The 115,343-nt window shown below is 72.9% G+C and carries 98 protein-coding genes (1 of these 98 running past the window's edge); 56 read left to right on the forward strand and 42 right to left on the reverse strand.

All coding sequences use genetic code 11. The features are described from left to right. Positions 1-143 precede the first annotated feature (143 nt). Together ABZ234_RS13960 and ABZ234_RS13965 are read left to right on the forward strand one after the other, a co-directional pair. Positions 144-890, forward strand: a complete 747-nt coding sequence (locus tag ABZ234_RS13960) for a response regulator transcription factor (RefSeq protein WP_355012264.1) — start codon at positions 144-146, stop codon at positions 888-890. Positions 891-920: 30 nt separating this feature from the next. Further along, complete coding sequence (locus ABZ234_RS13965) at positions 921-2,330, forward strand: HAMP domain-containing sensor histidine kinase (protein ID WP_267948095.1); 1,410 nt, start codon at positions 921-923, stop codon at positions 2,328-2,330. Here the strand turns inward: ABZ234_RS13965 and ABZ234_RS13970 are convergent. After that, positions 2,242-3,369 (reverse strand): TAXI family TRAP transporter solute-binding subunit, encoded by a 1,128-nt coding sequence (locus ABZ234_RS13970; RefSeq protein WP_355012265.1) that lies wholly within the window; start codon positions 3,367-3,369, stop codon positions 2,242-2,244. The two genes, ABZ234_RS13965 and ABZ234_RS13970, sit on opposite strands and share 89 nt — an antisense overlap. Positions 3,370-3,573: 204 nt before the next feature. Here ABZ234_RS13970 and ABZ234_RS13975 point away from each other — a divergent pair, with 204 nt between their 5' ends. From ABZ234_RS13975 to guaA, 10 genes are all read left to right on the forward strand, one after another. Beyond that, the gene (locus tag ABZ234_RS13975) at positions 3,574-4,599 is read left to right on the forward strand and encodes a TAXI family TRAP transporter solute-binding subunit (protein ID WP_355012266.1); all 1,026 of its coding nucleotides are present in this window, start codon (positions 3,574-3,576) and stop codon (positions 4,597-4,599) included. 12 nt (positions 4,600-4,611) lie between these two features. After that, the gene (locus ABZ234_RS13980; protein WP_355012267.1) at positions 4,612-5,166 is read left to right on the forward strand and encodes a DUF1850 domain-containing protein; all 555 of its coding nucleotides are present in this window, start codon (positions 4,612-4,614) and stop codon (positions 5,164-5,166) included. 60 nt (positions 5,167-5,226) lie between these two features. Continuing rightward, entirely contained in the window at positions 5,227-7,500 is a 2,274-nt protein-coding gene (locus ABZ234_RS13985) for a TRAP transporter fused permease subunit (protein ID WP_355012268.1), read from the forward strand. A 129-nt stretch (positions 7,501-7,629) separates the two neighbouring features. After that, positions 7,630-8,667 (forward strand): hypothetical protein, encoded by a 1,038-nt coding sequence (locus ABZ234_RS13990; RefSeq protein ID WP_355012269.1) that lies wholly within the window; start codon positions 7,630-7,632, stop codon positions 8,665-8,667. Between the two features lie 58 nt (positions 8,668-8,725). Further along, positions 8,726-9,205, forward strand: coding sequence for a transporter (locus tag ABZ234_RS13995; protein WP_267948101.1), 480 nt, complete (start codon positions 8,726-8,728; stop codon positions 9,203-9,205). Between the two features lie 133 nt (positions 9,206-9,338). Then, the gene (locus tag ABZ234_RS14000) at positions 9,339-10,949 is read left to right on the forward strand and encodes a 3' terminal RNA ribose 2'-O-methyltransferase Hen1 (protein WP_355012270.1); all 1,611 of its coding nucleotides are present in this window, start codon (positions 9,339-9,341) and stop codon (positions 10,947-10,949) included. Beyond that, on the forward strand, positions 10,946-13,546 hold the full coding sequence (locus ABZ234_RS14005; RefSeq protein WP_355012271.1) for a polynucleotide kinase-phosphatase: 2,601 nt from the start codon (positions 10,946-10,948) through the stop codon (positions 13,544-13,546). The genes ABZ234_RS14000 and ABZ234_RS14005 overlap by 4 nt, the downstream gene beginning before the upstream one ends. A 295-nt stretch (positions 13,547-13,841) precedes the next feature. Continuing rightward, positions 13,842-16,271, forward strand: a complete 2,430-nt coding sequence (locus ABZ234_RS14010) for an endonuclease/exonuclease/phosphatase family protein (protein WP_355012272.1) — start codon at positions 13,842-13,844, stop codon at positions 16,269-16,271. 198 nt (positions 16,272-16,469) lie between these two features. Then, complete coding sequence (gene galE, locus ABZ234_RS14015) at positions 16,470-17,492, forward strand: UDP-glucose 4-epimerase GalE (RefSeq protein WP_267948105.1); 1,023 nt, start codon at positions 16,470-16,472, stop codon at positions 17,490-17,492. Positions 17,493-17,584: 92 nt separating this feature from the next. Then, positions 17,585-19,165, forward strand: coding sequence for a glutamine-hydrolyzing GMP synthase (gene guaA, locus ABZ234_RS14020; protein WP_355012273.1), 1,581 nt, complete (start codon positions 17,585-17,587; stop codon positions 19,163-19,165). 147 nt (positions 19,166-19,312) lie between these two features. On the opposite strand, the gene ABZ234_RS14025 is transcribed toward guaA, so the two are convergent. Beyond that, positions 19,313-21,205, reverse strand: coding sequence for a serine/threonine-protein kinase (locus tag ABZ234_RS14025; protein WP_267948107.1), 1,893 nt, complete (start codon positions 21,203-21,205; stop codon positions 19,313-19,315). Positions 21,206-21,470: 265 nt separating this feature from the next. Between ABZ234_RS14025 and ABZ234_RS14030 the strand changes: the two genes are divergently transcribed. The 5 genes from ABZ234_RS14030 to ABZ234_RS14050 all read left to right on the forward strand — a co-directional run bounded on the left by ABZ234_RS14030 (position 21,471) and on the right by ABZ234_RS14050 (position 27,037). After that, positions 21,471-22,442 carry a 4-(cytidine 5'-diphospho)-2-C-methyl-D-erythritol kinase gene (locus ABZ234_RS14030; protein WP_355012274.1) on the forward strand — a complete coding sequence of 324 codons (972 nt, stop codon included), beginning with the start codon at positions 21,471-21,473 and terminating at the stop codon, positions 22,440-22,442. Between the two features lie 83 nt (positions 22,443-22,525). Beyond that, a complete protein-coding gene (locus ABZ234_RS14035; RefSeq protein WP_267948109.1) occupies positions 22,526-23,233 on the forward strand; it encodes a thiamine pyrophosphate-dependent enzyme in 708 nt (235 codons plus the stop codon). 10 nt (positions 23,234-23,243) lie between these two features. After that, on the forward strand, positions 23,244-24,143 hold the full coding sequence (locus ABZ234_RS14040; protein WP_344178926.1) for a transketolase C-terminal domain-containing protein: 900 nt from the start codon (positions 23,244-23,246) through the stop codon (positions 24,141-24,143). A gap of 329 nt (positions 24,144-24,472) precedes the next feature. Then, positions 24,473-26,254: an ABC-F family ATP-binding cassette domain-containing protein gene (locus ABZ234_RS14045; RefSeq protein ID WP_344178925.1), complete on the forward strand. Its 1,782-nt coding sequence runs from the start codon at positions 24,473-24,475 to the stop codon at positions 26,252-26,254. 291 nt (positions 26,255-26,545) lie between these two features. After that, complete coding sequence (locus tag ABZ234_RS14050) at positions 26,546-27,037, forward strand: glutathione peroxidase (RefSeq protein WP_355012275.1); 492 nt, start codon at positions 26,546-26,548, stop codon at positions 27,035-27,037. Between the two features lie 223 nt (positions 27,038-27,260). Here the strand turns inward: ABZ234_RS14050 and ABZ234_RS14055 are convergent, their stop codons facing one another. From ABZ234_RS14055 to ABZ234_RS14070, 4 genes are all read right to left on the reverse strand, one after another. Next, complete coding sequence (locus ABZ234_RS14055; RefSeq protein ID WP_355012325.1) at positions 27,261-28,226, reverse strand: GDSL-type esterase/lipase family protein; 966 nt, start codon at positions 28,224-28,226, stop codon at positions 27,261-27,263. A gap of 432 nt (positions 28,227-28,658) precedes the next feature. Continuing rightward, on the reverse strand, positions 28,659-29,168 hold the full coding sequence (locus tag ABZ234_RS14060) for a MarR family transcriptional regulator (protein ID WP_267948113.1): 510 nt from the start codon (positions 29,166-29,168) through the stop codon (positions 28,659-28,661). Between the two features lie 129 nt (positions 29,169-29,297). Next, a complete protein-coding gene (locus tag ABZ234_RS14065) occupies positions 29,298-29,954 on the reverse strand; it encodes a TetR/AcrR family transcriptional regulator (protein WP_267948114.1) in 657 nt (218 codons plus the stop codon). A 14-nt stretch (positions 29,955-29,968) separates the two neighbouring features. Then, on the reverse strand, positions 29,969-30,931 hold the full coding sequence (locus tag ABZ234_RS14070) for a fatty acid desaturase (protein WP_267948115.1): 963 nt from the start codon (positions 30,929-30,931) through the stop codon (positions 29,969-29,971). Between the two features lie 595 nt (positions 30,932-31,526). On the opposite strand from ABZ234_RS14070, the gene glmU reads away from it, so the two are divergent. The 4 genes from glmU to pth all read left to right on the forward strand — a co-directional run bounded on the left by glmU (position 31,527) and on the right by pth (position 35,684). Continuing rightward, entirely contained in the window at positions 31,527-32,987 is a 1,461-nt protein-coding gene (gene glmU, locus ABZ234_RS14075; RefSeq protein ID WP_355012276.1) for a bifunctional UDP-N-acetylglucosamine diphosphorylase/glucosamine-1-phosphate N-acetyltransferase GlmU, read from the forward strand. Positions 32,988-33,004: 17 nt separating this feature from the next. Continuing rightward, the gene (locus ABZ234_RS14080; RefSeq protein ID WP_276567185.1) at positions 33,005-33,973 is read left to right on the forward strand and encodes a ribose-phosphate diphosphokinase; all 969 of its coding nucleotides are present in this window, start codon (positions 33,005-33,007) and stop codon (positions 33,971-33,973) included. 358 nt (positions 33,974-34,331) lie between these two features. Then, positions 34,332-34,922 (forward strand): 50S ribosomal protein L25/general stress protein Ctc, encoded by a 591-nt coding sequence (locus ABZ234_RS14085; protein WP_267948117.1) that lies wholly within the window; start codon positions 34,332-34,334, stop codon positions 34,920-34,922. A gap of 186 nt (positions 34,923-35,108) precedes the next feature. Beyond that, a complete protein-coding gene (gene pth / locus ABZ234_RS14090) occupies positions 35,109-35,684 on the forward strand; it encodes an aminoacyl-tRNA hydrolase (RefSeq protein ID WP_267948118.1) in 576 nt (191 codons plus the stop codon). A 202-nt stretch (positions 35,685-35,886) separates the two neighbouring features. Here the strand turns inward: pth and ABZ234_RS14095 are convergent, their stop codons facing one another. Beyond that, the gene (locus ABZ234_RS14095) at positions 35,887-36,501 is read right to left on the reverse strand and encodes a TetR-like C-terminal domain-containing protein (RefSeq protein WP_355012277.1); all 615 of its coding nucleotides are present in this window, start codon (positions 36,499-36,501) and stop codon (positions 35,887-35,889) included. A 75-nt stretch (positions 36,502-36,576) separates the two neighbouring features. On the opposite strand from ABZ234_RS14095, the gene ABZ234_RS14100 reads away from it, so the two are divergent. The 8 genes from ABZ234_RS14100 to ABZ234_RS14135 all read left to right on the forward strand — a co-directional run bounded on the left by ABZ234_RS14100 (position 36,577) and on the right by ABZ234_RS14135 (position 46,900). Further along, positions 36,577-37,557: a DsbA family oxidoreductase gene (locus ABZ234_RS14100; RefSeq protein WP_355012278.1), complete on the forward strand. Its 981-nt coding sequence runs from the start codon at positions 36,577-36,579 to the stop codon at positions 37,555-37,557. A gap of 346 nt (positions 37,558-37,903) precedes the next feature. Continuing rightward, positions 37,904-39,454 carry a sugar transferase gene (locus ABZ234_RS14105; RefSeq protein ID WP_355012279.1) on the forward strand — a complete coding sequence of 517 codons (1,551 nt, stop codon included), beginning with the start codon at positions 37,904-37,906 and terminating at the stop codon, positions 39,452-39,454. A gap of 3 nt (positions 39,455-39,457) precedes the next feature. Further along, the gene (locus ABZ234_RS14110) at positions 39,458-40,249 is read left to right on the forward strand and encodes a 3'(2'),5'-bisphosphate nucleotidase CysQ (protein WP_344178913.1); all 792 of its coding nucleotides are present in this window, start codon (positions 39,458-39,460) and stop codon (positions 40,247-40,249) included. A gap of 49 nt (positions 40,250-40,298) precedes the next feature. Then, positions 40,299-41,231, forward strand: a complete 933-nt coding sequence (gene cysD / locus ABZ234_RS14115) for a sulfate adenylyltransferase subunit CysD (protein WP_267948123.1) — start codon at positions 40,299-40,301, stop codon at positions 41,229-41,231. A 192-nt stretch (positions 41,232-41,423) separates the two neighbouring features. Further along, a complete protein-coding gene (gene cysN, locus ABZ234_RS14120) occupies positions 41,424-42,692 on the forward strand; it encodes a sulfate adenylyltransferase subunit CysN (protein WP_267950246.1) in 1,269 nt (422 codons plus the stop codon). A 568-nt stretch (positions 42,693-43,260) separates the two neighbouring features. Further along, positions 43,261-44,421 carry a S8 family peptidase gene (locus ABZ234_RS14125; RefSeq protein WP_267948124.1) on the forward strand — a complete coding sequence of 387 codons (1,161 nt, stop codon included), beginning with the start codon at positions 43,261-43,263 and terminating at the stop codon, positions 44,419-44,421. A gap of 239 nt (positions 44,422-44,660) precedes the next feature. Then, positions 44,661-45,566 (forward strand): sulfotransferase, encoded by a 906-nt coding sequence (locus tag ABZ234_RS14130; RefSeq protein ID WP_344178949.1) that lies wholly within the window; start codon positions 44,661-44,663, stop codon positions 45,564-45,566. A gap of 227 nt (positions 45,567-45,793) precedes the next feature. Further along, complete coding sequence (locus ABZ234_RS14135; protein WP_355012326.1) at positions 45,794-46,900, forward strand: glycosyl hydrolase family 26; 1,107 nt, start codon at positions 45,794-45,796, stop codon at positions 46,898-46,900. Between the two features lie 90 nt (positions 46,901-46,990). On the opposite strand, the gene ABZ234_RS14140 is transcribed toward ABZ234_RS14135, so the two are convergent. From ABZ234_RS14140 to ABZ234_RS14180, 9 genes are all read right to left on the reverse strand, one after another. After that, a complete protein-coding gene (locus ABZ234_RS14140) occupies positions 46,991-47,575 on the reverse strand; it encodes a GNAT family N-acetyltransferase (RefSeq protein ID WP_267948126.1) in 585 nt (194 codons plus the stop codon). Positions 47,576-47,629: 54 nt separating this feature from the next. Further along, positions 47,630-49,132, reverse strand: a complete 1,503-nt coding sequence (locus tag ABZ234_RS14145; RefSeq protein ID WP_355012280.1) for a glycosyltransferase — start codon at positions 49,130-49,132, stop codon at positions 47,630-47,632. After that, on the reverse strand, positions 49,129-49,587 hold the full coding sequence (locus tag ABZ234_RS14150) for a UDP-N-acetylglucosamine--LPS N-acetylglucosamine transferase (protein ID WP_355012281.1): 459 nt from the start codon (positions 49,585-49,587) through the stop codon (positions 49,129-49,131). Before ABZ234_RS14150 ends, ABZ234_RS14145 begins: the two co-directional genes overlap by 4 nt. A gap of 236 nt (positions 49,588-49,823) precedes the next feature. After that, a complete protein-coding gene (locus tag ABZ234_RS14155) occupies positions 49,824-51,419 on the reverse strand; it encodes a polysaccharide biosynthesis C-terminal domain-containing protein (RefSeq protein WP_355012282.1) in 1,596 nt (531 codons plus the stop codon). Continuing rightward, positions 51,416-52,297, reverse strand: a complete 882-nt coding sequence (locus ABZ234_RS14160) for a sulfotransferase domain-containing protein (RefSeq protein ID WP_267948130.1) — start codon at positions 52,295-52,297, stop codon at positions 51,416-51,418. The genes ABZ234_RS14155 and ABZ234_RS14160 overlap by 4 nt, the downstream gene beginning before the upstream one ends. A 179-nt stretch (positions 52,298-52,476) precedes the next feature. Further along, positions 52,477-53,700, reverse strand: a complete 1,224-nt coding sequence (locus tag ABZ234_RS14165; protein ID WP_330157598.1) for an aminoglycoside phosphotransferase — start codon at positions 53,698-53,700, stop codon at positions 52,477-52,479. Continuing rightward, complete coding sequence (locus ABZ234_RS14170) at positions 53,697-55,148, reverse strand: ligase (RefSeq protein WP_355012283.1); 1,452 nt, start codon at positions 55,146-55,148, stop codon at positions 53,697-53,699. The genes ABZ234_RS14165 and ABZ234_RS14170 overlap by 4 nt, the downstream gene beginning before the upstream one ends. Continuing rightward, positions 55,148-57,229 (reverse strand): lipopolysaccharide biosynthesis protein, encoded by a 2,082-nt coding sequence (locus ABZ234_RS14175; RefSeq protein ID WP_355012284.1) that lies wholly within the window; start codon positions 57,227-57,229, stop codon positions 55,148-55,150. Before ABZ234_RS14175 ends, ABZ234_RS14170 begins: the two co-directional genes overlap by 1 nt. Positions 57,230-57,581: 352 nt before the next feature. After that, positions 57,582-57,974 carry a DUF4190 domain-containing protein gene (locus ABZ234_RS14180; protein ID WP_267948134.1) on the reverse strand — a complete coding sequence of 131 codons (393 nt, stop codon included), beginning with the start codon at positions 57,972-57,974 and terminating at the stop codon, positions 57,582-57,584. Positions 57,975-58,358: 384 nt separating this feature from the next. Here ABZ234_RS14180 and purN point away from each other — a divergent pair, with 384 nt between their 5' ends. From purN to ABZ234_RS14195, 3 genes are read left to right on the forward strand one after another with little or no spacing between them, the layout of a single operon-like run. After that, the gene (purN, locus tag ABZ234_RS14185) at positions 58,359-59,006 is read left to right on the forward strand and encodes a phosphoribosylglycinamide formyltransferase (protein ID WP_267948135.1); all 648 of its coding nucleotides are present in this window, start codon (positions 58,359-58,361) and stop codon (positions 59,004-59,006) included. Further along, the gene (gene purH, locus ABZ234_RS14190; RefSeq protein WP_355012285.1) at positions 59,003-60,571 is read left to right on the forward strand and encodes a bifunctional phosphoribosylaminoimidazolecarboxamide formyltransferase/IMP cyclohydrolase; all 1,569 of its coding nucleotides are present in this window, start codon (positions 59,003-59,005) and stop codon (positions 60,569-60,571) included. The genes purN and purH overlap by 4 nt, the downstream gene beginning before the upstream one ends. 29 nt (positions 60,572-60,600) lie before the next feature. Next, a complete protein-coding gene (locus ABZ234_RS14195; protein WP_355012286.1) occupies positions 60,601-61,461 on the forward strand; it encodes a bifunctional methylenetetrahydrofolate dehydrogenase/methenyltetrahydrofolate cyclohydrolase in 861 nt (286 codons plus the stop codon). 77 nt (positions 61,462-61,538) lie between these two features. Here the strand turns inward: ABZ234_RS14195 and ABZ234_RS14200 are convergent, their stop codons facing one another. After that, positions 61,539-62,144 (reverse strand): FHA domain-containing protein, encoded by a 606-nt coding sequence (locus ABZ234_RS14200; RefSeq protein WP_267948138.1) that lies wholly within the window; start codon positions 62,142-62,144, stop codon positions 61,539-61,541. 576 nt (positions 62,145-62,720) lie between these two features. On the opposite strand from ABZ234_RS14200, the gene ABZ234_RS14205 reads away from it, so the two are divergent. Continuing rightward, entirely contained in the window at positions 62,721-63,203 is a 483-nt protein-coding gene (locus tag ABZ234_RS14205) for a DUF3017 domain-containing protein (RefSeq protein ID WP_355012287.1), read from the forward strand. Positions 63,204-63,384: 181 nt separating this feature from the next. Further along, positions 63,385-64,602 carry an NADP-dependent isocitrate dehydrogenase gene (locus tag ABZ234_RS14210; RefSeq protein WP_267948140.1) on the forward strand — a complete coding sequence of 406 codons (1,218 nt, stop codon included), beginning with the start codon at positions 63,385-63,387 and terminating at the stop codon, positions 64,600-64,602. Between the two features lie 593 nt (positions 64,603-65,195). Here ABZ234_RS14210 and ABZ234_RS14215 read toward each other — a convergent pair. Next, complete coding sequence (locus ABZ234_RS14215) at positions 65,196-66,485, reverse strand: LCP family protein (protein ID WP_355012288.1); 1,290 nt, start codon at positions 66,483-66,485, stop codon at positions 65,196-65,198. Between the two features lie 136 nt (positions 66,486-66,621). Next, on the reverse strand, positions 66,622-67,743 hold the full coding sequence (locus ABZ234_RS14220) for a galactokinase family protein (RefSeq protein WP_355012289.1): 1,122 nt from the start codon (positions 67,741-67,743) through the stop codon (positions 66,622-66,624). Between the two features lie 142 nt (positions 67,744-67,885). On the opposite strand from ABZ234_RS14220, the gene ABZ234_RS14225 reads away from it, so the two are divergent. From ABZ234_RS14225 to ABZ234_RS14245, 5 genes are all read left to right on the forward strand, one after another. Further along, complete coding sequence (locus ABZ234_RS14225) at positions 67,886-68,998, forward strand: YihY/virulence factor BrkB family protein (protein WP_355012290.1); 1,113 nt, start codon at positions 67,886-67,888, stop codon at positions 68,996-68,998. A gap of 158 nt (positions 68,999-69,156) precedes the next feature. Further along, positions 69,157-70,314 (forward strand): glutamate--cysteine ligase, encoded by a 1,158-nt coding sequence (locus ABZ234_RS14230; RefSeq protein WP_355012291.1) that lies wholly within the window; start codon positions 69,157-69,159, stop codon positions 70,312-70,314. 40 nt (positions 70,315-70,354) lie between these two features. Next, positions 70,355-71,593 (forward strand): M20 family metallopeptidase, encoded by a 1,239-nt coding sequence (locus ABZ234_RS14235; protein WP_344178880.1) that lies wholly within the window; start codon positions 70,355-70,357, stop codon positions 71,591-71,593. A 256-nt stretch (positions 71,594-71,849) separates the two neighbouring features. Continuing rightward, positions 71,850-72,947 carry an adenosine deaminase gene (locus ABZ234_RS14240; RefSeq protein WP_267948146.1) on the forward strand — a complete coding sequence of 366 codons (1,098 nt, stop codon included), beginning with the start codon at positions 71,850-71,852 and terminating at the stop codon, positions 72,945-72,947. Then, positions 72,947-73,579 carry a PH domain-containing protein gene (locus ABZ234_RS14245; RefSeq protein WP_267948147.1) on the forward strand — a complete coding sequence of 211 codons (633 nt, stop codon included), beginning with the start codon at positions 72,947-72,949 and terminating at the stop codon, positions 73,577-73,579. The genes ABZ234_RS14240 and ABZ234_RS14245 overlap by 1 nt, the downstream gene beginning before the upstream one ends. A gap of 525 nt (positions 73,580-74,104) precedes the next feature. On the opposite strand, the gene ABZ234_RS14250 is transcribed toward ABZ234_RS14245, so the two are convergent. After that, positions 74,105-74,929 carry a purine-nucleoside phosphorylase gene (locus tag ABZ234_RS14250; protein WP_267948148.1) on the reverse strand — a complete coding sequence of 275 codons (825 nt, stop codon included), beginning with the start codon at positions 74,927-74,929 and terminating at the stop codon, positions 74,105-74,107. 72 nt (positions 74,930-75,001) lie between these two features. Next, a complete protein-coding gene (locus ABZ234_RS14255) occupies positions 75,002-75,490 on the reverse strand; it encodes a gamma-glutamylcyclotransferase family protein (RefSeq protein WP_267948149.1) in 489 nt (162 codons plus the stop codon). A gap of 165 nt (positions 75,491-75,655) precedes the next feature. Here ABZ234_RS14255 and ABZ234_RS14260 point away from each other — a divergent pair, with 165 nt between their 5' ends. The 3 genes from ABZ234_RS14260 (at position 75,656) to ABZ234_RS14270 (ending at position 78,132) form a co-directional block, all read left to right on the forward strand. Next, the gene (locus tag ABZ234_RS14260) at positions 75,656-77,032 is read left to right on the forward strand and encodes an NAD(P)H-quinone dehydrogenase (RefSeq protein WP_267948150.1); all 1,377 of its coding nucleotides are present in this window, start codon (positions 75,656-75,658) and stop codon (positions 77,030-77,032) included. Positions 77,033-77,135: 103 nt separating this feature from the next. After that, a complete protein-coding gene (locus tag ABZ234_RS14265) occupies positions 77,136-77,471 on the forward strand; it encodes a zf-TFIIB domain-containing protein (RefSeq protein ID WP_267948151.1) in 336 nt (111 codons plus the stop codon). 16 nt (positions 77,472-77,487) lie between these two features. After that, entirely contained in the window at positions 77,488-78,132 is a 645-nt protein-coding gene (locus ABZ234_RS14270) for an AAA family ATPase (protein ID WP_355012292.1), read from the forward strand. Between the two features lie 77 nt (positions 78,133-78,209). Here the strand turns inward: ABZ234_RS14270 and ABZ234_RS14275 are convergent, their stop codons facing one another. From ABZ234_RS14275 to ABZ234_RS14300, 6 genes are all read right to left on the reverse strand, one after another. Beyond that, a complete protein-coding gene (locus ABZ234_RS14275; RefSeq protein WP_267950248.1) occupies positions 78,210-79,466 on the reverse strand; it encodes a chemotaxis protein CheA in 1,257 nt (418 codons plus the stop codon). A 94-nt stretch (positions 79,467-79,560) separates the two neighbouring features. Then, on the reverse strand, positions 79,561-80,550 hold the full coding sequence (locus tag ABZ234_RS14280) for a ThiF family adenylyltransferase (protein WP_355012293.1): 990 nt from the start codon (positions 80,548-80,550) through the stop codon (positions 79,561-79,563). After that, positions 80,547-81,461: a hypothetical protein gene (locus tag ABZ234_RS14285; RefSeq protein ID WP_355012294.1), complete on the reverse strand. Its 915-nt coding sequence runs from the start codon at positions 81,459-81,461 to the stop codon at positions 80,547-80,549. Before ABZ234_RS14285 ends, ABZ234_RS14280 begins: the two co-directional genes overlap by 4 nt. After that, positions 81,458-82,768 carry an acyl-CoA dehydrogenase family protein gene (locus ABZ234_RS14290; RefSeq protein ID WP_355012295.1) on the reverse strand — a complete coding sequence of 437 codons (1,311 nt, stop codon included), beginning with the start codon at positions 82,766-82,768 and terminating at the stop codon, positions 81,458-81,460. The genes ABZ234_RS14285 and ABZ234_RS14290 overlap by 4 nt, the downstream gene beginning before the upstream one ends. 53 nt (positions 82,769-82,821) lie before the next feature. Further along, positions 82,822-83,217, reverse strand: a complete 396-nt coding sequence (locus ABZ234_RS14295) for an SCP2 sterol-binding domain-containing protein (protein ID WP_355012296.1) — start codon at positions 83,215-83,217, stop codon at positions 82,822-82,824. A gap of 14 nt (positions 83,218-83,231) precedes the next feature. Beyond that, positions 83,232-84,533, reverse strand: a complete 1,302-nt coding sequence (locus tag ABZ234_RS14300; RefSeq protein WP_355012297.1) for a glycosyltransferase — start codon at positions 84,531-84,533, stop codon at positions 83,232-83,234. A gap of 196 nt (positions 84,534-84,729) precedes the next feature. Between ABZ234_RS14300 and ABZ234_RS14305 the strand changes: the two genes are divergently transcribed. Both ABZ234_RS14305 and ABZ234_RS14310 read left to right on the forward strand, forming a co-directional pair. After that, positions 84,730-85,266 (forward strand): TetR/AcrR family transcriptional regulator, encoded by a 537-nt coding sequence (locus ABZ234_RS14305; protein WP_355012298.1) that lies wholly within the window; start codon positions 84,730-84,732, stop codon positions 85,264-85,266. Between the two features lie 76 nt (positions 85,267-85,342). Then, entirely contained in the window at positions 85,343-86,809 is a 1,467-nt protein-coding gene (locus tag ABZ234_RS14310; RefSeq protein WP_355012299.1) for a DHA2 family efflux MFS transporter permease subunit, read from the forward strand. Here the strand turns inward: ABZ234_RS14310 and ABZ234_RS14315 are convergent. Together ABZ234_RS14315 and ABZ234_RS14320 are read right to left on the reverse strand one after the other, a co-directional pair. Beyond that, positions 86,806-88,173, reverse strand: coding sequence for an AfsR/SARP family transcriptional regulator (locus ABZ234_RS14315; protein WP_355012300.1), 1,368 nt, complete (start codon positions 88,171-88,173; stop codon positions 86,806-86,808). The genes ABZ234_RS14310 and ABZ234_RS14315 overlap by 4 nt on opposite strands. 325 nt (positions 88,174-88,498) lie before the next feature. After that, complete coding sequence (locus ABZ234_RS14320; protein ID WP_355012301.1) at positions 88,499-89,947, reverse strand: dicarboxylate/amino acid:cation symporter; 1,449 nt, start codon at positions 89,945-89,947, stop codon at positions 88,499-88,501. Between the two features lie 653 nt (positions 89,948-90,600). On the opposite strand from ABZ234_RS14320, the gene ABZ234_RS14325 reads away from it, so the two are divergent. Further along, complete coding sequence (locus tag ABZ234_RS14325; RefSeq protein ID WP_355012302.1) at positions 90,601-91,065, forward strand: Uma2 family endonuclease; 465 nt, start codon at positions 90,601-90,603, stop codon at positions 91,063-91,065. Between the two features lie 51 nt (positions 91,066-91,116). Here the strand turns inward: ABZ234_RS14325 and ABZ234_RS14330 are convergent, their stop codons facing one another. From ABZ234_RS14330 to ABZ234_RS14340, 3 genes are all read right to left on the reverse strand, one after another. Beyond that, positions 91,117-92,883, reverse strand: a complete 1,767-nt coding sequence (locus ABZ234_RS14330; RefSeq protein ID WP_355012303.1) for a biotin carboxylase N-terminal domain-containing protein — start codon at positions 92,881-92,883, stop codon at positions 91,117-91,119. An 87-nt stretch (positions 92,884-92,970) separates the two neighbouring features. After that, positions 92,971-93,198, reverse strand: a complete 228-nt coding sequence (locus tag ABZ234_RS14335; RefSeq protein ID WP_355012304.1) for an acyl-CoA carboxylase subunit epsilon — start codon at positions 93,196-93,198, stop codon at positions 92,971-92,973. After that, positions 93,195-94,805, reverse strand: coding sequence for an acyl-CoA carboxylase subunit beta (locus tag ABZ234_RS14340; RefSeq protein ID WP_355012305.1), 1,611 nt, complete (start codon positions 94,803-94,805; stop codon positions 93,195-93,197). The genes ABZ234_RS14335 and ABZ234_RS14340 overlap by 4 nt, the downstream gene beginning before the upstream one ends. A gap of 338 nt (positions 94,806-95,143) precedes the next feature. On the opposite strand from ABZ234_RS14340, the gene ABZ234_RS14345 reads away from it, so the two are divergent. Next, entirely contained in the window at positions 95,144-97,705 is a 2,562-nt protein-coding gene (locus tag ABZ234_RS14345) for a phosphoenolpyruvate carboxylase (protein WP_267950249.1), read from the forward strand. A gap of 89 nt (positions 97,706-97,794) precedes the next feature. On the opposite strand, the gene ABZ234_RS14350 is transcribed toward ABZ234_RS14345, so the two are convergent. Then, positions 97,795-98,403 (reverse strand): Uma2 family endonuclease, encoded by a 609-nt coding sequence (locus ABZ234_RS14350; protein ID WP_355012306.1) that lies wholly within the window; start codon positions 98,401-98,403, stop codon positions 97,795-97,797. 129 nt (positions 98,404-98,532) lie between these two features. Here ABZ234_RS14350 and ABZ234_RS14355 point away from each other — a divergent pair, with 129 nt between their 5' ends. From ABZ234_RS14355 to ABZ234_RS14370, 4 genes are all read left to right on the forward strand, one after another. Further along, a complete protein-coding gene (locus tag ABZ234_RS14355) occupies positions 98,533-99,393 on the forward strand; it encodes a biotin--[acetyl-CoA-carboxylase] ligase (RefSeq protein WP_267948159.1) in 861 nt (286 codons plus the stop codon). 113 nt (positions 99,394-99,506) lie between these two features. Further along, positions 99,507-99,725, forward strand: a complete 219-nt coding sequence (locus ABZ234_RS14360; RefSeq protein WP_355012307.1) for a hypothetical protein — start codon at positions 99,507-99,509, stop codon at positions 99,723-99,725. Between the two features lie 138 nt (positions 99,726-99,863). Next, positions 99,864-100,853: an adenylate/guanylate cyclase domain-containing protein gene (locus ABZ234_RS14365; protein WP_267948160.1), complete on the forward strand. Its 990-nt coding sequence runs from the start codon at positions 99,864-99,866 to the stop codon at positions 100,851-100,853. Positions 100,854-100,990: 137 nt separating this feature from the next. Continuing rightward, complete coding sequence (locus ABZ234_RS14370; RefSeq protein ID WP_267948161.1) at positions 100,991-101,635, forward strand: MBL fold metallo-hydrolase; 645 nt, start codon at positions 100,991-100,993, stop codon at positions 101,633-101,635. 142 nt (positions 101,636-101,777) lie between these two features. Here the strand turns inward: ABZ234_RS14370 and ABZ234_RS14375 are convergent, their stop codons facing one another. Together ABZ234_RS14375 and ABZ234_RS14380 are read right to left on the reverse strand one after the other, a co-directional pair. Beyond that, positions 101,778-102,920, reverse strand: coding sequence for a methyltransferase domain-containing protein (locus ABZ234_RS14375; protein WP_355012308.1), 1,143 nt, complete (start codon positions 102,918-102,920; stop codon positions 101,778-101,780). A gap of 347 nt (positions 102,921-103,267) precedes the next feature. Next, positions 103,268-103,585 (reverse strand): hypothetical protein, encoded by a 318-nt coding sequence (locus tag ABZ234_RS14380; protein WP_355012309.1) that lies wholly within the window; start codon positions 103,583-103,585, stop codon positions 103,268-103,270. A gap of 209 nt (positions 103,586-103,794) precedes the next feature. Here ABZ234_RS14380 and ABZ234_RS14385 point away from each other — a divergent pair, with 209 nt between their 5' ends. From ABZ234_RS14385 to ABZ234_RS14395, 3 genes are all read left to right on the forward strand, one after another. Further along, a complete protein-coding gene (locus ABZ234_RS14385) occupies positions 103,795-104,607 on the forward strand; it encodes a helix-turn-helix transcriptional regulator (protein ID WP_355012310.1) in 813 nt (270 codons plus the stop codon). Further along, on the forward strand, positions 104,604-104,849 hold the full coding sequence (locus ABZ234_RS14390; RefSeq protein ID WP_355012311.1) for a DUF397 domain-containing protein: 246 nt from the start codon (positions 104,604-104,606) through the stop codon (positions 104,847-104,849). Before ABZ234_RS14385 ends, ABZ234_RS14390 begins: the two co-directional genes overlap by 4 nt. Before the next feature lie 378 nt (positions 104,850-105,227). Continuing rightward, positions 105,228-105,725, forward strand: coding sequence for a hypothetical protein (locus ABZ234_RS14395; RefSeq protein ID WP_355012312.1), 498 nt, complete (start codon positions 105,228-105,230; stop codon positions 105,723-105,725). 97 nt (positions 105,726-105,822) lie between these two features. Here ABZ234_RS14395 and ABZ234_RS14400 read toward each other — a convergent pair whose 3' ends face one another. The 4 genes from ABZ234_RS14400 to ABZ234_RS14415 form a co-directional block, all read right to left on the reverse strand. Further along, positions 105,823-106,626 carry a succinate dehydrogenase/fumarate reductase iron-sulfur subunit gene (locus tag ABZ234_RS14400; RefSeq protein WP_267948162.1) on the reverse strand — a complete coding sequence of 268 codons (804 nt, stop codon included), beginning with the start codon at positions 106,624-106,626 and terminating at the stop codon, positions 105,823-105,825. Next, complete coding sequence (locus ABZ234_RS14405; RefSeq protein ID WP_355012313.1) at positions 106,623-108,599, reverse strand: fumarate reductase/succinate dehydrogenase flavoprotein subunit; 1,977 nt, start codon at positions 108,597-108,599, stop codon at positions 106,623-106,625. Before ABZ234_RS14405 ends, ABZ234_RS14400 begins: the two co-directional genes overlap by 4 nt. A 38-nt stretch (positions 108,600-108,637) precedes the next feature. Then, positions 108,638-109,450: a hypothetical protein gene (locus tag ABZ234_RS14410; RefSeq protein ID WP_355012314.1), complete on the reverse strand. Its 813-nt coding sequence runs from the start codon at positions 109,448-109,450 to the stop codon at positions 108,638-108,640. A gap of 336 nt (positions 109,451-109,786) precedes the next feature. Next, positions 109,787-110,782 (reverse strand): LysR substrate-binding domain-containing protein, encoded by a 996-nt coding sequence (locus tag ABZ234_RS14415; protein WP_355012315.1) that lies wholly within the window; start codon positions 110,780-110,782, stop codon positions 109,787-109,789. A 131-nt stretch (positions 110,783-110,913) separates the two neighbouring features. Between ABZ234_RS14415 and ABZ234_RS14420 the strand changes: the two genes are divergently transcribed. Genes ABZ234_RS14420 through ABZ234_RS14430 form a run of 3 tightly spaced genes read left to right on the forward strand, consistent with a single transcriptional unit; the run spans position 110,914 to position 114,254 of the window. Then, positions 110,914-111,564, forward strand: coding sequence for a succinate dehydrogenase cytochrome b subunit (locus ABZ234_RS14420; protein WP_355012327.1), 651 nt, complete (start codon positions 110,914-110,916; stop codon positions 111,562-111,564). Beyond that, on the forward strand, positions 111,565-113,511 hold the full coding sequence (locus ABZ234_RS14425; protein WP_355012316.1) for a fumarate reductase/succinate dehydrogenase flavoprotein subunit: 1,947 nt from the start codon (positions 111,565-111,567) through the stop codon (positions 113,509-113,511). Continuing rightward, positions 113,508-114,254, forward strand: a complete 747-nt coding sequence (locus ABZ234_RS14430; protein ID WP_267948167.1) for a succinate dehydrogenase/fumarate reductase iron-sulfur subunit — start codon at positions 113,508-113,510, stop codon at positions 114,252-114,254. The genes ABZ234_RS14425 and ABZ234_RS14430 overlap by 4 nt, the downstream gene beginning before the upstream one ends. Before the next feature lie 86 nt (positions 114,255-114,340). Here the strand turns inward: ABZ234_RS14430 and ABZ234_RS14435 are convergent, their stop codons facing one another. The 3 genes in view from ABZ234_RS14435 to ABZ234_RS14445 are tightly spaced (at most 38 nt apart) and all read right to left on the reverse strand, a layout consistent with a single transcriptional unit that may run on beyond the window. Next, positions 114,341-114,727, reverse strand: coding sequence for a Fic family protein (locus tag ABZ234_RS14435; RefSeq protein WP_355012317.1), 387 nt, complete (start codon positions 114,725-114,727; stop codon positions 114,341-114,343). Beyond that, positions 114,724-114,924, reverse strand: coding sequence for an Arc family DNA-binding protein (locus ABZ234_RS14440; protein ID WP_267948169.1), 201 nt, complete (start codon positions 114,922-114,924; stop codon positions 114,724-114,726). The genes ABZ234_RS14435 and ABZ234_RS14440 overlap by 4 nt, the downstream gene beginning before the upstream one ends. A gap of 38 nt (positions 114,925-114,962) precedes the next feature. Further along, positions 114,963-115,343 carry the end of a hypothetical protein gene (locus ABZ234_RS14445; RefSeq protein ID WP_355012318.1) on the reverse strand. It continues 603 nt past the right edge of the window, so only the last 381 of its 984 coding nucleotides appear in the window; the start codon falls outside the window, past its right edge; it ends in the stop codon at positions 114,963-114,965.

A 115,343-nucleotide genomic window follows, 5' to 3' on the forward strand; every position in this document is an offset into this window, starting at 1 on the left:
TCATTGACATCCCCGACTTCCTCCTCGACCTGTGGCGGCTCCAGTCCCGCCAGGTTGTCCACCACGATGTGCCCAACGGCGCCCGCTGGTGCCCGCTAGGGTGCGGTAGCGACCCCTGCCCTCCCCCCGAAGGACGCGAACCCATGATCAAGGTGCTCCTCGTCGAGGACGACGTCCGGCTCGCCGACGCCCTCGCCGGCGCACTGGAGGCCAACGGCTACACGGTCGACCAGGTCCGGACGGCCGAGGGCGCGCTGGCGGCGGCCCCCGCCGACCTGGTCCTGCTCGACCTCGGCCTGCCCGACATGGACGGCATCGAGCTGTGCGGCCTCCTGCGCGAGCGCCACGACGTCGGCGACACCGCGGTCATCATGGTCACCGCGCGCGGGAGGCAGCGCGAACGCGTCCGGGGCCTGCGCTCGGGGGCCGACGACTACGTGGTCAAGCCGCTCGCCGTCGACGAGCTCTGCGCGCGGATGGAGGCGGTGCTGCGCCGCACCCGCAGGCGGGACGGGGGACCCCTGGCGATCGGCCCCCTGCGGGTCGACCGCGCGACGCGCGCCGTCGTCCGCGACGGCGAGCGGGTGGACCTCACCCGGAAGGAGTTCGACCTCCTCCTCGCCCTGGCGGCGGAGGCGGGCGCGGTCGTGTCCCGCGAACGCCTGATCCTGAGGGTGTGGCGGACCACCTGGCCGGGGACGCTGCGCACGCTGGAGGTGCACATCGGCACCCTGCGCGCCAAGCTGGGCGTACCCGGGCTCATCGAGACCGTGCGCGGCGTCGGCTACCGGCTGGCGGAGGGCGGGCACGGCGTCCCCGCCTCCCGCCGCGAGCCCGCCCGCGGGCCCGACCCGGCCGCCGCGGTCGCCGCCCCGGCCCGGCGGGCCTGACCGGGGCCCGGCCCCGACCGGGGCGCCGCCATGCGCCGACGTGTGCTGACCGTGTACGCGACCCTCCTGGTCGCCGCCTGCCTCGGGCTGGCCCTGCCCCTGTGCGGGAGCATCGCCGCCCGGGGCACCTCCGACATGCTCCTGGACCGGATCAACGACACCGCCCGCTTCGCCGGCCTCGCCGAACCGGGTGTGCTCACGGGGGCGGCGTCGGGCCTGACGGGCGAACTGGCGGCCTACGACCGGCTGTACGGCATCACCGCCGTCGTCGTCGACCGGGACGGCGCCGTCGTCGCCTCCTCCCGCGAGGTCGCCGACCTGTCGGACCTGGAACCCGGGCGGTGGGGGCAGCACGGCGACGAGCTGCCCGAGGCGGTGCGGACCGCGCTGGCCGGCAACCGCATGGGCGCCGACAGGGTGGTCTACCCCTGGCAGCGGGGGCCGCTGGTCGTGGCCGAGCCCGTCGGCCGCTCGGGCGAGGTCGTCGGCGCGGCGGTCACCGCCTCGCCCACCGGCTCCCTGCGCCGCTCGACCCTCGTGCAGTGGTGCGTGGCCTGGGCGGCGGTCGCCGTCCTCATGGCCGCCGGGTTCGCCGCGGCGGGCCCCCTCACGCGCTGGGTGCTGCGCCCCATCGACGACCTGGAGGAGGCGACCCGCGCCGTGAGCGGGGGGAGCCTGGACACCAGGGTGCGGGCGGAGGAGGGGCCCGAGGAGCTGCGCCGCCTGGGGGAGTCGTTCAACCGGATGGCGGACACCATCACCTCCATGCTGGAGAGCCAGCGCACCTTCGTGTCCTACGCGGGACACCAGGTGCGCAACCCCCTGGCGGCCCTGCGGCTGCGGGTGGACTCCCTGTCGCGGCACCTCACCCCGGAGGGGGCGCGCGACCACCGGATGGCGCTGGACGAGGTGGACCGCCTCTCCCGGATCTGCGACAGCCTGCTCACCCTCGCCCGGACGGAGGACACGGAGCAGTCCCTGGTGTGGGAGGACGTCCTGGAGGTCGTCGACGACCGGCTGGCGTCCTGGGAGCCGATCGCGGAGCGCGCGGGCGCCGTGCTGGTCCGCGAGGGGGTCGAGGGGGTGCGGGTCCGCAGCGCGGAGGGGACCCTGGACCAGGCGCTGGACGCGCTCATCGACAACGCCCTGAAGTTCGGCGGGAGCGGTGTGCGGGTCACGGTGCGGGTGGAGCGGGCGGAGGCGGGCCCCGACGGGCCCGGCCACGTGGACGTGCACGTGGTGGACGACGGCCCGGGCCTGCCCGAGGCGCGGCTGGAGCAGGCGTCCCGGCCGTTCTGGCGCGACGGCCACGACGGGGTGGGCGGCTCCGGGCTCGGCCTGTCCATCGTCGTCACGCTGCTGGAACTCCAGGGGGCGCACCTGTCCCTGCGGCCGGCCTCGCCGCACGGGATCGACGCGAGGATACGCCTGCCGGCCTGAACGCGTCCGCCGTCCCGCCGCCCACCGGTCCGTCGTAGGCGTACTTGACCTCGCGGTAGTACGCGGCCGCACCGGGGTGCAGGGGGACCGGCAGGGTCGCGATCGCCGACCGGGTGTCCAGGTGCAGCGCGACCGGGTGGATCCGGGCCAGCTGGTCCCGCCACTCGAACAGCAGGCGGGTCAGGTCCTCCGCCGAGTCGTCGGGCATGGACGCGTCGGCGACCAGCAGGCTCGGGACCCCGACGGTGCGCACCGAGGGCACGCCCGGGTAGGTGCCCGCGGGCACCGGCCGCTCGGAGAAGTACTCGCCGTACCCGGCGACCAGGGCGGGAACGTGCCCGGCCAGGTCGAGCAGCCGGACCGGGGTGCGCTCCGCCAGGTCGGCGACCGCCTGGGTGGGCAGGCCGCCGGACCAGAAGAACGCGTCGACCTCCCCGTTCTCCAGGGCCCGCGCCGAGGCCCCGATGCCCAGCCGGAGCCGGACCGTCCCGCCCTCCCGGAGGGGGCCTGCGGAGCCGGCCGGCTCCGGGAGGAGCCCGGCCAGGTCCAGGAGCCGGTCGGCCATCATCTCGGTGCCCGAGCCCCGGGCGCCCACGGACACGGTGGCCCCGGCCAGGTCGGCGACCTCTTCGTAGGGGGAGTCCGCGCGCACCACCAGGTGCGTGTGGTTGTCGTAGAGGCGGGCGATCGCCGTGATGGGCAGGGGTTCCCCGAAGGGCGGATCCCCCGCGACCGCCAGCGCGGCGACGTCGGCCAGCGTGAAGGCGGCGTCCAGGGAGCCGGAGGCCACCCGCCGGTTGTTCTCCACGCTCGCGGCGGTGGTGAGCGCGGTGATCTCGGTGTCCGGACGGGCGGTCGCGATCCGGGCGAGCCCGGAACCGTAGGCGTGGTAGACGCCCCCCTCGCCGCCCGTGCCGACGGACAGGCGCAGCGGGTCGGACACCCACGTCTGCGACCAGGTGAGGAGGGGCGCCGCGACCACGGCCGTGAGGAGGAGCCCCGCGGCCGTCGACAGCCGCTGGAAGGGGGATCGCGCCATGGGCCGAACACTAGCAAGGACCGTGAAACCTCAGGAGAGGCTCAAATCCCTCCCGCCCCGCTACGGGTTGCGTGCGCGTGACGGCTACGTTTCAGGACAGCGGAGTGGCCTGCGCCACATCGGCCCTGTTCGGAGCGGATCCGCCTCCGCCCGGAGCCGCTCCGCCACCGCCCCCGCCTTCCCCCGAGAGGACACCCCCCGACCATGCGACGCACGATGCTGTCCCTGGCCGCCATCCCCGCCGGTGCCCTGCTGCTGGCCGGTTGCGCCCAGCCCGCCGAGTCCGACGGTGAGGAGGTCGGGCTCGGGGCCGGCCCCGTCCAGGAGCGCCTCAGCATCGTCACCGGCGGCACCGCGGGCGTCTACTACCCGATCGGCGGCGCCCTGAGCACCATCATCGGCGACCACGTCGAGGGCCAGACCGGCTCGGTCGAGGCCACGGGCGCGTCGGTGGAGAACATCCGCCTGCTCGGCTCCGGCGAGGGCCACATCGGCATCGTCCAGGGCGACGCGGCCGACCAGGCGGCCCAGGGCAGCGCGGACTTCGAGGGCGACCCCGTCCAGACCTACTCGCTGGCCGTCCTCTACCCCAACGTCTTCCACGCGGTGACCCTGGACTCCATCGCCCAGGCCAGGGGCTTCGAGTGCTTCGGGGACGTGGCCGGCAACCGCTACTCCGTCGGCGACGTCGGCAGCGGCAACGAGGCCACCACCAACCAGGTCTTCGAGTCGCTGGAGATCGCCCTCACCGAGATCGAGATCGACCAGCTCGGCTACGCCGAGACCGCCAGCGCGCTCCAGAACAACCAGCTCGACGCGGGCTCGTGGGTGGTCGGCGAGGGCCACGCCGGGATCACCGAGCTCGGCACCACCGACGACATCTCCATCATCCCGCTCTGCGACGACGAGCGCTCCGCCGTCGTCAACGGCTACGGCGGCTACACCGAGCACGTCATCGCGGGCGGCACCTACCCGGGCGTGGACGAGGACGTCGAGACCATCGCGGTGTGGAACGCCCTGGTCGTGTCCGGCGAGTTCAACGAGCAGCAGGCCTACGACATCACCTCGGCCATGTTCGAGAACATCGACCAGGTCCTCAACGTGTACGCCCCCGGCGAGGAGTACCTGGTCCCCGAGACCATCGTCAACAGCCCGGTCCCGGTGCACCCCGGCGCGGTCCGCTTCTACGAGGAGCAGGGCGTCGAGATCCCCGGGGACCTGCTCCCGTAGGGGCGCGCCGCGATGGAGACCGCTTCCCCGCCGCACGCGGGGCGGCCCGCGGGCGCCAGGAGGCCCCGGTGGCCGCGGACCGCCGCCCTGCTGGGCGCGGGCGCGGTCCTGGCCGCCCTCCTGCTGCCCGTGTGGCCCGCGCTCAGGCTCAGCGACGGCGGCGACACCATGGGCCACCTCCGCCTCGCCGGGGGCGAGCCCTTCACGGTCTCCTACGTCCACTCCATCGACGGCCTGCCGATCGAGGAGAACCTCCTCGTCCGGGACGGACGCCTGGTCGTGGACTCCACCCGCGTCCGCCAGTTCGGCGCGGGCATGGGCCACATCCCCGGAGAGGGGGCCGGCCGCGCCGACGGCGAGTGGTGGGTCGTGGAGGGCATGGAGCGCGACATCGGCACGGAGCTGACCATCCGGGTCGGCGCCCCCGCCGTCGACCACCGGATCCGCGCCCCGGGGGCCGAGGTGCGGCTGTCGCCGTGCCTCGCCGCGCACCCCGTGCGCGTCGAACCGGTGCTGCTGCCCACGCTGCTCCTGCCCCTCGCCACCGTCCCCGAGCCGGAGTGCTGACACCGCGCTCCGCCGCCCGCGACCCGCACGCACCAGCCCAGAGAGCACCGAGGAAGAAGCATGGCCGAGACACCCCCGCCGGAACGGGACGACACCCCGACCGCAGGCCCCGCCGACGCGCAGGCCGGACCGTCCCCGGAGAGCCGGGCCGGGGCCCCCGCCGACCTCCCGGCCGGGGACGGGACAGGGCCGCGGCCCGGGAGGGGCAGGCGCAGGACCGGCACCTCCGCCGACGCGCTGCCCGACGTCGAGGGCGAGGACGGGGAGGCCGGGCCCGCCTGGCGGCGGATCGCCGCGGCCCGCTGGGGAGAGACCCCCCTCGCCGCCGCCGTCGGCGCCGTCGTCCTGGTCCTGGCCGCCGCGCTCACCCTCTTCCAGCTCTACATCGCCCTGCGCGCCGGCTTCGACGCGCGCCAGCAGCGCCTCATCCACCTGATGTTCATCATGGTGCTGGTGTTCCTGGTCAAGCCGCCCCTGAAGGGGAGCGCCGGGCGCTCCGTCCCGGCCCTGGTGCTCGACCTCGCGCTGATCGCGGGCACCGTGGCGGTCAGCTTCTACCCCATGGTGTTCCAGGCCGAGCTGGCCTCCCGCGCCGGCGCCTACACCGACACCGACTGGATCATGGGCCTGGCCGCGATGCTCCTCCTGCTGGAGGCGACCCGGCGGACGGTCGGCATGGTCATGGTCGTGATGGTCGCCGTGTTCGTGTTCTACGCCTGGATCGGGCCGCTCGTCCCCGGACAGTTCGGCCACTCCGGCGCGACCATCCAGCGCATCGCCACGCACAGCTACCTCGGCGACGGCATCTACGGGATGACCCTCGGCGTGGTCGTCACCTTCGTCTTCGTGTTCATCCTGTTCGGGGCGCTGCTGTCCAAGACGGGCGGCGGCAGCTTCTTCGTCGGGCTGGCGTACGTGCTCACGGGGCGCATGGTCGGCGGCCCCGCCAAGGGGGCGGTCCTGGGCAGCGCCCTCATGGGCTCCGTCTCCGGCAGCGCCATCGCCAACGTCGTCAGCACCGGGCCGTTCACGATCCCGCTGATGAAGAAGGTCGGGTACAGGAAGCACGACGCGGCCGGGGTCGAGGCCGCGGCCTCCACGGGCGGGCAGATCCTGCCCCCCATCATGGGCGCGGGCGCGTTCATCATGGCCGAGCGCACCGGCATCCCCTACGCGGACATCGTCAAGGTGGCGATCATCCCGGCCCTGATGTACTTCGGCGTCATGTTCCTCTTCGTGGACATCCTGGCGCGCAAGTACGGCATCGGCCTCGCGAAGGACTCCGACCTGCCCTCCCTGGGCACGGTGATGAAGGCGGGCTGGCACTTCCTCGCCCCGCTGGTCCTGCTCGTCGTCCTGCTGCTCCAGTACGTGCCGCCGACCCGGGCGGGCCTGTACGCCTGCGGGGCACTCCTGGTCGTGGCGATGCTCCGCGCCGGGAGCCGCCTGTCCCCCAGGGACTTCCTGGAGGTGTTCGTCCTCGCCGCGAACAGCACGCTGTCCGTCTCCGTCGCCTGTGCGGTGGCGGGCATCATCGTCGGCATGGTCGGCCTGACCGGTCTCGGCCTGGTCTTCTCCGACGTCCTGGTGACCGCCTTCGCGGGCAGCCTGCTGCTCACCCTGCTGATGGTGGCGCTGGCCTCCCTGGTCATGGGCATCGGCCTGCCGGTCACCGCGTCCTACGTGGTCCTGGCGGTGCTGGCGGTCCCGGCGCTGGAGGAGCTGGGCCTGGCGGTGATCGTCGCCCACATGATCGTGTACTGGTACAGCCAGGACTCCAACGTCACGCCGCCGGTGGCCTTCGCCGCGTTCGCGGCGGCGGGCATCGCCAACGCCAGTCCGATGCGCTCGGGCCTGTCCGCGTGGAAGTTCGCCAAGGGCCTGTACCTCATCCCCGTCCTGATGGCCTACTCGGCCCTCATGGCCGTCGAGGGGCCGGTGTCGAACCTGGTGGTCGCCGTGCTCAGCGGCTGTATCGCCCTGGCGGTCGCGGCGATGGCGCTGGAGGGGCACTTCCTGCGGCGCACCCTGCTCGGCGAACGACTCGCCCTCACGCTGGCGGCGACCCTCGTCATGATCGCCCCCGAGTGGAGCGCCCTGACCGGCGCGGTCCTGTCGGTGTCCGTCGACCCCGACTGGTTCGTTCTCGCGGGCTCCGTCCTGGGCGTCGTGCTCATCGCCCTCCAGGTCGTCAACCACCGCAGGGACAAGGCCCGCGGCGCGGTCCCCGCGCCGGACGCGCCCGGCGGCGGCGCTCCGGAGGCCGAGCCGGTCCCCGGAGGCGGCGGAGCGGAGGGGAGCGCGGGCAGGGCCGGGGCCCCGGCGTCCGGGTAGCGGCGCCCTCCGCGGCCCCGGCACGCCCGGGGCCGCCCGGCCCCCGCCCCGGCGGTGGCGGCCCGGCCCCGCCGTGCCCCCCCGGCGGGCCCGTCGTCCAGGCACGACGGGCCCGCTACGCTCGCACACATGTGGCGATTCGGACGCAATCCGGCAAGGGTGCCCCGCGGCGCCGACATCGAGGCGCGCCTGGTGTCCGCGTCCCTGGGCGCCGACCCCCTCCTCCGGGCCGGGTGCGAGGCCGTGCGCGAGGGGGAGGCCGCGGCCGCGCTGCCGCTGCTGGCCGAGTCCCGCGAGGACCCCGAGACCCGCGTGGTCCAGGCGGAGGCGCTCGGCCGCGCGGCCGCGGACCGCCCCGAGAGCGTCGTCGAACTCCTCGGGGACGGCGCCGACCGGGCCGACGTCCTGCTCTGGCTGGGGCACACGCTCCTCGCCCGCGCGCTGCGCCGGCCCGCGGGCGGCGCGGACACCCGCCAGGCCGACCGCAAGGCGTTCACCGCGGCCCTGGACGAGGCCCGCATCCCCCTGGAGGCGTCGGCGCGGCTGCGCACCGACGACGCCGCACCCTGGGCGGGCCTCCAGACCGTCGCGATGGGCCTGGGCGCCGACCGCGAGGACAAGGACCGGCTCTGGCGCGAGATCGCCGGACGGTCGCCGCACCTGTTCCCCGCGCACCTGGTCCGCACGCGCTCCCTGTCCGCGACCAGGGGCGGCAGCACCGAGGAGATGTTCGCCTTCGCGGGAGCCGCCGCCGACACCGCGCCCGAGGGGCACCCGCTGCCGTCCGTCCTGGCGCTCGCCCACGCCGAGCACGTGCGGGTCGAGCAGAAGAGGCTGGCCGCCGAGGGCAACACCCCCTTCGTCGTCGACAAGGCGCTGGGCCGCCTGCACGGCGGGTCGGCGCAGGAGCTGTTCGACCTCGCCCAGGGGTGGGCGGCCGCGTCCGAGCCGCACCCCGGCGACGTCCGGGCCCACCACCTGTTCGGCTGGGCGTTCCACCGCGCGGGCATGACCGAGGCCGCCCGATGGCACCTGTCCGCCGTCGGCAACGTCTACTGCGACCAGCCGTGGTCGTTCTTCGGAGGCGCCCGGTCCCAGGTGGCCCGGGCGATGGAGGAGCTCGGCGTGGACCCTGTCCGCCCGACGGGCGGGCCGGAACCGTCCTGAGGGCCCCGTGAGTAGGCGTACTCATGCGGGGCGGGGGGAGGCGGGGGAAGCTGGGACCATGACCCACCGACCCCACACCCCCGTGTCCGCCCCCCGCGCGATGCTCCTCGCCGCGGCCGCGGCGCTCGCCATGTCCGTCCTGCTGCTCCTGGCCGCCTGGGTGGCGCGGGCCGCCATCGGGGCCCACGACGACAGCCCCGACGCCAACATCGGCGCGGGCATGCTCCTGACGTTCGTGCCCGTCCTCGTCGCCCCCCTCCTGGCCTGGCCCCTCCTCCGCCTCGTCCGGCTGCCCTACCCGGGTCTCACCGCGCTGGTCTTCGCGGTCCCCTACCTGGTCCTGTCGTTCGTGGGCCTGACGGTGTGGGTGTGGATCGACACCGCCATCCCGGTCGGGTCCGCCTACACCGAGATCGACCCGATGCTGACCATGGGCGCGGTCGACGCGGTCGTCTCCGTGCTCTGCCTGTCGGGCGCCGCCCTGGTCACCTCCCGCCTGCACGCCGCCGGGCACGCCCGGCAGAGCGCCGGCGGCTGACCCCCGGCGGCTCCGCACGGCCGCCCGCCGCGAGGTCCCCCGGCCCCGGGACCCGGCCGCCGGACGCACCGCTCCGCCGGCCCCGCCGGAAAAGCCCTGGCCCCGCGCCGGACCGAGGGGACACAATGCACGGGTGCTACTGACGATCACGACCACGGCGGCCCCGGCGACGGACCTCGGTTTCCTGCTGCACAAGCACCCGGACAGGGCGCAGAGCTTCGAGCAGTCCTTCGGAACCGCCCACGTCTTCTACCCCGAGGCCACCGGCGAGCGCTGCACGGCGGCCCTCCTGCTGGACGTCGACGCCCAGGCGCTCCTGCGGGCGCGCACGTCGGTGAGCTCGCCCGACTTCTCCCTCGCCCAGTACGTCAACGACCGCCCCTACGCGACGTCCTCCCTGTTCACGGTGGCACTGGGCAGGGTGTTCCGGTCCGCGCTGCGGGGCTCGTGCAGGGCCCGGCCCGAACTGGCGCGCACGCCCCTCCCGCTGGAGCTGCGGATGCCGGCCGTCCCCTGCCGCTCCGGCGCGGAGCGCGCCCGGGCGCTCTTCGAGCCCCTGGGGTGGACGGTCGACGCCGAACCGGTCCCGCTCGACCCCGGCCTGCCCGGCTGGGGCGACTCCCACTACCTCTCGCTCACCCTCACCGGGACCGTGCGCCTGTCCGAGGCCCTCAGCCACCTGTACGTGCTGCTCCCCGCCATGGACGGCAGCAAGCACTACTGGGTCGACCGGAGCGAGGTCGACAAGCTCCTCCGCGCCGGCGGCCTGCCCGGCGCCGCGCCGCGGACGGCCGTGGACGGGCCGTCCGCGGCCGGGGAGGCGACGCCCTCCGCGAGCGCGCCGGAGGCGCCCGGGGAGGACGGCGACGGGCCGGACGGGCCCGACGCGGACGTCGGCTGGCTGGCCGGGCACCCCGAGCGGGACTGGATCACCCGCCGCTACCTCAACCGCCGCGACGCCTACGTGCGGACCGCGCTGGCCCGCATCGCCGAGGCCGAGGACCTCGCGGAGGGCGACGGCGCGGACGACCCCGCGGCGGAGGAGCCCGAAACGGCGCCTCCGGCCGAGGGGCACGACGAGCGCGTCCCCACCCTGGCCGAGCAGCGCGCCGGGGCGGTCATGGCGGTGCTGGAGGCGGAGGACGCCACCAGCGTCATCGACCTGGGCTGCGGCTCCGGCCGGCTGCTCGCGCGGCTGGCGGCCGACCGCTCCCTCACACGCGTGACCGGGGTGGACGTCAGCGTCACCGCCCTCGAACACGCCCACCGCAGGACCTGCCGGGGCTGCGACCCCGGCGGGGGCAGGCGCCACCGGCCGCTGCCCGCCCTCACCGGCGGGGCGGTGGGTTCCAACGGCGCGCCGCCGCGCCCCGAGCTGCTGGTCGGCTCCGTGGTCTACCGCGACCGGCGGTTCTCCGGGTACGACGCCGCCGTCCTGATGGAGGTGATCGAGCACCTCGACCCGTCGCGGCTGCCCGCGATGGAGGAGAGCGTGTTCGGCGCCGCCCGGCCCCGCGTCGTGGTGGTCACCACCCCCAACGCCGAGTACAACACGCACTACGAGGGCCTGGCGGACGGCTCCCTCCGGCACAGCGACCACCGGTTCGAGTGGACGCGCGCCGAGTTCGCCCGGTGGGCCGACCGCGTCGCCGAACAGTACGGCTACCGCCTCCGCCGCCTGCCGGTCGGGTCCGAGGACCCGGAGACCGGTTCCCCGACCCAGATGGGAGTCTTCGTCCGATGAGTACGACCGAGGAGGACCGGACCCCCGAGCCGCGTGTGCTCGGCGTGCCCAGGATGGGGCTCGTCGTGCTGATCGGGGTGTCCGGATCCGGCAAGTCCACGTTCGCCGCCGAGCACTTCGCGCCCACGCAGGTGATCAGCTCCGACCACTGCCGGGGCATGGTCAGCGACGACGAGAACGACCAGTCCGCGAGCGCGGACGCGTTCGCCCTGCTCCACACCGTCGTGGACATCCGGCTGCGGCGGGGACTCCTCACCGTCGTGGACGCCACCAACGTGCAGAGCAGGGTGCGCGGGGAACTGGTGCGCATCGCCAAGGACAACAACGTGCTGTCCACCGCGATCGTGCTGGACGTCCCCGAGGCCCTGGCGAAGGAGCGCAACCGCGGGCGGCCCGACCGCGACTTCGGCGACCACGTCGTCCGGCGGCAGCGGCGCGAACTCCGCCAGGGGCTGAAGAGGCTGTCCCGCGAGGGCTTCCGCAGGATCCACGTCCTGCGCGGCCCGGAGGAGATCGACGGCGCCACCGTCGAACTCGAGCGCGCCTGGCCGGACCGGACGGAGCTCACCGGCCCCTTCGACATCGTCGGCGACGTGCACGGCTGCCGGGAGGAGCTGGAGGAACTCCTCGGCGTCCTCGGCTACGAGCTGTCCCGCGACGGGGAGGGGCGCCCCGTGGGGGCGCGCCACCCCGACGGGCGCACGGCGGTGTTCGTCGGCGACCTCGTGGACCGCGGGCCGGACAGCCCCGGCGTGCTGCGCCTGGTCATGGGCATGGTCGCCGACGGCGACGCCCTGTGCGTGCCCGGGAACCACGAGAACAAGCTGATCAGAGCGCTCAAGGGCGCCAAGGTCCAGGCCACCCACGGCCTGGCCGAGACCCTGGAGCAGCTGGGCCGGGAGAGCGAGGAGTTCCGCGCGCGGGTGCTCGCCTTCTGCGACGGCCTGGTCAGCCACCTCGTCCTCGACGGGGGAAGGCTCGTCGTCGCCCACGCCGGGCTCAAGGAGGAGTACCACGGCCGGGCCTCGGGCCGCGTGCGCTCCTTCGCCCTGTACGGCGAGACCACCGGGGAGACCGACGAGTACGGCCTCCCCGTGCGGCTGCCCTGGGCCCGCGAGTACCGGGGGAAGGCGGCCGTGGTCTACGGCCACGTGCCCACCGTCAAGGCGGAGTGGCTCAACAACACCATCTGCCTGGACACGGGCTGCGTGTTCGGCGGCAAGCTCACCGCGCTGCGCCACCCGGAGCGCGAACTGGTCGCCGTCGACGCCCACCGCACCTGGTACGAGCCGGTCCGGCCGCTGTCGGGCACGCCCCCGGAGGACGGGGAGCGGCGCGCCGACGACACCGTCGACATCACCGACGTCGGGGTCGGCGACGGCGTCTCGGCTCCCGGCCTGTACGTGGAGACCGCCGACGGGGCCGTGCGCACCGACAGCGGCAGCACGCTGTCCGCGCTGGAGGTCATGAGCCGGTTCGCGGTCGACCCGCGCTGGCTCCTGTACCTGCCGCCGACCATGGCCCCCGCGCCGACCGCCGCCGCACCGGGGCTCCTGGAGCACCCGGACGAGGCGTTCGCGTACTTCCGGGGCGCCGGGACCGGCGAGGTCGTGTGCCAGGAGAAGCACATGGGCTCGCGCGCCGTCGCCGTGCTCTGCAGGGACGGGGAGGCCGCCGAGCGGCGGTTCGTCCCCGGCGAGCTGGGGACGGTCTACACCCGGACCGGGCGCCCGTTCTTCCAGGACCCCGCGCTCCGGGCGGAGGTCGTCGACCAGCTGCGCCGCGCCGTGACCGAGGCGGACCTGTGGGACCGGCTCGGCACCGACTGGGTGGCCCTGGACGGCGAGCTCCTGCCCTGGTCGGCCAAGGCCCGGCCGCTGATCCGCGAGCAGTACGCGTCGGTGGGCGCCGCCGCCCGCGCCTCCCTGCCCGCCGCCGCGGCCGCCCTCCGCGCCGCGGCCGCGCGCGGTGTGCCCGTGGACGGCCTGGCCGACAAGGTCGCCCTGCGGACGGAGCAGACGGAGGCGTTCAGCCGGGTCTACCGGCGCTACTCGTGGGACACCGACGGCGCCGCGGGGCTCCGGTACGCGCCCTTCGCGGTGCTCGCCTCCGAGGGCCGGGAGTACACCGACGCCGACCACCTGTGGCACATGGCGATCGCCGAACGGCTCGCGGAGACCGGAGGGCTGGTGCAGCCCACCCGCTACCGGGTGGTCGACACCACCGACCCGGCGGCCTGCGGCTCGGCCGCCGACTGGTGGACCGACCTGGTCTCCGCCGGCGGCGAGGGCATGGTGGTCAAGCCGGTCCTGGGCGCACGGGCCGAGGGCCGCAAGGGCCTGGTCCAGCCGGGGCTGAAGGTGCGCGGGCCCGAGTACCTGCGGATCGTCTACGGAGCCGACTACACCGACCCCGAAAGGCTGGCCGTGCTCAAGGACCGCAACCTCGGCCGCAAGAACAGCCTGGCCATGCGCGAGCACAAACTGGGGCTGGAGGCCCTGGCCCGGCACGCCCGCCGCGAACCCCTGTGGCGGGTGCACGAGCCCGTGTTCGCGGTCCTGGCACTGGCCTCCGAGCCGGTCGACCCGCGCCTGTAGGCGCGCGCCCGGCCCGGCGGCCCCGCCCGGGGCGCCGGGCCGGACACGCGGCCGGGAGCGGAGCGGGCCGGGGCGGTGCGGGGACCTCCTGGGCCCGGGCGCCCGCGGTCCCGGCAGGGGACGCGGGCGCCCCGGCCGGACCCGGCGGTCCGCACGGGCGCAGGACGCGCGACGCCGGTCGGACCGCGCCGGCGGCCGCCCGCTTCGCCTTCATTTCACGCCTTCTCTTCCGGTCGGACATCCGCGCGGGTGATGATGTGCGGGCCCCCGTTGCCCAGCGACCCCCGGAGCAGATGTGTCCCCCACCCGACCCGGACGCCTGATCGCGTCCACGTCCGCCGCGGCCGCGGTCCTCCTCGGCGTCGGCCTCGCGGCGGCGCCGCCCGCCCTCGCCGACGACGCCGCGCCCGTGATCAGCGAGGTGTACGGCGGAGGCGGCAACAGCGGAGCCCTGCTGCGCCACGACTTCGTCGAGCTCGGGAACCCGGCCGGCGGACCCGCCGACCTCGACGGCTGGAGCGTCCAGTACCTCCCCGCCGCCCCGGGGCCGTCCACACGGGTGCAGGTCACGGCCCTGACCGGGGAGATCCCGGCGGGAGGCCACCACCTCGTCCGCCAGGCGGCGGGCGCCGGGGGCAGCGTCGAGCTCCCCGCCCCCGACACCGCCGGCAGCACCAACATGTCCGCGACCGCGGGCACGGTCCTGCTCGTCTCCGGCACCGAGCCGGTCTCCTGCCGGACCGCGGCGGCGTGCGCGCAGGACGGCTCCGTGGTGGACGTGGTCGGCTACGGCAACGCCGTCGTCCACGCCGGATCGCCCGTCACGGGGCTCTCCAACACCGCGTCCGCCTCGCGCGACGCCGCGTTCACCGACACGGGCGACAACGCCGCCGACCTCACCGCCGGGGACCCCACGCCCACCAACGCGGCGGGCGAGACGGCGGGCGACGGCGGCGGGCCGGAGGAGCCCGTCGAGCCCGGCGACCTGCGCGTCCACGACGTGCAGGGCACCACCCGCACCTCCCCGTACGCCGGCCGCCAGGTCACCGGCCTGCCCGGGGTGGTGACGGCGGTCAACGCCTTCGGCGGCGCCCGCGGATTCTGGTTCCAGGACACCGAGGGCGACGGCGACCCCCGCACGAGCGAGGCCCTCTTCGTCTTCACCGGCTCCACCACGCCCGCCGTCGCCCCCGGCGACGAGGTCCTGGTCGCCGGGCGGGTCGGCGAGTACCGGCCCGCGGCCGGCCACCAGACCACCACCCAGCTCGACGGGGCCCGCTGGACCGTCCTGTCCACCGGCAACGCGCTCCCCGACTCCGTCCTGCTGGACGCCGACGCCCTCCCCGAGGCGTACGCGCCCGACCACGGCGGCGACGTCTCCGGCCTGGAGCTGGAGCCCGACAAGTACGCGCTGGACTTCTGGGCCGCGCACGAGCACATGACGGTCCGCGTCGAGGACGCCCCCGTGGTGGGCGCCACGGACGGCTACCACGCCCTGTGGGTGACCACCGATCCCGGCCAGAACCCCACCGTCAACGGCGGGACCGCCTACGGCTCCTACGACGAACCCAACTCCGGGCGGGTCAAGGTCGAGTCCCTGCTCGACCGCGCCGAGCACCCCTTCCCCGAGGCGAACGTCGGCGACACCCTCGCCGGGGTCACCGAGGGCCCCCTCCACCACAGCCGGTTCGGCGGCTACCTGATCCGCGCCACCACCCTGGGGGAGCACGTCCCGGGCGGCCTGGAGCGCACCCCGGTCCGCGACACCGAGCGGTACGAGGTCAGCATCGCCACCTACAACGTCGAGAACCTCGGCGGCCGTGACGACCAGGCCAGGTTCGACGCGCTCGCGGCCGGGATCGTCGACCACCTGGACACGCCCGACATCATCGGGCTGGAGGAGATCCAGGACGACAGCGGCCCCGTGGACGACGGCACCGTCGACGCGGGCGTCACCCTCGACCGGCTCGTGGAGGCCGTCGCCGCGCACGGCGGCCCCGCCTACGAGTGGCGGCAGATCAGCCCCGAGGACAAGCAGGACGGCGGACAGCCGGGCGGCAACATCCGCAACGCCTTCCTGTTCGACCCCGAGCGGGTCGAGTTCGTGGACCGCGAGGGCGGCGACGCCACCACCGCCGTCGAGGTCGTGGACGGCGCGCGGGGCGCCGAGCTGTCGGTGTCCCCGGGCCGCATCAGCCCGCTGGACGAGGCGTGGGACTCCAGCCGCAAGCCGCTGGTCGGCCACTTCCGCGCCCTCAACCGGGACGTCTACGTGGTCACCAACCACTTCAACTCCAAGGGCGGGGACGAGCCGCTCCACGGCGTCAACCAGCCGCCGAACCGCACCAGCGAGGCCCAGCGCCACGCCCAGGCCGAGCTGGTCGGGACGTTCGCCGACGAACTGCTCGCGGCGGACCCGCAGGCCAACCTGGTCGTCATGGGCGACCTGAACGACTTCCAGTTCTCGCGGACCCTGGAGATCCTCACCGGGGAGGGGCGCCTGCACAACCCCATGGAGGACCTGCCCGAGGGGGAGCGCTACAACTACGTGTTCGACGGCAACTCCCAGGCCCTGGACCACATCCTGGTCAACCGGGCCCTGGCGGGACGCGTCGACTACGCGGTCGCGCGGCTCAACTCCGAGTTCCACGACCAGGTCAGCGACCACGACCCGCAGGTGCTGTGGCTGGACACCCGCCGGAGCACCCCGCCGGGACGCGGCTGACCCGCGCGGACCGGAGGGGGCGGGCGCCCGGCCGCGCCCGCCCCCTCGGCGCGCCCGCGGCCCGCCGTACCGGGCCCGGGAGCGGCCGGTCACGGCAGGCGCCCGGGTGGCGCGTGTCACCGGCGGCCGATCCGGCCGCCCCCTATCCTGGGGAGCGTCCGCGAGAGGGCGGGCGCTCCTCAGCCAGGGAAGCGAGAGATGAACGTACTGCTCACCGGGGGGGCCGGGTACATCGGCTCGCACACCGCGGTCGAACTGCTCCAGGCCGGACACGACGTCGTCGTGGTCGACTCCCTCGTCAACAGCAGCGAGGAGGCCGTCCGCCGCGTCGAGCGCATCACCGGGCGGACCGTCGCCTTCCACCGGGCGGACTGCACCGACCCCGCAGCGCTGCGCCGGATCTTCGACGTCCACGACGTCGACGCCGTCATCCACCTGGCCGGGCTCAAGGCGGTGGGCGAGTCCGTCGCCCAGCCGCTGCGCTACTACCGCAACAACCTCGACGCGCTCCTGAACCTCGCCGAGGCGATGGACGAGCACGACGTCCGGAACCTGGTGTTCAGCTCGTCGGCGACGGTCTACGGCGACCCCGAGCACCTGCCCCTCACAGAGGACAGCACCCTCTCGGTGACCAACCCCTACGGCGCCACCAAGCTGTTCATCGAGCGCGTCCTGGAGGACCTGGCCGCCGCCGACCCCCGCTGGCACATCGTCTCCCTGCGCTACTTCAACCCGATCGGCGCCCACCCCAGCGGGCTCATCGGCGAGGACCCCCTGGGCGTCCCCAACAACCTGTTCCCGTACATCGCGCAGGTCGCGGCCGGACGCCGGGAGCGGCTCACCGTGTTCGGCGACGACTACGACACCCCCGACGGCACGGGCGTCCGGGACTACCTGCACGTGGTCGACCTCGCCCAGGGCCACCTGGCCGCCGTCGACCACCTCGGCGACACCGCGGGCTGCCGCGTCTACAACCTGGGCACCGGCCGCGGCACCTCGGTCATGGAGGGCCTGCGCGCGTTCGAGCGGGCCACCGGCGCACCCGTCCCGTACGAGGTGGCCGACCGGCGCCCCGGCGACGTCGCCGTGTGCTACTCCGACCCCTCCGCCGCCGCCCGCGACCTGGGCTGGAAGGCGGCCCTCACCGTCGACGACGCCTGCCGGGACGCGTGGAACTGGCAGTCGGCCAACCCCGGCGGCTTCGGGGGCGCCGGGAGCTGAGCCCCACCGCACACCCCGGAGTACCGGTTGAGCACGGGGAACGCCCTAGACTGGACGCCTATCCCTGTACTTCCTGCGGAAGGTCCTCCGTCGTGTCCGTTGGTGCTGAGAGCACGTTCGACACCGTTCTCGTCGTGGACTTCGGCGCGCAGTACGCGCAGCTGATCGCACGACGCGTCCGCGAATGCCATGTGCACAGCGAGATCGTGCCCTCGACCATGCCCGTCGAGGACATGCTCGCCAAGAAACCCAAGGCCATCATCCTCTCCGGCGGCCCGTCCTCGGTCTACGCCGAGGGCGCCCCCGTCGTCGGCGCCGAGCTGTTCGAGACCGGGGTCCCGACCTTCGGCATCTGCTACGGCTTCCAGGCGATGACCCGGGCCCTGGGCGGAACCGTCGACCGGACCGACCTGAGCGAGTTCGGCCGCACCGAGCTGACGGCCGTCACCGACTCCCTGCTGTTCGCGGGCGCCCCCGCCGACCTGTCGGTGTGGATGTCGCACGGCGACTCCGTGGTGCGGGCCCCCGAGGGCTTCGCCACGACCGCCAGCACCGCCGGCGCCCCGGTCGCCGCGTTCGAGGACACCGACCGCCGCCTGTTCGGCGTGCAGTTCCACCCCGAGGTCATGCACACCGAGCACGGCCAGGAGGTGCTGCGCCGGTTCCTGTACGAGGGCGCCGGGTGCCGTCCCACCTGGACGATGGTGAACATCGTCGAGGAGCAGCTGGAGCGCATCCGCGAGCAGATCGGCGACAAGAGCGTCATCTGCGCGCTGAGCGGCGGCGTCGACTCCGCCGTGGCCGGAGCCCTCGTGCAGCGCGCCGTCGGCGACCAGCTGACCTGCGTGTTCGTCGACCACGGCCTGCTCCGCAAGGGTGAGGCCGAGCAGGTCGAGAAGGACTTCGTCGCGATCACCGGGGCCAAACTCAAGGTCGTGGACGCCGAGGAGCGGTTCCTGTCGGCGCTGGCCGGGGTCACCGACCCCGAGGAGAAGCGCAAGATCATCGGCCGCGAGTTCATCCGCGTCTTCGAGCAGGCGGCCCGCGAGGTCGTCGCCGAGGGCGGGGAGGGCGGCGCCGAGGTCGAGTTCCTCGTGCAGGGCACCCTGTACCCCGACGTGGTCGAGTCCGGCGGCGGCACCGGGACCGCCAACATCAAGTCGCACCACAACGTGGGCGGCCTGCCCGACGACCTGCAGTTCACCCTGGTCGAGCCCCTCCGGGAGCTGTTCAAGGACGAGGTGCGCAAGGTCGGCGAGGAGCTGGGCCTGCCCGCCGAGATGGTGTGGCGCCAGCCGTTCCCCGGGCCGGGCCTGGGCATCCGCATCATCGGCGAGGTGACCCGCGACCGGCTGGAGATCCTGCGCGAGGCCGACGCCATCGCCCGCGAGGAGCTGTCCCGCGCCGGCCTGGACCGCGAGATCTGGCAGTGCCCGGTCGTGCTGCTCGCCGACGTCCGGTCGGTGGGCGTGCAGGGCGACGGCCGCACCTACGGCCACCCGGTCGTGCTGCGCCCGGTCAGCAGCGAGGACGCCATGACCGCGGACTGGTCGCGCGTGCCCTACGACGTGCTGGCGAGGATCTCCAACCGGATCACCAACGAGGTCCGGGAGATCAACCGGGTGACGCTGGACGTGACCAGCAAGCCCCCGGGCACCATCGAGTGGGAGTAGGGGAGCGCCCCTCCCCGGAACACGGACGGGCCCGGCACACCGCGTGTGTGCCGGGCCCGTCCTTTTCGGTCTCTGCGCTCCGCCCCGGGGCCCGGCAGCGCTTCCCGGAGGAGGGGGGCGGGGCCGCGCGGCCTCTCGGCCACCGCCCTAGTAGGTCACCATGTCCCGGATCTCGATGGAGGTCGGCGCGCCGCCGGGGGTGTTGTTGAGCAGGAGCCTGACCGGGCTCTCGTCCTCGGTGAGGATGAACACCAGCTCGCCCGCGGCCGGGGTGCCCGGGGCGAGGCCGCCGGTGTCCCACAGCGAACTCACCTGTTCGTCCCTGGACGGGGTCGCCGCGACGACCTCGGACTCCGACTCGGTGACCAGGTACTGCGACTTGCTGTCGAACACGAAGCGCTCGCCCTCGAGGAGGTTGGTGACCTGCAGGTCCACGACGCAGTACTCGCCCCTGCGGAGCGCGGATCGGCCCTCCAGCGTCTCCATCCCGCAGTTGACGGAGTTGACCCGGTACTCGACCGTGCCGTCGGCGGAGACCCCGCCGGATCCGTCCGAGGGGACGGAGTCGTCGGCGCCGTCGTCCGGTGCGGGCTCCGGGGCCTCCTCCTGCTCCGAGCCGGCCCCCGCGGGAGGGGCCTCGTCCCCGCCGGAGAACGGCGGGTCGTCCCGGTTCATCACCAGGATCGTCAGGACGGCCATGAGCACCAGGAGCACCGCGGCGCCCACCGCCACCGCGACGACCAGTCCGCGGCGCCGGTTCGGCGCGGCCGGCCGGTGCGGGGGAGGGGGGACCGGGGGCACGTACGGCTGCGGCCCGGGGCGGTTCGCCTGCTGGTCGGCGGGGGGCACCATCGGGATGGGCCCGGTCGAGGCCGGGTGCTGGGCCGGGGGCGGACCCGCCTGCCGGGGCTGCTGCGCCTGGCCGCCCGGCGGTGGGCCGGGCTGGTGGCCGGTCGCGGGATAGCCCGGGGGCGGCCCCGCGGGAGGCTGCGGGTGCTGGAAGTTGCCCGTCTGGTGCGCGGGCATGGGCGGGCCCGCCTGGTACTGGCCGGGCGCCGGGTGCCGCATGCCCGTCACGGTCTGGTGCCCGGGCCCGCCCTGCTGGGGGCGCATCCCCGGGGGAGGGCCGGGCGGCATCGGCGGCAGGTTGGGCCGCCACGACTGGTGCAGCGCGTGCGACACCATGTCGTTGGGGTTGGTGCTGTCCTCCCCGCCCGCCAGCTCCAGCAGGAGGTCCTGGGCGGTGGGCCGGCGGTTCGGCTCCTTGGCCAGGGCACGCGTCACGAGGCGGTCGAGAGGGCTGTCCAGGTTGCCGATCTGGGGTTCGGCGAACAGCACCCGCTTGCCCAGCGTCATGGCGTCGCCGTTGCCGAAGGGGTGCGTGCCGTTGCCGGCGAACGCCACCAGGCACCCCCAGGCGAAGATGTCCGCCGAGGTGGTGACCTGCTCCTCCAACAGCTGCTCGGGCGCCATCCACCCGGGGCTGCCCATGACGATGCCGGTCTGGGTGTGGTTCGTGGCGGTGTTCATCGCGCGCGCGATGCCGAAGTCGATCACCCGGGGGCCCGACAGCGACAGCAGCACGTTCGCGGGCTTGAGGTCGCGGTGGACCAGCCCGGTGCGGTGGATGGCCGCGAGCGCGGCGGCCACGCCCAGGGCGAAGCCGTGCAGGGTGGAGGAGTCCAGCGGACCGTTCTCGGCTATGTGCTCGGCCAGGGCGGTGCCGGCGATGTACTCGGTGACCATGTAGGGACGGTTCTCGAACGTCCCGTGGTCGAGCACCTTGGCGGTGCAGAAGGAGGCGACCTTGCGGGCGTTCTCCATCTCATCGCGAAAACGCGCCCGGGTCGCCTCGTCGAAGGCGAGTTCCGGACGGATGACCTTGATGGCTACCTGGTTGTTCCGGTCCGACATACTGCCCAGGTAGACGGTGCCCATGCCACCGCTGCCCAGCTTGCCGGACAGCACGTAGGGACCGATGGTGGCCGGATCCCCGGCGGCCAGCGGTTCCAGGTTCTTCGGGAGCCCATCCGACGGCAAGCGACCCTCCCCGACGGTGTCCAAACCCCGCCTTGCCCCAAGGTAGCGGTGTTTGTGCCCTGATTCCCACTCAGCGGCCTGATTGGGCCGTTCTGGGGGCAGGCGGTGACTGACATGACAGTGGTGACGATCCCCGGATCGTGATCCTGGTTCCCGATTCCTTCCGCCGATGGCGTTAGCGCCGGTCGGAGGGGGTGAACACACCGGCGCCCCTGGCGGGGTACGTGTTCACGCAAGGTGGGGGTTCCTTTACGATTGGGGACTCGTGACCGTTAATACCACCGTAACCGTGCGGGTCCCCGCGAAGGTGAACCTCCAGTTGGCGGTGGGGCCCGGACGCGAGGACGGGTTCCACGACCTCGTCAACGTGTTCCACGCCGTCTCACTGTTCGATGAGGTTACCGTCAAGGAGGCCCGGTCGCGTCGGCCGAGTCCCCCGGGCGGGGACGGCTCCGTCGTCGCGGAACTGACCGCCGGCGGCGGCCTGGGGTCCCACCTTTCCCGCGTTCCCCTCGACGCGAGCAACCTGGCCGCCCGCGCGGCGGTCCTGGTGGCCGAGCGCACGGGGAAGGGCTTCCCCGTCACCGTCCACCTGGACAAGAACATCCCGGTGGCGGGAGGCATGGCCGGGGGGAGCGCGGACGCGGCCGCCGCCCTGGTCGCCTGCGACCGGCTCTGGGGCGCCGGCCTGTCACGGGAGGCCCTCCTCGACTGCGCCGCCGAGCTCGGCAGCGACGTCCCCTTCGCCCTGGTGGGCTCGACGGCCGTCGGGACGGGACGGGGCGAGGTCCTCTCGCCGATGGCCAGCCCCGGCCGTTTCCGCTGGGTCTTCGCCCTGTCGCCGCACGGCCTGTCCACGGCGCGGGTCTTCCGCGAGTACGACCGGATCCGTCCGGACGCCCCCCCGCCGAGCCTCGACCCGGCCCTGGCCGGCGCGCTCGCGCTGGGGGACCCCGCGGCCGTCGGCGCGGCGCTCACCAACGACCTCCAGGAGGCCGCACTGTCCCTCCTGCCGGAGCTGGAGCGCACCCTCGGGACCGGGCGGGGCGCCGGGGCCCTGGGGGCCCTGGTGTCGGGCTCGGGGCCCACCTGTGCGTTCCTGGTGGGCGGTGGACCGGAGGACGCCGCCGTCGTGGCCGAGCGCGAGGCCTCGGTGGTCGCGGCCCTGGAGGGGAGCGGGCTGTGCGAGCAGGTGGTGACGGCCCACGGGGACGTGCCGGGCGCCGTTGTGCTGTGACCTAAATCACTGTCGTTTCTTCCGTTCTGTGGGGGTTTAGCCCAGTTGACCTGAACCACGGTTGAGGTCGAACACTGGTGTGCATGACGACCGCAACCGCCTTGTCGCGCTACGCCGACCTACCAGCCCTCATCGGCCTCATGGAGGGTGACGAGAAGCACATGGGCGCCGCCCACTCCACCCTGGACGTGGTGTGGGTCCTCTACGACCGCGTCCTGGCCGTCACCCCCGCGACGGCCGAGGACCCCGCCAGGGACCGCTTCCTGCTGTCCAAGGGCCACGGGCCCGCGGCGTTCTACGCGGTGCTGGCCGCCAAGGGGTTCGTGGACGTGGCCGCCCTGCGCGGCTGGACGGCCTTCGACTCCCCGCTGGGCCACCACCCGGACCGGGTCCTCGTGCCCGGGGTGGAGATCGGCAGCGGCTCCCTCGGCCACGGCCTGCCCCTCGGACTGGGCAGCGCCCTCGGCCTGCGCGCCCAGGGCGTCCGCCGCCCCGACGGCGCCGCCCCCCGCGTGGTGGTGCTCCTCGGGGACGGGGAACTCGACGAGGGCAGCAACCACGAGGCGATCGCCGTCGCCGGGCGGCTCGGCGTCGACAACCTCACCGCGGTCGTCGTGGACAACGCCTCCAGCACCCACGGCTGGCCCGGCGGCGTCGCCGCACGGTTCGCGGGGGAGGGGTGGGCGGCGCGCGAGGTCGCCGGGCGCGACCACGACGCCCTCCACGAGGCCCTCACCCGGCCCCACACAGGACGGCCGCTGGCCGTCGTCGCCCGCGTCCGGACCAGGTAGGGGACAGGCCATGCGAGAAACCTTCGCCGCCACCGTCAGCGAGGCCATGGACCGCGACCCGCGCGTCGCGGTGGTCCTCGCCGCCATCTCGGCGGGCATGTTCCGCTCCGCCGCGGCCCGCCACCCCGGGCGGGTGGTCGACGTCGGCATCCGGGAGCAGGCCATGATCGGGGTGGCCGGCGGGCTCGCCCTGACCGGGATGCGCCCGATCGTGCACAGCTACGCCCCGTTCCTGGTCGAGCGGCCGTTCGAGCAGGTCAAACTGGACTTCGCCCACCAGGACGTGGGCGCCGTCCTGGTCAGCATCGGCGGCTCCTACGACGCCTCCGAGGAGGGGCGCACCCACCAGGCGCCCGGCGACGTCGCCCTGCTCGACACCCTCCCGGGGTGGACCGTGCACGTGCCGGGACACCCGGACGAGGCCCGCGCCGCCCTGGAGTCCGCCATCCCCGGCGACGACCGCGTGTACGTGAGGCTGTCGGAGACCTCGAACCGCGCGCCCCGGCCCGTGGACGGGCGGCTGTCCGCGGTGCGCACGGGGTCGCCCCGCTCCGCGGGCGTGGTGGTCGCCGTCGGACCGATGCTGGACCGCGTGCTGGAGGCCACCGCCGACCTCGACGTGACGGTCGCCCACACCTCCACCGTGCGCCCGTTCGACCGCGCGGGGCTCAGCGCCCTGGTCGGGGCGGCGGGCAACGCCGACGTGCTCGTGGTGGAGCCCTACCTCGCCGGGACCTCCGCGCACGAGGTCGCGGCGGCCCTCGTGGACCGGCGCCACCGGCAGCTCGGGCTGGGGGTGGCCCGCGACCGGGAACTGCGCGCCTACGGCGCCCCCGCACAGCACGCGCGGGCGCACGGCCTGGACGCGGAGGGCATCGCCGAGGCCGCCAGGGGGTTCTTCCTGGTGTAGGCCGGGGCTGGGAACCCGGCGGCGCGGAACGCGCCCGGGGCCTTGCGTGGTGCGGCCCCGGGCGCGTCCCGTGCGGGGACACGCGCCGTCCGGGGCGCATCCCCGCGTGAGGCGCCGGGCGACTGCGGCGTCGTGCCCGGTCACCGCGACCCGGGCCGCGCCCCGCGGGAGGCACCCCGCCACCCGTGCCCGGGCTCGCCGGGGCCCGGGGCGCGGCGGCGTACGGGCGGGACGAGCCCGGCCCGCGGCCCCCGCCGTCGGGACAGGGATCCCGCGCCCCGGGGCGGGGCGGCCAGGGCACTGGGTCGGACCCGGGACAATGGAAGGTGATGACGAATCTGGTCAACCTTCAGGACGTGTCCCTGGCCTACGGGCCGCTCGTACTCCTCGACAAGGTGTCGCTCGGCGTCGACGAGGGCGAACGCATCGGTGTGGTCGGCCGCAACGGCGGCGGCAAGTCCACGCTGATCTCCGTGCTCTCCGGCATCACCGAGCCCGACTCCGGGCGGGTCGTGCACAACCGCGGGCTGCGCATCGGCTTCCTGCACCAGCGCGACACCTTCCCCGACACCACCGTCGGCGGGTTCGTGCTGGGCGACCGCGCCGAGCACGAGTGGGCGGGCGATTCCCGCATCCGCGACGTCCTGCGAGGCCTCCTCGGCGGCTGGGACCTGGACACGCCCATGTCCGGGCTCTCCGGCGGCGAGCGCCGCCGCTCGGGACTGGCGCGGCTGCTCATCGGCGACCACGACCTCATCGTCCTGGACGAGCCCACCAACCACCTCGACATCGAGGGCATCGCCTGGCTCGCCGAGCACCTGCGCGGCCGCCCGGAGGCGCTCGTGGTCGTCACGCACGACCGCTGGTTCCTGGACGCCGTCACGACCCGCACCTGGGAGGTCGGGCGCGGCGCCGTCGAGCGCTACGAGGGGGGCTACGCCGCCTACGTCCTGGCCAAGGCCGAACGGGACCGCCAGGCCGCGGCCTCCGAGGAGCGGCGCCAGAACCTCATGCGCAAGGAGCTGGCCTGGCTGCGCCGCGGCGCCCCGGCCCGGACCTCCAAGCCCAAGTTCCGCATCGAGGCGGCCAACCAGCTCATCGCCGACGAGCCGCCGCTCCGCGACACCGTCGAGCTGGTGCGGTTCGCGAGCTCCCGGCTCGGCAAGACCGTCATCGACCTCAAGAACGTGTCGGTGGCCGTCCCCGACCGGACCCTCCTGGACCACCTCACCTGGCAGCTGGGCCCCGGCGACCGGGTCGGCCTGGTGGGGGTGAACGGCGCGGGCAAGTCCACCCTCCTCAAGATCCTCGCCGAGGAGCGCGAGCCCGACTCCGGCAGCGTGCGCACCGGCCGCACCGTCAGGCTCGCCCACCTGTCGCAGAACGTCGTCGAACTCGACCCCGAGGCTCGCCCGCTCCAGGCCGTCATGGAGATCCGCGAGCACATCACCATCGGCAAGCGCGACTACACGGCGAGCCAGATGCTGGAGCGCTTCGGCTTCCGGGGCGACCGGCAGTGGACGCCGATCGGCGACCTGTCCGGCGGCGAGCGCCGCCGCCTCCAGCTCCTGCGCCTGCTCATGGACGAGCCCAACGTGCTGCTGCTGGACGAGCCCACCAACGACCTGGACATCGAGACCCTCACCGAGCTGGAGGACCTCCTCGACGGCTGGCCGGGCTCCCTCGTGCTGGTCAGCCACGACCGGTACTTCCTGGAGCGCATCACCGACCGGGTGCTCGCGCTCATGGGGGACGGCAGCCTCGCCTTCCTGCCCGGCGGCGTCGACGAGTACCTGGAGCGCCGCGCGGTGACCGCGGGGGAGGCCACGGTGCCGCTCGGCGCGTCCGAGACCGCTGCGGCCGGGGCCGCCCCCGAGCAGCCCGCGGTGTCCGCGACGGAGCGGCGCGCGGCCCAGAAGGAGCTCCAGCGCGTCGAGCGCCGCATGGACCGCATCACCAGGCGCGAGGCAGAGCTGCACGAGCTGATGGCCGCCGCCGCGAACGACTACGCCCGGCTCGCCGAACTGGACGCCGAGGCCAAGGCCCTGGCGACCGAGCGCGGCGAGCTGGAGGAGGTCTGGCTGGAGCAGGCGGAGATCGTCGGCGACTGACCGCCGGGCACGCTTCTCCCCCCGGCCGGGGCCCCGCGAGGGGGCCCGGCCGTGTCCGCGCGGGCCCCGCGCCCCTCCCCGGGCGCTCCCGTGCGAACATCCCCGCCGAGGGCCGCGGTCCGGGGCCGCGGGCACTCCCGCGACCGGCCCGGCCCCGCAGGGGTCCCGTGAGGGGCTCCCCGCCTCCGCCGGGCGGCTCGGGGCGCCGTCGAGTAGCCTCCGGGAACATGGGGCCGCCGCGGCCGACCGTACGCCGGGCGCCGCCCTCCCAGTGGACAGGAGTGAACCCGCATGACCGCTTTGGACGATATTCCGGTGACGCTGATCGACGGGCGCGAGACGACCTTCGGCGAGTGGGCCGGAAAGGTCAGGCTGGTGGTGAACGTCGCCTCCCGGTGCGGGCTCACGCCGCAGTACGGGCAGCTGGAGGAGTTGCAGAAACGCTACGCCGACCGGGGGTTCACCGTGCTGGGGTTCCCCAGCAACCAGTTCCTCCAGGAGTTCGGCAGCGACGGCAAGATCGCCGAGTACTGCTCCGCGACGTGGGGGGTGACCTTCCCGATGGCGAGCAAGGTCAAGGTCAACGGGAAGGACCGCCACCCGCTCTACGGCGAGCTCACGGCGACCCCCGACGCGGACGGCCAGGCGGGGAAGGTGAAGTGGAACTTCGAGAAGTTCCTCGTCCTCCCGGACGGCGCCGTGCACCGCTTCCGCCCGGCCACGCTGCCGGACGACCCCGCCATCGTCGCGCTCATCGAGAAGTCGCTCCCCGGGGAGGCGTGAGGGCGCGGTAGCCCGTCCCCTCCGGGGCGGGCCCGGACCGGAGGGGACGGGCCCCGGCCCGGCCCCGTGCCGGGCCGGAGCACGGACCGGCACGGGGACCGGGCCGCCGGTCCCCCGCGAGCGGGGACGCCCGGCCGGGTCCGCACACGGGCGGAGCGCCCGCGCCGATCCGGACGGCGCGCTCGGGGAGCTTCGCCGGGTCCCCACGCGGGCGGAGCGCCCCTCAGCGCACCTCCTCCGCGAAGACGGAGGCGATCTCCCGCGCGCCCTGCTCGTTCGGGTGGATGTCCGGGCCCCGTTCCGCGTCGCACATCCAGGTCAGGTCGCACACGTTCTGGAGGTTCGCGGGCATGCCGGTCCCGCTGTCCTCGGGCACCTCCCTGTTGGTGGCCTGGAAGACGGAGTCCACGTCCGCGACCTCGATGCCCTCGGCCTCGTAGGCCTCGGTGAGCGTCCCGTTGACCTCGGTGAGGATCTCCACGGCCTCCTCGGCGAGCCCGCCCCGCGCCTCGTGCTCGGGGAAGACCTCCTCGGCCTCCTCCGCGGACGCGGCGGCCTGCCCGGCGGGGTCGTCGTCGAGCAGGAGGAAGGCGAGGAACGGGTTGTAGTAGGTCATCGCGACGATCCGGGTGTCCGGGCCGGCCGCGGCGCGCAGCCGCTCGGCGATCTCGGGCACCTCGTCCTCCAGGCGGTCGAGGCCGTCGGCCACGCACTCCGCGTCGATGTCGATGTCCTCGGAGCTGTCCGCGCGGCCGTCCGGCGCGTTCACCCCCCGCACGCAGCGGGTGAAGTTGTTCGCCCCGATGGTGAGGGTCACCAGGTCCACCTCGCCCTCGTGCTCCGCGAGGAAGTCCTCGGCGGCCCGGAGCTGCTCACCGTCGTCGTAGCGCTCCTCGCAGTCGGGCAGGCCGCCCTCCATGAACGTGGTCGTGTCCTCGCCCGCGCAGCCCATGCGCTCGTGCCGGAGGCCGGGGTCGTCGTCGAGCAGGGTGCGGTACAGGACGTCCGTGTACCCTTCCTCGGTCTCGACGGGCGTCCCGTCCTCGTCGGGCTGCACACCCACGGCCAGCGAGTCGCCCAGGGACAGGTAGTAGCCCCCTTCGGCGCCGGGGGTCCCCGGCGCCGCCGTCCCTTCTCCGTCGGTGCCCGCGCACCCCGCCGCCAGCACTGCGACGGCCGTCACCGCGATCCAGCGGATTCGCACTCTCTGTCTCCCACCCGGGTCGGTTGCAGGTACGTGCCCGGGGCTGCCCGGTGGGCGGGCGCGCCGCCCTTCCCGGGTGCCGCCGGGCCCTTCACGTGGGGGAACCGGAAGGCGTCCGGGCCACGATGCCAGCCGCCGCGGGTCCGCGTCGAGCGTCCGGGTGGGAGATGTCTCTCAGCGGGCCGGCCGCGGGGCCCGGACCGCCGCGACCGTCCGGAGCGCTCTCCGGGACGGAGGAGGGACCCGCATGCGGCGGCGGGGGCGGGCCGCCGAGCTCTCCCGCCGGAGCCCGAAACGCGGTGCGCGCCCGGCAGCGCTCCTGGTGGGGGCGGACACCGCCGGCCGCGGGGGATGCCTCCGGCGGTCCCGGCGCTCGCGCCGATCGCCGCGAGCCCGGGACGTTCCGCGGAACGAGCCCTAGCCCTGCGGTCGGGAGGGGTCCCTGTCGAGGGGGGCCAGAAGGCATCTGAGCAACGATGCCAGCTGCTGCCGGTCGCCGTCGGGCATGGGGGCCAGAAGCGTCTCCTCGTAGCTGAGGAGCGACTCCAGGGCGGCGTCGATGCGCTCGGCGCCGCGTTCGGTGAGCCGGACCAGCACCCCGCGCTTGTCGTCGGGGTCGGGGCGGCGCTTGACCAGGCCGGCGGCGGCCAGCCTGTCCACCCGGTTGGTCATGGTCCCGGAGGTCACCAGGGTGGCGCGCAGCAGCCGTCCGGGGCTCAGTTCGTACGGGGGGCCGGAGCGGCGCAGCTCCGCGAGCACGTCGAACTCCCAGGGCTCCAGTGCGTGCTCGGTGAAGACCGTGCGCCGGGCGCGGTCCAGGTGGCGTGCGAGCCGGGACACACGGCTGAACACCTCCAGGGGTGTCACGTCCACGTCCGGGCGTTGGGAGCGCCACGCCTCGATCAGCCCATCCACCTCATCGCGCATGGGGACAGCCTATCTCTTGACATCAAGATAGTGGGGCGGGTATGCCGCACTTCCCGCGTCCCGCTCGCGGCAGCAGCGCGGGGGACGGGCCGCGGCGGACCCGTCCCCCGGTGCGCCGGGGGACGGGGGTCAGCCCCCGCCCCGCCGCCTCGTCTGCAGCCTCGGCTTGGGCTCCAGGCTCGCGAGCCCGTTCCAGGCCAGGTTGACCAGGTGCGCGGCGACCACCTCGCGCTTGGGCCTGCGCACCTCGAGCCACCACTGGCCCGTCAGCGCCCACATGCCCACCAGGGCCTGCGCGTACATCGGGGCGAGCGCCGGGTCGTAGCCGCGCTCGGCGAACTCGTCGACCATGATGTGCTCGACCTGGCTGGCGATGTCGTTGATCAGGCTGGCGAAGCTTCCCGTGCCGGAGGCCACGTGGGAGTCGCGGGTCAGCACCCGGAACCCGACCGTGTTCTCCTCCACGTAGCGCAGCAGGGCCAGCGCAGCCTTCTCGATCTTGCCCCGTGCGCTGTCGGCGGTGAGGGCCTCGCCCATCATCTCCAGGAGGGTGCGCATCTCACGGTCGACCACGACCGCGTAGATCCCCTCCTTGCCGCCGAAGTGCTCGTACACGACGGGCTTGGACACCCCGGCCCGTGCGGCGATCTCCTCGACGGAGGTCGCGTCGAACCCGCGCTCGGCGAACAGCTCCCGGCCGATCTCCAACAGCTGTTGCCGACGCTCCTTGCCCGTCATGCGCTTGCGGCGCACGCGGACCTTCTGCTCGCTGTCGGCTGCTCCCATGATGGCTGTCGATCCTAGACCTTGACCCGCTTGGCGGCGAGCCGGTCGTTGTTGGGCCAGCGGACCTTCGTGGCCCAGCCGAGCTTCTCGAACGCCCAGATCACGCGGGCGGAGATGTCGATCTGGCCCTTGAGCACGCCGTGGCGCGCGCAGGTCGGGTCCGCGTGGTGCAGGTTGTGCCAGGACTCGCCGAACGACGGGATGGCGAGCCACCACACGTTGCGGGAGCGGTCGCGCACCTCGAAGTTCTCCTCGCCGATGGTGTGGCAGATGGAGTTGATGGACCAGGTGACGTGGTGCAGCAGCGCCACGCGGACCAGGCTCGCCCAGAAGAACGCGGTGAACGCGCCCCACCAGGACATGGTCACGAGGCCGCCGATGAGGGCGGGGGCGCCGAGGGAGAAGAGCACGATCGGCAGGAACAGCTTGTCGACGAGGACGATGTCCTTGTCCTTGAGCAGGTCCGGGGCGAAGCGGCGCGGCGAGGTCTTCTTGTCGTCCAGGTACATCCAGGCCATGTGCGCGTAGTACAGGCCCTTGGCGACGGACTTCCAGTCGTCCCCGAAGCGCCACGGCGAGTGCGGGTCGCCCTCGGCGTCGGCGTACTTGTGGTGGCGGCGGTGGTCGGCCACCCACTTGATGACGCTGCCCTCGATGGCCAGCGAGCCGGCGACCGCGAGCGCGATCCGCAGCGGGCGGTTGGCCTTGAAGGAGCCGTGGGTGAAGTGGCGGTGGAAGCCGACCGTGATGCCCAGGCCGCTGATGAGGTAGAAGACCGACGCGATCGCGATGTCGGTGAGGCTCAGGCCCCATCCCCAGAAGAAGGGGACGGAGGCGAGCAGGGCGATGAGCGGGACGAAGACGAACGCGAAGACGGTGAAGCGCTCGGCCCTGCCCCGCAGTTCCGGCTCGTACTCGGGGATCGCCTCGCGCTTCCCCTCGGCGTTCTCGGTCGGTAGCTCGGCAGCAGTGGTCATGGTCGTACACACCTCGTCGTCACGGCAGGGTCCTCGCGGTCGGACGGTGTCCGAGAGGCGCGGAGCACCCGTCGCGACGGCCCAACCTATTCCTACGTAACCGTAACCTACGACCCCGTAGGTTTGGCAAGCCCTCCACCGGAGGCGCTATGTTGGTGCCTGGCGTACGGCGCAACGCGTGCGCGCCCTGCCTTCCCGGATGATGTAATCGGCAGCATGTGGGGTTTTGGTCCCCATCGTCCAGGTTCGAGCCCTGGTCCGGGAGCCTCCACCCGTTCTCCCCCCTATCCCCGTATCCCCGTGCGCGCGAGGGAAACCCCGGCCCTTGCGCCCGGACGCCCCGGGCTCCCCGGCGCCGGGCCCGGCCCGGTGGCGCGGCGCATCTCACAGAACGCCCCGGAACCCGACGCCACAGGCCCGGTCCGGCCCCCGCTCCCCGCCCCGGCGTCACGTGCCCGCAGGACGCCTGTGACACGCATGTATCCTTCCCATGTCGGCCGCTGGTCATCCGACGGCCGCCCGCGCGGCACGCGGGTCGAGCCGCCGAAGGGTGAGCCGACAGTTCAATGCCAGCTATCACGAGGGGTCTCCTTCAGTGAGCGTGAACCGTCCGGCTGCCGTCATCGTCCTCGCGGCGGGCGAGGGCACCCGAATGAAGTCGAAGCTTCCCAAGGTCCTCCACGAGCTCAACGGCCGCAGCATGCTCGGCCACGTTCTCGCGGCCGCGGGCGAACTGGACCCCCACCACTCGGTCGTGGTCGTCGGCCACGCCCGGGACCAGGTCCGGTCCCACCTGGCGGAGGTCGCCCCCGAGGCCGCCACCGCGGTCCAGGAGGAGCAGAACGGCACCGGCCACGCGGTGCGCATGGCGGTCGAGGACCTCGCCGCCAAGGGCACCGAGCTCGCCGGCACCGTCGTCCTGACGTGCGGGGACACCCCGCTCCTGCGCGGTTCCACGCTCTCGGAGCTGGTGGCCGCCCACGAGAAGGAGGGCAACGCCGTCACGGTGCTGTCCGCCCGCGTCCCCGACCCCCACGGCTACGGGCGCATCGTGCGCGACGGCGACGGCGACTTCACCGGCATCGTCGAACACGCCGACGCCTCCCCGGAGCAGCACGCGATCGACGAGATCAACTCGGGCATGTACGCGTTCGACGGAGCGCTCCTGTCCGCCGTCGTCAAGCGCCTGTCCACGGACAACGCCAAGGGCGAGGAGTACATCACCGACGCGGTCGCGCTCCTGCGCGGGGACGGGAACCGGGTCGGCGCCTGGATCGCCGAGGACTGGCACGAGGTGCAGGGCGTCAACAACCGCGTCCAGCTCTCCGAGGCCCGCCGCGTCCTCAACGACCGCCTCCTCGCCGAGCACATGCTCGCGGGCGTCACGGTGGTGGACCCCGCCTCCACGTGGGTGGACGCGCAGGTCCGCATCGGACGCGACGCCGTGCTCGAGCCCGGCACCCGCCTGCTCGGCGCCACCGTCGTCGGCGAGGACGCCGTCGTCGGCCCCCGCGCCGACCTGAGGGACACGGTCGTCGGCGAGGGCGCCCGGGTGCGCGAGACGACCGCCGACCGGGCCGAGATCGGCCCGGGGGCCACGGTGGGCCCCTACACCTTCCTCCGACCGGGCACCCGCCTGGCCGGGCGGGCCAAGGCCGGCGCCTTCGTCGAGATCAAGAACTCGAACGTGGGCGCCGGATCCAAGATCCCGCACCTGACCTACGTCGGGGACGCGGACATCGGCGTGGGCAGCAACATCGGCTGCTCCTCCGTGTTCGTCAACTACGACGGGGTGGACAAGCACCGGAGCGTCATCGGCGACCACGTGCGGCTCGGCAGCGACAACACCTTCGTCGCGCCCGTGCACGTGGGCGACGGCGCCTACTCCGGTGCGGGCACCGTGATCAGGGACGACGTTCCGCCCGGCGCGCTGGCGATCTCCGAGGGGCACCGCCAGCGCAACGTCGAGGGCTGGACCCGGCGCAAGCGCCCGGGCACGCCCTCCGCCGAGGCGGCGGACAAGGCCGATCGGCACAGAGCCGACGACAAGCAGTGACTGTGGGGGAGAAACACGTGACCGGCATGAAGGCCACCGGCCAGAAGAACCTGATGCTGTTCTCGGGACGCACACACCCGGGGCTGGCCGAGGAGGTAGCCAAGGAGCTGGGGATCGAGGTGGTCCCCACCCGGTTCGACACCTTCGCCAACGGTGAGATCTTCATGCGGTACCTGGAGTCGGTCCGCGGCTGCGACGCGTTCGTCATCCAGAGCCACGCCGACCCGGTCAACGAGTCGATCATGGAGCAGCTGATCATGGTGGACGCGCTCAAGCGCGCGTCCGCCAAGCGGATCACCGTGGTCACGCCGATCCTGGGCTACGCCCGCCAGGACAAGAAGCACCGCGGCCGCGAGCCCATCTCGGCGCGCCTGGTCACCGACCTGTTCCGGACCGCGGGCGCGGACCGGATGATGGCCGTCGACCTGCACACGGACCAGATCCAGGGCTTCTTCGACGGCCCGGTCGACCACCTCTTCGCGCTGCCGATCCTGGCCGACCACGTCGCCAGCCAGGTCGAGCGCTCCGACATCACCGTGGTCTCCCCCGACGCGGGCCGCGTCCGGACCGCCGACCGCTGGGCGGACCGCCTCGGCGCCCCCCTGGCGATCATCCACAAGCGGCGCGACCCGGACGTCGCCAACCAGGTGAAGGTCCACGAGGTCGTCGGCACGGTCAAGGACCGCGTCTGCGTCCTGGTGGACGACATGATCGACACCGGCGGCACCATCGTGAAGGCCTCCGAGGCCCTGTTCGAGCAGGGGGCCAGGAAGGTCATCGTGGCCGCCACGCACGGCGTGCTGTCCGGCCCGGCGGCCGAGCGCCTCCAGAACTCGCGGATCTCGGAGGTGATCATCACCAACACGCTCCCCGTCCCCGAGGAGCGGGCCTTCGAGAAGCTGACCCAGCTCTCGATCGCCCCGCTGGTGGCCCGCGCGATCAGCGAGGTCTTCACGGACGGCTCGGTCACGAGCCTGTTCGAGTAGGCCCGCGCCAAGTTCCCGCCAAGTCCCGCGCGCCCCGTTGACGGCCTCCCGGTCCGGGAGGCGCCCGCCGACGGGGCGTGTTCTGAGTCGTCGGTGAAGCCAGTAGACTTGACCGAGTGTCCCCGTGCCCAGGTGGAGTCGTGTTCGGCTTCGCTCAGGAGCACGGGCAGGGGTGCGCGACGAGCGTTCCCGGGCCGGACGGGTCCGGTGACGGCTCGCCGGGCACGCCTGGAACCAGGGCGGTCGCGTCCCCTGCCTGAGGGGAGACCCCGCCGCATTCTCCGCCGAGGGCGGGAATCGTTCGTACTACTGGAGTCGTGTTCCCCGTGCTGCGGGGTTGAACCCGAGGAGTTTTGTCGTGTCCGAGGTACGTATCGCTGCCGAGCCCCGCACGGAATTCGGCAAGGGCGCCTCCCGTCGCGCCCGCCGCGCGGGTAAGGTGCCGGCCGTCCTCTACGGCCACGGCACCGAGCCCCGCCACCTGAACCTGCCGGGCCACGAGCTCATGCTCGCCCTGAAGACCCCGAACGTCCTGATCCGCCTCGAAGGCCTGGACAAGGACAACCTCGCCCTGCCCAAGAGTGTGCAGCGCGACGCCATCAAGGGCTTCCTTGAGCACATCGACCTCCTGGTCGTGTCCAAGGGCGAGAAGGTCGAGGTTGAGATCTCGGTGAACCTGACCGGTGAGGTCAAGGCCCCGGGTGTGCTCAATCAGGAGCTCGTCACCGTGACCGTCGAGGCTGAGGCCACCAACATCCCCACCGGTGTCGACTTCGACATCGAAGGCCTGGAGGTCGGGGCCAACCCGACCGCCGGCGACCTGAAGCTGCCCACGGGCGCCACCCTGGTCACCGACCCCGAGACCCTCGTGCTCACCGTCTCCGCGCCCCGCGTGGAGGAGGAGCCGACGACCGGAGCCGAGACCACCGAGGAGGCCGCCGCCGAGTAGGGCGGTGGTGCTGTCCACGGATCTGGACGAACGCGCGGTTCCCACGGGGGCCGCGCGTTCGCCGTATCGGTAGGGTCGTGCCCCATGTGGACCTGGTTGAGGGTGTTGTCGGGCAGGAAGGAAGCCGGCGGTGGCGACACCGCGGGCGGGAGCGGCGGCAGGAGCGCCGAAGGGGGGAGCGGGGACATGGGCGAGGCCGAGCGCTGGCTCGTCGTGGGGCTGGGCAACCCCGGCCCCAAATACGCGGGCAACCGGCACAACGCCGGCTTCCTGGTGGTCGGGGCGCTCGCCGGCGGCGAGCGCTGGAAGGCGCACAAGGCGCACGCCGAGGTGGTGGAGACGCGCCTGGAGGGCGTGCCGGTGGTCCTGGCCAAGCCCCGGACCTTCATGAACCTGTCGGGCGGCCCGGTGGCCGGCCTGGCGAGGTTCTACAAGGTGCCGGTCGAGCGGATCATCGTGGTGCACGACGAGATGGACATCGACTTCGGCGCGCTGAAGCTCAAGAAGGGCGGGGGGCCCGGCGGGCACAACGGGCTCAAGTCGATGACGGCGTCCCTGTCCAGCCCGGAGTACATCCGCGTGCGCTTCGGGGTGGGCCGCCCGCCGGGACGCATGGACCCGGCCGCGTACGTGCTCAAGGACTTCTCCGCGGCCGAGCGCGCCGAGCTGGACCTGGACGTCGAGCGGGCCGCGGACGCCGTGCGCACGGTCCTCCGCGACGGCCTGGGCCGGGCGCAGAACATCTTCCACACCGCGGCCTGAGGGACGGCCGGGGAGCGGTCACGGACGGCCCCGGCCGCGCCCTCCCGCCGGAGGGCCGCCCGCCGGGCCCCGGCCGCGTCGCCCGCCGTGGCGGGCGCCCCCGGCCGGGTCGACGGGGCCGCCCGCTCCTCCCCGGGCCGCCTCCTGCCGCCGGGCACCTCCACCCGGGCGGCCTCCCCCTCCGCGCCCCCGGACCCGGTTCTCAGCGGCGCAGCAGCCGCCAGGTGGCCAGGGCGAGGGCGTGCGTCCCGCCGACCGGCCCACCGTCCTCCGCCCCCGCGGTCGGCCTCCCCTCCGCCGAGCCCGGCCCATCGGTTCCGGCGCGGACGCCGTCGGCGATCACCCCGACCAGCGCCCCCGCGAGGTACGCGGCGTGTGTGCGCACGGGCACGTCGTCGAACCCCGCGGGCCCCGCCCCGGCCGCGAAGCGCGCGGCCAGCTCCCCGGCCAGGCGCTCCCGCAGGCGGTTCGCGAAACGGGGGCTTCCCTGGTCGGACAGCATCCGCCGGTACAGCACGGCGTTCTCGGACACGTGGGCGAACAGGTCCACCAGAGGTTCCGGCGGCCGGTCCCGCGGGGCGTCCAGCGGACACAGCGCCGCGCACCGCGCCACGTGCGCGACGGCGTCGTCCATGGCGTCGGCGACCAGGGCGTCCAGGTCGGCGTAGTGCTGGTACACCGTCGCCCGGTTCACCTCGGCGCACCGCGCCACGGCGGACATCGTCACGTCGGCGAGCTCCCGCTCGGCGGCCAGGGAGAGGAGGGCGGCGCGCAGCCGGTCACGGGTGCGCCGGGCGCGCGGGTCGTCGGGGTTCACCGTTCCAGGCTAGGACACGCGACCATTAAAAGACACCTGTTGCTTAAACGACAAGTGTTGGTTATGGTCCGGGGTATGAGGATCGAGGTCTGGGCGGACGTGGTCTGCCCCTGGACGTACATCGGCAAGCGGCGCCTGGAGCGGGCCCTCGCCGGCCTGTCCGGCGCGGAGTCCATGGAGGTGGTCTGGCGCCCGTACCGGATCGACCCCTCCGCCCCCGCGGTCGGCGAGCCGCTGGGCGCGCTGCTGGAGGATCCCTCCGTGGACGACGCCCTCCGGGCGTGCGCACCCGCCCTCACTCCGGGTGAGAACCGGGCCCGGGTCGCGGAGACCGCGGCGTCCGAGGGCCTGGGGCCCCGGTGGGGCGCGGCCTGGAGGGTCAGCAGCCACGACGCCCACAGGCTCGTCCTGCTCGCGGGCCGGGCCGAAGGGACCGGGCTCCAGGACGCCGTCGTGGAGGGCGTCCTGCGCGCCCACTTCGTGGAGGGCGAGGACATCGGCTCCGCCCCGGTCCTCGACCGGATCGCCCGGGGCGCCGGTCTCCCGGACGGCGGCCGCCTCCTCCGGGCGGGGGAGGGAGGGCAGGAGGTCCGGGAGCTGGTCCTGCGCGGCCGGGCGGCCGGGGTCCGCACCTCCCCGACGCTCGTCGCCAACGGCCGCGCGCTGGAGGGTGCGCAGCACCCCGACGCGATCCGTGAGTTCCTGGTCGCCGCCGCCGGGCACGAGCCCCGGGTCCTCCCGGAGGAGGTCGAGCGCTTCCGCCTGGCGGAGGCCCTGCTGGACTCGGGCGACCCGCTCGGGGCGCTCACGCTCCTGCGGCCGCTGCTCGACGGGCACGCCGCCGACCGGGGCGTGCGCCTGCTCGCCGCCCGCGCCCACTACCGCTCCGCGCAGCTCAACCGCGCCAGGCGAGGACTGGAGGCGCTGGTCGAGGAGGCCCCGGACGACGCCTACGCCCGCCTGCTGCTGGGGCGGACCCTCCAGCGCCAGGGAGAGGAGGAGTCGGCCGCGCCCCACCTGCGCCTGGCGGGGGTGATGGTCCCGTCCTACGCCTGACGGAGCCGGCCCCGGGGTCGACCCCGGGGCCGCGTTCCCCGGGCGGGCCGTCACGTCCCGCGCACGGTTTCGGTCGTCCCCTACCCGGGTCCACTTCTGTCCGTCCCCGGCGTGTCCGCCGGGGTGTTCCGGGTCTCGGAACAGACACATTCTTGGCTTGACCAGGTCTTCTTGCCCGACAATGAGCAACCCAGCGCGACTTTTCCACTACTTTTGGTTACTGTTCGGGTCGTCGTTCCTGTGCGCGCCCGACCAGACGCCCCGCTCATGCCCTCTGCGTCGATGCCAGTGGCGCCCGGGGTGATGACTCGAAGTAGGGCTCCACAGCCGTGGTCTTGGGGGAAGCATGGTCACCAGCGGGGTGAAGGCCGTCCGTGAACAGCCGGCGCGCACCGTCGTCGGCGCCGGAGACGGCGCCGGCGGACGGGACGCCGGGATCGGTCCGCTGCTCACCGGGGGAGGCGCCGGGCCGCGGACGCGCTCCGCGTCCTGGACGCGGCCGTACGTCGTGAGCCTCGTCGTGCTGGACCTCGCCGCGGCCCTCGCGGCGACCCTGGGCGGAACGGTCCTCCGCTTCCACGGCTCACCGGGGGCGTCCGCCGCCTCCACCCACCTCCTGCTCTCCCTCCTCCTGCCCTTCGCGTGGGTCCTGTTCGTCTACCTGGGCGGCGGCTACGCCCGGCGCTTCCTCGGCGTGGGCACCGAGGAGTACCGGCGCGTCGCCACGGCCGGGCTCGCGCTCGCCGCGTCCGTCGCGATCGGCGCGTACGCGGTCACGTTCGACCTGGCGCGCGGCTACGCACTCGTCGCGCTCCCGCTCGTCCCCCTGGTCAGCCTCGCCCTGCGGTACGCGCGCCGCAAGGCCCTGCACCGGAGGCGGCGCTCCGGACTGTGCATGAGCGGCGTCGTGGTCGTCGGGCACCGGGCCGCAGCGGGGGACCTGATCCGCCGGTTCCGCGACGAGATCTACCACGGCATGCGCGTCGTCGGCGTGTGCCTGCCGCCGGACGACACCGTCGCCGGCCTGGGGACGGACGCGGTGGAGGACTGCCCGGTCCTGGGCGCCTTCGAGGACGCGGCCGACGCGGCGGCCCTCGTCGGGGCCGACACCGTGGCGGTCCTCGCCTGCCCCGAGATGGACGGGGCCGAACTGCGCCGCCTGGCCTGGCGGCTGGAGAAGAACGGCACCGACATCATCGTCGCGTCGGCGCTGATGGAGGTCGCGGGGCCGCGGACCTCCATCCGGCCGGTCGCGGGGCTGCCGCTCCTGCACGTGGAGCACCCCGAGCTGGCGGGCGTCCGCCGCGTGCTCAAGTCGGTCTTCGACCGCTCCGCCGCCGCGCTCGCCCTGTTCCTGCTGTCCCCGCTGTTCCTGGCGCTGTTCGTCCTCATCCGGGGGGAGGGCCGCGGCCCCGCGCTGTTCACGCAGACCCGCGTGGGCCGGGGTGGCGCCGAGTTCACCGTGTACAAGTTCCGTACCATGGTGGTCGGGGCCGAGGCGTTGAAGGCGATGCTCCAGCCCCGCAACGAGCACGACGGTGTGCTGTTCAAGATGCGTCGCGACCCCAGGGTGACGTCCGTGGGGGCATGGCTGCGCCGGTACTCGCTCGACGAGCTTCCCCAGCTCGTCAACGTGGTCCGGGGGGAGATGTCGCTCGTCGGCCCCAGGCCGCCGCTGCCGGAGGAGGTCGCCCAGTACGGGCACGACGTCCGCCGGAGGCTGGTGGTCAAACCGGGGCTGACGGGTCTGTGGCAGGTCAGCGGCAGGTCCGACCTCTCGTGGGAGGAATCGGTCCGCCTCGATCTGCGGTACGTGGAAAACTGGTCGCTGACGCTGGACATCCAGATCCTGTGGAAGACGTGGTCAGCGGTGATCCGTGGGGCGGGAGCATACTAGCCGGTGAAGAGCATCCGAAACGATCATGAGGTGGCCCGCGACCTGGCCGGCGAGGCGGGGCAGCTGCTGCTGCGCCTGCGCGCCCGGCACGGTTTCGACGAACCCGACGTGCTGCGCACGCTGGGGGACCGGACCTCCCACGAGTTCCTGTTCTCGGCGCTGGGCCGGCTGAGGCCCAGCGACGCGGTGCTCTCCGAGGAGGGCGCCGACGACCACTCCCGGCTCCGGGCCAGGCGCGTGTGGATCATCGATCCGCTCGACGGCACCCGGGAGTTCGCGGAGGCGGGCCGCACCGACTGGGCGGTGCACGTCGCCCTGTGGGAGGACGGCGACCTGGTCGCGGGGGCCGTGGCGCTCCCCGCGCAGGGCAGCACCCTGTCCACGGTCGACCCGCCCTGGCTGCCCGAGGAGCGCCCGGCGGGCCAGCGGCTGCGCATCACGGCCAGCCGGACCCGGCCGCCCGCCTTCGTGCAGCGGATGGCGACCCAGCTCGGCGCCGAGGTGGTACCGATGGGGTCGGCGGGCGCGAAGATCTGCGCGGTGCTCCTCGGCATCGCCGACATCTACGTGCACGCGGGCGGCCAGTACGAGTGGGACAGCGCGGCCCCGGTGGCGGTCGCGCGGGCCTCCGGCCTGCACACCTCCCGGATCGACGGCTCCGAACTGCGCTACAACGTAGCCGACCCGCTACTCCCCGATGTCCTCGTATGCCGATCGGAATTGTCGGGTATGTTGTTGGCAAGCATCCGCGACGGCGCGGACCTGGACAGCGCGGGTCCGCACGCGGGGGGCTGACCGAAGGACCCCCGCGCCGTCGGCCGTGCGGTATCTCTAAGGCGGATTCATGGGTCAGGCGAGTCAGCAGGCGCCCGGGCGCTACCAGCTCTCCCAGCTGGACGTCCTCGAGGCCGAGGCGATCTTCATCATGCGCGAGGTGGCCGCGGAGTTCGAGCGGCCGGTGCTGCTCTTCTCCGGGGGCAAGGACTCCATCGTGATGCTCCGCCTCGCGGAGAAGGCGTTCTGGCCCGGAGCCGTCCCGTTCCCCGTCATGCACGTCGACACCGGCCACAACTTCGACGAGGTCATCGAGTTCCGCGACCGCAGGGTCGCCGAGGCCGGGGTGCGCCTGGTGGTGGCCTCGGTGCAGGAGCAGATCGACGCGGGCAAGGTCTCCGAGCCCACCGGGCGCTGGGCGAGCCGCAACAGGCTCCAGACCTCCGCGCTGCTGGAGGCCATCGAGGACAACGGCTTCGACGCGGCCTTCGGCGGCGCCCGGCGCGACGAGGAGAAGGCCCGGGCCAAGGAGCGGGTCTTCTCCTTCCGCGACGAGTTCGGCCAGTGGGACCCCAAGAACCAGCGCCCCGAGCTGTGGAGCGTGTTCAACACCCGCATCGACCGCGGCGAGCACATCCGGGTCTTCCCGATCTCCAACTGGACGGAGCTGGACGTGTGGGCCTACATCCGGCGTGAGCGGCTGGAGCTGCCCTCCATCTACTTCGCGCACGAGCGCCGCGTCTTCGAGCGGGACGGCATCCTGCTCGCCGACTCGCCGATCATCCGGCGCGACGAGACCGAGGTCCCGTTCCAGGAGACCGTCCGGTACCGCACGGTCGGCGACCTGACGTGCACGGGGGCGGTCCGGTCCACGGCGGTGGAGATCGACGACATCATCGCGGAGATCGCCGCGACCCGGATCACCGAGCGGGGGCAGACCCGGGCCGACGACCGCGCCAGCGAGGCCGCGATGGAGGACCGCAAGAAGGAGGGCTACTTCTAGCCCGCCCGTCCCGCCGGACGCCTCCGGCACAGCCCCGGCCCCACCGGGCTCCACCATCCCTACGGACACCGGCGCCGCGGAACCGGCCGCCCGCCGACCGCCCGCCAGCCGACGGACGTTCCGGCGCGGGGCCACCGCCTCCGCCATCCGGTTGTTGAGCCGCCCACACTTCCCACATTGGACCAGGCAAGCATGAACAACGACATCCTGCGGTTCGCGACGGCGGGCTCCGTCGACGACGGTAAGAGCACCCTGATCGGCCGCCTGCTCTTCGACTCCAAGTCGATCTTCGAGGACCAGCTCGACGCCGTGGAGCGCACCAGCGCCGCGCGCGGCGAGGAGCACACCAACCTGGCGCTGCTCACCGACGGCCTGCGGGCCGAGCGCGAGCAGGGCATCACGATCGACGTGGCGTACCGCTACTTCGCCACGCCCCGGCGCACCTTCATCATCGCGGACACCCCCGGGCACATCCAGTACACGCGCAACATGGTCACCGGCGCCTCCACCGCCGACCTGGCGATCATCCTGGTGGACGCCCGCAAGGGGCTCCAGGAGCAGAGCCGCCGCCACGCGTTCCTCACCACCCTGCTCCAGGTCCCGCACCTGGTGCTGGCGGTCAACAAGATGGACCTGGTGGACCACTCCGAGGAGCGGTTCGAGGAGATCAAGGCGGAGTTCAGCGACTTCGCCACCAAGCTCGACGCCCGCGACCTCACCTTCGTGCCGATCTCCGCGCTGCACGGCGACAACGTGGTGACCCGCTCGGAGAACATGCCCTGGTACACCGGGCCCTCCCTGCTGCACCACCTGGAGAACGTGCACATCGCCTCCGACCGCAACCTCATCGACGCGCGCTTCCCGGTGCAGTACGTGATCCGCCCGCACAAGTCCGACGACCCCGAGCTGCACGACTACCGGGGCTACGCCGGCCAGCTCGCGGGCGGCGTCCTGAAGCCGGGCGACGAGGTCACCCACCTGCCCTCCGGCCTGAACACGCGCATCGCCAGGATCGCCACCGCGGACGGGGACGTCGCGGAGGCCTACTCGCCGATGTCGGTCACCCTCCTGCTGGAGGACGAGATCGACATCTCCCGGGGCGACATGATCTGCCGCCCCAACAACGCCCCGGCGGTCACGCAGGACCTGGAGGCGATGGTCTGCTGGATGACGGACGCGCGCAAGCTCACCCAGGGCTCCAGGCTCCTCGTCAAGCACACCACCCGGACGGCGAAGGTCGTCGTCAAGGACCTGCGCTACCGGCTGGACGTCAACACGCTGCACCGCGACGAGCAGGCGGACCACCTGGCCCTGAACGAGATCGGCAGGGTGCGCCTGCGCTCCACCCAGCCGCTGTTCGTCGACGAGTACTCCCGGAACCGGCAGACGGGCGGGTTCATCCTCATCGACGAGGCCACGAACACCACCGTCGGAGCGGGGATGGTCGTCAAGACCGACTAGGGACCGCCCCTCCTCCGTCCCCCGGCGGCGGGGGACGGAGGAGGGGCGGACCGGGGACCCCGCAGCAGGGGGCCGCCTTCGGGCGGCCCCCTGCCGTGTTCCCGGGAGCCCCCTCCGCCAGGTGTGGTCAGGACCGGTCCGGACCGGTCGAGGGGGAGCGCGGAGGCGCCCCCGCCCGGGGCCGACCCGTGTGCGGGGCGCCGGAGTTTTCCGAGACGAAGGCGGAGACATTCGGATTCTTACGAAATGGTTTCCGATCGTAAAACCCTGTTTCAGTGTCGGTGGTACCGGGTGTCGCGAGCGGCGGAGTGAATGGCGTTTTCCCACTACAGGGCTGTGTCCACGCGGATGCGCTGAGGCATGTGGGCAGGTCGGTGCGGTGTCGATCGCCCCGTGCGGCGGGGGTGGCGTGTTCGTTGGACGTAAAAAAACTTCGCTCTAACCCTGGCATAAAGGAGAGAAGGTTACTAAGGTAGCGAATCGCAGGAAGGGTGCAATCGAGTGAACACACTTGGTTATGCCTCACTGTGTACCTCCCACTCCCAAACCCCCAACAAGGAGAATAAGAGTGCAGAAGCACACCACTCGGCGTGTGGCGATCAGCGTCGCCGCTGCCGGTGCCCTCTCCCTCCCCCTCGCTCTCTCCGGCGCCGCCTCCGCGAGCGCCGACGAGCTCGCGCCCCTCTACACCAGCGACGCCGCCGCCGGCGGCGACTACTTCGTCGTCCTGGAGGACTCGCTCAGCGCCTCCTCCGTCAGCGCGTCGTCCCTCGGCATCTCCTCCGACCAGGTGAACCACACCTACGAGGAGGTCCTCAACGGGTACTCGGCCAGCCTGAGCGCCTCCGAGGTCCGGGAACTGCGGGCGCAGGACGGTGTCGCCTACGTCGAGGAGGTCGGCGTCGCGCATACCACCGTCACCTGGGGCCAGGACCGCATCGACCAGGAGGACCTCCCCCTGGACGGCTCGTACAGCACCACCGGTGACGGCTCCGGCGTCTCCGCCTACATCATCGACACCGGCATCGACGCCTCGCACCCGGACTTCGGCGGCCGCGCCTCGTCCGCGTTCGACGCGTACGGCGGCGACGGCGGCGACGGCAACGGCCACGGCACCCACGTCGCCGGCACCATCGGCTCCGACACCTACGGCGTCGCCCCCGGCGCCGACCTGTTCGGCGTCAAGGTCCTCGACGACAACGGCTCGGGCTCCTACGACGACGTCGTCGCGGGCGTCGACTGGGTCGCCGAGAACGCCGGTCCGAACTCGGTCGCGAACCTGTCCCTGGGCGGCCCGGTCTCCCCGACCCTGGACGAGGCCGTCAACAACCTCGCCGCGGCCGGCGTGTTCGTCGCCGTGGCGGCGGGCAACGAGGGCCAGGACGCCGGCAACGTCTCCCCGGGCGGCGCCGACGGCGTGGCCACGGTGGCGGCGTCCGACGCGACCGACACCTCGGCCTACTTCACCAACTTCGGTGAGGACGTGGACATCTACGCCCCGGGCGTGGACGTCGAGTCGACCGTCCCCGGCGGCGGGACCGACTCCTACGACGGCACCTCGATGGCCAGCCCGCACGTGGCCGGCGCCGCGGCGCTCTACAAGAGCAGCGTCGGCGACGACGACCAGGCGACCATCCAGGACTGGCTCGTCGCCAACGCCAGCGCCGACAAGCTGAGCGGCGTGCCCTCCGGCACCGTCAACCTGCTGCTCAACGTCACCGGCCTGTAGCCGGAGCGGCTGTGGAGACCCCGCGCGTCCACAGCCCGCCCCATGACGCCTGAGTGAGAGCACGAACGGCCCCGGTCGGGGCGTGACCTCCCCGACCGGGGCCGTTCGCCGTCTCCGGGAAACGACTTCCCGCCGGGGCCCGCCCCCCGGCGGGTCGTCGCGTTCCGATGTCGGATCGTGACCGGTGGTAATAGTCTGAGGGTGTGGATGACGGTTATCGGTTGGTGTTCGTCGGCGGCATGGGCCGGTCCGGGTCGACCCTCATCGAGCTGCTGCTCGGAGAGCTGCCCGGGTTCTGCTCGGTGGGCGAGATCGTGCACCTGTGGCGCCGGGGGCTGGTGGAGAACGAGAGGTGCGGCTGCGGCCGGCCGTTCTCCGAGTGCGGTTTCTGGACCGACGTGGGCGAGGAGGCGTTCGGCGGCTGGGGCCGCCTGGACGCCGGACAGGTGCTGCGGCTCAAGGACGGGGTCGACCGGACCCGGTTCCTGCCGGCCCTGCTGGACGGTGCGCGCGAGGGCCGCCTCTCCGCCCGCTGCGACCGCTACACGGAGCTCTACCACCGCCTCTACGCGGCCGTGTCCCGGGTCAGCGGCGCGCGCGTGATCGTGGACGCCAGCAAGCACGCCTCCCTGGCCGCGTGCCTGCGCCTGCGCTACGGCTCCCGGATGCGGCTGCTGCACGTGGTGCGCGACCCCCGCGCCGTCGCCCACTCCTGGGGCAAGAGGACGATCCGCCCGGACGCGAGCGAGGCCAGCAGCGAACCGGAGATGGCGAGGTACTCCGCCGGACGCGCGGCGGTCCAGTGGATGGCCCAGAACGCCGCGTTCGACGCCCTCGCCGGGCTCGGCACCCCCACCCTGAGGGTCCGCTACGAGGACTTCGTCGCCGAACCGGGCGCGGAGTTCGCCCGCATCGCCGCGTTCTCGGGCTACACGGGCGAGACCGGGGGCGCGGGCGGCCCGCTGGCGGCCGGGGGGAGCGGCCGGCTCTCCGGGGGCCACGCGGTGTCGGGGAACCCCATGCGGTTCACCGCGGGCCGGATCGGCGTGCGTGCCGACCACGGGTGGCGGGAGTCCCTGGCGCCCTGGCGGCGCCACCTGGTGACCGCGGTGACGGCCCCGTCCCGAAGGCGCTACGGATACTGAGGTCCCCGTGGCGGAACGGGCTCCCGTTCCCGGCGCGTCCGCGGCTTCCTCCCGCCCGTGTCCCGGGGCTTGTGCCGTGGCGGGGTCCGATTTCCGAGGACGTGTCGCGTTGGGCCGGGTGAGGGTGTTGCGTGCCGAAATTGTAACGTATAGTAGTCAAGTGAACACTCTGGGTTGTGTTTCTTCTGGCTAGGGGGCTCGAAGTGGACAGGGGACCGGTACGGGCCATGGCGGCCGCGGGGGCACTCGCCCTCGCCATGACACTTGTCGGCGCCGCGAGCGCGCCACCGGGGGAGGCCGCGGCCCCCGACCGCCGGTCCGTCCCGCCCGACACGCCGTCCGAGGACGCGGCGACGTTCCTCGGACTGCCCGCGGCGACGGAGTACCGCTGCACGGTGTCGGAGATCCTGGAGCCCTCCTGCGGGGTCTGGTGGGGGGCCAGCCCCTACGAGAACCGGGTGGAGCAGCTGGAGCAGGCCGCCGACCGCGACATGGACATCGTGTACACCTGGCGCGGCATCGACCAGGCGGACATCCCCGGACGGCGCGAGCGGAGCATGGCCGCCGAGGGCAAGTTCGTGCACACCAACATCGAGGCCCGCCGCTTCACCCGCCCGGGACACCCGGCCGTCTCCTACGCGTCGATCGCCGACGGCGAGTTCGACGAGCAGCTGCGGTCCCAGGCGCGCGGCATCGCCGAGCTGGGCGTGCCCTACTTCGTCACCTTCGACCACGAGGCCGACGCCAACAGGCGCTACAACAAGCGCGGCACGCCCGAGGAGTTCGTGGCCTCCTGGAGGCGCATCGTGGACCTCTACCGGGCCGAGGGCGCGGACAACGCCATCTGGGTGTGGAACGTGACCGGGTGGGAGGCCAACCTCGACCGCCTCCCCGGGCTCTGGCCGGGCAACGACTACGTCGACTGGATCAGCTGGGAGGCGTACAACATGTCCACCTGCGACGCCCAGCCGAACTGGACCGAGACCCACTCGTTCGAGGAGGCCCTGCGCCCCGCCTACGACTGGATCCAGACCGAGGGGCCCGCGCACGGCATCGACCCGGACAAGCCGGTGATGATCGGCGAGATGGGCACCACCGACATCGGGCCCCGCGAGACCCTGGAGTGGTACTCCGAGATCCCCGACGTCCTGCGCCGCTACGAGCGGGTGCGCGCGGTCAAGATGTGGGACAACGAGCTGACCCCGGGGTGCGACTTCCGCATCGGGGCCAACGAGTACGCCCAGCGGGGGTTCCAGCTGGCCGGACAGGACCCGTACGTGCGCCTGCCCGAGCGGGTGCGGCGCCTCGCGGAGGACGCCGCCCGGCGCGACTGAGGCGGGAGGCCCCGGGCGCCCCGCGGGGCGCCCGGGGCGCGCGGCACGGGAAACGGGGCGGGCGCGGGCGGTCCGCCGGGGGGAGGCGCCTCAGCCCCCGACGGGCCGGGCCATGGACCAGGTCCTCGGACCGCCGTCCGGCAGGTCGTACTCCGCGGTCACGGCGAACCCCAGGGACTCGTAGAGGCCGACGTTGCCGTACGCGGAGGTCTCCAGGAAGGCGGGGACCCCGGCCGCGTCGGCCTCGCGCAGCCCGGCGGCGACGACCGAGCGCCCCAGACCCCGCCCCTGCGAGCCCGGGTGGACGCCGACCGTGCCCAGGAACCACACGGGTTCCGCCGGGCGGTGGCGGCCCATCTCCTCCTCGGCCGCGGCGTAGGCCGCGGCCCGATCGCCCGCGAGCTCCACGAACGTGGGCAGCAGGCGCTCCATGACGGCCTCCGCGCCGCCGGAGTCCGGGGTCGTCCAGACCGCGACGGCGTCCAGGCCCTCGGACACCAGGACCCGGCCGTGCGGGAGGCCGATCTCGGCGAGGAAGAGCCGCTGGAACTCCCTCAGCCGGGCCGCGTGGTCGTCGGCGGAGATGGTGTGGCGTGTGAAGGGGTAGTCCGCGAAGGCCGCGGCGAGCGTGTCCGCCGCCCGCTCCACGTCCCCGACCGCAGCTTCCCTGACCATGTGCTCCCCCGTCTCGTCCGTGTCCCGGACGGGCCCGGGACACGGCATACGAGGTTACACACCCCTCCCGCGCAGGTGGAGCGCGCGCGTGATCCACCCGGGCGGCACACCGCACACCACCAGCAGCGCCAGGTAGGCGCGCCCCTCGGCCGCCCGGTGCCGGAGGGTGGCGCCGATCCACCCGAGCGCGGCCCCGCGCCGGCCCGCCGACGCCTCCGCGAACGCGATCTGCCCGGCGACGCGGGCGTAGCCGCGCGGCACCAGCCGGAACTCGGGGTAGCGCTCCAGCAGCCAGCGCAGCGCCTTGGAGATGGTCTGCCAGCGGCCGGCGAAGTGGGAGCGGCGGTGCCACAGGACCCGTACGCCGGGCTCGGGGATGTTGCGGATGGGCGCGCGCCTGGCCAGCCGCAGCAGCAGCTCGTAGTCCTCGCCGTAGCTGCCCGGGATCTCCTCGCTGACCGTCCCGCACCCGTCGAGCATGGCGCCGCGGCGGATCAGGAACGTGGACGGGTGCAGCTCCGTCAGCCGCGACGCGAGCAGGTCGCCGAAGGTGACGCTGGTGCGGTCCAGGCTCCGCTCCGCCTCGACCCGGTCGTAGACCACCCTGATGCCGCAGCACACCATCTCGGTCCCCGGCTCGGCGCGCATGACCTCCACCTGGGCCCGGAGCTTGCCCGGCATCCAGGTGTCGTCGTCGTCGCAGAAGGCGACCAGCTCGGTGTCGGCCGCGAGCACGCCGGTGTTGCGGGCCCCGGCCAGGCCGGGGGTGAGGGTGTTGGTGACCACGCGCACGGGGCGCTCGCCGTCGGCGCGGGCCAGGGCGGGGTCGGGCTGGTCGTTGTCGAAGACCACGATCGTGGTGATGCGGCCCGGGTACTCCTGCTCCTCGACCGCGCGCAGGGTGCGGCGCAGCAGCTCGGGGCGGTCCCGGGTGGGCACCACCACGGTCACCTCGGGCCAGGCGCCGGCGGGCCGCACGGCGGGTTCCGGTGCGCCGGGGCCGGCGCAGGTGTCCGTCAGCAGGTCGATCAGCTCCCCCGCGCGCAGCGCCGCCCGCTCCGGGCCCCCGTCGGCGGAGGGGCGGACGCGGAACGCCTCCGGCGAGGCGAGGGCCTCGTCGATGAGCGCGGACAGCTGCTGGGGGCTGGAGCAGGCGCGGACCCGGCCCGCCTGCTCCAGACGGCGGACGAAGAGGAGCTGGTGGTCGTCCACGTGCTCGCCCAGCTCGGGGTCGCGGGCGACGACGACGGGCAGGTGCCCGGCCCGGCGCGCCTGGACGATGGTCCCCGGACCGCCGTGGGTGACGACCACCTGCGCCTCCCGCATGCGGGCGCCGAGTTCGTCGCCGGGAAGGAAGGGCGTGCCCGCGGCGACCTCCGGCGCGGTGCTGTGACCGTGCTGCACCAGGATGCTCAGGTCCCGGTGGCGGCGGGCGTAGTCGTCGGTCCACCGGACCAGGCGGTCGAAGGCGTGGTGGTCGGTGCCGATGCTGACGACCACGTCGGGGTGGTCGCCGGCCTCGGGCCTCTGGGTCGGACGGGTGGTCTGTTCTGTCACAGGAGCGGTCCTACCGTGATGGCGGTCGGCATGAAGGTCCGCTGCTCCTCCCACTGGGTGAGGAACAGGCGTGTGAAGGGCCGGCACAGGCGCGCGGTGAGGGTCGGCGTGTCGATGCGGTCGTAGACCTCGATGTAGACGGTCGGGATCCGCAGCAGCCAGGCCAGGGCGAAGAACGGCAGGGCCACCCCGGCGCCGGTCGTGACGACGGCGGAGGGGCGCCGCTCGCGCAGGACCCTGAGGGCCAGCCACGTGTTGCGCAGCAGGTTGCCGACGTCGCGCGTGGTGGGGTGGAAGGCCCAGTGCACCCGCTCGCCGTCGAGGGCGGCTTCGGCGTCGGGGGTCCGGAAGGTCACCCACACGCGCTCGCGCCCCTGCCACCAGGGGCGGAGCGAGCACAGCTGGGTGAGGTGACCACCGCTGGAGGCCACCAGGAGAACCGGGGATGCAGACATGTTGTCATCATTCCATAACTGAGAGTAGTCATACGGATGGTCGGCGCCCCGTGCCGCGCGGGTCGCCGCGGCGCCCGGAGACGATCGGGCGCCGCGGCGCGGCCACACGGCACGCGGTCCGGGAAGGGCGGCTCCGGGGCAGGGCGCGCGGACCCCGGGGCCCGCGCCCGAGCCGTCCGCGGCCCGAGGGCGGGGGAGACGCACGAACCGCCCGCGACCGGGGCCGGCGGCGCGGTTCATCCGCGCGGGCGCAGGCCGAGAAGCCCCCTCAGCGACCACACCGTCGCCGCGTGGCCCAGGACGCCCGCGGTCAGGGCCGCTGCCGCCGCGAATCCGCCGCCGACCACCGCGTCCGCCAGCAGGGGCAGGGCGCCGAACCACAGCACGGCGCTGAGCGCGGCGGCCGCCACCGGCCGGCCGAACGGGTGCAGCACCACCTGTGACCGCAGCTGCCACAGCGGGAGCGCCTTGCGGACCAGGACCGCCGCGACCAGGGCCACGGCCGCCCCCGTGGCCCCCGCCCACGGCACGAGCGCCACGCACACGGCCACGTTCGCGGCCAGCGACAGCATGTTGTTCAGGAGGTTCAGCCCGGTGCGTCCCGTCATCGTCAGGATCAGGTCGCCCATGCCCAGCACGGACCCCATCAGCTGCCCCGCGCACACCACGACCAGCGCCGTCGCCCCTTCCGCGTAGCCCGGTCCGAAGAGCCGCATCACCTCCGGGGCGAACACCAGCACCGACAGGTACAGCGGCCCTGTCACACACAGCAGCCACGCGGTCCCCGCCCGGTACAGGGACCTGATCCCCTCGTGGTCCCCCGTCGCCACCTGCTCGGCGAACCTCGGCTGGGCGGCGAACAGCACCGCCTGCGTGCCGAACTGGCCGACCACCATGACCCGGGTGGCGGCCGTGAACACCGCCGCGCCGGCCAGGCCGCTCAGGAGGGCGACCAGCACCACGCCGCCGCGCTGCACCCCCATCTGGGCGAGCCCGCCCAGCGCGCGGGGGAGCGCGAACGTCCAGAACTCCCGGGCGGAGACCGGCTCGGCCCCGGCGGCTTCAGGGGCCCCGGCGCCCCCCGCCGGGGCGGGCTCCTCGCGAGCCCGGTCCCCCCGGTCCGCGCCCGCTCCCGGCCCGTGCCCCGGGCTCGCCCCGGGCCGCGCACCCCGCAGGATCCGCCCGAGCCAGAACCACGCCAGCGCCGCGGCGGGCAGGTACGGCCCCGCCCAGGCCAGCGCCAGCAGCCCGGCCGATCCCGTGACCGCGATCCCCGCCACGAGCCCCAGCTGTGCCAGCGGGCGCCCCACCCGGTCCACCAGCACGGTGCCGGCCATGTCGTGGTGCGCGCGCGCCGCCGCCAGCGCGGAGTCGGTGAGCACCGCGAACGGCAGGAACACCGCCAGCAGGCGGAGGTAGGCCGCGGCCTCCCCGCTCCCCAGGGCGCCGGCCATCGGCTCGGCGAACACCAGCAGCGCTCCCGCCAGGACGCACGCGGCGCCGACGGCGGGCCCCATGGCCAGCCGCAGCAGACGGGGCACGCCCCCGGGCCGGCCGAACACGCGCATCCTGGCGATGAAGTACACGAGCCCGTCCGGTGCGCCCAGGTTCGCCACGACCGCCGCGATCAGGAACACCGACGTCGCCGAGAACAGCAGGCCCGCCGTCTCCTGCGAGAACGCCCTGGTGATGGCCACGATCAGGAGGAGGTTCAGCCCGGCCCCGACCACGGCCCCCGCCATGTTGACGACGCCGCCGCGCAGGACGGGGCGCAGGCCCGCCCCCGGCCCGGCCGTCCCGCCCGCGTCCCGCCGGTCCGCGGTGTCGGTCACGCGCGCCACGAGGGTGTGCGCCCCCACCAGGCCGCCAGGCGGGCGTCGCTCTCGGCGAACCGCTCCGTCAGCTCCGCCCGCAGCCCCTCCGGCATCCCCGCGCGCTCGCGCGCGTTGTGCCGCCCCGGGGCCTCCCCCGGACCGGGGGGCAGCCCCAGGAACCGCTCGATCCCGGCCAGCGCACGCGCCGTCCCGTCGAAGAGGTCGGCGTGGTCCACCACGTGGATCCGGTCGCGCCCCAGGTGCCGCTCCATCCTGAGCAGCTGGTCCGCGTAGTGCCCGCGCGCCACGTACCCGTGGTGCTGGTGGGCGTGCGAGCGGTACCCCGGATCCCCGGCGAGGCGCTCCTCCTCGCCGGAGAGCCGCTTGGCCTCCAGTTCCACGGCGAGGGCGAAGGGCTCGGTCTCGAACCCGCGCGCCGACTCGTGAGCGTGCGCCGAGTACGCCCGTTCCACCGGGTCGCGCAGGATCACGACCACCCGCACCTCGGGCAGGGTCCGGGCGATGCGCTCGGCGGCCAGGGGGTGGAACAGGTAGTACGGGCTGGACTCGAACACCCTCACCCCGGGCCGCCCCCGGCGTGCCCGCAGGGTCGCGCGCAGGGGGAAGTGGGACCGGTACCAGTCCAGGCCGCGGCCGTACCCGGTGTCGAAGTAGTGGACGCCCTTGCGCAGGGTCGGGCCGGTCACGGCCGGGTGCCGGCCCAGGGCCTTGAACAGCGACGTGGTGCCCGCGCGCTGGGCGCCGCAGATCAGGAAATCGGGAACGGCGCGGGCGGAGCTGGTCATCCCGCCCAGGCCGTCGGCCAGGGGCAGGAGGGCCCGCCGGGCAGGAGCTGCCAGGCGGTGGAGCAGTGCGGGGGAGGTGTTCCGCGGCATCGGGTGGTCCCTCTCTGGTCTGCGGACGTGGTGTCCGCCGGCGCCCGGCGGGCGGTTCCGGCGGCAGGCGCCGCGGACGTGCGCCGGTGCGGGCGCCGGCGGCCGTCGCGGCCCGGTGTCGGTGGCGTGTCGGCGGCGCGGTCCCCTCACCGCGCCGCCGCGGGGACGCGGGTCCCGGGTCAGGCGGGACCGGCGGCCTCGTGGGCGGCTCTCTCCTGGAGCCCTTCCAGCGCGGGGAGCAGCCAGTCGTCCACGGCCGCGAGGCGGCCGCCGCTCTCGGCCTGCCGGTCGTGCAGGTAGCGCGTGGCCAGGTCGATCAGGTACAGCGCCATGACGGTGGACACGGTGTGCGGGCGCAGCCCGGTCCCGGACATGAGCGGGTCGCGCAGCAGCCGCGAGCCGCTGTCCAGCCACCGGTGCACGCCGGGGTGGACCCCGGCCTGCACGCACTCGTTGAGGTCGTAGTGCAGGGCGTCGAAGCCCGCCGGGGCGTCCAGGCAGAGCCGCTCCCAGTCCCACACGAACGCGCGCCGCGCCGTGCTGGCGATGTTCCACCGGGTGAGGTCGCCGTGCCAGGCCCCGAACGGCACGCGCACGTCCGGCAGCCGCCGCAGGGCGGCGCGCAGCGGCGCGGCCTCGGGCCGGGCGCCCAGCGCCACGATCCGCTCCTCCAGCGAGTGCCGGTAGGGGCTGGTGGAGAGCCTCAGCTCCCGCACGCCCGCCACCGCGGTGATCTGCGTGACACAGCGCAGCAGCTGGCGGCGGGTGGGCCGGTCCGTCTGCTCCCCGACCGGCAGGGCCTCCTGCACCAGCAGCGGGTGGCCGTTCCACTCCCCCTCGTACAGCAGGCGCGGCACGGTCACGTCCCTCAGGGGGGACCCGGCGAGGTGCCGCAGGGCCCGCGTCTCGGCGCGCACCAGGCGCGAGGTCAGGTCGTTGACGGCGACCTTCGCGTAGCCGATGGTCCGTCCGCCCGGTGTGAGCAGGAGCAGGACGGGTTTGCGGTTGGCCCTGGGCGGACCGACGTGGATCGCGATGGACAGGTCGCGGTCGAGGGCGGCGGTGAGCGCGTGCTCGATCCCGGGGCCCGCGCCCACGTACAGGCGGTCGCGGAGGAGGAGCGGGGCCATCCCGGTGGCGAACGCCCCCGTCAGCAGCAGCGTGCGCGCCCTCTCCCGCAGCGAGTGCCCCTGCGCGAAGGACGTGATGCCGCGGGTGGCGGCCGAGCGGTTGTACGCGGGCAGGATGACCCGGGGGTTGTGGGCGCTGGGCACCGGCAGGTACTGGTTGCCGCGGTCGCGGCGGACCCGGCGCCGCATGCCCCTGTCCCCGGGCCCGAGCAGCCCCCCGCACGGCCACAGCACCGCGGCGAGGTCGGTCAGATAGGTCGTCTCGCTGTTCAACGCAGACCTCCGCGTGTGCGCGCGGCCCCGCGCCGCCGGAGTCCGGGCTCGCCGTCCCGCCACAGCAGGGCGACGGCGACCATGGTGACCGCCAGCGGGGACATCAGCGCGACGTAGAAGAACATGTACCAGAACAGCAGCAGCACGGTCAGCAGCGCGCCCTGTCCCACCGGTGAGGCCGTCGACCTGTAGCGCCACGCGACCAACGCGAAGAACCCGGTGGAGAGGGCGGCGCCCACCCAGCCGGTCGTGATGAGGGTCATCCAGAGCTGCCCGGCGTTGCCGATGACGTGCTGGCCGCAGCCGGGGCACTCCGACGTGGGGCCGACCGCGATCGAGTCCGGGCTGCCCTGGGACTCCCTCGTGGTGCCCCACCCCATGACGGGCGACAGGTCGGCCGCCTCCACGGCCGCGGCGTTGGTGGCGGCCCGGCCGTCGTCGCTGTGCGGGGTGTCGGCGCGCGCCCTGACCACGTCCGCGAGCGGCGACGCCGCCAGGACCAGCAGCGCGGCGACGGCGGCTGCCGCGCAGGTCCCCACGAGCACCACCCGGCCCCGGCGCAGCGCGAGCGCGGCGCCGTAGGCGAGGGAGAGCGCCAGGCCCGCCCACAGCGCCCGGTTGAGCGAGTACACGGCGGGGACCACCGCCAGGGCGGCGGCCGCCGATGCGCCCCAGCGGATCCAGCCGGTCCCCTGGACCACCCAGCCCACCACCAGCCACACCAGCAGCAGGGAGAGCATGTACCCCCAGATGTTGGTGTACTCCCAAGGGGCCTTGGGGCGGGCCGAGTCGTATCCGAAGATGTCCATGACCTGTGCGGACGCGGGATGGACGAGGGCCTGCATGTACGCGTCGGAGGCCAGCCCCGGCGGCAGCAGGTACTCCAGCGGCGCGGTGAACTCGAACCGGGGCGCCGCCATCCCCAGGTAGCCGCCGGCGATCGTGGCCAGGCAGAGCACCGACAGCGCCGACACGACGGCCCGCGCGGGCAGCTCCCGTTCGGTCAGGTTGCCGACGTAGAGCAGCAGCACGGTCAGCACGAGGTAGTTGACCACCCTCAGGAGGGCGCCGCCGTAGCCCCCGCCGCCCGGGACCGTGCCGGGCATGTCCAGCGGGACGAGGAGCAGGCCGAGCAGCGACCACACCAGGAACAGGGCCCAGAGCCAGAACCCCGGCGGGACCCGCAGGCCCGCCGTCCGGTGGCGGCGGACGAGCTCGGCGGCCATCGGCACCGCGAAGAGCCAGTACGCGAACTGCCCCATTCCCAGCGCCCACCAGAGCGGGTACCCGGCCAGCAGCCAGACCACGGGGCGCCCGGCGGCGCCGGGGGCGTCCGCGCCGGGCAGGGGACCGGGCACGGACGCCCGGGCGGGACCCGGTACCGTCCAGGGGCCCATGGGAACGGTCGCGGACGCCCGGGGGCCGCGGGCGGACGAGTCTCTTGCCATCAGCGCCGGGCTCCGGAGGCGGACGTGTCGACGGACGCGGGACCGCCGTCCCCCGGGGCCCCTGCGTTCTGCGGGTCCCCCGCGTCCACCGGGTTCTCGGCGTTTCCCGGGCCCTCTGCGCTCTCCGGGTTCTCGGCGGACCCGCCGGGGACCCCGGCCACCGGGGAGGCCGGGTCGGTCTCCGCCGTCTCGGCGGTGTACGCGGTCTCCCAGGCCTCTGCGGTGTAGGAGCTCTCCCATGCCTCCGTGGTGTACGGGGCGTCCCACGCCTCGGCGGTGTACGCGAACTTCACGGCCGCCGCGGCCTCGGCGGTGTCCGCGGGGACCACGACGTCCGGTTCGGTGCCCTCGCCGCCCGGAGGGACCGCGGTCTCCGGCCCGGTGTCCCCGGTGTCCGGGTTCCCGGGTTCGGGGTCCGCCTCCTCCGGTTCGGAGGAGGCGGGGGCCGGCCCGTCCTCCGAGGGCGCGGGCCCCGCCGAGGCGACCGGGGCGGGCCCGGCCTGCGGCTGGGCCGGCAGCACCGCGGTGCCCGGGACGGGCACCCCGAACCGGTCCGCGAGGGTGAGCAGGCCGACCAGGTCCGCGCGCCGGGTCCGGTCCAGTTCGACCACAGGCAGGAGCAGGTGGGCCGCCCCGGCCAGGGCGTGCGCGTCGGCGCGCTCGCCCACCGCCGCGACGGACACGACCACGTAGTCGGCGTTCGTGCGCAGCAGCCGCACCAGTTCCGTCATGGCCGTCCCCTGCACCGGCGCGGTCAGTCCCGGGCTCCCGTGGCGCAGGACGCGCAGGCGGGGCACCGCGTCGGGGCGCACCTCCAGGTCCCCGGGGTCCTCGCCCTCCAGCAGGGCCTCGGCCAGGCCGGGCCCCTCCGGCAGGCCGAGCAGTTCGCCGACGGTGTCCGTCCTCGGGTCCGAGCAGACCAGCAGCGTCTCCGAACCGGTGCGGGCCAGGGCCGCGGCCAGGTTGACGGCCGTCGCCGCGCCCGCCCGGCCCGGTGTGCCCGCGGCGACGAGGATGACACGGCCGGGCCCGTCGTCGGCGGTCCCGGCCCGCTCGGGGAGCCCGGCGCCGCTGGACTCCCCGTTCGGGCCGGCCGCGGGGACGGCGAGGCGGGCGCGCACCAGGTGCGCGAACTCGTTGACCCGCTGGCCGCCGCCCTCCTCGCCCAGCAGGCCGGGGGAGCGGTCGGACGGGGACCGGGACGAACGGGCGGACAGGTCGAGCAGGACCGGCAGCCGCCCGACGCGGGCGGTTTCCTCGGTGTCGCGCAGAAGCGGGTCGAGGCGGTCCCGGGCCACGGCCGCGAGCAGGCCCGCGACGAGCCCGAGGGCCGCGCCGCCGACCAGCCACAGCGCGGGGACGGGGCTGCTCGCACTCTCCGGGAGCCCGGCCGGGGTGATCACGGAGCCGGGGCTGACCGTCTCACGGAGGGCGCTGAGCGGGCTGATCCCGTTGCCGAGGTCGGTGATCTCCTGGCGCAGCGCGTCGGCCCGGGCCGTGGCCTGCGGGGAGGCCGTACCGTCCCCGGCCGCCTCGGCGAGGGCCTCGTAGCGGTTCTCCTGCTCCGCCCGCAGTGCTTCCAACCGGCTGTCGATCAGGTCGTCGACCCGGGCCCGGCGCAGGGCGAGGTAGGCGTCGGCATAGGCCTCCGCGCCCGCCCGGGCGGCCTCGGGGCTCCCCGCCGAGTAGTGGATCTCCAGGACGTTGCTGTTGGGGGGCACGCTGACCTCGACGCGCTCGCGCAGTTCGGCCGTGGTCGGCGCCGGACCGGATCCGGTCCCGGCCAGGGTCCGGGCGACGACGGCCGACACCTGGTCCGACACCAGGACCTGTGCCTCGGTGTCGAGGTTGACGTCCCCGGCGAGGCGCCCGGACTGCTCTCCGGTGAACCGCTCCAGCCCGGTGGGCCGGACCTGCACCGACGTGGCGGAGGTGTAGACGGAGGGCAGGGCGAGGACCGCGGCGGTGGCGAGGACCAGCCCGCCGACCACCCCGGCGCAGACCGGCCGCCAGCGGCGGCGCAGCAGCGCCGTGTACTCCCTGAGTTCCGGTCCGGACGATCCGGGGACGTCGCTGTCCATCGAGTCCTCTCGCGCAGGCGTGGTCAACACTTTTAGTGAACGATTGCATACTAAGTGTAGTCCCTTTGGGGGTGGCAGACACTGGGGAAAACAGTCGATTCACCGGGGCGGCGGCCGGAAAAGCCCGGCCCGCGTGCGGGAGGGGTCTGCGGGTGTCCGAGGGGGCGGCCGGGCGGCTTCCGCCGCCCCCTCACACAGGGTCATCGGGTGGGGACCCCGTACCACGAAGGGGAGGGGGCGTGCGGCGGCCGCGGGCCGCCCGGCGGCCCGGCGGAGGGGGGACGCGCGGGTCCCGCGCCGGGGGCGCGGCCGGCGGATCGGCCGCGGCGGGAGGGGCGGCCGGAAGGGGCCGTCAGGCCGCGACCACCGTGGGCGGCAGGCCCGTGGACGACTCCCACGCCTCGTCGCACACCTTCTGGCTCGTCACCGTGTGCGCGCGGGCCGAGCAGTCGCGGAACTCCGTCACCTGGTCGCGGTACACCACGAAGACCGAGGTCAGGGCCAGCGACACCACGACGCCGAGCACTCCCACGACCACGCTCAGCAGGGCTCCCGGGGCCTGGGTGCGGTTCCGTCTCGCCGCTCTCCGCGCCCGGAAACCCTGCACGACGCCGAACACGGACAGCACGGCCCCGTAGGGAGGGAGCAGCAGGCCGGCCGCTCCGAAGAACAGACCCCACAGGCCGCCTCGTTCGACTCTGGGAGGCTGCCCCTCGGTTCGCGGTTCCGGGCTGTTGTCGGTCAAGGTTCTCTCCTTACGGACGCCCCGCCGGGGCGTGGTGGGCCGCTCACGCCTGGGCGGAGCATGCCGGGTCTCGGTGGTCCCGGGGCTGGTCCGGGAGCCGTGGCGGCCCCCGTCACAGTGGCGCCAACGCCGACTCCCCGTGGGTAGACGCTACCCGGCCCGATAGGGTGGGAACGCGGACGGGCCGAGCGGGCCCGGCCGTCACCCGCGACCGCCCTTGGAGGCTGCTCCTCGGGGTGCGGGTGGGGCGCCCCCACACGACGCGGGGCCCGGCCCCGGGTTCCGTGCGGGGCGTACGCGACATCCGGATGCTGCGCCGTCCCCCGGCGCCCCCGGAGCCGGGAGACCGCTCCCGCACCGTTCTCTACACACTGGGAGAAGCATTTGTCCGCGCGAGTTGTGGTCCTCATATCGGGCACGGGCAGCAACATGGCCGCCCTGCTGGAGGCGGCCGAGGACCCCGGCTACGGGGCGACCGTCGTCGCCGTCGGCGCCGACCGCAGAGGTACCCGCGGCATCGAGCTCGCCGAGAGGGCCGGGGTGCCGACCTTCGTCGCCCACTTCCGCGACTACGGCGACCGCGCCCTGTGGAACGCCGCCATGGCCGAGCACATCAGCGGGTACGAGCCCGACCTGGTCGTCTCCGCCGGGTTCATGAGGATCCTCGGGCCCGCCGTCGTCGGCAGCCACCCCGCGGTCAACATCCACCCGGCGCTCCTCCCCTCCTTCCCCGGCGCGCACGCGGTGCGTGACGCGCTCGCCCACGGTGTCCGCATCACCGGCACCACCATCCACTTCCTCGACGAGGGCGTCGACTCCGGGCCGATCATCGACCAGGTCGCGGTCCCCGTCCAGGACGACGACGACGAGGCCAGCCTCCACGAGCGCATCAAGGCCGTGGAGCGGCGGATGCTGGTCGACACGGTCGGCCGGCTCGCCCGCGAGGGCTGGACCGTCGACGGCAGGCACGTGCGGTTCGGCCGCACCGAGCAGAGCGTCGCCGACGCGACCGACACGAAGGAGAACCGGTGAGCCAGCAGGCCATCAGGCGTGCGTTGATCAGCGTGTACGACAAGACCGGGCTGGAGGAGCTGGGCTTCGGCCTGACCGAGGCCGGGGTGGAGATCGTCTCCACCGGCTCCACGGCCGCACGGCTGCGCGACGCCGACATCCCCGTCACCTCCGTGGAGGACGTCACCGGCTTCCCCGAGATCATGGAGGGCCGGGTCAAGACCCTCCACCCCTCCGTGCACGCGGGCCTCCTCGCGGACCAGAACAACCCCGAGCACGTCGCCAGGATCAAGGAGCTGGGCATCGCCCCCTTCGACCTGGTCGTGGTCAACCTCTACCCCTTCCGGGACACCGTCGCCTCGGGCGCCTCCGACGCCGAGTGCATCGAGAAGATCGACATCGGCGGCCCCGCCATGGTGCGCGCCTCCGCCAAGAACCACGCGAGCGTCGCGGTCGTGGTCGACCCCGCGGCCTACGACTCCGTCCTGGAGGCGGTGCGCGACGGCGGGTTCACCCCGGAGCAGCGCAAGCGCCTGGCCGGACTCGCCTTCCGGCACACCGCCACCTACGACGCGGCGGTCGCGGGGTGGTTCTCCGCCGCCTACGCCCCCGACGAGGAGGCCGCCGGGTCCGGCTGGCCGGACTTCACCGGCGTCGGCTACCGGCGCCGGGACGTGCTCAGGTACGGCGAGAACCCGCACCAGCAGGCGGCCCTCTACACGGTCGAGGGGGAGCCCGCCACCGGGCTGGCCGGCGCCGAGCAGCTGCACGGCAAGGCCATGTCGTACAACAACTACGTGGACGCCGACGCCGCGCTGCGCGCCGCCCACGACTTCGACGAGCCGTGCGTGGCGATCATCAAGCACGCCAACCCCTGCGGCATCGCGGTCGGCTCCGACAACGCCGAGGCCCACCTCAAGGCCCACGCCGGCGACCCCGTGTCGGCGTACGGCGGCGTCATCGCCACCAACCGCCCCGTCGGCGCGGAGCTCGCCGGACAGATCGCCGAGATCTTCACCGAGGTCGTCGTCGCCCCGGCCTTCGAGCCCGAGGCACTCCAGGTCCTCACCCGCAAGAAGAACATCCGGCTGCTCGTCGCCGACGGGAGCGGGTTCCGGTCCGGGGTCGAGAACCGCCAGATCAGCGGCGGCCTGCTGGTGCAGTACCGGGACATGATCGACGCCCCCGGCGACGACCCCTCCTCGTGGACGCTGGCCAGCGGAGAGGCCGCCGACGAGGCGACCCTCGCGGACCTGGTGTTCGCCTGGAGGGCGGTGCGCTCGGTCAAGTCCAACGCCATCCTGCTCGCCTCCGGCGGCGCGACCGTCGGCGTCGGCATGGGCCAGGTCAACCGGGTGGACTCCGCCGGGCTGGCCGTCTCCCGCGCGGGCGACCGGGCGAGCGGCTCGGTGGGCGCGAGCGACGCGTTCTTCCCGTTCGCGGACGGTCTCCAGATCCTCCTCGACGCCGGTGTCAGGGCGGTGGTCCAGCCCGGCGGCTCCGTCCGCGACGAGGAGGTCGTCGCCGCCGCGAAGGCCGCCGGGGTGACCATGTACTTCACCGGCACCCGCCACTTCTTCCACTGATTCGGCTTCACAGCAGCGAGGGGTAACGCATGAGCGCGATCGTTCTGGACGGCAAGGCCGTCGCGAAGTCCATTCGCGAGGAGCTCGCCGAGAGGGTGGCGAAGCTGCACGCCAAGGGCATCACCCCCGGACTGGGGACGGTGCTCGTCGGCGACGACCCGGGCAGCCACTCGTACGTGCGCGGCAAGCACCGCGACTGCGCGCAGGTGGGCATCGCGAGCATCCGGCGCGACCTGCCGGGGACCGCCACGCAGGAGGAGGTGGAGCAGGCCGTCCACGAGCTCAACGAGGATCCGGCCTGCACCGGCTACATCGTGCAGCTCCCCCTGCCCGGGGGACTGGACGAGAACCGGGTCCTCGGCCTGATCGACCCGGTCAAGGACGCCGACGGCCTCCAGCCCGTCAACCTGGGCAAGCTGGTCCTGATGGAGGAGGCCCCGCTGCCGTGCACCCCGCGCGGCATCGTGGAGCTCCTCCGCCGCTACGAGGTCCCGCTCCGGGGCGCCGAGGTGGTCGTGGTCGGGCGCGGGGTCACGGTGGGCCGCCCCCTCGGGCTCCTGCTCACCCGCCGCTCCGAGAACGCCACCGTCACCCTGTGCCACACCGGCACCCGCGACCTGGCCGCCCACACGAGGAACGCGGACATCGTCGTGGCGGGCGCGGGCGTGCCCGGGCTGATCACCGGTGACATGGTCAAGCCGGGCGCGGCCGTCCTGGACGTCGGCGTCTCCCGCACCGAGGCCGGGCTGGTCGGCGACGTCGCGCCGGACGTCGCGGACGTCGCCGGGTACCTGTCCCCGAACCCCGGCGGTGTCGGCCCGATGACCCGGGCGATGCTGCTGGTGAACGTGGTGGAGGCCGCCGAGCGCCGGGCCGCAGCCGAGGCCTGACCGGGGGAGCGCGCACGGGGGCGGCCGCGGGGGAACCCGGGGCCGCCCCCGTGCTCCCGGGCGCCGGGCGGCCCGGGTCAGCTCGCCCGGCGGGCCGAACCGCTCACGGGCATCGGTCTGACCAGGCCCAGGGCCACGACCTCGTTGGCCAGCCGGGTCCTGCGGTTCTGCCCCTCGGGGATGCGGAACTTCTGGTAGAGGCGCAGCAGGTGCTGTTTGACGGCCGCCTCGGTCACGACCAGGGCCTCGGCGATGTCGCGCGCGGTCGCCGGGGCGACGAAGGCCTCCTCGGAGAGGGCGGGCCGGCACAGTGCGGTGAGCACGTCCAGCTCCCGCCGGGTGAGCTCCGGGGCCGCGCCCCTGCGGAGCTCGAGGTCGGGGCTGATCTGCTCGCGGGGCAGGCCGCCGATCCGGCAGCGCGCGGTGCCGAAGCTCACCACGTCCCCCTCGTCGAGGACGCGGCGGGCGATGGGCCGGCCGTTGACGCGGGTGCCGTTGCGCGACAGCCCCAGGTCGACCACGTAGACGTAGGGTCCGCGGCGGACCAGTTCGGCGTGCAGCTGCGAGACGCTCGGATCGTTCAACCGGATGTCGGCGCCCTCACCGCGGCCGACCGTGGTGACCTCGCCGGTGAGCTGACGGATGTCCCCGGTCTCTTCGACCCGGAGGTAGGGACCGTCCACGGTGACTCCTCCCGGGCTGGGGTGACGCTGCCGGTGGGGGTGCGGGCGACGGTGGGGGAGGGGTGGCTGCCGAGGGACGGGGGTTCGGTCGACGTGTCGAGTGGGCTTCATGGGGGTGGTCCTCGCTCACCGGTGCACTCATCTCCAGCTGGGTTACCCGGCAGCCACGCGTTCTACGCGCTTACTCCGGAGTTAGACGGATAAGACGCGGAATTACGGTGCTGTGGCCGAACCGGACGCGGGAAACGGACAGGAGAAGCGAGCGCGCAGAGCCGGGCCGTTTCCGTGAGCCCTGAGGAGACCGCGACGCGGATCACTACAATGGGCGGAGTCTTCTCCGGACGGACCGGAGTGTTTCGGGCACAGTGCCGCCGGAGCCACCAGGAACGCGAGCCGTTCCCGGGGCGGTTCGGTTTCGGACACCGCCGCCTCGGCGGGTGGCCGGTCTGTGCCAGTTCCGGGGAGGACCGTGAACGGAGCCGCGCGGCGGCCAGGCAACCTCGGAAGCGAACGGGTCGGGACGCGGTGGACAGGGTGGGACCGAAGAGCCGGGCAGGACACGTGGAGCGGACGGACGTGGCGGACACGGGCGGGACCCGGGACGAGGATCCCCGGGGGGCCGGCCCCGACGGGGCACGGGACTCCGCGGCGGGCCCCGAGGGGGGCGCCGCCGACGCGGCGGACACGCCCCCGGACGGGGGACCCCTGGAGCCCGGCGGCGCCCCCGCCCCCGCGGCGGACGCCGGAGCCCTCCCCGCCGCCGGGGGCGGCGGGCAGGCCGGGCCGGCGGTGCCGTACTGGCTCTCCCAGGTCCCGTACATGCTCGTCATGTCGGCCCTGGCGGCCGGGATCGTGGTCGTGGCCGCGGCCTACTTCAAGCGCGGGCCGGCGATCATCGCGGGCGCTCTGCTGCTGGCGGCGGCCTTCCGGCTGTTCCTGCCCAAGGACTGGATCGGCATGCTCGCGGTCCGCCGCCGCTGGATCGACCTGCTCACCCTCGTCGGCCTCGCGGTCCTGCTGATCGTGCTGGCGTGGGTGGCGCCGCAACTCTCCTCCTAGGCGTCTAATAAGCTTGACGTCGAGATACTGCGACACCGACAAGCCACCGCATCCCCGGCAGGCACGGACGCCGGGCGGGATCAGGGGATCGCCGCGCGAGCGGACCGGCTCCGGCCACGGGCCGGAAGCCGCCTCCGCAGCACGAGGCGGTGGCGAAGACTGAAGGGACAGCCACACAGCCATGGCCAAGATCAAGGTCGAAAACCCCGTAGTCGAGCTCGACGGCGACGAGATGACGCGGATCATCTGGTCCTTCATCAAGGACCGGCTGATCCTGCCCTACCTCGACGTCGACCTGAAGTACTACGACCTGGGCATCGAGGAGCGCGACCGCACCGACGACCAGATCACCGTCGACGCGGCCAACGCCATCAAGGAGTACGGCGTCGGCGTCAAGTGCGCCACCATCACCCCGGACGAGGCCCGGGTCGAGGAGTTCGGCCTGAAGAAGATGTGGCGGTCGCCCAACGGCACCATCCGCAACATCCTCGGCGGCGTCGTCTTCCGCGAGCCCATCATCTGCGAGAACGTGCCGCGCCTGGTGCCCGGGTGGACCAAGCCGATCATCATCGGCCGCCACGCCCACGGCGACCAGTACAAGGCCACCGACTTCAAGGTGCCCGGCCCCGGCACGGTCACCATGACCTACACCCCGGCCGACGGCAGCCAGCCGGTCGAGTTCGACATCGCCAACTTCCCCGAGGGCGGCGGCGTCGCGATGGGGATGTACAACTTCCGCAAGTCGATCGAGGACTTCGCGCGCGCCAGCCTGAACTACGGCCTGGACCGCGACTACCCGGTCTACATGTCCACCAAGAACACGATCCTCAAGTCGTACGACGGCATGTTCAAGGACGTGTTCCAGGAGATCTTCGACTCCGAGTTCAAGGAGCGGTTCGACGCGGCGGGCCTGACCTACGAGCACCGCCTCATCGACGACATGGTCGCCTCCGCGCTCAAGTGGGAGGGCGGCTACGTCTGGGCCACCAAGAACTACGACGGCGACGTCCAGTCGGACACCGTCGCGCAGGGCTTCGGCTCGCTCGGCCTGATGACCTCGGTCCTGCGCACCGCCGACGGCCGCACCGTCGAGGCCGAGGCCGCCCACGGCACGGTGACCCGCCACTACCGGCAGCACCAGCAGGGCAAGCCCACCTCGACCAACCCGATCGCCTCCATCTTCGCGTGGACCCGCGGTCTGGAGCACCGGGGCAAGCTGGACAACTCCCCGAAGGTCCTGGAGTTCGCCAACACCCTCGAGGACGTCGTCATCAAGACGGTCGAGGGCGGCCAGATGACCAAGGACCTCGCGCTGCTGGTCGGCTCCGACCAGGAGTGGCTGACCACCGAGCAGTTCCTCGCCGCCCTGGACGAGAACCTGGCCAAGCGCCTCGCCTAGTCCGCGCGCTCCCGGAACCCGTGTCCGGGAGGCCGTGGTCCGGACGGGTCACGGGCCGCCATGAGCCGGCGGTCCGCGGGCCGGCTCCGGGTGAGACCTTGGCCACGCCCGGGCGTCCCCACCGCGGGGGCGCCCGGGCGTTGCCGTGTCCCGGGCCCGCGGTCGGGTCCGAGGCGTCGGGAAAGCGGTGTTCGCGGGGGTTTGCGGAAGGAAACCGGCGGAAGTTTCCCGGTGTGTTTCCCGTGTTCGGCGTACACGCGGGTCCTCCTGGTGGGAGGATGGCGGTGCCGGATCAGCGGGGTGGCGTGGCGGTGCGACGTAGGACACGTGAACTGGATTCGCCCCTTACGCGAACTTTGACCTATTGTGGAGACACGCCGGTGAGAACCGGCAGGCCAGAGCGGGTGAGAGCCCGCTCGGCACCACGAACCGACGTGCCGGCCGTGCGCCCGCTGGGGGGTAGGCGCGCACAGTACGGAACGTCACGAAGAAGGGCCCGCTGCTTCGGCAGCGGGCCCTTCGCCTTTCCCCGGACGGCCCGGCGGGAGCGGTGCGCCGCCGGCCCCGGCCCGCGGTCCGCCCCTCCGGGGCCCTCAGTCCTCGAACGCGCTCTCGGGGATCGGCTCGCCCTCGCGCATGGCGGAGAACATCTCCTCCGAGCGGACCTCGTCCCAGACCACCACCGAGCCCACCTGGTCGAGGGTGGGGGTGCTGCCCACCGGGATCGCCGTGGTCTGGGTGCCGCCCCGCATCGCCAGCAGCATGGTGCCCAGGTGCCGCAGGCGGTCGCCCTCGTCCACCATGAACGTGTCCGTGCCCGCCGTCACCAGCGGGAGCGACTGGAACGGGTTGAACAGCGTCGACGGGGCGCTCGCCTCCGCGACCAGCGCGGAGAAGAACTCCCGCTGGCGGGCGATCCGGTCCAGGTCGGCGCGGGGGGTGGCGCGGGTGCGCACGTAGCCCAGCGCGGTGCCGCCGTCCATCGTCTGGCAGCCCGCCTCGATGTCCAGCCCGGCCTTGGGGTCGGCCATGGCGTCCTCGGGGCACAGCTCCACGCCGCCGACGGCGTCCACGATGTCGACGAAGCCGCCCATGCCGATCTCGGCGTAGTGGTCGATCCGCACGCCGGAGGCGCGCTCGAAGGACTCCACGAGGGGGGCCGGGCCGCCGCAGACCTCCTCGCCGGCCTCGTCCGTGCCGCAGACGGTGTCGGCGAAGGCGGTGTTGATCTTGTTGTCGGCGTAGCCGGGGATGGCCATCGGCACGTAGGAGTCGCGGGGGACGCTGACGATGGTCGGCTCGCCCTCGTCGGGGATGTACAGGACCATGATGGTGTCGGTGCGGCGGCCCTCGGCGCTGCCGGTGGCCAGCTCCCGCATCTGCTCCTCGTCCATCCCCTCGCGGCTGTCCGAGCCCACGATCATGAACGTGGTGCCGGGCTGGCGGTCCGGGCGGCCCTCGTAGTCGGTCAGGGCCTCCACCCGGGCCAGCCGGGAGTCCGCCCAGAAGTAGAGCGCCGCGGGGGGCACCACGAGGATCACGAGCAGGACCACGAGGACGGTCACGACGGTGTTCCGGAGCCGCCGCTGCCGCGTCTCGCGCGCCCGCCGCTTGGTCCCGGTGCCGTCGTACTCGCGGCCGGCGTGGTGGGTGCGGCGCCTGGGCCGCTCGGGCCGCCTGGGCCGCTCGGGGCGGAGCGGGGGGACCTCGTCGGCGGAGGGGAGCCGCCGGGTCCCGCCGACCGCCCTCTGCTCGGACTCGCGCGACCGGTAGAGCTTCTCGAACTCGTCCGCGCCGCCCGGGGTGCCGCCGCGCCTGAACACGCCCTGCCGGTCGTGTTCGCCGGTCGAGCCGGCGTCACCCCGGTTACGTCGGTCAGCCATCGAATCGCCTATCTGCTCCGCGCCGTGGAGCGCTCGGTCGCCGCTTCCACCCTGTCTGATCGCAGAAAGAGTAGCCGGGTTCACACGGATGTCCCTGAACCGGGACCAGGGCACCCCTAGGGGACGAAAGCGGCCCTCACCGCAGCCGGTGCGCCCCGGCCGAGGGGAGGGAGGCGCGCACGCGCGGAGGCACCCAGCCGTTCGCGGCGAACTCCCCGGCCAGAGCGGTGGCGACGCCTTCCACCCGCTCCTCGGCCACCAGGGCGAGGGCGGTCCCGGCCCACCCCGACATCCGCACGCCGCGGGCCCCGGCCCGGGACGCGGTCTCGGCGGCCAGGTCCACCTGGGGCGTCGGGAGCCCGAAACGGCGCAGCGACAGGTGCGAGGCCGACAGGATCGGCCCCGTCTCCCCGAACCTCCCCGCGCGCAGCAGCCCGACGGCCGCGTTGAGCCGGTGCACCTCCGTGACGGCGTACTCCACCCGGTTGCGCAGAGCCGGCTCGGGCAGGCTGCGCAGCGCCCCGGGCAGGTCCTGGACCGAGCGGAGCGGGCCGAGCGTGCGCTGGGCCCGCTCCAGCTCCGCGGAGCGGACGGCCCGGAGGTCGCGCCTGGGCAGGGCCCCGGTGTCCACGACGACCAGGCGCATCCCCTCGCCGGCGAGGTCGAAGGGCAGGACGGTCGTGCGCATGCTCCTGAGGTTGACGCGTACCGCGCACCCCGGCCGCGCGGCCAGGGCCACCCGCTGGTCGACGGTGGCGCCCTCCGGGGGAGGGCCGCCCCCGAGGTCGGCGAGGGCGAGCGACACCGCCGCGCCCACGGCGCCCGCGTACCCCAGGGAGGCGTGCTCGGGCAGGTCCGCGCCGAGGAGCACCCGCAGGCCCGTGGAGGCGTCCAGCCCGCCCGCCCGGCGCGCGGAGGCCACCGCGTCGGACACGGCCCGGACGGCGGTCTCCCTCGCCCTCAGGGGGCCGCTGAGCGTCGCCACGCGCACCTCCGGGCCCGGCGCCGGGCCGACCGCCGCCGTCACCCCCCAGGGCAGCGCGGTGTAGAGGCCGACGCCGCCGCCGGCGGCCGTGTGCTCGCCCATGACGGCCAGCCGCCCGGGCGCGTGCCAGACGCCCGCGGGCGCCTCGCCGAACCGCGCGCGGAAACCCTCCGCCAGGGCGTCGGCGTCCGGCGCCTCCGCGGGCCACGCCCCCCGTGGCCCCGCCGACCGCACACCCAGCACCGCGCGCAACCGCGCCCCCGCGCCCCCCACCGCTGTCCCCTCTCCCCGTCGGCCTGCTGCCCCCAGTCTGCCCAAGGCGGTGGAGTGCCCGGGGCGGCGCGGAGGCTTCACGGACCCGGCGCGGCGCCGCTAGGGTTGCGGTCCACCGGCGGACGGGTGTGGGGGAGGGACCTTGGCCTCAGGGCGGGACCGGGCCGCGGACGCGGCGCGGCACTACCGGAACCTCGCGATGGACGCCTACTGGGAACTGCGGCGCCGGAGGCCGGCGGCGGACCACCTCGTGCGCGCCTACGAGCGCTACGCCGACCGCAACGGCAGCCAGCTGGCCGGGGCGGTCACCTATTTCGCCTTCCTGTCGTTCTTCCCCCTGCTGGCGCTGGCCTTCGCCGCGGTGGGCTTCCTGGCGTCGATGCAGGTCGAGGTGGGCGACTACCTCCAGACGGCCCTGGACGAGGTGCTGCCCGGCCTCTCCGACCAGCTGCCCGTCGAGCAGATCGCGAACGCGCGCGTGGGCGCGAGCGTCATCGGCACGCTGGGCCTGCTGTACGCGGGCCTGAACTCGGTGTCGGCGCTCCGCGAGGCGCTGCACTCGATCTGGTTGAAGAACATCAAGGAGGGCCCGAACTTCCTGCTGCGCAAGGCGGGCGACATCCTGGTCATGCTGGGCCTGGGCGCGGCGCTGCTGTTCGCGGTGGCGTTCACGAGCGTCGCGCAGGCCGCCACCCACTGGCTGCTGGCGCTGGTGGGCCTGGACGGCTCCCTCCTGGCCTCCCTGACGCTGCGCGTCCTGGCCCTCGCCATCGCCGTCGCGGTCAACATGGGGATCTTCGTGCTGGCCTTCGCGCTCCTGTCCGGCAGCGGGCGGCCCACGCGGATGATGTGGCGGGGGGCGCTGCTGGGCGCGGCCGGGTTCGAGGTCCTCAAGGCCGCCGCCGCGCTGCTGCTCTCGGGGACGCTCGGCAACCCCGTCTACGCCTCCTTCGCCGTCCTGGTGGGGCTCCTGGTGTGGATCAACCTGGTGATGCGCCTGGTCATGTTCAGCGCCGCGTGGACCGCGACGTGGCTGCCGATGCCTCCCCCCTACACGGGGACCCTGCCCATGCCCGAGGAGAACGGGATGGACTGGACGCGGCCCGCGCCGGTCCTGCGGGTCCCGGAGAGGAAGCCGGCCGCCCGCCGGCGGGCGCAGCGGGCCGTCGCCGGGGCGTTGTCCCTGATCGGCGCGGCGGGCGCCGCCGGCACCGCCGCGTGGGCCCTGCGCAACCGTCGCGGGGGCGGTGCCTGAGGCGAGCGGACCTCCCGGGAATCCGCGTTATTGCGAGACTCTTGTCCCGTATGCGGGTGGTGTGCGGAGGGTAGTCCTCCCCTGTCCCGGTTGACCGGTTCGCCGGGGCGCGAACGTGCGTCGGCCAGGAAGGCCGGCGAACCCCCCTCGGAGGGCAGATGGGCATCGCATTCACGTCATCCGAACGCGCGACGCTCGGGGTGGAGTGGGAACTCCAGCTCGTGGACCGGCGCAGCCGGCACCTGCGGCAGGAGGCGCCGAAACTCCTCTCCGAGCTCCCCGAGCTCAGTTCCGACACCGCCTCGCCCCCTCTGCGGCACGAACTCATGCAGTCGCAGGTGGAGGTCGTGACCGGCATCTGCGAGACGGTCGAGGAGGCCAAGAGCGACCTCGGCCGCAACATCGACCGGATGCGGGAGGTCCTCACCCCCTGGGGAACCACGCTGACCTGCTCGGGGACCCATCCCATCGACGACTGGCGGGACCAGGAGCTCAGTCCCGGGAAAAGGTACGGCGAACTCGTCGAGCAGATGCAGTGGCTGGCCCGGCGCATTCTCACCTGCGGCGTCCACGTTCACGTGGGTGTGCGCAGCCAGGAGAAGGCCATACCCATGGTGAATGCGCTTGCGAAGTATCTACCTCATTTTCTTGCTTTGAGTGCTTCTAGCCCATTTTGGGGTGGTCACGACACCGGTCTGGCCTCCGCGCGGTCCGTTGTCTTCGGGGCGCTCCCCACTTCCGGGCCGCCTCCGAACCTGCCGCACTGGACGGCTTTCGAGGAATACCTCGAAACGCTTCTCAGGGCGGGTACCATCGCCTCTATCAAGGAAGTGTGGTGGGACATCCGTCCTCACCCGGATTTCGGCACCATCGAGATCCGGATGTTCGACGGGATTCCCACCCTGCGCGAGGTGGGAATGGCCGCCGCGCTCTCTCAGAGCCTGGTGGAGTTGTTCGATCGCCAGCTCGACCGCGGGTACGGCCTGCCCAGCCCGCCGTCCTGGCTCGTGAAGGACAACAAGTGGCGTGCCACCCGCTACGGACTCGACGCTCGTGTCATCACGGACGCCCACGGAACCACCGTTCCGATCCGTGACGACCTGTATGAGCTGGTCCGCGAGCTGAAGCCGGTCGCGACCCGCCTGGGTTGCGCCGAGGACCTGGACCTGGTCTCCGAGACCCTGGACAAGGGCGCCTCCTACGAACGGCAGCGCGCGGTCATCGCCGGGGGCGGTTCCCTCGACGACGTCGTGGACATGCTCGCCGCCGAGCTGCACGGCGGTCCCACTTACGCGGAGGTCGGTGTCGGGGGCTGAGCCGGTGCACGCAAGACGTGAATGAAGAGGGGACCCTCGGATGCAGGGACGTGACCTGCCGGAACAGTTGACCGCTTTTCTGGCGCGCCGTGAGCGGGACTTCACGGGCTTCCGCCGGGACCTGCACATGCACCCCGAACTCGCCTTCGCCGAGCACCGCACCACCGGTCGGATCGCCGAACGGCTGCGTGATGTCGGTCTCACTCCCCGGGAGCTGCCCCAGGGCACGGGGCTCGTCTGCGACATCGGCTCGGGCCCCGGGCCGCTCGTGGCCCTGCGGGCCGACATCGACGCCCTGCCCATCGCCGACGAGAAGGACGTCCCCTACCGCTCCACCGTCCCCGGCGCGGCCCACGCCTGCGGACACGACGTGCACACGACGGTCCTGCTGGCGACGGGGGTCTTCCTCGCCCAGCAGGACCGCGCGGGCGCGCTGCCCGGGCGGGTCAGGCTGGTCTTCCAGCCCGCCGAGGAACTCCCCGGCGGCGCGGTCGAGGTGGTCAACGCCGGGGCGATGGAGGGCGTCGACCGGATCTTCGCCCTGCACTGCGATCCGCGCCTGACCGTCGGCCGGGTCGGCCTGCGCACCGGCGGCATCACCGCCGCCTGCGACCAGCTCATGGTGCGGCTCTCGGGCCCGGGAGGGCACACGGCGCGCCCCCACCTCACGTCCGACCTGGTCTACGCCATGGGCAAGGTCGTCACCGAGCTGCCCGCCGCGCTGTCCCGGCGCATCGACCCGCGGGCCGGTTTCAGCCTCGTGTGGGGCCGCATCAGCGCCGGGTCGGCGCCCAACGTCATCCCCGACGACGCCGTCGCGGAGGGCACCGTGCGCTGCCTGGACGACGAGGCGTGGCACTCGGCCCCCGACATCATCAAGGGCCTGGTGGAGTCCGTGGCCTCCGCGTACGGGGCCGAGGCCGAGGTGACCTACGGGCGGGGGGTGCCCCCCACCATCAACGAGGCGACCAGCGTCGACATCATGCGCGAGGCGGTCGGCCTCGCCCTGGGCCCGGACGCCGCGGCGTCCACGCCGCAGAGCCTGGGGGGCGAGGACTTCGCCTGGTACCTGGAGAACGTCCCCGGAGCCCTCGCCCGCCTGGGCACCCACTCCCCGGACCGGGACGGGCCGATGCTGGACCTGCACCGGGGCACCTTCGACGTGGACGAGCGCGCGATCGGGGTGGGCACCCGCTTCATGGTCACCACCGCGCTGACCGCCCTCGGGCACGCCGCCGAGCCCCGGGCCCGGGCGGACAGCCAGGAGGCACTCGCCTGAGGAACCCGGGCGCCCGCGCCGTGCCCGTCCCGGGGCCTCCGCCCCGGCCGGCGGCGCGGGCGCCCGTGGGCACGGAGATCCGCGGAGTCCCTGTGCGGGGCCCTGAACGGCATGGCGCGGGCGCCCGTGGGCACGGGGGCCCCTCGGCTCCGGGCCGGGCGCCCGCCGCGCTCCGGCCCCCCACCTGGTGTCCGACGGATCCTCCGCGGGCCCCGGGGTGGCGAGGGCCGTCCCGGGCTGGTGGCATCCTGAATCCATGAACCAGCCACTCACAGTTGAGCAGATCCGGCGGGCGCCGAAGGTGCTCCTCCACGACCACCTCGACGGAGGGCTGCGCCCGGCCACCGTCGTGGAGCTGGCCAGGGAGGCCGGCTACACCGACCTGCCCACCTACGACCCGGCGGAGCTGGGCCGGTGGTTCCGCGACGCCTCCGACTCCGGTTCGCTGGAGCGCTACCTGGAGACCTTCGCGCACACCACCGCGGTCATGCAGTCCCGGGAGGCCCTCGTGCGCGTCGCCGCCGAGGCCGCGGAGGACCTGGCCGCGGACGGCGTCGTCTACGCCGAGCAGCGCTACGCCCCCGAACAGCACCTGGAGGGCGGCCTCACCCTGGAGGAGGTCGTGGAGGCCGTCCAGGAGGGCCTGGAGCTGGGGGAGAAGCGCGCGGCCGAGGCCGGCCGCAGCATCCGCACCGGCCAGCTGGTGACCGCCATGCGGCACGCAGCCCGCTCCTCGGAGATCGCCGAGCTCGCGGTCCGCTACCGCGACGCGGGCGTCTCCGGCTTCGACATCGCGGGCGCCGAGGCGGGCAACCCGCCCACCCGGCACCTCGACGCCTTCGAGTACCTGCGCCGCGAGAACTTCCACTTCACCATCCACGCGGGCGAGGCGTTCGGGCTCCCCTCCATCTGGGAGGCGCTCCAGTGGTGCGGGTGCGACCGCCTCGGACACGGCGTCCGCATCATCGACGACATCGACTCCGGCGGGAACGGAGCCCCGCGGCTGGGCCGCCTCGCCCAGTACGTGCGCGACAAGCGCGTGCCGCTGGAGATGTGCCCCAGCTCCAACGTGCAGACGGGGGCCGCCGAGTCCATCGCCTCGCACCCGATCGGGCTCCTGCACGACCTGCGCTTCCGGGTCACCGTCAACACCGACAACCGCCTCCAGAGCGGCACGTCCCTCTCCGGGGAGTTCGCGAAGCTCTCGGAGGCCTTCGGGTACGGCTGGGACGACATCCAGTGGTTCACGGTCAACGCCATGAAGTCGGCGTTCCTGCCGTTCGACGAACGCCTGGCGCTGATCAACGGCATCATCAAGCCGGGGTTCGCGCAGCTCAAGTGGGCGGCGGCCTGATGGACCGACCCAACCCGACCAGCCACTACTCCACCTTCTCCCGGGCGGCGGCGATCGTGTGGATCGTCATCGCGGTCCTGCTCCTGCTGGACGTGCTCTGGCGCGGGGAGGGGCGCTCGTCCTGGATCGCCGGAGCCCTGCTGGTCGCGAGCATCGCCGCGGTCCACCTGGTGTGGCTGCGCCCGCGGGTGGTCTCCACGGAACGCGGGATGAGGGTCGTCAACCCGCTGCGGGAGACCTTCGTGCCGTGGTCCGCCGTGGTGTGGGTGGACGTCACCGACGTCCTGAGGGTGCACACGCCGGGGCGGATCGTCCGCTCCTGGCCGCTCCGCGAGACCAAGCGGCAGCGGGTCCGGGACAACATGCGCCGGGACGCGGGTTTCCTCGACCCGGGACAGGACGACGAGGACCCCGCGTCGATGCGGCCGGTCGACCTGGCCGCGCGTCAGCTGCGCCAGGACGCCGAGCGGTACAAGGCCCGTCCGCTCAGCGGTCCCGTCAGGGACGCGGGCGAGGCGGGGCCGGCCGCGCTCGGGGCGCAGGACGAGCCGCAGACGATGGTGCCCGTCGAGGTGATCGTGGTCCTCGTGGCGACCGCTGTGCTGCTCGCGGCGGTGTTCCTGCTCGCCTGAGGCGCGCCCGACCGCACCGGACCCGGCCTCCCCGCCCGCAGGGGAGGCCGGGTCCGACGCGTCCCCCCAGGGGGGTTGACGCCCACCCGTCTGTTCTGGTTAGGTAAGGCATGCCTAAGGGAGAGGGTTCCGGGCGGGCGGGCTTCGCGCGGATGGCCACCAGCCCGGAACCCCGGTCCGAGGGCGACGCGCGGTTCAACTGAATATCGGGAAGTACAGAAGGGTGTCGGAGTCGCGAGTCCAACGGGATCTGCGGGGATTCCGCGCGACAGAGGACACCGGGGCAAGCACTGCCTCCGGCCGGACCGCGGCCGGTACCGTCCATCCCAAGGCCTCGGGGTGTACGCTCGCCACGCCGGTACCGGGCGGGCCCGGTCGGAGGCGCCCCACCACTTCACGATGCTTCGGACGACCCGCGCGGTCGGGGTCCGCGGGGACCCCGCGACACGGGGTCCGGGCACGGCGTCCCACGCGCGACGGGGCCCGGCACACATGTGCCGGGCCCTTGCGCCGTCCAGGGACCCCTCAGGAACGGGCGAGGACCCGGTTCAGGAGCCCGCCCAGCCTCCGCGCCCGCTGGGTGACGACCTCCAGCGCACGGTCGGACTCGAAGGGGTCGAGCACGGCGCCCACCGCGTCGTTGCTGACGATCGCCAGCCCCAGCACCTCCGCTCCGGACTCCACGGCGGCGATGGCCTCCAGGGCGATCGACCGCCCCACCACGTCCGCGCCGGAGCGGCGCAGCGCGTGCAGCTCGGACGGCGTCTGCAGCTGGGGGCCGAGCGTGGCCGCGTACACGCCCTCGGCGAGGGAGGCGTCCACCTCGTGGGCGATCCGGCGCAGCCGTGGGCTGTACGCCTCCGAGAGGTCGACGAAGGAGGGTCCGGTCAGCGGGGAGAGCGACGTCAGGTTGATGTGGTCCCGGACCACGACCGGCTGCCCCGGGGCGAAGTCCGTGCGCAGCGAACCGGCCGATCCCGTGAGCACGGCCGTCCCGGCGCCCGCGGCGATCCCGGTGCGCACGGCGTGGACGGTCTCCATCGGGCCGTAGCCCTCGTAGAGGTGGACGCGTCCCATGAACACGACGACCCGCTTGTCGCCCACCCACATGCTGCGGACCCTGGAGGAGTGCCCCTCCGCCCCGGGCACGTGGAAACCGGGCAGCTCGGTCGCGTCGAACTCTATGTCGGGGGAGCCCAGCGTCTCCGCGGCCCCCGCCCAGCCGGACCCGAGCACCACCATCGCGTCGAAGCTGTCGGCCCCGGTCCGGGCGAGCAGGTCCTGGGCCGCGGTCGCGGCCAGCTCCTTCGCTTCCCCTGTGGTCGTCGCCCGCTGCTCTGATTCGCTCACACGACGGATGCTACCCCCGGGTAGCGCAACGGTGGCGGAACGCAACGCCCGCCCGGCGGGCGGACACGGGGCTCACAGCTCGGTGGGCAGGCACTCGCGGGCCAGCAGGTCGGACACGTACGACCCGGGCGCCCCGGCCTTCTCGGCCGCGGCGGCCAGCTGGCCCAGCTGGATCGCCGAGGGCAGGCCGCCCTCGTAGGCGTCGAGCACGTAGGCCCAGGCCGTCACCGTCCCCATGTCGGCCGTCCGGGCGCGGACGGTGACCTTGCGGTACGCGCAGGCGGCGCCCGCGCCCGGGCCGAACCCGTCCCTGCGGTCGGCGCCCTCCCACGAGTCCAAGTGGGGTTCGTCCCATTCCATGAGGTCGTACAGCGCGACGAAGACCCGCTGCCCGGGATCCTCCGCCAGCGTGGCCAGGGCGCCGGAGTCGGCGGGCAGGCCCTCGCCGAAGGTCAGCCGCCAACCCTCCAACCAGCCCGTGGTCAACAGCGGTGAGCGCGGTGCCCGGCGGGCCATCTGCGCGGGGTCGAGATTGGTTCCGTACGCGGCGTAGATGGACACGGGCAACATCGTAGACCCGCTGACCGGGGGTGCCTGAGGATTTCGCCAGTTGACATGGCCGACAATGGGAGGAAGCGATGAAAACTGGCGGTGCCCCACCATGCCCGAATATCGCCCGGACCGGGAACGCGCGTGGGGGGTCCGACGTAGAGGGAGTGAGGCAGAGTGACGAAGGTCGTGATCATCGGTGGCGGGCCCGGGGGCTACGAGGCGGCACTGGTCGCAGCGCAGCTCGGTGCGGACGTGACGGTGGTGGAGCGCGACGGCATCGGCGGCTCCTGCGTCCTCACCGACTGCGTGCCCTCCAAGAGCCTCATCGCCACCTCCACCCGCACCACGTACGTGCGTGAGTCCCAGAGCCTGGGCATCCACATCCCGGGCACCGCCACCGCGCCGGTCCGCGTGGACATCGACGAGGTGAACAACCGGATCAAACGCCTGGCCCAGGCGCAGTCCGAGGACACCCGGGCCCGCCTCCACAAGGAGGGCATCGAGGTCGTCACCGGCGAGGCCCGGCTGGTCGACCCCCACATCGTCGCCGTCGGGGACCAGCGCATGCGCGCCGACGTCGTCCTCATCGCGACCGGGGCCCACCCCCGGGAACTCCCCACCGCCGAGCCCGACGGGGAGCGCATCCTCACCTGGCGCCACCTCTACGACCTGGAGGAGCTCCCGGAGAGGCTGATCGTGGTCGGCTCGGGCGTGACCGGCGCGGAGTTCGCGAGCGCCTACCAGTCGCTCGGATCGGACGTCACCCTCGTCTCCTCGCGCGAGCGCGTCATGCCGACCCAGGACGCCGACGCCGCCGAGGTGCTGGAGGAGGTCTTCATGCGCCGCGGCATGACCGTCCTCAGCCAGACCCGGGCCGAGTCGGTCGTGCGCACCGAGAAGGGCGTCCTCGTCACCCTCTCGGACGGCCGCACCGTCGAGGGCAGCCACTGCCTGATGACCGTCGGCATGATCCCCAACACCGAGAACCTCGGGCTGGAGGAGGCCGGGGTCCGCCTGGGCCAGGGCGGGTTCGTCGAGGTCGACCGGGTCTCCCGCACCACGGTCCCCGGCGTGTACGCCGCCGGCGACTGCACCGGCGTGAACATGCTGGCCTCCGTCGCCGCCATGCAGGGACGCATCGCCATGTGGCACGCCCTCGGCGAGGCGGTGTCCCCCCTGAAGCTGTCCACCGTGGCCTCCACGGTGTTCACCCACCCCGAACTCGCCGCGGTGGGGGCGAGCGAGGACGACGTGCGCAGCGGGCGGATCGACGGCCGATCGGTCACCCTGCCGCTCAACACCAACCCGCGCGCCAAGATGAACGAGGTCACCGACGGCTTCGTGAAGCTGATCTGCCGCCAGCACACCGGCATCGTGCTGGGCGGCGTCATCGTCGGGCCGCGCGCCAGCGAACTCATCCTCGGCGTGTCCATCGCGGTGCAGCAGCGCCTGACGGTGGACGACATCGCGCACACCTTCTCGGTGTACCCGTCGCTGTCGGGCAGTGTGACCGAGGCGGCCCGCTCGCTGATGCTGGCCTCGCCGGAGTAGGGGAGCCGGTCCGCGCCGCCCCGCCGGGGCCGCCGCACGAAGAAGTTTGCGGTGGACCCCGGTTTCTTAACCCTTTTTGACACGAATCGAGTAATGTCTTGACGTGATCTGTCCCAAGTGCCAAAGCACCATGCGAACGTTCGATCGTCAAGGCGTCCACATCGACAGGTGTGACGGCTGCCAGGGCATCTTCCTGGACCGGGGGGAGCTGGAGCGCATCGCCGACGGCGAGCAGCGCCACTACGGCGTCGCACCGCCGCCCGACCCCCACTCCCCGCGCCCCGCCCCGCCACTCGCCCGGCCGCACCGCGGAGCGGGCTACCCCGACTCCCCCGGTGGCTACCGAGGGGGGTACCAGGACTCCCCGCGCGGCTACCGGGACTCGCCCCGTCCCTACCGCGGCCGCCGCAAGGGATTCCTGGAACAACTCTTCGACTAGTACAGCCGAACCATCCATGCACCCGCTGATCTGTACACACTGCGGGGAATGGGACGAGACCCCCGACACCGGCGCGGGGGTCTCCGTGTTGCGCTGCGCCTCCTGCGGGCGCACCCGCCCCTTCCTCCGCATGCCCCTCTACTGCGTCTCCGGCCCGAGCGGCACCGGTAAGTCCACCATCGCCGGACTGCTCCTCGAACGCCTCAGGGACCGCTTCGTCGTGCTCGAACAGGACCTGCTGTGGGTCAGCGGGCTCCGCGACCCCGAGGGCCACCACCGGCACTTCCGCTCCACCTGGCTGCGCACCGCGGCCATGGTGCAGCAGAGCGGGCGCCCCGTCGTGCTGTGCGGGACCGTCGTGCCCCCGGAGTTCGAGCCCCTGCCGGAGCGCGCCCTGTTCACGGACATCCACTACCTGGCGCTGTCCTGCGAACCCGGTGCCCTGGCCGAGCGCCTGCGCGCCCGCCCCGCCTGGCGGGAGTGGGACGAGGAGCGGATCGACGACAACGCCGACTTCGCGGCCTGGGTGGCGGCCGAGGCTGCACGCCTGGACCCGCCGATGACCCTGGTCGACACCACGCACACCGCTCCCGCCGACACCGCGGACGCCGTGTGCCGGTGGATCGAGGGGCTCGCCGGGGCGGAGGCCGCCGCGGGCTGAGCCCCGCAGACGCAGGAGGGCCCCGGGCGTGCGCCCGGGGCCCTCGGTGTCCTACGCGCGGTGCGGCGCGGGCGGGGTCAGAAGTCGAAGCCCCCGAAGTCGCCCATGTCGCCGCCACCGCCGAAGTCGCCCATGTCGCCCCCGCCCATGTCGCCCTCGGCCGCGACGTCTCCGCCGCCCATGCCCATGCCCATTCCCATGCCCATCATCGACCCCATCATGGAGCCCATCATCATGCCGGTGAACATGCCCATCATCATGTCGGTGCCGAAGTAGCCGCTGGCGTAGGGGGAGTAGGCCGGACCGGCGTCGTAGTACGGCCGGCGCTCGCCGTTGACCTCGACCAGGCGCACGTCGGGCTGGCCGCCGACGCGCACCGCCTCCGCGCAGGCCGCGCACGCGGTGACCTCGCGGGGCGCGCCGCCGGGCGGGGCCCAGGCGACGTCCTCCACGGAGGGTCCGTGCTGCGGGTTGAAGAAGCAGGGGCCGCGCCGCGAGGGAACCGGCTCGCCGTTCATGCGCGCCCGGGTGGAGGCCATGTAGTAGCGGCCGTCCTCCAGGGCGCTGGTGACCATCCGGACCTGCTCGGGCTCCTGGATGGTGTCGAGCAGCGTCTTGGCCTGGTCGTAGGCGTCCATGGCCTGCGAGTAGTCCTCGCGGGTGGCGTCGTCGACCTTGGACACGTCGATCTCCAGCCGGGAGACGTCCTCGCCCAGCCGGACGACGTCCTCGGTCGCCATCTGCTTGATCTCCTGGAGCTGCTTGGCCTTCTCGGCGGCGCGCTTCCTGCGGCTGTTGCGGACGAAGAGGGCGCCCGCCGCCACGACGAGGACGAGGACGCCGAGCAGGACCAGTCCGGAGGTGGCGCCGGCGGCCTCGGCGTCCTCCAGCTGCTGGGCCGCGTCGGGGACGGCGGCCAGGGTGTCGACCTGGTTGCCCTGGCCCTCCTGGACGGCGATCTCCCGGATGCCCGCGGTGTCCTCGATGTTCGGGGAGAGGACCACGAAGTCCTGGCTGCCGGCGAACACGGCGTAGACGCCGTCGCCGACGTCCTCCATGACCGGGTTCATGAGGGCGTCGAGGCCGGTCTGGGAGGCGACCGCGTCCGAGGGGAGGATCACGTAGTAGACGGGGATCTCCGAGTCGGCGGAGGCCGTCTCCAGGGCGCCCTCCTCGGCGGAGGGGATCGCGTCGATGCTCGGGTCGATGAAGACGCCGTCGCCCTCGAGCTCCTCGACGACGGCCTGGGTCTCTGGTAGCTCCGGCCGCGCGTCGGCCGAGGCGGGCACCACCGAGGTGCTCACCACCGCCGCCGTGAAACCGGCGGTCAGCACTGCGGGTGTTACCAAGCGGCGCAACATGTCGTTCCTCTCGCCTTCCTCACTGACTCGGACGAACGACGGTCCCCGACAGTTCCCGCTGTGCCCGTTATCTCCGTCGTACTCCCGCTGTCCCCTGTGTCTGACCCCGGACGAAGCGCTGCCAGGCCCGGCGTCCGCGTATCCGGCGGGGCAGCGAGGCCCAGTTGCGCACCGCGGGCCTCACCACCCCGTGCAGATCGACGGTGAGGGAGCCCCGCACCGACCGTCCCTCCAACAGGTGGACGGCCAGGCAGGCCGCCAACGCTCCGAACAGGGTCGAGGTGTACACCAGTTGCGGAACACTGTAGCCGGGCCTGGTCATCCCCGACATGACGTCCTCGACCAGTTCCGGCGGGATCACCCTGGAGGGGATGACCCGGTGCAGCAGTGTCCACACGGTTCGGCCGGCCGCCAGATCGGCGGGGGTGACCGCGCCGCCGAGCGGGGCGCCGCCGGAGCGGTAGTCGTAGACCCTCACGTGCTGGGTCCCCGACATGTCGTAGCCGGAGACCACGGGGACCCTCGCCAGGGCGGCTGCCCTGTGCAGGGCCACCTTGCCCTCCCAGCCGCCCGGGGTGGTGACGTCCACCCCGTCGACGACGAGCGAGCACCCCGCCACCAGGGTTTCCGCGTTGGCCGAGGTCACACTCTGGGTCACCGCCTCTGCCTCCGCATACGGATTGACCGCCAGTACGCGCTCGGCGCCCACCTCGGCCTTGTTCCTGCCGATGTCGGTGTAGCGGGCGTCCTGGCGGTTCAGGTTGTTCAGCTCGTAGGAGCCGGGCTCCACGAGCACGAAGCGCCGGACCCCGAGCCGGGTCAGGGGCTCTATGGCGGCTCCGCCGGTCGAACCGCAGCCCGCCACCAGGACGCGGGCCCCGTACAGGGCCTCCTGCGCGGCTTCGGTGACCAGTCCCCGGTTGCGCCGGGTGAACTCCGGATAGAAATCCTCCTCGGTCTCCCGGCACACCCTGCCGGGTACCGCTTCCGGCAGCCCGTGGCCCACCGGGCCGGACGCCCTCCCGCGCAGCTCGTCCCGCGCCCTCACGTCGGTCATCGCTTCCTCTCCAGTCGGCAGGAGGTCCAGGTTCCCAACTCGCGAAGGGCGGCCAGCACGTCCGTCCCCGTCGCCACGCGTTCCAGGCGGTCGAGCAGGCCGGCCATCCTCCGAGGCCCCGGAACCTCCGCGACGAAGGGCAGTACCTGGCCGCGTACCTCGTAGGCGGGGTGGATGAGCGAGTCCCCGGGGAGTTTCGGCTCGGTGCCCTCGACCAGGACCACCCGGGGCGAGGTCAGGGTCAGGTGGCGCAGCGCCACCTTCGGCTCGACGTCTCCCACCAGAACGCGCGGACGCGGCGTCAGACGATCCATCGCCGAGTACAGGCCCAGGACCACCTCGAAGACGAGCCGGATCTGGTCCGTGCGCCCGGTGACGCCCGGGTGCCGGGTCAGGCGCTTGACCTCCCAGGCCTCGTCCGTGGTGAACGTCCCGGTCACCGGGGCGTCGGCCAGGACACGGACGCCGTGTGCCTCCTCGCAGGGGAACGGCGACCGGTCCGGCGCGGTGTGCGGGGTCGCGGGCGCGTCGGCCGCGCCGAGCATGCTCGCGTAGGCCAGGAGGCGTCCGCTGGCCCCGTCCACGGTCAGGACGTGGATCTCCTCGCGCCCCCTGGTGGGGGGCTCGTGGAACAGGGCCTGCTCGTAGACCACGTCCCGGCTGGCCCAGCCCAGGTCGATGAACCGGGCCAGGCGGAACCCCTGGATCGCCAGCAGGTAGCGATACGGCAGCTGGTCGCCCCGCAGCGCGGCCGTCGTCCACCCGTTCGGGCGGCGGGCCAGGTGAAGGGCGCCGACACCGGTGGCCAAGTCGCCGAACCGGTCCAGCCTCAGCCCCTCTTGCACGCTGAGCACGTCGTGCACGTAGCGGTCGCGGGCGCCCCTCCGGGCGTCCGTGAGAGTGGTGGTCACCGGGAACCTCCGTTCAGGGCGGGAAAGGGGGTGGACGCCGTGCCCTCGGGGACGGCGGGGACCCCGCCGGGGTAGAGGGCGGCGGTGATCTCCAGGGCGAGGACCTCGGGCGTGCCCTCGAAGATCCGGGTGCCGAAGGACTCGCGAACGTACTTCTCCAGGCCGAACTCGCGGGTGTAACCCCTGGCCCCCAGGATCGACATCGACTCCTCCGCGACCTCGATCGCGACGCGGTCGGCGAACAGCTTGGCCACCGAGGGCCCGAAGACGGGGCCGGGCATCCGGTTGTCCGCCTGGTGGGCGGCCTGGAGGTAGAGCAGCCGGGAGGCCTCGATCTTCGCGCTCATCTCCGCGAGCTTGCGGGCGGTGAACTGGTGCCGGTACAGCGGCTGCCCGCCCTGCCGGCGCTCGGCGGCCCAGCGCTGGGCGATCTCGAAGGCCCCGCGGGCGATCCCGGTGGAGATGGCGGCTGCGGAGGCCCGCGCCTGGTTGGTCTGGAGCAGGCTGACGAACGCGCCGTCGCCCTCACCCGCGATGACGTTCTCTACGGGGACGCGGACGTCGTCGAAGTCCAGGTGGGTGCCCAGGCACGCCCGGTACCCCATCTTGTCGGCGACGTCGCCCCGGGTGACCCCGGGCGAGTCGAGGGGGACGACGAAGGCGGTGAGCCCGGTGGCGCCCGGGTGCCCCTCCAGGTTGGCGAACACGCACGCCCATTCCGCGACCGCTCCGTTGGTGATGTAGCGCTTGGCGCCGTTGATCACGTATTCGTCGCCGTCGCGCCGTGCGGTGGCCACGTCCTCGGCGAGGGGGAGCGAGTCCAGGCGCAGCAGGTCGCAGCCGGCGGTCTCCTCGGTGACGGCGTTGCAGGCCAGCACCGGCTCGTCACCGAGGAAGGGGGGCAGGAACCGGGCCTGCAGCCGGGGGTCCCCGGAGAGCATGACCCCTGTCTGGCCGAGCATGCTCGCGCCGAAGACCAGGGCGGTGCTGGCGCAGACGGCGGCCAGCTCCTCCATCGCCACGGCCGTGCCGAGGACCCCGTGGCCGAGACCGCCGAACTCCTCGGGCAGTGTCAGGCGCAGAAGGCCGATTTCGTGTCCGGCGCGGACCGCTTCCCAGTCGAAGTGGTCGTGCGGAGCCTGGTCGTTGGCCAGGACCCGGGGGCGCAGGGTGTTCTGGGCGAAGTCGCGGACGGTGTCGCGCAGCCGTTCGACCTCCGGGGGGAGGCCGAACAGGGAGGGGGTCTCGCTCTCGCGCAGCGCGCGCAGGTCGGACAGGGTCGGGGCGGGAAGCGGGGGCTGGGTCACGGGGATCTCCTGTCGGGAACGGGCGGTGGTGGGGGAGGCGGAGCGGCGGTCGGTCACGACAGCCCCGCACGCTCGGCGATGTCCGGGTAGAGGGCGAAGGCGGGCAGGAGGAGCTGGACCAGGCGCAGCACCTGCTGTGACCGGCCGAGGACGACGAGCCGTCCGGTGCCCAGGGCGCGGGGAAGGGAGAGCCGTCCGCTCCACAGCTCGTGGGAGTCGGCGGAGCCGACGACGAAGGTGACGTCGGCCGGTGAGCCCCCGCGGCCGGTGGCGATCCCGTCGGGGGTGATCCGCAGCTCGGTCCCGGCGTCGGTGAGCCGGTAGCCGACGGTCATCCCGGCCGCGGCGAGGCCTTCGGCCAGCCCGTGCTTCTTCTGGAGCACGGTGAACAGCTCGGTATGGGCCTCCACCGTGCGGTCGGCGGAGGTGGGAGGAGACGTGACGGTCATGGTGGCGCTGCCTTTCACGGTGCGTCGGACGGGGTGGGCGGGGCCGGAGCCGTCCCCGCGGGTGCCGGGGACAGGCGGTCGAAGGAGTCGGGCAGGCGGCCGGTCCTGGCGATCGGCAGTAGCAGGTCCTGGAGGCCTTCGCCGATCCTGCGCATGTCGAACCGCTCCCGCACCGTCCGGACCGCGGCGCCCCCGATCCGGTCGCGGTCGGACTCCAGGGCCCGGACGAGTGAGCGGGTCAGGGAGCCGGGGTCGGTGGCTGTGTGCAGGAACCCGTTGACGCCGTCCACCACGTACTCGCGGGGAGCGCCCACGTCCGCGCAGACCACGGGCAGGCCCGACGCCATGCACTCGGTCGCGGTGATGGCGAAGGTCTCGGTGGGGCACGGGAGGCTGAGGACGTCGGCCGACGCCATCAGACGGGCCTTGTCCTCCCCGCGGACGGCGCCGGTGAAGTGCACCCTCTCCGGATGGGGCAGCCGGGCGGCCAGCGCTCTCAGCTCGGCGGTGAGCGAGGGGGACCCCTCGCCCGCGACGACCAGGTTGGTCGTGGCGAAACGCTCCCGGGACTGGAGGCGCCGCACCGCCTCGAAGGTCAGGTCGATCCGCTTCTCCGGCGCGATCCGGCCCAGGGTCAGTACCACCGGGCCGTCCGGGGAAAGACCGGGGACGATCCCGTCGAGGGCGGCGCGATCGCGGCGGTGCGGCCCGAACCGGGCCAGGTCCACTCCGTCGAAGGGCAGGGCGTAGACGCGCTCGGCGCCGAACGCGCCCACTTGGCCGACGGCGGTGGGAGAGGCGCACAGGACCCCGTCCACCTGGCGGTAGAGGTGGCCGATCAACGGGGCCAGCGTCACCTTGCGGGTCTGGCGCCAGAACGGGTAGACGCCCGCCGATCCGTAGAAGTCGGTGTGGTAGTAGGCGAGGTAGGGCACACCGTTGCGGCGCGCCCAGCGGCGGCCGGCCAGCCGCCAGCCGGAGAACAGGAAGGAGCGTTCCAGGTCGGTGTGCAGGACCAGGTCCGGCCGCAGGAGTTCGATGGCGCGCTCGATGGCGAGGGTCCCGGTGCGCGAGGGCACGCGGAACACCGGATAGGGGGCCCAGGGACGGGACGGGTAGAGGATCACGCGGCTGTCGCCGTCGGGGGCGATGTCCGCCAGTGCGCCATCGGGGTGTTCCGGGGCCAGGACGACCAACCTCATGCCACCCTGTTCGGCGAACCACCGGGCGCGGTCCAAGTTGCCGGTGGCGGGGCCGCCGATCTCGGGCGGCCACCCCGTGGTCACCCAGACCATCAACGGTCGCGAATCGCTCACTTCGCTCCTTTCGGACAATTCTGTCGGTGATGTCTGGACGCTAGACGTCGCCGGTCAAGCGATCCTGAGGGCGTTATGACGCCGGGCGTGTGCTGTTCTGAGGGAAATCTGAGGAAGCCACCCCGACCTGGTCCTTTGCGGGGCGCCGAGTACTTCGGGGATGGATTTGTGATTGATCGGCCAATAAGCTCGCGGCATGGTCAGAGCAACGGCGGACGAACGCCGGCGGGCGATGTTGGCCGCCGCGCGCCACGAGTTCGCGCAGAAGGGGTACAGCGGCGCCACCACACAGGCCATCGCGGCCAGTGCGGGAGTGTCCCAGCCCTACGTCTACAGCCTCTTCCCCAACAAGAAGGCGCTGTTCGGCGCGGCCTGGGAGAGTTGCTGCGACGAGATCGAGTCCACGTTGACCGCCGCGGCCGAGGGGTTGGCCGGGGAGGAGGCCGTGCGCGCGATGGCCCTCGCCTACGACGAGCTCATCCGCGACCGCGACCTGCTCCAGTTCCAGCTCCAGGCCTGGGCGGCGGCCGGGCAGGACGAGGAGCTCCGAGCGGCTGTGGCACGGCGCTTCGAGCGGTTGTGGGAGCTGGTCGGGCGCGCCGGGGGGACGGAGGGCGAGCAGACGGCCGACTTCATGGCCACCTGGGTGCTCTACAACGTCGCGGTCTCCCTGGACCTGTCCCTGACCTCGCAGTGCCGGGTGTCGGCCGCACTCGACCGAAGGTCCGGCTGACCCGGTTCCGTCTCCTCCGGGACGGGTTCGCGTGTTCCTGGAACTTATTGATCAACCAATCAGAAAGGACTCCACAGTGACCCCCCGAACAGACTCCGGCCCGGACGACGAGGCGCCCCCGAGGGCGAACGGGCTCCTCGTCTTCCTCGCCACCGGTGTCGGCCTCTTCATGGCCGGCCTCGACAACCTCGTCATCACCGTCGCCCTGCCGAGCATCCAGCGCGATCTGGACACCGATATCGCCGGCCTGGGGTGGATCACGAACGCCTACACCCTGACGTTCGCGGTGTTCCTGTTCATAGCCGCCGTCGTCGGCGACCGCCTCGGCCGCCGTACCGTCTACCTCACCGGTCTCGGCCTGTTCACCGCGGCCTCCGCCGTCGCCGCGCTGGCCGACTCGGTGTCCGTCCTGGTCGCCGCGCGCGCACTCCAGGGGCTGGGAGCGGCCATGATCGTGCCGCTCTCCCTCACTCTGCTCGTCACCGGGGTGACCCGGCGCCGACGCGGCCTCGCCATCGCCGGGTGGAGCATGATGAGCGGTATCGCCGTGGCCCTCGGCCCCTTCGTCGGCGGTGTCATCGTCGAGTTCGGTGACTGGCCGATGATCTTCTGGGTCAATGTCCCCATCGGGCTGGCCCTGCTGCCCGTCGCCGCGTTCTCCCTCCGGGAGAGCTACGGTCCCGCGACCCGCATGGACCCGGTCGGTCTGATCATGGTGGGGTTGGGAATGCTCGGTGTGGTCTACGGCCTCATCCTCACCACCGCCGAGGGATGGGCTTCGCCGATGGTCCTGCTGAGCCTCGCGGGCGGAGCCGCGGTGCTCCTCGCCCTCACGGTCTGGGAGCGGAGGGCGTCCTCGCCCATGCTCCCGCCCAGGCTCTTCCGCAGCCGCGGCTTCACCCTGGCCAACCTCGTGGCGCTGCTGGTCACCTGCGGAATGTTCGGCGTGGTCTTCCTGCTCACGCAGTACCTGCAGAACGTCCTGGGCTACGAGCCGCTGTCCGCGGGCGTCCGCACCCTGCCGTGGACCCTGGCGCCCGTGGTCATCGCACCGCTGACCGCGCCGCTCGCGGACCGTTTCGGCACCCGCCCCTTCATGGTCCTCGGCACGCTGCTCCAGGGACTGGCACTCGTGTGGTTCGCCCTCACGGTGGACGTCGGCACCCCCTACGCGATGCTCGTCCCGGGGCTGCTGGCCGCGGGGGTCGGCATGGGAGTGTTCTTCGCGCTCATCGCCCGCCAGGTCCTGGCCTTCGTGAACGACCGGGACGAGGGGCTGGCCTCGGGGGTGAACAACGCACTGCGCGAGATCGGCGTGGTAGCGGGAGTGGCGCTGCTGGTGGCCGTCTTCGCCGCATCCGGATCACTGGCCACCCCGGAGGAGTTCGTCGCCGGTTTCGTGCCCGCCCTGTGGGTCGGCGCCGGGATCGTGTCGGCGGCCGCGCTCGTGGCCGCCCTCACCCCACCCGAGCCCCGGGACGGGAGCGCCGGGTCGGAGGAACAGGGGGATCGCGCCGAGAGGGCGCGCACAGCCGCGTCCTAGCGTCGGGACACGTCGGCCATCACGGCCGTGCCGGAGAACATCTCGCGCACGGCCGTGACGGCCTCGTCTGCCACGGTGATCCCGGCCAGGAGCGCCTCCATCTCGTCGGCGTGGGCCGCCAACCCGCGCTGCCGGGCGTACCGGGCCAGGCACACCAGCGTCTGTGACTCGGAGAGGAGCCAGAGCCGTGGATGCCGCTGCACCAGTGCGGTGGTCGCGCACGCACTGGCGCTCCAGGGAGCGGGCTTTTGGGCCTCGCACGGATCGGAGTCCGCCGCACGACCCGCGAAACGCACCATGATCAGGTAGTTGTCCAGCGCGCGGCGCAGTTCGCCGACGGTGACAGGGTGGCCCCCCAGAAGGGGGCGCGGTACGGCCGCGGTCAGACCGTACACGGCTTGACCGAGCGGGTCGTAGGCGTGGCGGCTCAGCACGCCGGCGTCGGCGAACTGCTCCAGGATCCGGTGGGAGTGCTCGGTGGGCGCCTCCATGGAGGCCGTTGCCAGCCACACCCTGAACGTTCTCACGCGCGCCTCGCTCAGCAGGCGCAGCAGGCGTTCCACGGGCAGACCGCCTCCTCTCGGAGTCACGGGGCCGGGCAAGGGCGTTTCGGCCCCGTGGGGAGAGACCCTGCCGTTGAGGACGTCCTCGTGGATGCGCAGCAGCTCTGGCCCCGGTTCGACGCCGATCTCCTCAGCCAGGCGCCCGCGCCCCTCCCGGAAGGTCTCCAGGGACTCCACCTGGCGGCCGGAGCGGGCCAACGCCAGCATCAGCATGCCGCGCAGCTCCTCGTTGAAGGGGTGCGCGCCCACGAGTGAACGGAGGTCGACGACGGCCTCGGCCGGGTCGCCGTGGCGCAGAACCAGGCTCAGATGGCGCACGCTCACCGCCAGTACCTCCTCTTCCACCCGTACCAGCCCCAGACGCGCGCGAACCTCGGGGGCCAAGTCGTCCAGCGGGGTGTAGCGGGCGTGCGAGAGAGCCACGCGGTAGGCCTCCAGCGCCGACTCCGGGCGGCCGTCCGCCTCCTCGGCCCTGGCCAGGGCCGAGGAGGCGCGGAAGTCGTCCAGGTCGAGCTCTCCGGGCAGCACACGGAGGCAATAGCCGGAGTGCTCCGTGGTCAGGCGCTCGGCGCCCTCGCGGTCGGCGACCTTGCGCAGGGCGCGGCGCAGACCGCTCACGTGCGTGTGCAGGGCGGCTGCCGCGCCGCTGGGACGGGTCTCGCCCCAGAGGCATGCCGCGAGTTCGCTCATGGGGACCATGCGGTTGGCCCGTAGGAGCAGGGCAGTGGCAAGGACCTTCTGCTTGCGGGTGAGTCGGCAGGCGCGCCCGCCGTTGGCGAGCGTGTGCTGACCGTCGAACACGGAGAAGCGCACTATCGGTGCCTCGCTCTCTTCTGTTGACGAAAATCCTTCCTCTTCATCTTCGGTAGGGAACGCCGACCGGAAGGGAGTTCTGTCCGAAGGCGGACAAAAGCCGGGCTGTGTCGTGCATCACAGTGATTCTGGAGTGCGAAGACACTGTGCCGCACGGGGGCCGAGCCGCTGTCGGCAGTGCGGTTGACAGTGGTCAGGAGGCCACAGCCTTCACATGGTTCACGGGGGGCTCAGTCACGGAGCGGCAGCGCAAAGTCATGGCCGACGGGGCCCGCCGGGATCCGGCGGGCCCCGTCGACAGGGGGTGCGGGTGTCAGCCCTTGGCGGAGGCGCCGCTCGCGGCGGCCTCCCTGCCGGCCTCCGCGCCCGCGTCGTCCGCGTCGGCGGTGTCGGACCCGGCCGCGGGCTCGTCCAGCGGCACGAAGCCGGAGGCGTCGGGGCTGGTGTTGTAGCGGTCCAGGTCCAGGATGCCCTCGCGCTTGGCGACGACGGTCGGGACCAGCGCCTGGCCGGCGACGTTGACCGCGGTGCGGCCCATGTCCAGGATCGGGTCGACGGCCAGCAACAGGCCGACGCCCTCCAGGGGCAGGCCCAGCGTGGACAGGGTCAGGGTCAGCATGACGGTCGCGCCGGTGGTGCCGGCGGTCGCGGCGGAGCCGATGACCGAGACGAACACGATCAGCAGGTAGTCGGTGACGCCGAGGTCGATCCCGAAGAACTGGGCGATGAAGATCGCCGAGATCGCCGGGTAGATCGCGGCGCAGCCGTCCATCTTCGTGGTGGCGCCGAACGGGACGGCGAACGCCGAGTAGTAGCGCGGCACGCCCAGGTTCTGCTCGGTGACCCGCTGGGTCACGGGCATGGTGCCCATGGAGGAGCGGGACACGAAGCCGAGCTGGATGGCGGGCCAGGCGCCGCTGAAGTACTTCGCCGGGGACAGGCCGTTGAGCCGGGCGATCACCGGGTAGACGACGAACAGCACCAGGGCGAGGCCGATGTAGATGGTCAGCGTGAACTTGCCGAGGGCGCCGATGGTGGTCCAGCCGTAGCTGTACACGGCGTTGCCCAGCAGGCCCACGGTGCCGATCGGGGCCAGGCGGATGACCCACCACAGGGCCTTGAGCACGACCTCCAGCGCGGAGGCGGTGAAGGCGATGAAGGGCTCGGCGGCCTTGCCGACCTTGACGGCGGCGATGCCCAGGACGATGGCGATGACGATCAGCTGGAGGACGTTGAAGCCCAGCGAGGTGCTGACGGTCCCGTCGTCGGCGACCGAGGTGTCCGCCGCCAGGCCGAGGAAGTTGGCCGGGACGATGCTCTCGATGAACGCCAGCCAGGAGCCGGTGCCGGACGGGTCGCCCGCGCTGGAGGCGTCGACCGCGCTGTTGAGGCCGGGCCGGATGGCCAGCCCGAGGCCGATGGCGATGGCCACGGCGACCAGGGCGGTGGCGCCGAACCACAGCAGGGTCTTCCAGGCCAGGCGCGCGGCGTTGGTGACGTTGCGCAGGTTGGCGATGGAGGAGATGACGGCCAGGACGATCAGCGGCGGCACGATCGTCTGGAGCAGCGTGACGAAGGTCGAGCCGATGGTCTGGAGGGTCACGGCGAGCCAGTTGGGGTCGCCCGCCTCGCCGACCGGGCCGATCTGGAAGGCGACGACGCCGAGGACGACGCCGAGGACCAGGCCGAGGAGGACCTGGGCCGCGAACGGGAAACGGAAGCCTCTGCGCTTCGTGGGCGCGTCGGTGCTCTGTGCGGACACGGGATGTGACTCCAGGTGGTGAAGGCAGCCGGAGGAGCGCACGACGACGCGGTCGGCGCGGTGGGACGCGGCCCCGGCTCGGGGAATGGCGGGATCACCGGTGGGAAGGTGACGGATGGTGGGTACGGGTGTGCGGCGCGCTGCCCGGACGGGCGCGCGTGGACCTAGCTACACGCCTGACAGCCGCGGCGGCACAGGTCGATGTGCCACCTTCGTGTCAGTCCCCAGATGTTCGTCACGATCAAGGACAATAGCCTCGATCCCTTACTTATTCCATACATGTGTGTCGACGTCTTGCTGTCCCAGGGGCCACACTGTCGACACCGTGGGCTTTTTCGATCTTCCGCTCCGCCCGGATGGGGCGAGGATCACGTGGATCGCCGGATCCGGGGAAGGTTCCGTGGAAAACACCGTGACGGAGCGACGGTGATGGCTACCGTGGGCGACGAGAACGGTCCGACGACCGGAGGCGGCGACATGTCTGTTCCCACCGTGGCCGAGGGCCTGGTCTCCGAGTTCGGTGAGGTGACGATTCCGATGCCGCCGCAGGACGGGTTCACCGCCGACGACCTCGACCGCATCCCGGGTCTTCCGCGACACACCGAACTCCTCGATGGAAACCTGGTCTTCGCGAGCCCCAGAAGCGCTTTCACATGTTCGTGCTCAAGCTGCTCGAACAGCAGTTGGACGCCCAGGTCCCGGAGGACATGGTGACGTACCGGGAGATGACGGTCAGGCTCGCCGAGCGGCAGAGGCCCGAACCGGATCTCATGCTCGTCCGCGAAGGCGACGGACAGGGGGTGCACGACACCTGGATCGAACCTCAGCTCGTCGCGTTGGCGGTCGAGGTGATCTCTCCCGAGTCCGAGGTGCGTGACCACGAGCGCAAGCCGCAGCTCTACGCGGAGGCGGGGATCCCCCACTTCTGGCTCGTCGAGGAGGAAGCGCACATGGAAGCGGTGGTGTACGCCTACGGACTCGATCCGGTCAACAAGAAGTACGGGAATCTGACCGTGTACCGGGAACGGCTCAAGACCAGCGCGCCGTGCGACCTGGACATCGACCTGACCCGCGTCTCCCGTGCCGGGAGGGGGAGCCCGGCGGGGCGTGACGCATGAGGGAGGCGCCGGCAGCCGGCGCCTCCCCCGCGTGCTCCCGTCGGCCGGGGACTAGGCGTCCTCGATCTCGCAGACCACCGCGCCGTTGCCCACGGTCTCCCCGGCGGACACCTTGAGGCCGCGGATCGTCCCGGCCCTGTGGGCGGTCAGGGGCTGCTCCATCTTCATCGCCTCGATGACGACCACGGTCTCGCCCTCGGCCACGCTCTGCCCCTCCTGGGCCACGACCTTGACCACGGTGCCCTGCATCGGCGAGACCAGGGAGTCGCCGCTCGCGGCCGCCGCTGCCGCACCGCCCCTGCGCGAGGACCGCTTGCGCCTGCCGGCGCCGGCGGCGGGCGCCTCGACCGAGGCGCCCAGCCCCGCGGGGAGCACCACCTCGATCCGCCTGCCGCCCACCTCCACCGTGACGCTCTCGCGCCCGGCCTCCCCCGCCTCGCCGGGGGCGCCCGACCACGGCGCGATCGTGTTGTCGAACTCGGTCTCGATCCACCGCGTGTACACGCCGAACGGCTGCTCGGGGTCGGCGGGCGCGAACGCCTCGTCCTCCACGACCGCCTGGTGGAACGGGATCACCGTGGGCATCCCGCCCACCTCGAACTCGGCCAGCGCCCGGCGCGAGCGGGCCAGCGCCTCGGCGCGCGTGCGCCCGGACACGATCAGCTTGGCGACCATGGAGTCGAAGGCCTGGGGGACGGTGAACCCGGCCTCGCAGCCGGTGTCCACCCGCACCCCCGGGCCGCCGGGCAGCTTCAGCCCGGTGATGGTGCCCGGGGCGGGCATGAAGCCCCGCCCGGGGTCCTCGGCGTTGATGCGGAACTCGAAGGAGTGCCCGCGGATCTCGGGGTCGCCGAAGCCCAGCTCCTCGCCGTCGGCGATCCGGAACATCTCCCTGACCAGGTCGATGCCGGTGACCTCCTCGGTCACCGGGTGCTCCACCTGCAGGCGGGTGTTGACCTCCAGGAAGGAGATGGTGCCGTCCACCCCGACCAGGAACTCGCACGTGCCCGCGCCCACGTACCCGGCCTCGGCCAGGACGGCCTTGGAGGCGGCGTAGAGCTGCCGGGTCTGCTCCGCGCTCAGGAACGGGGCGGGGGCCTCCTCCACCAGCTTCTGGTGGCGGCGCTGGAGCGAGCAGTCGCGGGTGGAGACCACCACGACGTTGCCGTGGGTATCGGCCAGGCACTGGGTCTCCACGTGCCGGGGCCGGTCCAGGTAGCGCTCCACGAAGCACTCCCCGCGCCCGAACGCGGTCACGGCCTCGCGCACCGCGGACTCGTAGGCGTCGGGGACCTCCTCCAGGGTGTGGGCGACCTTGAGCCCGCGCCCGCCGCCGCCGAAGGCGGCCTTGATCGCGATGGGCAGCCCGTGCTCGGCGGCGAAGGCCACGACCTCCTCGGCCGACTCCACCGGGTCGGGGGTGCCCGCGACCAGGGGCGCGCCGACCTTCTGCGCGATGTGGCGGGCCTGCACCTTGTCACCCAGGGCGGTGATGGCCGAGGGCGGCGGACCGATCCAGGTCAGGCCGGCGTCGATGACCGCCTGGGCGAAGTCGGCGTTCTCGGCCAGGAACCCGTAGCCGGGGTGGACGGCGTCGGCGCCCGAGGCGGCGGCCACGGCCAGGAGCTTGGCGATGTCCAGGTAGGAGTCGGCCGGGGTCGACCCGCCCAGGGAGTGGGCCTCGTCGGCGAGCTTGACGTGCAGGGCGTCCAGGTCGGGCTCGGCGTAGACGGCGACGCTGGCCAGCCCGGCGTCGGAGCAGGCGCGGGCGATGCGCACGGCGATCTCGCCGCGGTTGGCGATCAGTACTTTACGCACGGTGGGAAGTCCTTCTGCTGTGGCGTGGGGCGGAGGCGCACCGGCCGCTCCCTGCGACGTCTGGGTGGTGGTGGAGCACGGGGGCCGTCACCTCGTGCTCAGGCGCCAGGCCCCGGGCCCGGGGCGCAGCGGGGCGCGCAGGTTTCGGGAGCGGTCCCCCCACCCCGAGGGGCGCCGGTCCGCCCCGGGCGCGTCGGAGGCCGCGCGGGCGGCGTTCGCGCGCGCGGCGAGGACGGCGGTGAGGACCGCGACCTCCTCGGCGGTCGGCTCGCCCCGGACGACGACCAGGTGCGGCGGGTTCTTCGGCGCGCTCACAGCGGGATGTTCCCGTGCTTCTTGGGGGGCAGCTGCTTGCGCTTGTTCCGCAGGGCCCTGAGGGCCTTGGAGATCTGGCCCCGGGTCTCGGACGGCATGATGACGCCGTCCACGTATCCCCGCTCGGCGGCGGAGTAGGGGTTGAGCAGGGTGTCCTCGTACTCGCGGACGAGCCGGGCGCGCTCGGCCTCGACGTCGTCGGCGGCGGCGAGGGTGCGCCTGTGGAGGATGTTCACCGCGCCCTGGGCGCCCATGACCGCGATCTGCGCGGTGGGCCAGGCCAGGTTGACGTCCGCGCCCAGGTGCTTGGACCCCATGACGTCGTAGGCGCCGCCGAAGGCCTTGCGGGTGATCACGGTGATCAGCGGCACGGTGGCCTCGGCGTAGGCGTACAGCAGCTTGGCGCCGCGCCGGATGATGCCGTCCCACTCCTGGTCGGTGCCGGGCAGGAAGCCGGGCACGTCCACGAAGGTCAGGACGGGGACGTTGAAGGCGTCGCAGGTGCGCACGAAGCGCGCGGCCTTCTCGGAGGCGTCGATGTCCAGGCAGCCCGCGAAGCTCATGGGCTGGTTGGCGACGATGCCGACGGAACGGCCGTCCACGCGGCCGAAGCCCACCACCATGTTGGTGGCGAACCGGGCGTGGACCTCCAGGAACTCGCCGTCGTCCAGGACGGCCTCGACGACGGTCCGCATGTCGTACGGCTGGTTGGCCGAGTCCGGGATGAAGGTGTCCAGGGCCAGGTCGGTGTCGGTGACCTCGTCGCCGGGGTCGTCCTCGGGCGCCAGGAGCGGCGCCTCCTCCAGGTTGTTGTCGGGCAGGTGCGAGAGCAGGGTGCGGACGTAGTCGATGGCGTCCTGCTCGTCGGCGCCCATGTAGTGGGCCACGCCCGACCTGGTGCTGTGGGCGCGCGCCCCGCCCAGGTCCTCCATGGAGACGTCCTCGCCGGTGACGGTCTTGATGACGTCGGGGCCGGTGATGAACATCTGCGAGGTCTCGTCCACCATCACCACGAAGTCGGTGAGGGCGGGGGAGTAGACGTGTCCGCCCGCGGCGGCCCCCATGATGAGGGAGATCTGCGGGATGACGCCCGAGGCGTGGGTGTTGCGCTTGAAGATCTCCGCGTACAGGCCCAGCGCGACGACGCCCTCCTGGATGCGCGCGCCGCCGCCCTCGTTGATGCCCACGACGGGGCAGCCGTTGGTGAGGGCGTGGTCGAGGACCTTGACGATCTTCTCGCCGTAGACCTCGCCGAGGGAGCCGCCGAAGACGGTGACGTCCTGGCTGAAGACGGCGACGGGGCGCCCGTCGACGGTTCCGTGGCCGGTGACGACACCGTCGCCGTAGGGGCGGTTGCCCTCCAGCCCGAAGCTCGTGGAGCGGTGTCGGGCCAGGGCGTCGAACTCCACGAACGACCCCGGGTCGAGGAGCGCGTCGATGCGCTCGCGGGCCGTCATCTTGCCTTTGGCGTGCTGTTTCTCAACGGCTCGCGCGGAGCCCGCGTGGACGGCTTCGTACCGGCGTCGTTGCAGGTCGGCGAGCTTGCCCGCGGTGGTGTGGATGTCGATCTCGTCCGCGGGCAGCGGTTCAGGGGCTTCGGTGGCCATAACTACGCAGGTTAACCGCGACCTCGCGGGACCGGGGCACGCGGCCCTGGTTACTCGCCAGTAGGTGCGGTTCGGCACAGCCCTGTCCGCACCCCTCCGGAAGGGCTCGGGCCGGCCCGCGGCGGCGCGGAAACGACGTGATGAAATGTGCGCCCCTTTCCCTTGCGCAACAATGCTTAACGCCCGGGCAAAGTGCGTCGGAAATGCGCCCCCGCGCACCTGTCGTCCGGCCCGATCTCTGTAGTGTCGGGCCCATGACAGCGGTAAGCGCAGAACGCGACAGTGCCCGGCAGGAAGTTCCCGAGCAGCTCAGGAATGACGTCAAACTCCTCGGAGAGATGCTCGGAACGGTCCTCGCCGAAAGCGGCGGCGAGGAACTGCTCGCCGATGTCGAGAAGCTCCGACACGCCGTGATCGGCGCCCGTGACGGTTCCGTCACAGGCGAGGAGATCACCGCGATCGTCGCCGCCTGGCCCCTCGAACGCGCCAAGCAGGTGGCCAGGGCCTTCACGGTGTACTTCCACCTGGCCAACCTCGCCGAGGAGCACCAGCGGATGCGGGCCCTGCGCGAGCGCGACGACGCCGCCAACCCTCCCCGCGAGTCCCTGGCCGCCGCCGTGCGCGCCATCCGGGAGGCCGACGGCGGGGAGGAGCGCCTCAACGAGCTCGTGGCCGGCATGGAGTTCCACCCCGTGCTCACGGCCCACCCCACGGAGGCCCGGCGCCGCGCCGTCTCCACCTCCATCCAGCGGATCAGCGAGGACCTCGACGCCTGGCACGCCTCCCACGAGGGGAGCAGCGCCGCCGCCGAGGCGCACCGGCGCCTGCTGGAGGAGATCGACCTCCTCTGGCGCACCTCCCAGCTGCGCTACACCCGGCTCGACCCGCTCGACGAGGTGCGCACCGCCCTCGCGGCGTTCGACGAGACCATCTTCTCCGTCATCCCGCAGGTCTACCGGAGCCTGGACGCCGCCATCGACCCCGACGGCACCGGCGTCCGGCCCCCGCGCGCCACACCCTTCGTCCGCTACGGCAGCTGGATCGGCGGCGACCGGGACGGCAACCCCTACGTCACCCACGACGTGACCCGCGAGGCCGTGCTCATCCAGTCCGAGCACGTGCTGCGCGGGCTGGAGGGCGCCGCGGACAGGGTCGCCCGCACCCTCACCGCCTACTCCAACCTCACCCCGGCCAGCCCGGCGCTGCTCGACGCCCTCTCCGCGGCCCGCGCCGGCCACCCCGCCCTGATGGCCGGGATCGGCGAGCGCTCGCCCAACGAGCCGCACCGCCAGCTCCTGCTGCTGGCCGCCGCCCGGCTGCGCGCCACCCGCGAACGCGACGCCGACCTCGCCTACCCCGACGCCGACGCCTTCCTCGACGACCTGCGCACCGTGCAGGACTCGCTGGTCGACGCGGGCGCCGTCCGCCAGGCCTACGGCGAGCTCCAGCACCTCGTCTGGCAGGCGGAGACCTTCGGCTTCCACCTCGCGGAGCTGGAGATCCGCCAGCACAGCGAGGTGCACGCCGCCGCACTGGAGGAGCTCCGGGCGGGGAAGGCCCCCTCGGAGCGCACCGAGGAGGTCCTGGCGACCATCCGGGTCATCGCCTGGATCCAGGAGCGCTTCGGCGTGGAGGCGTGCCGCCGCTACATCGTCAGCTTCACCCGCACCGCGGAGGACGTCGCCGCCGTCCACGAGCTGGCCTCCCACGCCCTGCCGCCCGAGCGGATGCCCGTCCTCGACGTCATCCCCCTGTTCGAGACCGGCGCCGACCTGGACGCCTCGCCCGACGTGCTCGACGGCATGCTGGAGGTGCCCCAGATCCGGCGGAGGCTCGAACAGACCGGCCGCCGCGTCGAGGTCATGCTCGGCTACAGCGACTCCGCCAAGGACGTCGGCCCGGTCAGCGCCACCCTGCGGCTGTACGACGCCCAGGCCCGGCTGGCCGCGTGGGCGGAGCGGCACGACGTGCGGCTCACCCTCTTCCACGGCCGCGGCGGGTCGCTCGGACGCGGCGGCGGGCCCGCCAGCCGCGCCCTGCTCGCCCAGGCGCCCGGGTCGGTCGGCGGCCGGTTCAAGGTCACCGAGCAGGGTGAGGTCATCTTCGCCCGCTACGGGCAGCCCGCCATCGCCCGCCGCCACATCGAGCAGGTCGGCCACGCGGTGCTCATGGCCTCCACCGACGCGGTGCAGGAGCGGGAGCGCTCCGCCGAGGCCAGGTTCCGCGGGGTCGCCGACGCCATCGCCGGAGCGGCCCAGGAGACCTACCTGGAGCTGATCAACACCGAGGACTTCGCGCTGTGGTTCTCCCGGGTCAGCCCCCTGGAGGAGCTCGGGGAGCTGCGGCTGGGCTCGCGCCCCGCGCGCCGCGGGGCGGCACGCGGCCTCGGCGACCTGCGCGCGATCCCGTGGGTGTTCGCCTGGACCCAGACCCGGGTCAACCTGCCCGGCTGGTACGGGCTGGGGTCGGGGCTGGCCGCCGTCGAGGACGTGTCCGCACTCCGGGCCGCGTACCGCGAGTGGCCGATGTTCGCGTCCCTGCTCGACAACGCGGAGATGAGCCTGGCCAAGACCGACCGCACCATCGCCGAGCGCTACCTGGCGCTGGGCGGCCGGCCGGAGCTGACCGCGAGGGTGCTGGACGAGTACGACCTCACCCGCGAGCTGGTCCTGCGGGTGACCGGCCACAGCCGCCTGCTGGAGAACCGGGCGGTGCTCTCGCGGGCCGTCGACCTGCGCAACCCGTACGTGGACGCGCTGTCCCACCTCCAGCTGCGTGCCCTGGAGGCGCTGCGGGGCGAGGAGGCGGACTCGCTCTCCGAGCAGGACCAGCAGCACCTGGAGCGGCTGCTCCTGCTCTCCGTGAACGGCGTCGCCGCCGGACTCCAGAACACCGGCTGACCGCCACGGCCCCCGCGACCGCGGCGGCGCCCCGCACCCGGGAGGGGTGCGGGGCGCCGCCGGTCGTCACGGGGGCCGGGCGCGGTGCGTCAGGCGGGGAAGCCGCCGGTGTCCAGCGTCAGGTCGAACGGCGCGGGGAGGTGGATCTCCTTGCCGAACGGCACCTTGGTCGCGCTGGTGTACACACCGTTCTCCGGTCCGGAGAAGAGGGTGACCTCGCCTCTGTCCGTCTCCGGGTCCCAGCGGTCCACGAGCAGGTACAGGGGTATGCCGGCGTGGGCGTAACCCCAGAGCCTGGGTCTGCGGTCCCGGTCGGCGGTGCTCCTGGAGGTCACCTCGACCACCAGCAGGGCGTCGGACATCATGGCCTCGGGTTCGTACTCCATGGCGGAGTAGGGAAGAACCACCAGGTCGGGGATGTAGACACCGGTGCGCAGAGGCACGCGGACATCGAGGGTCTGGTGCACGCTGGCCTCTGACAGCCCGCCTCCGTCACGGAGGAACTCGCGATAGAGCTCTCGCTGGATCAGCGAGACGATATGGGCGTGTTCGACCGTAGGGGGTGCCACGAGAAAGAGCCCGCCCTCGATGACCTCGGCCCGCCAACCGTCCGGCAGGTCCAACTCCTTCCAGGTGCGCAGCATGAGGTCCCAGTGGGAGTGCGCCTCGGGGGGCGTCTCCGTTTCCGCGATACTCATCTGCCGCGTCACCTCCGGTGGTTGAACGTAGCGAGGCACGATCACCGATGTGCTGTTTTCAGACTAACCGGCGGGCTTCTTTCCCACACCGGTTTCCGGAACGGGTTTCGGCGCTGCTGTAATGGGCGTATGACCAGCGAACCCGACCCCTTTCCGCGTCCGCCGCTCGACACGGCGGCACTCGACGCCGTCCTCGTCCGGCCGGGCGGCCTGTGGCGGCGGATCGAGGTGCTGCCCGAGACCGGGTCCACCAACACCGACCTGGCCGCGCGCGCCGCGGCCGGCGCCCCGCACGGGAGCGTGCTGGTGACCGAGCACCAGACCGCGGGCAAGGGCCGGCTCGGCCGCGGGTTCAGCGTCCCCCCGAGGGCGGCCCTCACCGTGTCGCTCCTGGTGCGTCCCGACGCGCCCGTCTCCTCCCTCAGCTGGCTCTCCCCGCTCATGGGCGTGGCCGGGGTCGGCGCGGTGCGCCGCCTGTCCGGGGTGAAGGCGTCCCTGAAGTGGCCCAACGACGTGATCGTCCCCGCCGGGCTGCGGTCCGGTGCGGCGCGGTCGGACGGCAAGCTCGCGGGCATCCTCGCCGAGGTCGACTTCTCCTCCGGGAGCCCCGCCGTGGTCGTCGGCATCGGCCTCAACGTGTCCCAGTCGCGCTCCGAGCTGCCCGTCGACAACGCCGTCTCCCTGCGCGGCGAGGGCTCCGCGGCCCTGGACCGCGGCGCGCTCCTCGCCGCCGTACTGGGGGAGTTCGAGGAGCTGTACACGGTGTGGACGGCGGCCGGGGGCGACGCCGAGGCCAGCGGCCTGGCCTCCGCCTACCGGGACACGTGTGCCACCCTGGGGCGCCCGGTCCGGGTCCACCTGCCCGGCGGCCGGGTGCTGGAGGGGACCGCGACGGGTGTGGACTCCGAGGCGCGGCTGCTGGTCCGTGGGCCGGACGGCGAGCGCGCGCTCAGCGCGGGCGACGTCGTCCACGTGCGCCCGGGCGGCTGACCGGCCCGCTCCGCCGGGGCGGCCGACGGGGCGGCGGAGCGTCGGGCGGGGTTGTCCACAAGAGGACTTCCGCTCACTCCCGCGGCCGACCGCCTTGTGCCATCATCACCGTTATGGCTATCGCGGACCGCTGCCCCTCCGACGACGAGGAGCTCGACACCTCCCTCCGGGAACGCATCCCGCGGTACGGGACGTTGTCCGTACAGGCGGCCTCCGAGCAGGAGGGAAGGGTCCTGCGCCGGGCGCCGAGACCCGGGCGGCCCCGGTCCGGGGCCCGCAGACAGGCCGACGCCGCCCGGAGACCGGAGCCGTCGGCGGGGCCGCAGAGGTGACCATGCGCCTCCGGTACGCGCCCGCCCCTTCCGAGGAGGGGGCACGGGCGTAAGCTGGAGGTGATCCGCGCCGCGTCCCGGCACGGTGACGAGGCGATTGCTCCCCGACATCCGGGGATGATCCGTGAAAGAGAACGTATGCCGTCGCGTCCGGACCCGAAAGCGATCGAGGCCGCCCTCCTGGGCGGCGAACCTGTCTACACCAGGGAACAGGCGATCGAGCTCGCCGGTGCCGACCCCGAACTCGCCGGCCGCATATGGCGCGCCCTCGGGTTCCCCAACCAGGGCGAGGAGACGGTCACCTTCGCGGAGAGCGACGTGGAGTCGCTGCGGATCGCCAACAGCCTGCTCCAGGAGGGCATCCTGGACGAGGAGGGCGTGGTCCGCTTCGCCCGCGCCATGGGCCAGACCATGGCCCGCCTCGCGGACTGGCAGACCAGCATCCTGAGCACGCTCATCTACAAGGAGGGCGTGGACTCCGCGACCCCCCTGATGAACCAGGTCAAGGAGCTGCTGCCGGACGTCGAGCGCCTCCTGCTGCACATCTGGCGCCGCCAGCTCTCCGCCTCCACGGCACGCACCCTCGCGGTGATGTCCAACGGCACCGACGGGGTGCCCAACTACTACCCGCTGGTCGTCGGCTTCGCGGACCTGGTCTCCTTCACCACGCTCAGCCGCGAGCTGGACGAGGTGGAGCTGGCCGGGGTGGTGGAGGGCTTCGAGGCCACCGCGGCCGACATCGTCGCCTCCGGCGGGGGCCGCGTCGTCAAGACCCTCGGCGACGAGGTGCTCTACGTGGCCGACTCCCCGGCCGAGGCCGCCGACATCGCCCTGCGCCTCGCCTCCGGCGTCAAGACCCACGTGGAGGTGCCCGACGTGCGGGTCGGCCTGGCCGCGGGGCCGGTCCTGACCCTGCACGGCGACGTGTTCGGCACGACCGTCAACCGCTCCAGCAGACTGACCTCCTTCGCCCGCCCCGGCACCGTCCTCATCGACGAGAGCCTCGCCGAGAGCCTCACCGACGAGGACGGGCTCCAGGTGGTCAGGGTGAGGGCGCGTCACGCGCACGGGCTCGGCCTCATCCAGCCGTACGCGCTGCGCCGCAACTTCGAGCCCACCGGGCTCTGACCCGCCCGGCCGGTGCGCGCCGCTCCCGGCCCCGGGGGCGCTCCGACTCTCACTCCCCTCTTACCGAACAGGCGTGTGCGGAGGGTGCGGGAGGGATAGGCTCGGAACCGCCGTACCGGCCCACAAGACGTCAGGTGATGAGCCCTGTGAGCGTGCCTCCTCCCATCCAACGCCTGCGCACCTCGGGCATTTTCAGCCTGGAGGGCGGCGAGTTCGATGTCGAGAACAACGTGTGGATCGTCGGCGACGAGGACAGCGCGATCGTCATCGACGCCGCGCACGACCACCAGGCGATCGCGCGCGGCCTCGGCGACCGCGAACTGATGGCCATCGTGTCCACCCACGGGCACAGCGACCACGTCAACGCCGCCGTCGCGCTCGCCGACCTGGCGAACTGCCCGATCCTGCTGCACCCCGACGACGCGGAGCTCTGGCACCACGTCCACCCCCACCGCGAACCGGACGCGCCGCTGCTGGACGGAGAGGCGCTGCTGGTCGGAGGTGTGGAGCTCCAGATCCTGCACACCCCGGGCCACACCCCCGGAGGGGTCTGCCTGTACGCGCCCGAACTGGGCGCGGTCTTCACCGGGGACACGCTCTTCCCGGGCGGGCCGGGGGCCACCGGGCAGCCGTTCTCGGACTTCCCGACGATCATCGCCTCCATCCGCGACCGCCTGGCGCCCCTGCCGGGGGAGACCGTCGTCCACCCCGGCCACGGGGAGACCACGACCGTCGCCGAGGCCGCCGAGCACCTGGACGCCTGGGCCGCCCGGGGGTTCTGACCCGCTCGCCGGCGTCGCCGGGGTGAGGGCCGTGCGGTGTCCGGTCGGCGCGGCACGCCGCCGCCCTCGTGCGCCGGGGCCAGGGCGTCTGCGAGAGCCTGTCCGGACAACCGGACAACAGGCCTGGCTGCGCCGCAGGGGACTACACCGGGTCCTCCGGGGACACGGGGTTGCCGGGATCGTCCAGCCACACCCGTTGGCCCCGGCAGGTCACGGTCACGCCGAACCGGGAGTGTGCGGGGCGGCCCGCCTCCTGCCACCAGGTGTACGCCCCGGCCAATTCGTCGAACAGGCGGCGCGGGCCGTGCTGTCGGACCCGGTAGTCGCGGGGGCCGGGCCGGATGCGCCACGACGCCCACGAACCCGAACCGGGATCCATCAGATACACCGTGTAGTGCGGGTTGCCGGGGACGTCGCCGTCGAACACCACGAGGTCCTTCATCCCGGGTACCCGCAGCCCGATCGCGAAAGTCGCCTCGAAGTCGCCGACGGGCTCGTACGGGTGCAGGTCCGTGGAGGTCTCGGCGTACTCGTGGTCGGGGCGGACGCGCCCGTCGAGTGTGCCGTGCGGAGTCCGCTGGCCGCGCACCCACATGAACCCCGCATTCCCACCGAACCGCCCGGATGCGGTGCCGTCCTCCCCGACCCGGAGCCGGAGCAGCGTGCCGTTGTGGAAACTCGTTCCCCACGGGGTCACGATCCGCCCGCCGGTCCGTGTCTGCTCCACCCACGGGTAGGGAACGTGCTGGACGGCGGCTGTCGCCAGTACCCGGTCATAGGGCGCACCGGGTGGATACCCCTTCTCGCCGTCCCCCAGGACCACATGGACGCCGAAACCCCCCAGGGCTTCTTCGGCCTGTGCGGCCACCGCGGGGTCGATCTCCACCGACGTCACGTTTCCCGCGCCGACCCTGTCGGCGAGCAGTGCGGCGTTCCAGCCGGTTCCGGTGCCGATCTCCAGCACGCGCTGTCCAGCGGCCAGGTCCGTGGCGTCGAGCATCATCGCCACGATGCTCGGCATGGACGCCGACGAGGACCGGTATCCACGGCCGGTGGTGTCGCCGTCGTCGACCTGGGTGACGACCGGCCGGTCGGCGTAGCAGGAGCGCAGCCATGCGTCGGGGTCGTCGACCCTGTCGAGGACCGCCAGGTCGTCCCCGTCCTCGACCCAGATCCGGTCGGGGATGAAGCGGTGGCGGGGAATCCGGATGAAGCTGTCCCGCCAGGCGGAGGAGGGGTTCACCTCCTCGACGAGACGGGACAGGAGGTCCGCGGCACCGGTCATGTGTCGTCGCGCTCGTGCTTTCCGCCTCCGCTGCCACCGTCGTCGGGGGTGGGCGGCGGGATGGGGCGGTCGGGCTTGTGGCCGTCGCTGGTGGAGCTGTCCTCGTGCTTGCCCATAGAGCTCTCCTCGGGGGTCTGAAAAGGCAGTCGGTCGATGGTAATTGCGCCAGCACGCTGTGTGAGGGCGTTGGCCGGAGCCGGTCCGGCACGTGTGTCTTCGCAGGCGGACCGGCAGGCACCGTCTTCCGGACGGGGGTCTCCCCTGGCGCGGTGCGGAGCGTGGTGACGGGTCGGGCGGTGCCGGCGGCTTCTCGGCCGGGAGTGGGACGCCGGGGGAGCAGGGCATGGTCAGAGGGCCTTCCGTGGGGCGGGACAGGGGGCGTGCGGCGCGGGGTTGAGGGAGGTCCACGTGCAGCCCAGGACCGGACACCTCCAGTAGGAGGCGGGGCGGGTGCGGGCGATGACCGCCTGTGCGTGCCGGATCCGGGCGTCCAGCCCGCGCGGGGTGGTGTCCGAGAGCGGCCGGAGGTCGGCGTCGCCCTGGTAGAAGGCGAAGTACCGGCGGGCGCCCGGCCCCCACATCACCCACCAGAGGCGGCCGTGCAGTGCGTACAGCTGTCGGGCCGCCGCGTACTGCGCCCGGTCGTCGTGTGCTTCCCAGCCCACCGCGCCCACCGCCTTTCCTCGCCCGCGTCCGCATCGGCCGGAGGTGGTGCGAGCCCGCGTCTCACGACGTGTGCGCGGCCACCGCGTTCTTCCCCGACTGCGGCCACCGTCCCATCGGACGGCGCGTGCTTTCCACCGATCGCATCGAACTGCGGAATTTCTCAGTGACTCCCATTCACGAGTGATGCGGGCCTGATAGAAATCAACGCATGCCGAACGAAGCCGATCCGATGGCGGAGAAGTTCGGGGCCGAAGTGCGTCGGCTCCGGGAGCAGGCAGGGCTATCGCAGACCAGACTCGCGCAGCTGATACCGGCGTCGCAGGCGTCGATCAGCGATCTCGAACGAGGCAAGACGCCGGGCAAAAGGCGCATGGTGCAGCGAATCGACGATGTTCTCAACAGTGACGGCCGAGTCGTCGCCGAGTGGGAAGCCCGGCACAAGGTCTACGAACCACCCTCCTGGTATCGAAAACTGCCGATTCTGGAACAACGGGCCACGCAGATTCAGCAATACCAGCCACTCCTCATTCCGGGGCTACTGCAAACACGCGATTACATGCGTGCGTCGATCAGTGCCAGCAACCGGGCTGACTCGATGGCAGACGTCGACGCGAAGATCAACGAGCGCACCGAGCGCCAGACCATCCTGGACCGTGATGACGCGCCCTTCCTGTCCGTCGTTCTGGACGAGACGGTGCTCCACCGCCGCCTCGGCAGCCCTGACATCATGAGGGAGCAGCTTCAACACCTGTGGGAGATCTCCGCGAGGCCACGGGTGGAGGTGCAGGTCATCCCGGCTGACACCTGGGGTCATCCGGGCTTGGATAGTGGGTTCACGCTTTTGAGGGTCCCGGACGCCGGGATACTCCTCTATCTGGAGGCCCGTGCCGCTGGAGGAGTGATCGTCGACTCGGGCACCGTAGGTGAACACATCTCAGCGATGGGGGACCTCCGGGGGTTCTCCCTCCCTCCGGATCAGTCACGGTCGCTGATCGAGAAAGCGCAAGGAGAAGTCGAGTGATGATCGAAGGCACGTGGAGCAAGTCCACGTACAGCAGAGGCGAGACCAACTGCGTGGAGGCCCAGCTGTCCGCGCCCTCATGGCACACGTCCTCGTACAGCAAGGCCGAGACCAACTGCGTGGAGGTCGCGGAGGGCGTGACCACGGCGGTGCGGGACACGCAGAACCGCCAGCGGGGACACCTGTCGTTCGCCGCAGGCGAGTGGACCGCTCTCGTGGACTCCCTCAAGGTCCACGGCTGACGCGCACACGTCGAGGGGTGGCGCTTCCACGAGGAAGTGCCGCCCCTTCTTCGTGTGTCGGAACCAGGGCGCGCGCAAGTCGCTTTCCGCCGTCTCGCCACGCCCGTATGAATACTTTCATTCCGGACGAAAGGTATTCTTCCGGCGCAGTGCGCTCACGGGGATGTCCCTTTCTCGACCGTGCCCTGACCTGCCGTAACGTTGGGCTCGGTGAAGTTTTTCGGAACTACTTCGCGGAAAAGTTCTCCTCCGCGCTCCGCGTACCCCTAATCTTCAACCGAACACCCAACTCCATACACGGATGACCCCGCGACGGTTAACCACCGCCCGGGGTCGTGGCCAGCAACTTTCACACCTTTAACCCAAGGAATTGCCAGCATGCGCAACTATAGCGCGGCCTTCCTCAGCCTTGCCATGGGCATGGGCTGTCTGAAGGCGCTCCTCCTCCCCGCGCGGGGCCGCCACTCGGCCGCCGTCCGCCGCCGCTCCACCCGGGTCCGCCGCTACGCGCCGGTTCCCGCCCCCGTCCCGGAACAGGTCAGCGCCTCCCTGCCGGAACCGGCGTCTCCGCCGTCCCCGCCGTCCCGCCCGGCTCCGCCGAGCGCCCCGTTCCCCGTCGAGGACGTCGCCCTCGCCCGGCCCTACTACGTCGCGCGGGAGATCGAACGGGAACGCGACCGCGAACGGGAGCTCGAACGCGAACTCGACCGGATCCAGGCCGAGGCGACGGCCCGCCTCCGGGCGTGGATCCCGCAGCCCCGCTTCTCCGGCGACCTCCTCGCCGCCCCCGTGGCCCCCCGTGCCCGTCGGGACCCGGGCCACGGCATGAGCACCCCGGGCCCCGTCCTTCCGGGTCCTTTCTCCCCCGACCCCTGACCTGGTCCGGCCCCGGGCCGTGCGGTGCCCCCGGGGGACGTCCCCGGGGGCACCGATGACCACGGGCGCGCGTCCGGCCGCCCGCACGCCGTTCGGGTCAGCCGTCCGTCCGGGTCCGGTCAGCCGTAGGACGCACGTTCGGGACGATCGGGGTGTCCTTCGGGCGGACCCCGATCTTCGAGCCCAGCCACACCAGGGGGTCGTACTTGCGGTCCGCGACCCGCTCCTTCATCGGGATCAGTGCGTTGTCGGTGATGTGGATGCCCTCCGGGCACACCTCCGTGCAGCACTTGGTGATGTTGCAGTAGCCCAGGCCGAACTCGTCCTGCGCGATCGCGCGCCGGTCGGCCGTGTCCTCGGGGTGCATCTCCAGCTCGGCCACGCGCATCAGGAAGCGCGGCCCCGAGAAGTGCTCCTTGTTCTCCTCGTGGTCCCGGATCACGTGGCACACGTTGTTGCACAGGAAGCACTCGATGCACTTGCGGAACTCCTGTGAGCGCTCCACGTCGACCTGCGCCATGCGGAAGTCGCCCGGCTCCGCCTTCGGGTCCGGTGCGAACGACGGGATCTCCATCGCCTTCCGGTAGTTGTACGACACGTCGCACACCAGGTCCCGGATCACGGGGAAGGTGCGCATCGGCGTCACCGTCACCACCTCGTCCTCGTCGAAGACGCTCATCCGGGTCATGCACGAGAGCCTCGGCCGCCCGTTGATCTCCACCGAGCACGAACCGCACTTGCCCGCCTTGCAGTTCCACCGGACCGCGAGGTCCGGGGTCTGCGTGGCCTGGAGCCGGTGCAGCACGTCCAGCACCACCTCGCCCTCGTTGACCTCGACCCGGTACTCGGCGAGCCCGCCCTCGCCGGAACCCCGCCACACCCTGAACACGCGCTCGCTCATGACCCGTCCTCCTCGGCGGCGCCGCCCGCCGTCTCGTCCGCCGGGTGCGCTCCACCCGCCGCGTCCGCCCCGTCCTGCTCGGGCAGCTCCTCCTCCGTCAGGTACTTGGACAGCTCCTCGCGCTCGAAGAGGGCGAGGAGCGCGGCCGGGATGTCCGCGACCGGGCGCCGGGCCAGGGTCACCCGGTCGGCCCGGTCCGCCCGCACCTCCAGGTTCACCCGCCGCCACTCCGCGGACATGGCCGGGAAGTCGTCCCGTGTGTGCCCGCCGCGCGACTCCTCGCGCTCCAGGGCGGCCGCGGTGATCGCCCGCGACACCAGGATCATGTTGGGAAGGGCGAGCGCCAGGTGCCATCCCGGGTTGTAGACGCGGTCGCCGGGGGCGCTGAGCACGGACGACCGCTCCCCCAGGGAGTCCAGCCGAGCGATGGCCTCCGCCATCTCCGGTCCGCGCCGGATGATCCCCACCAGGTCGTTCATGGTGTCCTGGAGTTCGGCGTGGAGCGTGTAGGGGTTCTCGCCGCCGCCCTGCTTGAGGAACTCCAGCGCGTACCGGGCCGACGCGGCGGCGACCCGGTCCACGGCCTCCCCCGCGACCGCCCCGCGGCCCGGACCGTCCGCGTACGCGGCGGCGGCCAGGCCGGCGCGGCGGCCGAACACCAGCAGGTCCGACAGGGAGTTGCCGCCGAGCCGGTTGGAGCCGTGCATGCCCCCCGCGACCTCGCCGGCGGCGTACAGCCCCGGCACGTCGGAGGCGGCGGTGTCGGCGTCCACCCGTACCCCGCCCATCACGTAGTGGCAGGTGGGGCCCACCTCCATGGGCTCGGCGGTGATGTCCACGTCCGCCAGCTCCTTGAACTGGTGGTGCATGGACGGCAGGCGCCTGCGGATCTCCTCGGCCGGGAGCCGCGTGGACACGTCGAGGAACACGCCGCCGTGCGGGGAGCCGCGCCCCTCCTTGACCTCGTTGTTGATGGCCCGCGCCACCTCGTCGCGGGGCAGCAGCTCGGGGGGCCTGCGGTGGTTCGCCGGGTCGTCGTACCAGCCGTCCGCCTCCGACTCCGTCTCGGCGTACTGGGAGCGGAACACGTCCGGCACGTAGTCGAACATGAAGCGCCTGCCCTCGGAGTTGCGCAGCACGCCGCCGTCGCCGCGCACCGACTCCGTGACGAGGATGCCCTTGACCGAGGGCGGCCAGACCATGCCGGTGGGGTGGAACTGGACGAACTCCATGTTGATGAGCGAGGCCCCCGCCCGCAGGGCCAGGGCGTGTCCGTCCCCGGTGTACTCCCAGGAGTTCGACGTGGTCCGGAACGCCTTGCCGATGCCGCCGGTGGCGAGGACGACCGCGGGGGCCTCGAAGACCACGAACCCGCCGTCCGCGCGCCGGTAGCCGAACGCGCCCGCGATCCTCCCGCCGTCGGTGACGAGCTCGGTGACCGCGGTCTCGGCGAACACCCGCAGCCGGGCCTCGGGGTCGCCCAGCTCGGCGGCGTCGGCCTGCTGGAGGGCGACGATCCGCTGCTGGAGGGTCCGGATCATCTCCAGCCCGGTGCGGTCGCCCACGTGCGCCAGCCGCGGGTACTCGTGGCCGCCGAAGTTGCGCTGGCTGATCCTCCCGTCCGCGGTGCGGTCGAACAGCGCGCCCCAGTGCTCCAGTTCGAGGATGCGCTCCGGGGCCTCGCGGGCGTGGAGTTCGGCCATCCTCGGGTCGTTGAGGAACTTGCCGCCGCGGATGGTGTCGCGGAAGTGCACGGGCCACGCGTCGGAGGGGTTGGCGTTGCCCAGAGCGGCGGCGGCCCCGCCCTCGGCCATCACCGTGTGGGCCTTGCCGAACAGCGACTTGGAGATGACCGCGGTGCGCTTGCCCTGCTCGCGGGCGGCGATCGCCGCGCGGAGCCCGGCTCCGCCCGCACCGATCACCACGACGTCGTAGGTGTACCGGGTGATGCCGGTGTCTGCTGTGGGGGGCATGTGGGTGTGCCTTTCCAGGGGACGGCCCTCCCCGGGGCTCAGTTGAGGATCCGCAGGTCGGTGATGGTGCCGCTGGCCATCAGGGCGACGTAGGCGTCGGTGGCCATCAGGGACGCGATGCTGAACCAGCCGAAGTACATGTGCCGGTCGTTGAGGGTCGAGACGCGGCTCCACATCCAGTAGCGGACGGGGTGCCTGCCGAAGCTGCGCAGGCGCCCGCCCATGATGTGGCGGCAGGAGTGGCAGCTGAGCGTGTAGCCCCAGAGCATCAGCACGTTGACGACCATGACGAGGTTGCCGAGGCCGATGCCGAAGCCGCCGTCGGTCCCGTGGAAGAAGGCGACCGCGGTGTCCCACGTGTTGACCAGGGTGATGGCGAGGGCGACGTAGAAGAAGTAGCGGTGGCCGTTCTGGGGGAGCATCAGCGGCCGGGTCTCACCGGTGTACCGGCTGTGCGGCTCGCGTACGGCGCACGCGGTGGGCGCCTGCCAGATCGAGCGGTAGTAGGCCTTGCGGTAGTAGTAGCAGGTCACCCGGAACAGCAGCAGGAAGGGCAGGCTGAGCAGGGCGTAGGGGACGAGCGGGGGGAACTCGACGGGGAGCCGTCCGAACAGCGCGGCCTCGGGCGCGCACTGCTGTGCCAGGCACGGCGAGTAGAACGGGGTCAGGTAGTGGTGCTCCGCCACCCAGTAGTGGTCCTGCTGGAACACCCGGAGGGTGGCGTAGACCACGAAGGCGGCCAGGCCGGCGGTCGTGAGGACCGGACCGAGCCACCATCGGTCGGTCCGCAGGGTTCGTCGGGGGATGCGCGCCCGGACGGCTCCGGTGCGCGCGCTGTCGTCGGGGGTCACCGAGGTCTCCACCTCCTGTGGAGAGGGCGCCGGCCGGGCGCCGACCGGGGTGCGGGACCCCGGGCCCGGGCGGTGACCGCTCTCCGTGAGTGCTGCACGGCTGCGGGAGAAGCTGTAGGACCGGTCTGCAACGCAACGTTAGGACGTTGTGATCACGGTCACGTCCCGGCTGTGGAGAAACCCCTGGGAGACGAGTGTGAAATAGGCCACTTTTAGTCATTCATTTGTGGCCTTTTGTCATTAAAAGCCAACGAACGCCCCGAGTGTCATGTTCGTTGTTTTTGACAAAAGAGTGGCGATAGGGGGTGGGATTGCCCTCTGGGGTTTTCGGGTGGCTCAGGGTATTTCTCCGGTATTCCTACCGGAGAACCTGTCTTCCTCGGGACCGCCCGCGCTCGCATCCGAGATCAGCACCTCCAGATCCGGGCCCAGGTCCTCCTTCGACATCCCCAGCAGGTACTCGTTGAGGTGCCGGCGGAAGGCGTCCGCCGAGTGCGAGGGCTCCACGTCCTTGCGCCGCGCCAGGGCCACGGTCCGGAGCAGGCGGGGCCGGGCCAGCGGCGTCCCGCGCAGGCCCGGCCGGTTCTTGAGCACCATGCTCGGCACGACGGCCAGGCCCAGCCCCGCCTCCACGAAGCGCAGCACGGCGTCCATCTCCCCGCCCTCCACCGCCAGGTCGGGCTCGAAGCCGGCGGCCCGGCAGGCGCGCAGCGTGGCCTCGCGCACGTCGTACCCGCGCCGGAACATCACCAGCGCCCGCTCCCGGAGCTCGGTGATCCGGATCGACGCCCTTCCGTTGGGGGAGGGCTGCGACATCGGGCTCACCACGACCAGGTTCTCCCTCAGGATCGGCGTGGTCGAGAAGTCGGGGTCGCTGCTCTGGAGGGGGAGGATGATCAGCGCCAGGTCCAGCTCCCCCCGTCCCAGGTCCCGGATGAGGTCGCGCGAACCGCTCTCCTCCACCCGGAGTTCGATCCCGGGGAAGCGGGTATGGAAGTGGGCGAGGACATCGGCCAGCAGTCCCGCGCACAGCGAGGGGGTCGCCCCGAGGCGCACCCGCCCGCGACGCACCCCGGCCAGTTCGGCTACCTCCCGACGGGCCGTCTCCAGGTCGGTGAGCATGCGCTGGGCCAGCGGGAGCAGCGCCTCGCCCGCCGGGGTGAGTGTGATGTTTCCCCGGGCACGACTGAATAACGGCGCGCCCAACTCCCGCTCAAGGCTGCGGATCTGTTTGCTCAAGCTCGGCTGGGCGACGCGTGAAAGCTCGGCTGCGCGGGTGAAATGGCGGGTGCGGGCCACGGCGACGAAGTAAGCCAGCTGCTGGAACTGCATGCTCCATAGCCTAAGGCTATGGAGACCAGGGTCCCGATGACTTGGACGTCCGAGTTAACCCGAAATTAAAGTGGCAGGCTGTGGCGAACAGTACCTTGACCAAGAAGCGATCTACGGCCTACAGGTCCACGGTGGCGCTCAAGTCCGCGATGGCGGTCACCGGCGTGATCCTTGTGCTGTACCTGATCGCGCACATGTACGGCAACCTGAAAGTCTTCTCGGGCCAGGAGGCCTTCGACGGCTACGCGCACGGCCTCCGTGAGCTCGGCTACCCGCTCCTGCCCGAGAGCGGCTTCCTGTGGATCGCGCGCGTCGTCCTGCTGGCGAGCGTCCTCATCCACATCTACTCCGCAGTGGTCCTCACGATGCGCGCGCGCAAGGCCCGCACCGACCGCTACCAGGTGAAGAAGCGGGTGCAGCGCACCTACGCCTCGTACACCATGCGCTACGGCGGCATCCTCATCGCGCTCTTCGTGATCTTCCACATCCTGCACCTGACGGCGAACGTCATCGCTCCCGGCGGCAAGTCGGACAGCCCGTACGAGCGGCTCGTGAACGGCTTCCAGCCGGAGTTCTGGTACGTGACGCTGTTCTACCTCGCCTCCGTGATCGCGGTCGGTTTCCACCTGCGTCACGGTGTGTGGAGCGGGATGGCCACGCTCGGCTTCAACAAGGCCAGCCGCCAGGGCAAGATCAACACGGTCGCCATGGCGATCGCCGTGGTCGTGACCGTCGGCTTCCTGCTCCCGCCCCTGGCGGTCACCTTTGGACTGGTGAGTTAATTGTCTGAGAACGACCTGTACATCGAGGGCGCCCCGATCCGGGACGAGAAGGCCCCCGAAGGCCCGATCAACGAGCGCTGGGACAAGCGCCGCTTCGGCGCCAAGCTGGTCAACCCCGCGAACCGGCGCAAGCTCTCCGTGATCATCGTCGGCACCGGCCTCGCCGGCGCCTCCGCGGCGGCGACCCTGGGCGAGGCGGGCTACAAGGTCACCTCGTTCTGCTACCAGGACAGCCCCCGGCGCGCGCACTCCATCGCCGCGCAGGGCGGCATCAACGCCGCGAAGAACTACCGCAACGACGGTGACAGCATCTACCGGCTGTTCTACGACACCGTCAAGGGCGGTGACTTCCGCTCCCGCGAGTCGAACGTCTACCGCCTGGCCCAGACCAGCGTCGAGATCATCGACCAGTGCGTGGCCCAGGGCGTTCCCTTCGCCCGCGAGTACGGCGGCCTCCTGGACAACCGCTCCTTCGGCGGCGTGCAGGTGTCCCGTACCTTCTACGCGCGCGGCCAGACGGGCCAGCAGCTCCTCATCGGCGCCTACCAGGCCCAGGAGCGCCAGATCGCGGCCGGCACCGTCAAGATGAACACCCGCCACGAGATGCTGGAAGTCATCGTCGTGGACGGCAAGGCGCGCGGCATCATCGCCCGCGACATGGTCACCGGCGAGATCGAGACGCACTTCGCCGACGCGGTGGTCCTGGCCACCGGCGGCTACGGCAACGTCTTCTTCCTGTCGACCAACGCCATGGGCTCCAACGTCACCGCCGCGTGGCGGGCCCACCGCAAGGGCGCGCACTTCGCGAACCCCTGCTACACGCAGATCCACCCGACCTGCATCCCGGTCAGCGGCGACTACCAGTCCAAGCTGACCCTGATGAGCGAGTCGCTGCGCAACGACGGCCGCATCTGGGTGCCCAAGGTGGGCGGTGACGACCGGGACCCGCGCCAGATCCCCGAGGACGAGCGCGACTACTACCTGGAGCGCATCTACCCGGCCTTCGGCAACCTGGTGCCCCGCGACATCGCCTCGCGCGCCGCCAAGAACGTCTGCGACGAGGGCCGCGGCGTCGGCCCCGGCGGGCTGGGCGTGTACCTGGACTTCGCGGACGCCATCGAGCGTCTGGGCCGCGACGCGGTCGAGGCCAAGTACGGCAACCTCTTCGACATGTACCAGCGCATCACCGGGGAGAACCCGTACGAGGTCCCGATGCGCATCTACCCGGCCGTCCACTACACCATGGGCGGGCTGTGGGTCGACTACGACCTCCAGAGCACCATCCCGGGCCTGTTCGTGACGGGTGAGGCCAACTTCTCCGACCACGGCGCGAACCGCCTGGGCGCGAGCGCGCTGATGCAGGGGCTGGCGGACGGCTACTTCGTCCTGCCGAACACCATCAACGACTACCTCGCGGCCGGCCCCTTCGAGCCGGTCGACGAGACCCACCCCGAGGCCGTGGCGGCCAAGGCGGACGTCACCGCGCGGATCGACAAGCTGCTCTCCGTCAACGGCTCCCGCACCGTCGACTCCTTCCACAAGGAGCTCGGCCACATCATGTGGGACTACTGCGGCATGGAGCGCAACGAGGAGGGCCTGCGCAAGGCCATCGAGCTCATCCGCGAGCTGCGCGCCGAGTTCTGGCGCGACGTCAAGGTGCTCGGCACCAACGAGGAGTTCAACCAGGCTCTGGAGAAGGCCAACCGCGTGGCGGACTTCCTGGAGCTGGGCGAGCTCATGTGCATCGACGCCCTGCACCGGCGCGAGTCCTGCGGCGGCCACTTCCGCGCCGAGAGCCAGACCGAGGACGGGGAGGCCCTGCGTCACGACGACGAGTTCGCCTACGTCGCGGCCTGGGAGTTCGGTGGCGTGGACAGCAAGCCCGTACTCCACAAGGAAAACCTGGAGTACGAGTACGTCGAGATGAAGCAGCGGAGCTACAAGTGAACATCACCCTGCGCGTGTGGCGACAGAAGGGCCGTGACGACGAGGGTCGCATGGTCACCTACAAGCTCACCGACGTCTCGCCGGACATGTCCTTCCTGGAGATGCTCGACGTCCTCAACGAGAAGCTCACGCTGGAGAACGAGGACCCGGTCGCGTTCGACCACGACTGCCGCGAGGGCATCTGCGGCGCCTGCGGCGTCGTGATCGACGGCGAGGCCCACGGTCCCGAGCGCACCACCACCTGCCAGCTGCACATGCGCAGCTTCAAGGACGGCGACACCATCACGGTCGAGCCGTGGCGGGCCACGGCGTTCCCCGTCGTGAAGGACCTGGTCGTCGACCGGGGCGCGTTCGACCGCATCATCCAGGCGGGCGGCTTCATCAGCGCCCCGACGGGTACCGCGCCGGACGCCCACGCCAACCCGATCCCGAAGCCGGACGCGGACCGCGCCTTCGACGCCGCGACCTGCATCGGCTGCGGCGCCTGCGTGGCGGCGTGCCCGAACGCGTCCAGCATGCTGTTCACCGCGGCGAAGGTCACCCACCTCGGCATGCTCCCGCAGGGGCAGCCGGAGCGGGCGTCGCGCGTGGTGAAGATGATCAACCAGCAGGACGAGGAGGACTTCGGCGGCTGCACCAACATCGGTGAGTGCGCCGCGGTCTGCCCGAAGGGCATCCCGCTGGACACCATCTCGCAGCTCAACCGCGACCTGCTGGGCTCGCTCAGCAAGGGCATCGGCTAGGCACGACCTCTGCCGGGGGCACACCCCGGTCCGGTCCCACGGGGCCGCACCCCTCCCGGGGGTGCGGCCCCGTTCCCGTGCACGGGTCACCGCCGGGGGGCCGGGAGCTTTCTCAGCCGCTCCGCGATCTCCGGAACGTCCACCAGCTCTCCCGTGGTGACGGCGATCACCAGGTCGTAGGACGCATCCTGGTCGACCGGGCCGAAGCCCTCTCCGTTGAGCCGGAGGAACGCCCTGGCACTGGTCCAGGCGAGCCTCTTGTTGCCGTCGGACAGCGGGTGCCCGATGAGCACCGACTGCATGAGGGCGGCGGCCTTCTGCCACAGGTCCGGGTACGCGTTTTCCCCGAACACGGTCGTCTGCGGACGCAGCAGGGCGGCCTGGAGCAGGCCGACGTCCCTCATGGCCGCGGTGGCGGGCAGGACCGCCTGGATGATCACGGTGACGTCGGCCCTCGTGAGGTAGTGCGTCACTCGGCCAGCCTCGCCAGGAGTTCGGCGTCCTCCTGGGCGATGTCCAGGGCGTACCGGCGCACCCTCTCGGTCTGGCGGCGCGCGAGGTACTCCCTCACGGCGAGCACGACCTCGGAGTTCACACTGGTGCCGTCCTCCTCGGCCGCCTCCTTGATGCGGGCGTGCACGTCCTCCGGGAGGCGCAGATTCATGTTCATACGAACACGGTACCCAGGAGTGGTACCGACGAGCGGTACTACCGGGCCCCGGACTCCTGGGCGCGGTAGTGGCGTGCCACCGCGTGGAAGGCCTCCTTCGGCGTCCATGCCGCCGGGTCGTCGGCGGGGGCCCGCACGAGGCCGAACCCCGCCATGTCCAGGTCGTACTCCGGGTCCTCGCTGTGCGGGAACCCGGGCATGGCGAAGGTGAACACGAAGGCCCCCTCCACGCCCCGGTCCTCGTACAGGTCGAGCAGTTCGGTGAGGTAGCGCGCCTGGACGCCCTCGTCGCGCACCGTGCCCCGGCGCAGGCGCGGCGGGTCGGCGAACCAGTTCACGGCGAAGAACGAGCCCGCGCCCCGGAGGCCGGCGCCCTCGTACGCGCCGCACCCGAACTCGGTGACGACGAACGGGCGCCC

The sequence above is a fragment of the Nocardiopsis sp. NPDC006198 genome (assembly GCF_040613895.1).
GTDB lineage: Bacteria > Actinomycetota > Actinomycetes > Streptosporangiales > Streptosporangiaceae > Nocardiopsis > Nocardiopsis tropica.

Coding starts and splice junctions, on each gene's coding strand:
- ABZ234_RS14245 (WP_267948147.1), top strand. CDS start 72,947: ATGGACCGACCCAACCCGACCAGCCACTACTCCACCTTCTCCCGGGCG.
- ABZ234_RS14210 (WP_267948140.1), top strand. CDS start 63,385: ATGGCCAAGATCAAGGTCGAAAACCCCGTAGTCGAGCTCGACGGCGAC.
- ABZ234_RS14135 (WP_355012326.1), top strand. CDS start 45,794: ATGGCGGCCGCGGGGGCACTCGCCCTCGCCATGACACTTGTCGGCGCC.
- pth (WP_267948118.1), top strand. CDS start 35,109: ATGGGCGAGGCCGAGCGCTGGCTCGTCGTGGGGCTGGGCAACCCCGGC.
- ABZ234_RS14105 (WP_355012279.1), top strand. CDS start 37,904: ATGGTCACCAGCGGGGTGAAGGCCGTCCGTGAACAGCCGGCGCGCACC.
- ABZ234_RS13980 (WP_355012267.1), top strand. CDS start 4,612: ATGGAGACCGCTTCCCCGCCGCACGCGGGGCGGCCCGCGGGCGCCAGG.
- ABZ234_RS13995 (WP_267948101.1), top strand. CDS start 8,726: ATGACCCACCGACCCCACACCCCCGTGTCCGCCCCCCGCGCGATGCTC.
- ABZ234_RS14345 (WP_267950249.1), top strand. CDS start 95,144: ATGCTCGGAACGGTCCTCGCCGAAAGCGGCGGCGAGGAACTGCTCGCC.
- ABZ234_RS14305 (WP_355012298.1), top strand. CDS start 84,730: ATGGTCAGAGCAACGGCGGACGAACGCCGGCGGGCGATGTTGGCCGCC.
- ABZ234_RS14375 (WP_355012308.1), bottom strand. CDS start 102,920: ATGACCGGTGCCGCGGACCTCCTGTCCCGTCTCGTCGAGGAGGTGAAC.
- ABZ234_RS14150 (WP_355012281.1), bottom strand. CDS start 49,587: ATGTCTGCATCCCCGGTTCTCCTGGTGGCCTCCAGCGGTGGTCACCTC.
- ABZ234_RS14130 (WP_344178949.1), top strand. CDS start 44,661: ATGGGCCGGTCCGGGTCGACCCTCATCGAGCTGCTGCTCGGAGAGCTG.
- ABZ234_RS14140 (WP_267948126.1), bottom strand. CDS start 47,575: ATGGTCAGGGAAGCTGCGGTCGGGGACGTGGAGCGGGCGGCGGACACG.
- ABZ234_RS14400 (WP_267948162.1), bottom strand. CDS start 106,626: ATGAGCGAGCGCGTGTTCAGGGTGTGGCGGGGTTCCGGCGAGGGCGGG.
- ABZ234_RS14385 (WP_355012310.1), top strand. CDS start 103,795: ATGCCGAACGAAGCCGATCCGATGGCGGAGAAGTTCGGGGCCGAAGTG.
- ABZ234_RS14170 (WP_355012283.1), bottom strand. CDS start 55,148: ATGGCAAGAGACTCGTCCGCCCGCGGCCCCCGGGCGTCCGCGACCGTT.
- ABZ234_RS13970 (WP_355012265.1), bottom strand. CDS start 3,369: ATGGCGCGATCCCCCTTCCAGCGGCTGTCGACGGCCGCGGGGCTCCTC.
- ABZ234_RS13965 (WP_267948095.1), top strand. CDS start 921: ATGCGCCGACGTGTGCTGACCGTGTACGCGACCCTCCTGGTCGCCGCC.
- ABZ234_RS14215 (WP_355012288.1), bottom strand. CDS start 66,485: ATGGCTGACCGACGTAACCGGGGTGACGCCGGCTCGACCGGCGAACAC.
- ABZ234_RS14295 (WP_355012296.1), bottom strand. CDS start 83,217: ATGACCGTCACGTCTCCTCCCACCTCCGCCGACCGCACGGTGGAGGCC.
- ABZ234_RS14050 (WP_355012275.1), top strand. CDS start 26,546: ATGACCGCTTTGGACGATATTCCGGTGACGCTGATCGACGGGCGCGAG.
- ABZ234_RS14350 (WP_355012306.1), bottom strand. CDS start 98,403: ATGAGTATCGCGGAAACGGAGACGCCCCCCGAGGCGCACTCCCACTGG.
- ABZ234_RS14270 (WP_355012292.1), top strand. CDS start 77,488: ATGCACCCGCTGATCTGTACACACTGCGGGGAATGGGACGAGACCCCC.
- ABZ234_RS14415 (WP_355012315.1), bottom strand. CDS start 110,782: ATGCAGTTCCAGCAGCTGGCTTACTTCGTCGCCGTGGCCCGCACCCGC.
- ABZ234_RS14355 (WP_267948159.1), top strand. CDS start 98,533: ATGACCAGCGAACCCGACCCCTTTCCGCGTCCGCCGCTCGACACGGCG.
- ABZ234_RS13990 (WP_355012269.1), top strand. CDS start 7,630: ATGTGGCGATTCGGACGCAATCCGGCAAGGGTGCCCCGCGGCGCCGAC.
- ABZ234_RS14175 (WP_355012284.1), bottom strand. CDS start 57,229: ATGGACAGCGACGTCCCCGGATCGTCCGGACCGGAACTCAGGGAGTAC.
- ABZ234_RS13960 (WP_355012264.1), top strand. CDS start 144: ATGATCAAGGTGCTCCTCGTCGAGGACGACGTCCGGCTCGCCGACGCC.
- ABZ234_RS14005 (WP_355012271.1), top strand. CDS start 10,946: ATGAGTACGACCGAGGAGGACCGGACCCCCGAGCCGCGTGTGCTCGGC.
- ABZ234_RS14045 (WP_344178925.1), top strand. CDS start 24,473: ATGACGAATCTGGTCAACCTTCAGGACGTGTCCCTGGCCTACGGGCCG.
- ABZ234_RS14100 (WP_355012278.1), top strand. CDS start 36,577: ATGAGGATCGAGGTCTGGGCGGACGTGGTCTGCCCCTGGACGTACATC.
- ABZ234_RS14235 (WP_344178880.1), top strand. CDS start 70,355: ATGCAGGGACGTGACCTGCCGGAACAGTTGACCGCTTTTCTGGCGCGC.
- ABZ234_RS14160 (WP_267948130.1), bottom strand. CDS start 52,297: ATGCCGCGGAACACCTCCCCCGCACTGCTCCACCGCCTGGCAGCTCCT.
- ABZ234_RS14340 (WP_355012305.1), bottom strand. CDS start 94,805: ATGGCCACCGAAGCCCCTGAACCGCTGCCCGCGGACGAGATCGACATC.
- ABZ234_RS14195 (WP_355012286.1), top strand. CDS start 60,601: ATGAGCGCGATCGTTCTGGACGGCAAGGCCGTCGCGAAGTCCATTCGC.
- ABZ234_RS14365 (WP_267948160.1), top strand. CDS start 99,864: ATGCCGTCGCGTCCGGACCCGAAAGCGATCGAGGCCGCCCTCCTGGGC.
- ABZ234_RS14395 (WP_355012312.1), top strand. CDS start 105,228: ATGCGCAACTATAGCGCGGCCTTCCTCAGCCTTGCCATGGGCATGGGC.
- ABZ234_RS14040 (WP_344178926.1), top strand. CDS start 23,244: ATGCGAGAAACCTTCGCCGCCACCGTCAGCGAGGCCATGGACCGCGAC.
- ABZ234_RS14360 (WP_355012307.1), top strand. CDS start 99,507: ATGGCTATCGCGGACCGCTGCCCCTCCGACGACGAGGAGCTCGACACC.
- cysN (WP_267950246.1), top strand. CDS start 41,424: ATGAACAACGACATCCTGCGGTTCGCGACGGCGGGCTCCGTCGACGAC.
- ABZ234_RS14035 (WP_267948109.1), top strand. CDS start 22,526: ATGACGACCGCAACCGCCTTGTCGCGCTACGCCGACCTACCAGCCCTC.
- cysD (WP_267948123.1), top strand. CDS start 40,299: ATGGGTCAGGCGAGTCAGCAGGCGCCCGGGCGCTACCAGCTCTCCCAG.
- ABZ234_RS14065 (WP_267948114.1), bottom strand. CDS start 29,954: ATGGGAGCAGCCGACAGCGAGCAGAAGGTCCGCGTGCGCCGCAAGCGC.
- ABZ234_RS14060 (WP_267948113.1), bottom strand. CDS start 29,168: ATGCGCGATGAGGTGGATGGGCTGATCGAGGCGTGGCGCTCCCAACGC.
- ABZ234_RS14230 (WP_355012291.1), top strand. CDS start 69,157: ATGGGCATCGCATTCACGTCATCCGAACGCGCGACGCTCGGGGTGGAG.
- ABZ234_RS14070 (WP_267948115.1), bottom strand. CDS start 30,931: ATGACCACTGCTGCCGAGCTACCGACCGAGAACGCCGAGGGGAAGCGC.
- ABZ234_RS14240 (WP_267948146.1), top strand. CDS start 71,850: ATGAACCAGCCACTCACAGTTGAGCAGATCCGGCGGGCGCCGAAGGTG.
- ABZ234_RS14440 (WP_267948169.1), bottom strand. CDS start 114,924: ATGAACATGAATCTGCGCCTCCCGGAGGACGTGCACGCCCGCATCAAG.
- ABZ234_RS14325 (WP_355012302.1), top strand. CDS start 90,601: ATGTTCGTGCTCAAGCTGCTCGAACAGCAGTTGGACGCCCAGGTCCCG.
- ABZ234_RS13985 (WP_355012268.1), top strand. CDS start 5,227: ATGGCCGAGACACCCCCGCCGGAACGGGACGACACCCCGACCGCAGGC.
- galE (WP_267948105.1), top strand. CDS start 16,470: ATGAACGTACTGCTCACCGGGGGGGCCGGGTACATCGGCTCGCACACC.
- ABZ234_RS13975 (WP_355012266.1), top strand. CDS start 3,574: ATGCGACGCACGATGCTGTCCCTGGCCGCCATCCCCGCCGGTGCCCTG.
- ABZ234_RS14280 (WP_355012293.1), bottom strand. CDS start 80,550: ATGACCGACGTGAGGGCGCGGGACGAGCTGCGCGGGAGGGCGTCCGGC.
- ABZ234_RS14405 (WP_355012313.1), bottom strand. CDS start 108,599: ATGCCCCCCACAGCAGACACCGGCATCACCCGGTACACCTACGACGTC.
- ABZ234_RS14370 (WP_267948161.1), top strand. CDS start 100,991: ATGAGCCCTGTGAGCGTGCCTCCTCCCATCCAACGCCTGCGCACCTCG.